Here is a 115,343-nt window from a genome sequence, read left to right as displayed (position 1 = left end):
GGCTTTTTGAGAGTGGTTCAGTGTATGATACGCCAGCGCCAACGTAATTATCCTTATCGCTATTGGGTTTATACTGATCTATATTGGTGGAGCTGTCGCGGACACCCTGGTCATTGTAATAGTTTAGGGCCGATTTTAAATTTTCTTTCCCGCTGCTCTCTGCATCCATTAGCTGCATATTCACAGAGATGCTACGCCCCTTCTTTTTAAAACGTTTATTATAATTTAAGTAGCTGCTTAATGCTTTATTATCGTTATCGCTGTTTGTGTTGTTGTTATTAGTATTTAGCAAAACGCCGTTACCGCGCAGGGTGGTAGTGATAGTTGTATTTGCAGATGTAATGTGACTTGCCTCTGCGTTTATACTTACATCTATTTCTGAGGTTGTGTCAATTTTAGTATTATAGCTTAAATCAATACCCTGGTTAAAACTGGAGTTATGAAAGGTTTTGTCGGTATTGGTTGTGTTATAGTTACCCGGTAAATTGTTTTGGGTTAGCGTGTTACCCGTACCATTGATATTTACGGTGCTAATCCTGTAATCGGTGTTAAATGACTGTTTTTCCTTATCCCAGGTGCTATTATAATGGAGGCCGCCACTACGCTCCAAGGGAATACCTACTCCTCCGTATCCGCTGCTGCCATTTAACCCCGGTTTGCCCATGTTGTTGATGCTGCCAAAAATGGCAAATTTTTCTTTGTCATTAAATTTATTAAACATGGCCTGCCCCAGATAGTAGTTATGAGTACCGTAGTCGGCCTCCGTTTTTCCAAATATTCCTCTTTTTTTGTCTTCCCTTAGTTGGATGTTAACGGTTTTTACCTTTACGCCATCCTCAATACCGGTACGTATGGCGTTCTCGCTTTTTTTATCGTAAACCTGTACTTTGTTAACCATATCTGCCCGCAGGTTTTTGGTTATCAGGGTTGGGTCGTCTTTAAAAAACTCTTCACCATCAATCAGTATCTTATCAACAGCTACGCCCTGAAAAGTGACCTTTCCGTTCTGGTCAACCCGCATACCTTGTAGTTGCTTCAGCAGGTCTTCTATCTTGGCGTTTTTTTGTGTGATGTAGGCGGCGGCGTTAAACTCGGTGGTATCGCCTTTTATCTTTATGGCAGCTACCTTGGCTTTAATAATTACCTCGTTAAGCAATTTTGATTGCAGGATCATGTTAATACGGCCAAATTCGTGCACGGTGTGTGCCGAATCTAATATAAAATGATCTGTATAATCGGCATAGCCGGGGTAGCTTACCAGCAGCAGGTAATTGCCTTTTGCAAGGTTGTTTATGGCAAAACTGCCGCCTTTTGCATAGGTGTATTTTTGCAGGATTGAGTCTTTGGCATTAAGTACGCAAATAGTAGTATAATCCAGCTTTGAGGTTGAGGAAGTATCGGCAATGGTACCTTTTATGGAATAATTGTTTTGTGCAGATGCAGTAAAAGTATGCAGGCAAAATAATAACACTGCAATAATTGTGATCCTCATTAAGGTGGCTTGTAGGTTCAATATATAAACTAAATACCATGTGTAAAATGGATATTAGTATTTAATAAACAACATAACTGCGCTATGGCGTTAATATTGCAGACCAATAATAAAATAAAAATCCGGCATAAACATTTTATACCGGATCATATTAAATAATCTTTTTAATTTTTAAGCTACAGCGAAAATGCTTTTAAAGACAGCTGCGCGTAGGTACCCCAGTCCTTTAATGCGGATAGGAGGGTTTTGCTTAATTCTTTGTTGTTAACCACCTTGCCCTTTTTGGGTGGAACAAGTGTTTTTTCGTCAACCGCTATTTCGTTCACTTTTGTTGCAAACCAGCTGATGTTTTCATGCGGAATGGCTGCACCCAATATCATTCCAGGTAAACCGGTAAATGATTCTGGTCCGCCGGATACGGCTATGTCGTCGGTGTAAAAAGCTACCACATAAATGGAATCTAATATTACCGCGTTGGCCCTGCGGCAGGTAAAGCCTGCTATTTCACGGGTTTCGCTGGTTATTTTCCAGTTTATTTTGCGGGTGCTATCCTTCACTAAAAACACCTCTTCAAATACCTTTTTCTGGCAGGCGCTTGTGCCGGTTGCAAGGTCGGTAAAAATGGTGTTTGTTTGCTCGGCCATGGGCGTGCTAAAAAAGCTACCCCGCGAAGCTTCGGGCTCAATAGGTGTATATAGGGTTTTATTATCGCCGAAAGCCAGCGTGCTTTTTAGCTTTTTAAACTGCGGCTGTGTTTTTTTATAAGAGTCATAGGCCGATTGCATAAAGCCGTCGTCATTACCACTCATTTCCTTTTTTAACAAGGCAAACATGTTTATCGATTTTTCGAACTCAATAGTGCCCGTTGTTGTAAAATGCTTGTTTTGGGCAAATAGCATATTGCCGCTAAGTACAAAAAAGCAAATGATGAATATCAGTATGTGTTTCATGATAATTATTTTTTAGGTGTGCCGCCAACCATGTGATTAAAATCCCAGGTAACCGAAAGCATGAAGTATCTTTTAATAGATGTATAACGTTCCTGTGTAAATACGTTTGCCGTACCGTTACGGGTATAGCCTTTATTTTGGTTCAGTAAGTCATTACCGCTAACTGCAACCTTCAGGCTTTCGTCCTTCATGAACGACTTGGTGATATTGGCATTCAAGATAAAACGTTTAAAATCCTGATCAAAAGATGTTGTTTTGGCATTATATTGATAGTTGCCGTCAGACCCTACCTGGAATTTACCCGGCAGGTATATGTTAAATGACCCGTTTGCATTAAACCCACGACCGTTGTTGTTGGTAGTTTGTAATGATGATGAGTTAAGCGTGTAGGTAGGCCCGGCTGATATCCTGGCATCATATTTTTTCTGCACGTATTTTGATAAGCTAAACTGACCGGAATAGGTGTATGAGGTAGTTTTGTTTAATTGCGTACCGGTAAGCTCATAAGTGGCAAGGTTGTAATAGGTGCTTCCATTGGCGCTTGCTTCAAGCCCGGCATTCATTTCTCCAAATATTTTGCGGCCGTAATCTGCGTTGAAATATACATTTACTGTTTGTTTGCCATGCAGATTTGATGATTGATACGTACTGTTACCGGAATTATCTGTTGTTGTATTACTTACAATTGGGTTCATGGTGGTTGAATATGAGCCATTAACCCATATAGATTCGCCGCTTAATACTTTGTAGGAATTGTAGCTGGCGCTAAAACGGTTGCTAAACGATGGTTTTAAATTTGGATTTCCCAAAGTAATATTTAATGGATCGGTATTTACACGTACCGGCTGGATCTGATCGATAGTAGGCTGCGTGGTGTTACCATAATAACTTATCCTAACAGACCGCTGCTGCGAAAACCTGTACTGGAAGCTGGCCTGCGGAAACCAGTTAACAAAGTTACGTGTAATGATGCTGTTGGCGTTGTCGCTGTTAAACTCATCTATTTGTTTAAAGTTTACGGAAGATACTCTGGAACCGAAATAAACAGTGCTTTTGCCTTTTTTGTAATTGAACGAAAGGCCAAATTGATTTGATACCTGGTTAAGTTTAAAATCATTACTTAATGAGCTGTCAAGTGCGGTGTACTGGCCCGAGCTGGCTTTGTTAAACGAGCGCCTGTCTGATGTACCGTTGTTAATATTTACACCATAGTTTACAATGGCCGAAAATGCTTTGGTCAACGGTTCGGTGTAAGTCATATTTGAAGCAAATACATTGCTGAGTGTATTTGTGGTTTTAAACTGATCAACCACTTTGCTGCTGTCAAGCACTGCCTTGTCACTAAAATAATCTATTTCCGATTTTAAGTTGCCCTTAGTGTCATTTTTATTGTAGGCATCGCTTACGTTAAGCGAAAAGGTACGGCCCTTCTTTTTGAATTTTTTAGTATAAAAGGCACTTGCATTAAATATTTTTTGTGTTGCATCGTTATTTATCGTGCGGTTGTTGGTGTTTGAGCCGTTACTACGTACGCTCGTGGTATTATAAGTGTTATCGGTAGTACTGTTTTTGTCGGTACCGTCAACCATTATCTTCAGGTTAGATGTTGTATCTAATTTAATCTGATAAGTAGCATCCAGCTTTTGACGGAACATGTGGTTATTAAAAGTTTGATCAGTATTGCTATTGATATAATTTCCGGGCAGGTTGTTTTGGGTAAGGGTGTTTTTTGTGCCATCTACATCCAATGAACCTACTTTGTAATTGGTATTGATAGATTGCTTATCACCATTCCATTTGGTATCGTAGTGTAAGCCACCTGAGCGGGCTAAAGGAATACCCTCACCACTGTAACGGCCGTCGAAAGAATCTAGGTCATCATTGCCGCCGCCGCCAAAAATCATAATATCGCCGCCGTCGCCAAATTCAAAGTTGCCGCCGCCACCATATTTGCTATTATCTTCCCAACCCAGGCCAATTTTGCCGGTATTACCTATCGTACCGTAGGCCGAGAATTTTTCCTTGCCTTTGAACCTGTTAAACAGTATTTGCTCCTGGTAATATTTATCGGTACCACCTTCGGCGTCAATCTTGCCAAAGTAGCCGTTCTTTTTATCTTCTTTTAGCTTTATATTAATGGTCTTGGTTTTCTGCCCGTCGTCTATCCCGGTAAATGCAGCCTGATCGCTGGTTTTATCGTACAGCTGTACTTTGTCAACCATATCGGCACGCAGGTTTTTGGTTACCAGCGTGGGGTCATCGCCAAAAAACTCTTCGCCATCAACCAAAACCTTACTTACGGTTTGGCCTTGTGCTGTAATTTTGCCGTCCTTATCAACCTGTATTCCGGGCAGTTCCTTTAGCAGGTCTTCAACCTTGGCGTTGGGTTGTACGGTAAATGCTTTGGCGTTAAATTCGGTAGTGTCGCCCTTTATTTTAACGGCTGCGGCTTTTGCTTTAATAATAACTTCGGCAAGCAACTTGGATTTAAGGGTCATGCTAACCCGACCGAAATCATGCGAAACCTTTGTCGAGTCGAGCGTGAAGTGTTCTACGTAATCGGCATAACCCGAATAGGTGATCATTAGTATAAACTTTCCTTTTTTTAGATTGTTTATAGCAAAAGTGCCATCACTTACCCGCGTAAATTTTTGAAGGATAGAATCCTTTGCGTTTAAAATGGCCACTGTGGCGTTGGTGAGTTTCGCGTTTGATGCCGTATCGGCTACCGAACCCTTGATGGAATAACTATTTTGCGCAAAAACGGAAACCGTACAAAAGCAAAATATTATTAGTGCAGTAATTGTGATTTTCATAAAGGTTTTGAATGGAACCAAGGTATAACTAAAGATTTAGTATTCAAAAATATTTAACACATTGCGTGTAGATTTAACATTTAAGCATCAAAATTTAACATTTGAAACCATTGGTTGGTGGTGGGTACAGGATTTATCATATAATGTATTATTGGTGGCTATTTTTACAAGTATGGTAAGATATTAACATGGTTTTTGGCTCTGTTTTAACTATTGGGGTAATTATATACTGCTTGGTGATCGTAGGTTAATAGAGAGGGAATAATTACCATTTGATGTTGCTGATAGATGTGATTTGCATAAACCGTGAATACGGCTATAAGATGTTGTAACGGGATAAATGTTACACCGCCATTACTTAAAAAAAGTATAATTTAGCATTGTTTTTTAAGTGAGCCGAAACGTGGCTTATTTAGCACAACTTTAAATGTCGATGTTTAAAAAAAGAGAAATTTTAGGGCTTAATTTAAAGATATATAAGCTTGCATTTCTTTTTGTACTATTGTTCCCAGCCATTAAAGGCCATGCCCAGGGCTTGCAGTTTAACTCCAACGACAGTTTACTGAGCAGACGCACCTCCTACAACGTTTTTAACAATAACCTGCCAACCTTTTACGATCACTTCCTGGTGAGCTTTGATATGTCGTTATGGGATAACGAGCATTTGGGATATGTGTTTAATATTACCGATACAAAGAGCAACTCTTACAGTCTTACCTATATATACAACGGTTCGCCCACATTGAATTTTAACATTGATAGTAAAAGCACCAAGATCCAGATTCCGCTTAACCCGGTTTTGTTAAAGAAAAGGCAATGGATGCACGTTAAGGTGTATGTTGATTTAAAAGCCAATGAAGTAGGCATTTTAATAAACGGGCAGTGGTACAGGGCAAGCGATTTTGGCTTTGATAATACCATGACGGCTAGGATCATCTTTGGCAAAAACGAGCATTATTTTGATGTGCCCAATATGGCCATCAAAAATTTAACTATCAGCGATAAAAATCAAAATTTCAGGTTCCCGCTGAAAGAATGGAACGGCGAAAGCGTATATGATAACAAAGGAACTGCTGTTGGTACGGTAGATAATCCGGTTTGGCTTATTAACGAATCTTATTTCTGGACGCCGAAGCTGCACCGCAGTTTTGACGAGGTTGCCGGTATCAACTTTAATGAGCGCGATCAAAAACTGTTCATGTTCAAAAGCGATTCGCTGATCCTGTACGATGTGCAAAAAGATGTGGTATCGGCCAAAACTTACCAAAATAAATTACCCGTTACCATGCTTTTGGGTAAAAGCATTATCAATACCAAAGAGAATAAATGCTACTTATATGAAGTAATGCGCAGCCCCAAGCCGTCGCCCCGGATAGCCGCTCTGGATCTGGCAACCCTTAAATGGGATGTAGTTGGGCAAGGTAATATCAAAGAGCAAAGGCATCACCATAATATTTTTTACGATAAAGATCAGAATGATATTTACCTTTTTGGCGGCTACGGCTCCTTTTCCTATTATAACGACTTTTTTAAATACAACCGCGCTACAGATACATGGGACAAGATTTCTTTTACCGGCGATAAAATAAACCCCCGCTTTTTCTCGGGCTACAGCCAGGCCGATGCTAATAACGATGTGTACATATTTGGCGGTTACGGTAACCAATCGGGCAACCAGGTTGTGGGCGGCAAGCATTACTATGATTTGTACCGGGTTAACTTAACAAACCATACTATAAAAAAATGCTGGGAGATAAAACCCAACGGCGATGATTTTGTAGCGGCCAATAACCTTATTGTATCAAAGGATAAAAATTACTTTTATGCGCTTTGTTACGCACATGAAAAGCCGAAAACTAATTTAAGGCTGTATAAATTTGCGATAAAAGATGGCTCGTACGAGGTAGTAAGCGGTAATATCCCTGCCAAGGGCGAGCGTATTGAAACAGATATTAACCTGTTTTTTAATGCTAAGCAAAACCAGTTTTTTTGCACTATACAGGAATTTACTTCGCCATTAAATTCAACTGTACGGATATTGTCGCTGGCATCTCCGCCGGTAAGGCAGCAGGATTACGAGGCCTCGCAAAGGGTTGTAACACCGTCGCATAAACTATATAAGTACATTTTACTCGCCGTATTAGTGGTATTGGCAGCTCTTGGTGCGGTTTTATATGTTAAGCGGAAAAAGCCAAATGAAACAAACGCTGCGGAAGCCGCCGAAAATGATCTTGCGGTTATCCCTGTTCCTGTTAAGGACGAAGAGAAAAAAGCCAATGCGGTTTATTTATTGGGCGAGTTTACCGTGTACGATAAAAACAGCAAGGATATTACCTATTTGTTTAGCCCCAAAATTAAACAACTGTTTATCCTTATTTTGCTGAGCAGCAAGGATGAGGCGGGCGTAGTATCTAAACGGATCTCCACAACCTTATGGCCGGATAAAGATGTAGTTAAAACCAAAAATATAAAGGGTGTTACCATTAACCACCTGCGTAATATCCTGGCAGATATTGAAGGCATCGAACTCACGTTTTTAAATGATACCTATAGCTTTAAACTGGGCGACAACCTGTTTTGTGATTATTTTATAGTTAACGATGATATTAAAAAGGTAAATGCCCATGATAGCGCAGACGATCAGACGATCTTAAATCATTTTGACCTGATTGCCCGCGGTGGCTTACTGCAACATATTGCCGAAGGCTGGCTGGATGATATTAAGCTGGAGTATGAAGAGTCGCTGATGCCTTTTATATTACCCGAGGTTAAAAGGATCTACGAAACCGGAGATTTCAGAAAAGCGCTGGAGATTTCACGCGTAGTTTTACACATTGATCCGTTTAGCGACATTGCCATTAAATACAAGTTAAAAGCCCTGCGGCGGATAAAAGGTATAGACTTTGCCCGCAAAACCTACGACGAGTTTATCCACGAATACGAAAAATCATTAGGCGTTGAATACGCTATTCCTTTCGATAAGATCTGCACTAACAAAACTTAACGGCGGAGCAACAAACCTGTCTTTCGTTGATCTGTTTTATTGAGATAAACACCGCAATTGCCGCTACGTGGTATTACATTGCCGCTATTTTCACGATATTATTCTTCAGCGGGCTATCTCTGCACTATATGTTTCTTTCATAACGCAATTGGTATCGATTGCGCACTCACTTGCCGAAAAATGATGTTTAGGCATAAAAACCTGCTTTATGGTTTAATAAATGGGTTAAAATCGTCCTGGTTAATAAAATATTAAGTCTGTTAATCCTTTTTTTAACCCATTCTTTAATACGGGGTGGCCTAATATTGTACACCCAAATGAAAAGCATAAAATTTAGGTAGCCAGTATAACCAGCTCGCTAACTATGTGCCTATCTCCGGGACGAGTAACACAAACCTATTTTTAACAATCAATTTTATGAAGGAAATCTTTACCAATCATGGTGGATGCCGTGGCATCCATTATCCGGTTAAATTCAAAAAAGTGGTGCAGCATTGTATCGCTTCCCTTTTGTTTTTACTTATGTGCACTGCAGCTTTTGCACAAGGCAACAAAATAACGGGGGTGGTATCTGATGAAAAAGGACTGCCACTGCCCGGCGTAAGCGTTTTGCTTAAAGGCACCCAAAACGGAACAGTTACCGATGTTAACGGTAAATTCAACATTAACGCCACAGCTACCCAAACACTTGTTTTTACCTTTTTAGGTTACACGCCTAAAGAAGTTTTGGTGGGCGATCAAACAACCATTAACATATCAATGGCGCAAGCTTCTAATAGTATCAACGAGGTTGTAGTAGTAGGTTACGGTACGCAAAAAAAGGTATCCATCACAGGGTCGGTAGCCGCGGTAACCAGTAAAGATATCGTTACCACAAAAAACGAGAACGTATTGAATATGCTTACCGGTAAAGTTGCCGGTTTACGCATTGTACAAAACAGTGCCGAGCCGGGAAATTTTGATAACTCATTTGACATCCGTGGTTTTGGACAGCCGCTTGTGGTTATTGACGGTATCCCGCGTGATAATATTACCCGCCTTGATCCTAACGATATCGAAAGTGTATCGGTACTAAAAGATGGATCGGCAGCGGTTTACGGTGTACGTGCCGCAAACGGTGTAATTTTGGTTACCACCAAAAAAGGTAAAAAAGGAACGCTTGAACTTAACTACTCTGGCACATGGGGTATCGAAAAACCATCGGGATTACCTAAACCTGTTGGCGCCATTGATTTTATGACGCTGGTTAACGAGCAACAATTACATAACGTAAACGGCGGACAGATAAAATATACCGATGCCGATTTTGCTGCTTACCGTAATGGTACTAAACAAAGCACCGACTGGTATTCGCCGGTTATAAGCAACAGTGCGCCGCAATCACAGCATACCCTTAGTGCAACCGGTGGCAGCGACAATACTACCTATTTTATGAGTATGGGTATTACTAACCAGGATGGTTTCCTGAAAAGTGATGATCTTAAATACAAAAGATACAACCTGCGTTCAAACATCACCAGCAAAATAAGCAAGGATCTTACGGTTGATCTGAACCTGAATGCTACAATGGATCAAAAAGATCAGCCTTATCAGGATGCATGGTGGATCATCAGGTCGTTCTGGAGATCAGTGCCAACTCAATCTATCTATGCAAATAACAACCCTGCATATTTGCAAAACGGACAGGTTGATGGTACCAACCCTGTTGCACTTTCAAACTCCGATGTTAATGGTTACAAAACCCTTAACAATAAATGGTTCCAGTCATCAATTTCTGCTACCTATGCCGTTCCTTTTGTACCGGGGTTAAGCGCGAAAGGATTGTTTAGCTATGACTATTACATGTCAAGCAACAAGATCTATCAAAAGGCTTATAATTTATATGATTATGATGCTGCATCTAATGTTTACAAACCGGTACCTAACCAAACACCTGCTACTATCCAAAGGCAGTTTTATGAAAAACCGACAACTTTAACCCAATTATCGCTTAACTACACCAAAGCATTTAGAGGTGGCCATAATGTTACAGGTTTATTGCTTTATGAAGAAAGCGAAAGAACAGGCGATAACATCAACGCCCAGCGCGAATTATCATTACCGGTTGATCAATTATTAGCTGGTAACAGCTTCAACCAAGTTGGCTCAACGGATAGCGGTACCTTGTTTGATTTTGTAAATAAAGCAGTGATTGGGCGCGTTAATTATGACTATAACTCAAAATACCTTTTAGAGTTCAGTTTCAGACGTGACGGGTCTTCTTATTTTTCGCCGGCTAAACAATATGGTTTCTTCCCGGGCGGATCTATCGGATGGCGGATCTCGCAAGAGAACTTCTTTAAAAATTCATCAGCGCTTTCATTCGTTGATGAATTAAAATTACGCTTATCTTATGCCCAGGTGGGTGACGATAGCGCACTTTCTTATCAATTTCTTCAGGGGTACACTTATCCTGCAAGTGGTTCAAACAATCAACTCCCTCCAGGGTCGGTTTTTGACGGAACGTTTGTTAATGGTGTGCAAAGTAAGGGTATTGCCAACCCTAATTTAACATGGCAAAATGCGAAGCTATATAACATTGGTATCGACTTACAAGCCTGGAAAGGTTTACTGGGTTTAACCTTTGATGTATACAGGCGCGATAAAACCGGCGAATTTGCGACGAGAGCACTTAACTTTCCAAGTGTTGTAGGTGCCGATTTACCACAGGAAAATTTGAATAGCAGCCGTGTACAAGGTTTCGATTTTGAATTAAACCACCGCAACCACATTGGCGAGTTCAACTACTTCCTTAAAGCTACGTTTGCTTATAACCGCTTCACCCGTTTGCATAACGAGTCTGGCGCATATGGTAACTCACAGCTTAATTATCAGGGAAACCAAAATAACCGTTACCAGGGCATTTTATATGGCCAGGGTTCAAATGGGCAGTATACATCATACCAGGATATCCTGAACAGCCCGGTTTTTGTGAACCGCGGTACCGTAGTAGGCGATTACAAATATGAAGACTGGAATGGCGATGGTGTTATTAATGGTCAGGACGCTCACCCAATTGCTTACAATGGTGCACCCCTTATCAGTTATGGTTTAACCATTGGCGCATCATACAAAGGATTTGATTTTAATACCTTATGGCAAGGTGCTGCCGATGTTGACGTATCATACTTTGAGCAGTTAAACACGCCGCTATTTGGTGGAGGCAGTGCACTTACCCAATTCTTAGACAGGTACCATCCGGCCGATCCTAAAGCAGATCCATATGATCCAAATACTGTTTGGATTCCAGGTCATTATGCCTACACAGGGACAGTGGCAGATCAAAACTCTTTGGCTAACGTAGAGAGTGCTGCATACCTGAGGCTTAAAACCGCCGAGATTGGTTACAGCTTAACATCAGGCTTTGCTAAAAAGATAGGCATCAAAGGTGCCAGGGTGTTTTTGAATGGTTATAACGTATTTACCATAACCAAATTAAAATATCTTGATCCGGAGCACCCGTCAAGCACCTACGGTTATTTATACCCGTTAAATAAAATATTCTCATTAGGTGTAAATGTTAAATTATAATAAGCTTAAAATCATGAAAAAATATACATACATCATCGTGTCTGTACTCATTTGCTGGGTATCGGCATGTAAAAAGCTGGATGTTGCGCCTTTAAACATTGTACAGGATAAGGATGTTTTTACCACAGCAGGCGGTATTCAGGCCTATATGTCAAGAATATATAGCGAACTTCCTATCGAAGATTTCAGGTATTCGCCGCAAAGAGGATTAAACTTTTTCTGGATCATCAGCCCGTTTCCGGCTGTTACCGGTGAGGCTTTAAGCCGCGATCAAAATGGCGCCATGCAGGAAAACGTAGATGGTTTAAACCCATCAACCTGGAGCCTTTGCTACAAGGCCATTCGCGATGCAAATTACTTTATGGAAACGCTGCCGCAATACGCCAGCAATTACACGCCAGATCAGGTAAACTCGTGGTTGGGCGAAGCGCGTTTCATTCGTGCTGCTACTTATTTTGCCCTAGTAAAGCGTTACGGCGGTGTGCCAATCATTGAAAAAGTACAGACGTATCCCGGCAGCACCATCGATGAACTTAACGTTCCCCGTACATCTGAAGAAAAGGTTTATGATTTTATAGCAGCCGACCTTGATTACGCGTACACAAATATGAGTGATGCTAACCAGGTAGGCAGGGCAAACAAATATGTGGCTGCCGGTTTTAAATCAAGGGCAATGCTTTATGCAGGTTCAATTGCCAAATATAATACAACTACCCTTGTTGATAAAGATGGAAACCGGTTATGTGGTATCCCGTCAAGCAAGGCCATTACTTATTTTAAAGCAGCTTATGATGCTGCTGCGTTGCTGGATGGTCATTACAGCTTATACAAAAACTCATGGGCTGCGGGCGATAAAACAGCGCAGTTTAACAACTACGTTAATATGTTTTTTGATGCCAAAAGTGCCGAGAATGTATTTGTAAGGCAATATCATTATCCCGAATCTGTACATGGCTATGATGCCTACAATGTACCTCGCCAGTTAATGGGTGCCAATGGTTATTCATCTGAAGTTAACCCTACGTTGAACTTTGTTGAGCTTTTTGACGGGATTCCCAAAAATGCCGATGGTACTATAAAAACAACCACCGGCGGTAAATATGATTTGTATACAAATACTATGGATCTGTTTGCCAACGCCGAACCGCGTTTAAGGGCTACGGTAATTTTACCGGGCGACCAGTTTAAAGGTGTTAACATTGAGATTCGTCGTGGTATTTATACAGGCAGTTCTGCAGGTGGTATCAGTCCGCTGTTGCCTGCCGGTTCCACCTCAAATTACCCAACTACCAATATTGTACAATCATCAAACGCTACTCAAGAGCCATACACATTGCCTGATGGATCAAAAATGAATCCTGCTGGTTTAAGCGGAGTATTCACAGGTGATCAAACCGATGCAATTTCTGGTTTCTCGGTTCGTAAGTGGTTGGTACCAGATAAGCCTACATCCGAAGTATTGGAAAATCGTTCTGATCAAACATGGATAGAACTACGCTATGCCGAAGTTTTATTGAACCGCGCCGAAGCCGCTTATGAGCTTAACGCTTTAGGTCAGGCTGATAAAGATTACCTGACTGATGCCTTTACGCAGATAAATGCCATCCGTGAAAGAGCGGGTGCCGATTTATTAACCGGAACCGGGGGATTAACCGTAAACGTTGTCCGTAACGAAAGAAGAAAAGAGCTTGGTTTCGAAAATAAGATCTGGTGGGATATGCGCAGGTGGAGAACTGCCGATAAAGAGCAAAACTCAACTGTATACCGTGTGCTGATGCCTTTTTATTCTGCTAACGATAAAAAATATTTCTTCGATGCCAGAACAGACGAAAGGAACGCCCGCTACACATTTGATGTGCGTTGGTACTATGAACAAATACCACAAGGTGAAATTGCAAAAAGTGCAGTTTTAATTCAAAACCCAGGTTATTAATACATAAGAAGATGAAAAAGATACTATATATTTTAGCTATGGGCGTGCTTGTTGGTGCAGGCAGCTCATGTAAAAAAATTGATAATTACGATGCGCCAAATGTAACCTTAACAGGCAGCGTAGTAGATGCAACCACCGGTGCCGGTATCCAAACCGAGCAGGGAAGCGGTACAAGGATAAAATTGCTGGAGATAAGCTACACGGCTAATCCAACGCCGTTTTATATCAGCTCCATGCAGGATGGTACGTTTACCAATACCAAGCTGTTTGCAGGTACAAATGTTATTAGCGCCGAAGGCCCATTTGTGCCAATGGTTCAAACAGATGACGCTGGCAAAACAATTGTTGACGAAAGCCAAACTGTTCAGATAAAAAATACTACTACAGTAACTTTTAAGGTTCATCCGCTTTTGCGTGTGGAATGGGTAGGCACTCCAACTTTTAATGCCGATGGCACCATTACCGCCCAGGTTAAATTTACCCGCGGTACCGATGATCCTAACTTTCAACAGGATATAAGTGATGTTTACCTGTTTGTAAATGCCACCAAATATGTTGGTAATAACAACTACGATAACAGGTATTCCCAACAGATAACCTATGATGGCTCTGCCGGAAACGCTGCTGCAGGTACCACCATTACCATAACTACCAAGGGTGGCCCTATGCCGGGTAAAAGGGACTATTTTATACGTGTAGGCGCCAGAACCAATTATGGCCTTAAATACTATAACTATACCGATGTAAAAACGGTAGCGGCTCCTTAAATATCAAGAAAGATACAAAAAGCAGGGATCGGATCTTCGCATCCTGATTCCTGTTTCCTGTATCTTGGTCCTTTAATTCTTATAACCTGTCTACCTATGAAAAATATTTTCTTATCATGTTGTCTTTGCCTTGCCCTTTCATTTGCCGGGTATGCGCAAACAACAAAACCAAGCCCCTTAAAGGAGAAAACGGCATTCCAAACCAGTAGTCCCTGGATCCCGGAGATCGACGTACGATCAGACATTGCCATTGTTTACGGTGCTAATGACCGCCCGGGCATGACCTTTGAACAGCGTGTAAAATCATGGCGCGACCACGGCTACCAGGTAAACTTCATGACCGGTATTGCCTGGGGCGATTACAAAGATTATTTCCTGGGTAAATGGGATGGCAAAAACCACCTTGGCGTTGGCCAGGTAACCATGAAAGGCGATACCATTTTCCACGGCAAGGATATGCCATATGTTGTACCCGATGATTCATTCATCGAATACATGAAAACCGCTGTTGTTAAAAAAGTGATCAATGCAGGTATCACCAATATCTTTTTAGAAGAGCCTGAATTTTGGGCACGTGCCGGTTACAGTGCGGGCTTTAAAGAGCAATGGCAAAAATATTACGGCTTCCCATGGAAACCACAGGATGCATCTGCAGAAAACACTTACCTATCCAGTAAATTGAAATATCACCTGTATTATGAAACTATAAAGCAGGTTTCATCCTACGCCAAAGAATACGGCAAAAGTAAAGGGATGAATATAAAAGTATTTATAGCCACCCACTCGCTGGTAAATTATTCGTCATGGTCAATTGTTAGTCCGGAGGCAAGTCTGGCATCCCTGCCCAGCATTGACGGCTACATAGCCCAGGTGTGGACAGGTACCGCCCGTGAGCCTACATATTTTAATGGCCGGGAAAAAGAACGCGTGTTTGAGAATGCTTTCCTGGAATATGGATCGGTAGTATCAATGACTGCCCCAACCAACCGCAAGGTATTTTTACTTACTGACCCGATTGAAGACCGCGTACATGATTGGAGCGACTATAAACGTAACTACCAGGCAACCTTCACGGCAAAACTATTATACCCAATGGTTTCCAACTATGAAGTGATGCCCTGGCCCGAACGTATTTACACCCATCCGTACCCTGTGGTGGGCAGTAACCAAAAAATACTTATCCCACAATTTTACTCAACCCAAATGCAGGTAATGGTGAATGCTTTAAATAGTATGCCAAAATCAAGCAATAAAGTGTCGGGTGTAAATAGTATTGGTGTGCTCATGAGCAATAGTTTGATGTTCCAGCGTTTCCCAACCCATAACGGTTATGACGATCCGCAGTTCTCAAACTTTTATGGCCAAACATTGCCATTGCTAAAGCGTGGCGTACCGGTACAAACCGTACACATGGAAAACCTGGAGTATCCGGCATCGCTTAAAAATATTAAAGTTTTGGTTATGAGTTATGCTAACATGAAACCTGTAACCGCGGCGGTACACACTTATTTAACCAATTGGGTTAAACAAGGTGGTGTATTGGTTTATTGCGGCCGGGACGATGACCCGTACCAATCAGTTATGGAATGGTGGGATACTAAAGCCAATAAATTCACTGCACCATCGCAGCACTTGTTTAAGCTGCTTGGTATTAAGGTAGGCGAAGGCAATCAGAAGTTTAATGTAGGTAAGGGAGCTGTTTATATATTAAGGCAAAACCCTAAAGAATATGTACTACGCGAAAATATGGATGCCAACTTTATAAACGTCGTTAAACAAGCCTATGAAAAAGATGCTAAGGCCGGCGAACTGACATTTAAAAACAGCCTGTACCTGGAAAGGGGCCCTTACGATATTGTATCGGTTATGGATGAAAATGAAGACAGTAAACCCTATACCGTAAAAGGGCCGGTTATTGATCTGTTCGATCCGCAATTGCCGGTACTGGCTGAAAAGGTTATCAATCCCGGTGAACAGGCTTTGCTGTACGTTGTAGATAGGGTGCCAAATAAAAATCAGCCGCAGGTTTTAACATCGGCATCAAGGGTTTATGAGGAGCATTCAACTGCTAATAGTTATTCGTTTGTTGCCAAAAGTCCTATAAAAACCTTAAACAGCATGCGTATCCTGTTACCATCGGAGCCAAAAACTACGGTAGTAACAGATAGCGCGGGCCAAACCGTAAGCGATGTAAAATCGTCATGGGATGCCTCGTCAAATACGTTATACCTGGGTTATGCAAACAGCCCCGACGGTATAAAAGTGGATTTAAAATGGTAGGCTTTAAAACGTTTTAGACATAACATTTTCTTCTGTACATGATTAAATTATGTACAGAATTTGTTTTATCTTGAGCGGCATTATTATCACATTTTAAAAAATAAAAAAGTATCTAAACTTCAATAATGAAAAAACTATTTCTTGCAGTATTTGCCTTTTTGCCGATGGTTACCTTAGCGCAGGTTACCCCGGCAACTGACCTGGCCGACCTGGCAAACCCCCTTATGGGCACGGCCTCAAAACCCGATCTTTCAAACGGTAACACGTATCCGGCCATAGCCCTGCCTTGGGGTATGAACTTCTGGACACCGCAAACCGGTAAAATGGGCGACGGGTGGCAATACACTTATGATGCCGATAAGATCCGTGGTTTTAAACAAACCCACCAGCCATCGCCGTGGATGAACGATTACGGAATGTTCTCGGTATTCCCGGAAACAGGTGCGCTTAAACTCGATCAGGACAAACGCGCCAGCTGGTTCTCGCACAAAGCCGAGGTATCAAGGTCATACTACTACAGCGTTTACCTTGCCGATTATGATGTAACTACCGAGTTAACACCAACAGAGCGTGCCGCCAACTTCCGGTTTACTTTCCCTAAAAGCGATAGCTCACATATAATTTTAGATGCCTTTGACAAAGGGTCATACGTGAAAATTATTCCCGGTGAGCAAAAAATAATTGGTTACAGCACTAAAAACAGCGGCGCTGTACCAGCTAATTTTAAAAACTACTTTGTTATCTATATTGATAAGCCATTCGCGCTGGCATCTACCTGGCACGATTGGAAAAAAGATGGCGCTTTAGAGTATACCGGCGACCATGCAGGCGCGGTTATCAGCTTTAAAACCACCAAAGGTGAGCAGGTTCACATGCGTGTGGCTTCGTCATTCATCAGCATTGAACAGGCCGAACTTAACCTGAAACGTGAATTAGGTACCGATAGCTTTGAAACTACCGAACAAAAAGCAAAAGACATCTGGAACAAAACCCTGGGTCACCTGGCTATTGAAGGTGGTACATCAGATCAGAACCGTACTTTTTATTCTTGCTTATCGCGCATGTTGTTTTTCCCAAACAAAATGTACGAGGTTGATGCCAAAGGCGAAACCGTGCACTATAGTCCTTTCAACGGTAAAATTATGCCGGGCTACCTGTTTGCGGGTACTGGTTTCTGGGATACTTTCAGGGCGCTTTATCCATTCCTGAACCTTGTTTTTCCGTCTATCAGCAAAGAAATGCAGCAAGGTTTGGTTAACGACTATAAAGAAGGTGGATGGTTGCCTGAGTGGTCGAGCCCGGGTTATGCCGATTGTATGATCGGTAACAACTCTGCATCAATAGTGGCCGAAGCTTACCTTAAAGGCCTGCGCGGTTATGATATTGAAAGCCTTTACGCTGCCCTTAAACATGGCGCTAATAACGAAGGCCCTAACGCGACAGGCCGTAGAGGTGTACAGTATTACAATACCTTAGGTTATGTACCTTATGATGTTAAGATCAACGAGAATGCTGCCCGTACTCTGGAGTATGCTTATGACGATTATGCTATTTACCAGTTAGGTAAAGCATTAGGCAAGCCGGCATCAGAAATTAATGTTTACAAAAAACGCAGCCAAAACTACCGTAACCTTTTTGATCCTGAAACCAAGCTGATGCGTGGTAAAAACAAGGATGGCTCGTTTGAAAAACCGTTCAGCCCGTTTAAATGGGGCGATGCCTTTACCGAAGGTAACAGCTGGCACTATAGCTGGGGTGTGTTCCACGATATACAAGGGCTAGTAAACCTGATGGGCGGTAAAGAGCAATTTGTTGCCAAACTCGATTCAGTATTCAGTATGCCGCCGGTATTTGATGAAAGCTACTACGGTGGTGTTATCCACGAGATCCGCGAAATGCAGATAGCCAACATGGGTCAGTATGCGCACGGTAACCAGCCTATTCAGCATATGATCTACCTGTACAACTACGCCGGTCAGCCATGGAAAACCCAATATTGGGCACGCGAAACCATGAACAAGCTATACAAAGCCGTACCAGATGGCTATTGCGGCGACGAAGACAACGGCCAAACATCTGCCTGGTATGTATTCTCTGCAATGGGCTTTTACCCGGTAACCCCGGCCAGCGATCAGTATGTAATGGGTGCGCCGTTATTCAAAAAACTAACCGTTAACCTGGAAAACGGCAAAACCATTGTTATAAATGCACCAAACAACAGTGCTGAAAACAAATATGTGAATGGCCTTACTGTGAATGGCAAAGCATATGACTTTAACTGGTTAAGCCACAAAGCCCTGTTACAAGGTGCCGAACTTAACTATGATATGAGCGCTACGCCAAACAAACAAAAAGGAACAACCGCAGCTGATGTACCTTTCTCTATGTCGAACGAGAAGTAAGATCTGAAATATCTTTTAATGAAGAAGGGCAGCCGTAAATGGCTGCCTTTTTTGTTTGACCGCAATTCTAAAATATAAAACTACCACGAGCTTGCAGCTATAAGTGTTCGGAAGATTGAATTTTTAAAAAAAGGTTGTCATTTCGATAGAGCACGGGCGGGCAAAAACGTGGCGCGAAAGAGAAATCTTCAACGGAATACAGAGCTTCAATGCATATCGCAGAAGATTTCTCCTCGTACCTCGTTCGAAATGACAACCTTTACTCCCGCGGGCTTGTAGCTCGTGGGGCGCATGGTTTCAGCTTTCAGCTGAACGTGTAAGCTAAAAGCTTACGCACTGCCTCCCACGAGTTACGCTACGCTAACCTCGCGGGAGTTTAGATATGCCAACTGCTTACTATTCCCCCGCTTTTTTATAAGCAACCCATACATAAAACGGGACACTTGCCATCAGTAATAAAAAGCCGTAATAAACAGCATCTTTACCCGTTCCGGCGATATTCCAAAGCGCATAGCTGAAAGCAAGTACGGCCAATGCAACCGCTCCGGGCCATCCTGTAGTTTGTTTTTTTGCTGCCTTTATAACAAGATAAGCCGCCGCCGAAAGCAGGTAGGGGATAAGCATGGATAGCAGAGAGAGCAGTAGCAAAAAACGGAACTGTTCCACCAATCCTTTGGTGTAGTTCATGCTCATGAACAGGGATACCAATACACTGTTTAGCAAAATTCCTACATAGGGTACCCCCTTTTTATTTTGTTTACTGAATATGGCAGGGAATAATTTATCCTTTGCTATGGCAAAAGGCATCTGGCCTTGCATCAGTGTCCAGCCGTTGAGTGCGCCAAAAGCGGCAATAGCTACACCGGCACTTACCCAGTAACGGGCATTGCTGCCGTAAATAATAACTGCAGCATCGGCATAAGGGGTTACAGAATGTTGTAGTACGCTTGCGGGTATAACACCCATAACGCTCACACTTCCCAATATATAAATCAACGTAGCTATCAATAACCCTAAAATAGTTGCCCGTGGAATGGTTTTGCCCGGGTTTTCCACACTGCCAGCCGGCACCGTGGCGCATTCGATACCAATAAACGAGAACATGGTCATGGCGGCTGTAGCGGTTATAGCATCGAAGGTGGTTTTACCGCTGCTATTAAAGGGAATGAAATTTTTAGCCTGAATGAAAAACAGACCGCCGATGGCTATCAGCAATAAGGGCAATACCTTTAAAATTGTGGTGGTCAGTTGTAGTTTACCGCTGGTGACAACGCCAAGTGTATTGATATAAGTGATAAACCAAATAGCACATAGTCCGGTTGAAATAGCAGCAACCGGATTTGTTGCCAGTACCGGAAAAAACGTGCTCAACGCGCTCACTAACGATATGGTAATGGCAGCGTTTGCGCAGGAGGTGGCTATAAAATAACCCCAGGCCACCAAAAAACCTGCAAAATCGCCAAAGCCGGTGTGGGTAAACGCGTAGGGGCCGCCAGTTGCATGCGGCAAAAGCTTACTCAAATTACTGAACACCTTAGCCAGAAAAAATGAACCAATTGCCGAAAATACCCAACCCAGCAACCCAATACTGCCGAATGATGCCATAGCAGCCGGCATCAGGAACACCCCGGCACCTATCATATTGCCTACAACCAGGGAGGTGCTGGTCCATAAACCTAATTTTTTTTCTGATGGGGGCATGTGGTTTTAGTATTTAAGGATGATAATATAGGATTTTTATTAATCAACAATACCATAAAGCGCTGTAAGTTGTGACAAAAGCGCGGTTGCTCGTATTTCCTATCTCAGCTAAAATCTTTTTCCTCAGGAAGCCGTCAAAATTTGATTTAGATTGTGTAAAAATCATTGCCGTTGACTTTAGTCAACGGACTAATAAAAGAAGAGGGGGACTTTAGCCCAATTATCGCCCTTTTAATTGGGCTGAAGCCCGCAATAATGCTTTCCGGTACCGTTGACTTCAGTCAACGGCAATGAAAAATTTTCGTTTTAAGACAGTTTCTTTAAACATTTGGCGAATAATTTTCTTTTAACAGGGAGATTAAAATTTATACGGCGCTATCCGCCTTAATCGCCAGTAATTTTCAATCGCCGGGATGAGCAACCAACAGTTTTTAAAATTTCGACATAAAATAAAGAGCTATCTACATAAACCTTTGGCTGTAGCTTTGGTAATTGCCACCGGGTTGTGTATTATCAGCTTTACCATTATCAATAAAAAAGATAAACCACTCACTGCCGATGCAAACAACGGCGGCCTTTACCTGCCCGGTAATTTTAAGGCAATAGTTGTGATTGATAGCCTGGCCGAGCGTGCCCGTCACCTTGCCGTTAACATCAACGGCGATATTTATGTAAAGCTGCGTTTTCCGGATTCTATTGGTGGTAATGTTGCCCTGCGCGATACCAATGGCGATGGTAAAGCCGATATCATAAAAAAGTTTGGTAATTATGATGATAAGGGGAGCTATGGAACGGGTATGCGCATCCATAATGGTTACCTGTATTACAGTTCGCAAATAAATGTTTATCGCATAAAACTCAACCCGCAAACGCTGGTGCCCGATGGCGAGATGGAGCTGATTGTTCATGACATACATCCCGAGCATGAGCACGATGCAAAACCTATAGCTTTTGATGGTAAGGGCAATATGTACGTAGCGTTCGGTGCGCCATCCAACGCCTGCCAGGAGCAAAACCGTGTGCCTGGTTCACCGGGAATAAAGGGCTGCCCGCTGCTGGAAGAATACGGCGGCATCTGGCGCTTTGATGAAGCAAAGCCAAATCAGCTACAAAAAGACGGTTTCAGATACGCTACCGGCTTGCGCAGCGTAGTGGCGATGGATTGGAACACGACCGAAAATTGCCTGTATGTGGTAGCCCACGGTCGGGATGATCTGCGCTTGCTGTTCCCAAAACTATTTACTGCCTGGCAAAGCGCTGTTTTACCAGCCGAGGAGTTTTTAAAAATAAAGGAAGGCACTGATGCAGGCTGGCCATATTACTACTATGATCCCATCAAAAAGAAAAAGTTGCTGAACCCAGAGTATGGCGGCAACGGCATCATACAAAGGAATGGAGCTAAATACGCACAGCCTATTATGGCTTTCCAGGCACATTGGGCACCAAACGATCTGCTTTTTTATACCGGTGATCAGTTTCCGGCAAGGTATAAGAATGGGGCTTTCATTGCATTTCATGGTTCAACTAACCGATCGCCGTACCCGCAGGCTGGTTTTTTTGTATGTTTTGTGCCTTTTAAAAACGGTGTTCCGGCTGGGCCGTGGGAAATATTTGCCGATGGCTTTGCCGGAAGAAATACAGTGGTTAGCGTAAGTGAAGCTCTTTGCCGTCCCATGGGTGTAGCTATGGGGGGCGATGGTTCGTTATATGTGAGCGATACCGAAAAAGGCAGGGTATGGCGTATATTTTATGCTGGCGATAAAAGCAAATTCGGCCCCGCGCAACTGGCAAAAATGGAACAACGAAAAAAGCTGCCCAACTTTAAAATGCCCGACCAACTGCGTAATAACATGATGACCGGGATGCTGAAAGGCGGCGCAAAGGTATACTTTACCTATTGTGCCAACTGCCACCAAAAGAATGGCAAGGGCGATGGTAATCTTTTTCCGCCGTTGAGTGGTTCGGAATGGGTTACCGGTGGTAAGTATATGGAAAAAGACCTGGCCATACAGGTGGTGCTGAATGGCCTTGAAGGGCCCGTAAAAGTGAAAGACCGGCCATATAACAGTGTAATGCCTAAGCATAATTTTCTTAGCGATAACGATGTTGCGCAGGTGCTTACTTACATCCGCAATAATTTTGGCAACAATAGCAGCCTGGTTACTGCGGCCGAAGTAAAAAAAGTGCGGACAACACTCGGCTTAAAGTAAATCTGTAAACCCACTGTTACCCCCATTGTTAAACTTTAATTTTAACAATACGGCATCGGCCTCCTGCGGTTTTACAAAAATCTCGGGACTGATACCGCATTCCCTCAGCAACCGGGTGAGGTTGTAGGAAATTTGTTTAAACAGTTGTGGATCGAGGTTCATGAGGTGCTGATTGTTTAGCAGGGTGTTGTAAACAAATAATTTCGAAAGCTTATCGCCCGATTCATCACAAACCTGCATTAAAGCGTTCAGGTAGCCGCTGATAGCCGCATAATCGTCGTTCATAATCGACAGCTTTATTTTAAGCGAATAAAACCTTGCTTTCATAAATGCGGTGGCCGAGTTTTCTTCCTGTTTATATACTAAGGCAATTGAGTTATAAATACCTGATACCTCGGTTTTGTCGTCAAGGAAATAGTATGCTCCGGATGCCAGCGCTTTAAGGAAGAAGTTATAAGAAAATGATGCGGCGGCACCTGGTTTATGTACGGTTTTCAGTCCGTTGATGAAGCGTAATATTTTAAACGGTCTTTGTAGTATCAGCAATGAATAGCCTGCCAACAGGTAAATAAGTTCGTTGGCCTTTTTATTTAAATTATTATTGGTTGATGGATTAAAGTAAAAACTGGTAAGCGCGGCAAAAAAATCTTTCTTAATAACCCCGTATTTAAAATACTGGTAAATGGCTTCAAGACAATGTAGCGGATTAATTGAAAACTGTTGAAAATCATCCTGTGGAAATGCTTTTAAGCGGGTAAGGTATTCTTCCATTTTTTTAATATCAAGCTGCATAATTGCTATAGTGGCAAGGCCAGTATAGGCAATTATCTTTTTACTGTTTGATAGATTGAACTTGAGCAGCGTACTCAGCGTGTTCTTATAATCCATACTTACAAACTCCAACCCAAAAAAGTAATAGAATAGTCCGTCGCTGCAATCTTGTTTAAAATAGTTAACAACGGCCTCGTCGGAGTTGTGTAAGGATGAGCAGATTTTTTGCAGTAAATCGCCCAGGAATATGATAAGTTCAGATTTTTCCTTGGGACTTAGGGTAATATGAGCCAACAGATCAAAGCTTTCCTGCTGCCCGCTTTTAACGGCATGCATTATACACCATTTTAATATCGGTAACTTATGCTTATCATTAATGGTATCGTTAATAATGTTAATTACGTTCAGGTCGAATTTTGAATTGTTGTTTAAAAGCAGTTTTTTGGCAATAGTATACTCTAAAAAATTATTGTTGCCAAACTGTACACGGGTTTTAAACTGAATTTCACTGCTGATATTTACTTCCCGTAAAAAGCCTATGCTTATCAGTTCGTTATAAGCATGGCTATATTGTTTAAGCAAGTCATGGATTTTTAGCTTATTCAGCTCGTAAACTCCGTTGGTAAAATCCATTTGGCCAACCATTTCTTTTAATAACAAAAGTTTTTCGGTAGCATAATGGCCCAGGTATACCTTGTTTAGTATAAACACCGAAACAAGGTCATATATACAAATATGGTCTACATTATTAAATGTAAAGTCGTCTTTATGCTGTTTATAGTAAAATTGAAAATATAAGGGATGATTAAAGTTATTGGCTATGTCAATTGCTATGGAACTTTGAATGTTAGGATTGATTTTAACGCAAAGCTCCTTTATTTCCTGTATGTTGAATAATGGTACGTTGGTGGTTAAATTATCGTCGGTAATAAAACCCATAAACCATTTTTCGTTCGAAAATTCCATATCGTGCCGGTTATTGATCCAGTTTGCTGACCGCATGGTAAGGATTAGTTTAAACCAGTCATGCGATTGATAAAAGGAAAAAATATCGGTAAGCTGGTGTAATAAAAGCTGAAACTGGTCTATTTTGAACATGTGTTCATCAAAACCATCAATAATAAAATAGAATTTGCCGTCGCGGCGTTTATTGATATCAAATAATACGGATATATCATCCTGTGGCGAATAGCCCAGTAATGCCAATAGCCAATCATTGAGATCGCGACCGCTTAAAAAGACATTCATCAGGGCGCTGCTGCTAAAAAACAGTATGATATCATCGCTACCCGATGCAATTTTTTCATCAATCCAGTGGCAAAGTCCAATTGTTTTTCCGTAACCCGAAGGTGCAGTGAAAACAGTGGCGGTATAATCTCCTGCTAAAAATTCATCAAAATGATCGTCCAAAAACTTTCTTTTAATAGTTTGCGTAAATGGAATACCCGAGCGGTTTTTTAAAGCTTGCAATGTAAAGCTGGTAATTTTCGACGCGTTGTTGCTAAGCGTTTTCCAGTCTACATTATCATTGCATGTTTTTGGTGAGAGTTTGTCCTGGCTTTCGCAAAAATTATCCCATCCGTCAAAGCCGCAGTATTTGGCCATTACCTCAATGGTAAATAACGAGGGTCTGAATTTGCTGTATGCAAAGCCATAAACCCTTTTAAGTGTAGTTTCGCTTATAGTAAGTTTGGTTTTTGAATAAATAAGCGACGATAACGCTTTGCAATCCCCGGGAGTAATGCTTTTAATATTTGAACATTCAAGTACCCTTGATTTTAACGTTTCAAATAGCAGAGGCGAAAATGATATCATAGGTATATATTTATATTTTTTTATATATGATATTGAATTATACGGCGTTTATATTAAATAGTGTTGCGTTTAATATTTTCGGATTTAAGGGGATTTTCCGGGTTTATACAGTACCTACGAAATTAATATAGCCACAGGTTTTAAAAAAGTTTCTAATGAACAAAATGAACAATATATGTTTTTATGAACGGATTTTAGGGCTTTGTAAATAAGTGAATAAGATGTTTTAATGATATTGGTTAAGGGCAATGTAATTTTAGGCGTGTAATTATTGCACCTACCTTAAATACATTTGCATGAAAACCTCTACCTTTTTTAATAGGTACATAATAGTATTATGCCTGTTATTATTTTTCTCAACAAAGATTTTCGGACAGCATATTTTTGCCAGCAGCCAAAAAAGTGGTTCGGGTAGTTTGCTTTGCGGCGGGTGCGTTGTTACCAATCAGGCTAATGCCTTTGATGGTAACCTGCAAACCTTCTCAACCATAAATGTAACCCTCGGTATTTTGGCCGAAACTCACCAGGAACTTATTTTTCCTGGTACGGTTGCGGCAGGTACGCCAGTAACCGTTAAGTTGGGTACCGCAGATAACCTCGTTGACCTGACACTGTTGGGTGCAATTAGCATACAACCCTATAAAAATGGTACAGCAGCTGGTCCTGCCCTGGTTGCCGCAACACTGGTAACCGCCCTGGGCAATAATAATCAGCTTGAGGTAACACTTACGCCAACACTTGCTTATGACAGGGTGCGTATTACACTTAACGGCGGCTTGTTAGGTGCTTTAAGCAGTATATATGTATACGATGCTTTTTATAATGGTCCAGATCCTGCTTCATGTAATGTTCCCTTTGATGAATTGCACGGTATATCATCGGCTTTGCTTGGTTTAGGCTTATCGGTTGGCGGGGTTCAAAACCCACAGAACGCTATCGATGGCAATATTAGTACAGCATCTACATTAAACGCGGGCGTAGGGTTGGTAGGAGCCTTTGCGCAGCAAACTATAATTTTTCAGCAGCCATCAGTTCTTGGCGATTCGGTTCGTTTAACGCTGGCACTTCCGCCGGCCTTGCTTGATGCGGGGGTATTAACCAATATCTCCTTATTAACCTACAATGGTAACACCAGTAATAACGATCAGCAATTTTTAAGCGGCGGACTGTTAACAGTAAGGCTGCTTGATTTTATAGGCACCAGGCGAAAGGTAACTGTTACCTATGCCCCTTCCAAGATCTTCGACCGTGTGCAGCTGCGCCTGGGCGGGGGAGTAGCCAGCGTGCTATCAACCCTGAATCTTTATGAAGTCGAAAAACTCATTCCGCGGCCAATAGTAAAAGTAAATGGTGTAATAACCAACAACGCTTCAACATGTGCGGGCAGTACGGTTACTTTAAACGTAACAGCCGTACCTAATACTACCTTTAGCTGGTATACCCAGGCAACCGGAGGTACAGCAATTGCAGGAGCAGGAGCTGCTTTTACCACCCCGGCACTAAACGCAACCACTACTTATTATGTAGCAGCAAGCCGTGTTGGCTGTACCGATGCTTCGGAACGTACAGCGGTAACTGTTACGGTTAATCAGATCCCGGCTGCACCTGCGGTAGCTAATAATAATGTTACGGTTTGCCCGGGATCAACGGCTACTTTCACCGCTACAAATGTGGCTGGCGTTACCGTTAACTGGTATGCAAACCCAAGCGGCGGTACACCTTTATTTACGGGTAACAGCTACACAACCGAACCAATAACCCAAACCACCAGCTATTACGCCGAAGCCGTTGCAGGCGGAACCTGTATCAGCCCAACACGTACAAAAGTTATCGCTACTTTAAGTACGCTGCCCACAACGCCAACCTTAACTGCCAACACTGCAATCATTTGCGATGGCGATGTAGCTATCTTGTCTATAAATAATCCGGTAGCTGGTCAAACTTATAACTGGTACAGCACAGCTACAGGCGGTACATCATTATTTACAGGTGTAAATTTCACCACTCCAATACTCCACGCCAATAAAATATATTATGCCGAAGCAGTTAATGCCACAGGTTGCGCAAGCAGCGCGAGGGTACAGGCAAATGTAACCGTTCAACCCAAACCCGCTAATCCGGTTTTGGCGGCTAATAATTTAACTATAAGCGCCGGTCAAAGTACTACTATATCGGTTACTAACGCGCAAACGGGCATTACCTACAACTGGTATACATCGGCAACGGCGGCTACCCCGGTATTTACAGGTAATCCTTATCAAACACCGTTGCTTTACTCGCCTACTACTTATTATGTAAGCGCGGTTAACAGCACAGGCTGTCAGTCGGTAGCCCGCACGCCTATTACAATTAATGTAACTATCAATAACAATTCGCCGTGTACATTTGCCAATGTGCAGGCCAATGCGGTTAATGGCTTGTGTATAGGTTGCATTGTAACTAATCCAACACTTGCTACAGATGCCGATACCACTACCGCATCAACCATAACTGTTCTTGCAGGTTTATTAAACGGTTACGGACAGCAAACCTTAAACTTTCAGCAACCGGGTTTTGCAGGTGACACCATTAAACTGGTTATCCAAAGCCCCGTTGCCCTGGCAGATGTTAGCGTATTGGGCAACATAGCAGTTACTGTTTATAACGGTGCCACCATAGTAAAAACCTACACACTCGATAATGCCCTTATAAAATTAAGATTACTTGGCGGAGCAAACCGTTATGCGGTTTACGTGCCTGCCACCGGAAATTACGATAGGGTGCAGATCAGACTTACATCGGGCCTGGCAACTTTGCTTACCTCGTTGCAGGTTTATTATGCAGTGCAGGAATATCCCAAACCGGTATTTAACCCACTGGCCCCCGAAGTTTGTAAGGGAAGTACAGCAGTTATCAAAATTACGTCGCCATCACCCGCAAACGGAACTTTTAGCTGGTTCACCACGCCAGTAGGCGGGGTAGCAGCGGGTACCGGTACCACATTTACAACAACGCCGTTAAATGCCAATACAACCTATTATGTAGAGTATAGCCGCGGCACCTGTGTTAGCCCGGTACGCACACCAGTACAGGTTACGGTTGACGATCAGCCTGCTAAGCCGACTGTTGTGCCAACTAGCGCCACCATTAACGCCGGGCAAACAGCTACATTTAAAGGAACAGCAGCTAACAATGCCGTTATTAAATGGTATACAACAGCAGCGGGCGGTACACCTGTATTTACAGGAAGTACCTTTACCACACCGGCGTTATCGGCAGATAAAACCTATTATGCCGAATCGGTATTAGGCAATTGCGTATCGCCGGACAGAACTGTTGTTCCTGTAACCGTTATACCTTTGGTAATTCCTGATGTTACCGTGGTGCCGCCTACCCAGGCAGTTAACAGTGGGTCAACTGCTGTAATTACAGCGTCTTCAACCACACCGGGTACGGTATTTAACTGGTACGCCACACCAACAGGCGGTACCAGCTTATTTACAGGCGCTACCTTTACAACTCCGCCAATATTTGGTCCTAAAACATATTATGCCGAAGCGGTTGTAACCGCTACCGGCGCAAAATCGGCCACAAGGGCACCGGGTGCAGTTACCGTTAACGCGGTTTCAACCAACCCAGTACCTTGCGACGCGGCAATTGATCAAAGCAATACTACCAGCGGTTTACTTTGCGTACTGTGCGGTATTAATAATGCCGATGGTGCTATTGATGATAACCGCAACACATTTTCGCAACTGGCAGTACCTGTTGGCTTGCTGGGCGGCTATGCAGATCAAACCCTGCGCTTTGCCAACACTGGCCGCATAGGCGATAGTGTTGTAGTTGAACTGGGTATCCCCGGAACATTGGCCAGCGTAGGCGTGCTATCGCAGATAAGCCTTGCTACCTATAATGGTGCCACCTATAATAACGACCGCTTTGCAGTAAACGGCGCGTTATTGAGTATCAAATTACTAAGCGGCACAAGCCGTTTCAGGGTAGCATTTAAAGCAACTGCCGATTTTGACAGGGTAGAGATCAGGCTAAACTCTGGCGTTGCCGGAGTACTTGCTGCCTTAAATATTTATGATGCCTCACAGGAAGTTGCTGCGCCGGTTATAACAACCGCCGGGGTAACGGCCTGTGCGGGCACACAAACTACGCTTACGGCTACCGTGCCACCGTATGTAACGGTGAAATGGTATGCAGCAGCAACCGGTGGTTCGCCGTTGTTTACAGGTAACACCTATAACACCCCGGTTTTAAACGGCACCAAAACCTATTATGCTGAAGCCAGCAGAACAGCCGATGGTTGTACACAAACTGTGCGAACGCCAGTAACCGTTACCATAACACCAACACCAGTTGCTCCGGTAGTTGCTGTACCAACGGTAACCGTTTGCTCGGGTTCTCCTGCTGTGTTTACTGCCACAGCGGTAAATGGCGTAACCTTTAACTGGTATGCTACCGCAACCAGCACCACACCTCTATTTACCGGTGCTACATTTACAACCGATCCGCTTAACGCATCAGCATCATTCTTTGTCGAAGCGGTGGGTGCAGGTTCATGTGGCAGCTCAACCCGTACACAGGTAACCGCCAACGTAACCACAACACCGTTGGTGCCGCAGGTTGCACAGGCAACGGTACAAACCTGCTCGGGTTCAACAGCAGTTTTAACAGCCACCTCAACCCAGCCGGGCGTTACCTTTAAATGGTATACTACTGCTGCAGGCGGCACATCAATATTTACCGGGGCGCAGTATACTACCCCGGCACTTACTACCAACAAATCATATTTTGTTGAGGCAGTAGCAGGCAGTTGTGTTAGCTCAACCAGGGCAAAAACAGATGTTGTAGTTAACCCAACTCCTGTAGCGCCTACTTTAATAGTAACGCCTTCAAACGCACAGATAGCTTCGGGACAAACGGCTACTATAAAAGCCGCGTCTACAACTGCGGGTGCTGTATTTAAATGGTATACTACCTCAACAGGTGGTACATCCATATTTACAGGCGATACCTTTACGACGCCAGCCTTAACATCAAGCATGATCTATTATGCAGAGAGCACGCTTACTGCCACAGGTTGTGTTAGCCCGGTGCGCACGCCGGTAACGATTACCGTTAACCCTATCTTCTCCACCTCGTGCGATTTTGCATCAACCCAAACTTTTAATGTGGTTGGCGGTGTGCTATGCGTTGGTTGTACAGTACTTAACCCCGATAACGCGGTTGATATTGATACGGTAAACTTTAGCCAGCTTGCATTGCCGGTAGCTTTGGTAGCTTCATCGGTATCACAAAAATTAACTTTCGGCGATGCAGGTGCAGTAGGCGATACGGTGAGCATCAAAATAGCTCTGCCAATCAGCCTTGCAACAGCCGGCGTACTCGACCGCCTGCAGATAGGCTCATTTAATGGCGCTACCGATAATAATGACCGGATTAATTTAAGCAGCGGATTGCTTCATCTGAGAATATTAGCTGGTGGAACTACCGCTATCATCAGGTTTGCCCCAAAGGCCGCCTACGATGCGGTTGAGGTGCGGTTATTGGGCGGTGCGGTATCATTGCTAAGCTCGGTTAATGTATTTTATGCTACCAAACAGGTGGAGGCACCAAAACTTGCCGCAACCACAGTTAATATATGCGAAGGCGGTAAGGCTACCTTTACTGTAAGCAATGCCCGCGCCGGGGTTACCTACAAATGGTATACACTGGCAACAGGCGGTTTGCTAAAACATACCGGCGCATCATATACTACCGATGCATTATCAGGAACCGCTACTTTCTATGTTGAAAGCAGTAGAACGTCAAACGGTTGTATCAACCCTAACCGGGTTGCGGCAACTGCCAACGTAACGCCATCGCCAATAAACCCTGTGTTGTCACAAACCAATGCCGAGATCTGTGCGGGTGATAACGTAACACTTACCGTAACAAATGCCAATGGCGCAACAGTAAAATGGTATGATGCTGCCACAAATGGTACGCTACTGTTTACAGGTGTTAGCTACAACGTATCGCCGGTGAGCACCATGAATTATTTTGCCGAAACCAGCAACGGTACCTGTACCAGTCCGGCACGTACGCAGGCAACGGTTAAGGTAAATCCAAGACCGTCTAAACCAGGCGTACAGACTACCGACGTACAGGTTTGCGCTAACAGCCCGGCTATATTAACAGTACTTACACCAGAAGCAGGCGTTACCTACAACTGGTATACCACCGCTATCGGAACTACGTTGGCACATACCGGCGATACCTTTACCACCGGCAATATCACTGCGCCGGTAAGTTACTTTGTTGAAGCCGCGAATACGCTTTCGGGATGTACAAATAATGGTGGTCGTACGCAGGTGAATATTACCGTAAGCGGAGCACTGGCAGCACCAACTTTATCTGCCGCAACAACGCAAATTTGCAGTGGCGGTACGGTTACGGTGAGTGTGAACAACCCGGTTGCAGGCTTACAATATAACTGGTACACCACAGCAATAAGCACCACACCTGTATATACATGTACTATCTTCACCGTAAACAATGTTACTGCCGATGCCTCTTATTTTGTTGAAGCAGCAAACAGCAGCGGTTGTGTGAGTGCTACCCGTACTAAAACAACTATTACAGTATTACCAATACCAAACGCACCACAAATACAGGCACCGGCAGGTGGTTTAAGTGCCTGCGACGGCGATAATATCACCATCAGCATAGCTGGTCCGCAGGCCGATTTGGTTTACAGGTGGTATGATGCAGCAAGCGGTGGTACATTATTATTTACAGGCACAGTATTTACAACACCTGTTATCACTGCCGATAGAACGTTCTATGTAGAAGCAGCGAGCGCAGGTAACTGTAATCCATCTGTACGTACGCCGGTTAAGGTAACGGTTAGTCCGCTGCCTACAGATCCTATCGTGGCTTCTGCCAATGTTAAAGTGTGCAGCGGTAATACTGCAACACTTAAAGTAACCTTGCCACAGGCTGGTATAACTTATAAATGGTATGGTACACCTGCGTTAACCACTGTACTTGGTACAGGCTCAAGCTATATTACCGATCCTATTACTGCAACCACAAACTTCTACGTGGCAGCATTTAACACTTCAGGATGCAGCAGTGCCAATGCCACACAGGTGCAGGTTACCATAGCACCGCCGCCAGCGGCACCGGTAGTTGCAAACGGAGCCACTGTACAAGGGTGCGTAGGAGCGAAGGTTACTTTAAGTATCGATAATCCAACAGCAGGCTTTACCTACAATTGGTACAGCACGGCTACAAGCGTTACGCCGTTATCATCGGGCATAAGCTTTGTAACCACAACACTTACAACAGATGTAAGCTATTACGTTGAAGCAGTGAACAGCACCGGTTGCGGCTCATCAACACGTACAAAAGTTGATGTTCATGTAAACCTGTTGCCTGCTGTACCAACCATAACAGCCGATGGAGGTTCAACTACGCCATCTGTATGTTCGGGCAATTCGGCTAAACTAACAGCTACCAGCACTACAGTTGGGGTTACGTTTAACTGGTATAACGTTGCAAATGGTGTGGTACCTGTATATACGGGTGCTGTTTACAACACGCCGCCAATATCTGGTATAACTACTTATTATGTTGAGGCAGTAAGCGCCCTGGGCGGATGCGCATCGTCAACCCGTACTCCGGTGCAGATAACCATTAATAACAACAGCGCGCCAACACCGGCGGTTGACGCAGCAGGTTTAACCATTTGCCAAAATACCCCGACCACCATCAGCATAACAAATCCAGATGCGGGTACAACCTATAATTTCTATACCTTATCAGCTGGTGGAGCTTCTGCCTATACAGGCACCAGTTTTGTAACACCGGCCATAACTCATAATACCACTTATTACGTAGAGGCTACCAATCCGCAATATTGCAAGCCATCGGTAAGGCTGGCGGTTAACTTAATTATAGTACCGCAGCCAGATGCCCCGGTTCCGGCAGCGCTAACGGTGCCAGTTTGTAAGGGCGGTATGGCAACACTTGCCGTAGCATCGCCACAGCCAACGCTTACCTACCATTGGTATGATTCGGCTACCAAAACAACACTGTTATTTACAGGGCCTGTTTATGTGGTTGGTCCGGTTAATGTGAGTGCTACTTATTATGTAGAGGCAAGTAACGGTTCATGTAACAGCTCGGCATTGGCCAGCGTTAAGGTGAATGTAAACAGCGCGCCGGGTGCACCACTATTAGTTAACAATGCAGTACAAGATTGCCAGGGCGACCAGGTAACGTTAAGTATCTCTAATCCGCAGGCGGGCTTTACCTATAAATGGTATGCCAACGCGCAGGGTGGTAATGCATTATTTACCGGGGTAGACTTCTTAACTCCGCAGTTATCTGCCAACGTCACTTATTATGCCGAGGCTATTAACAGCACAAGCTGCCCATCGGTAACACGTACAAGTGCTATGGTTACAGTAACACCATCGCCAGAGCAACCGCAGGTAAGCAGCGCAGGTACATCAATATGCCCGGGATTAACCACCACGTTAAATGCTACAACAGCTACTGTGGGCGCTACCATAAAATGGTATGGTGAAGCAACGGGCGGTACAGCGTTATCAACAGGTAATAGTTTTGGTACACCTCCGCTATCGGTAAATACCACTTACTATGCCGAGGCCGTGAGTGCTACAGGTAATTGCGTGTCGCCATCACGTACGCCGGTTATGGTTACCATATTGCAGCCACTACCTGCGCCGGTGCCAAGCGTTGGTACAACAACCATATCAAGCGTGGCATTTGAATGGGGTGCGGTAAGCGGGGCTACAGGTTACGAAGTAAGTTTGGATAACGGGAATACCTTCTCGGCACCAAGCTCAGGATCAAACGGCTTAACCCATGTAGTTACAGGCTTAAAACCAGATCAAAGCGTAACCATTATAGTACGTGCAATTGGAGCAACAGATTGCGAGCTGAGTGCCAACTCTGCCGCGGTTACCGGAACATCAACCAATCCGCTGGGCGACGGCATCTTTGTCCCTAACGCCTTTACGCCCAACGGCGATGGTAATAACGATATACTGATGGTTTATGGTAACACCATTCAAAGCATAGTATTCTCCATATATGATCAATGGGGCGGCCTTCAGTTTAAAACAACCAATAAAGATTCTGGATGGGATGGAACTTATAAAGGTACGCGCCAGCCGGTAGGTGTATATGTGTATTACCTGGAGGTAACCACAAAGGATAACCAGGTAATTAAAAAGAAGGGTACAGTTACGCTATTACGATAAAAGCGGGCAAGTGCTGCAGCAGGCAGAAATGTTTGCTGCAGCACATGATCCATAATAAAAATAAAAACCTACACTATGAAAAGAAGATTAATGATCATGTTGGCTATAGTGCTCCAGTTGGGGGCAATAAGCCAGTTAAAAGCGCAGATTGACCCGCACTTTTCGCAATATTATGCCTACCCGCTATATCTTAACCCTGCATTAACCGGTGTTATAAACGGCGACCTGAGAGTTAACGCCAACTTTAAAAATCAATATGCAACTATCAATAATGCTTACCAAACAGGCGGCCTGTCGCTTGATTACCGTCCTACAGATAAGGTTGGTTTGGGTTTTAATGTACTTAACCAGGCGGCCGGCGATATTGGTTATAACTATTTTGCGGCTTACGGCTCGTTTGGCTATGCCATATCGGTATCAAACGATGGGTATAAGAAAGTGAGCTTTGGCGTACAGGCCGGTGTTATTAACCGCAGCTTTGATCCGTCAAAGGCGCAGTTTGGCAGCCAGTTTAACCCCGGCAGCGGTTTTGATCCGTCGTTACCAAGCAACGAGAATTTTTTAAATACCAATGCCACAATCTTTGATGCGGGTGCAGGTGTATTTTATTATGATGGCGATCCGCTTCATGATGCCAACTTATTTGGGGGAGTAAGTTTGGCGCACCTTGCCCGCTCCAAAGATCCTTTTGCGGTTGATGGCAGCAGCAGCAAATTACCGGTGCGATATACCATTCATGGAGGAGTGCGCATTAAAGCTTCTGAAATTTTCGATCTGATTCCGCATGCTATTTATATGAGGCAGCAAAAAGCCGAGGAAAAGGCTGTTGGCGCCTACTCCGAATTAAAATTACCCGATGATAGAGGGTTGATATTTGGTGGTATGTACCGCTTTAAAGATGCCGCTATTGCCAACTTAGGTTACCATGTAAACAGTTTAATTATAGGTGCCAGCTATGATTTTAATACCTCGGCGCTTAACAGGGCCACATCAGGGCAGGGTGGCATCGAGCTGTCAATAAGCTACGTTTTCCGTAAGCACATCAGCGAGCCCGAACCTATATGCCCAAGGCTTTAAACCTATATTCACATGAAGAAGATATTATTAACCATATTTATTTTAAGCGTATTTACCGGGGTTAATGCCCAGTACAGGGCAAATCCACGTGCCTTGGGCGATAAAGCCTTTGCAAATAAGGACTACTACGAAGCCGCTGTATACTATAAAAAAGCAGCCGAAGGTTTGAGCCTTATTAAACAACAGGCCATTCCGTACCATGCCTCGGGTAAAACAGAGAAAAATGGCAAGCCCGATGATCGCGCGTATATCTGCTATCAGCTGGCAGAGTCATACCGCATGTATGAAAACTATCTGGAAGCCGAGGGCTGGTACTATAAAGTAATTACCGAGAATAATGAGTCGAAATACCCATTGGCCCGGTTGTGGTACGGGGTATGCTTGCGTGCTAATCAGCATTTTGATGAAGCTATCATCCAGCTTAAACAATTTAATAATGCTTACAAAGGCGAAAGTAAGTACAATGATATTGCCGATAATGAGGTGGAGAATTGCCAGTTTGCAAAGGATCAATATCTGTATCCGCAATTGATGGAGGTTAGCAAATTAAAAGGCGCTTACGCATCTGATGGATCAGACTATGCGCTGATCCAACGCGATGGCAATGGCTTTTTTACCTCATCGAGGTTTGTTAAGGATGATAAAAAACACCTGAACAGGATCTATGCTATAAAAGATAAAGCCGATCCGCAGGTGATCAATTTTAAAAATGACGAAAGTAAAAATGAACTGGAATATGGAACACCCTCATTAAACGAAACCGGGCAAAAAATGTACCTCACGCGCTGGTACAAGGAAGGCAGCAAAACCGTACATGCCATTTATTACAGCGCATGGGCCAATAACGAATGGAGCACGCCAAAAAAACTCAACAGCAATGTAAATGCCGATGGTTTTAATACCATACAGCCCTTTGTTACGGCCGATGGTAAGCAGCTGTATTTTACATCAAACAAACCCGGTGGCCAGGGTGGCGATGATATCTGGGTAAGCGACCTTGATGCCAGTGGTGACGCTGTTAACTCAACCAACCTGGGTAAGGATATTAACACAGCAATGGATGAACAGGCTGCTTATTATGATGTAGCTGCCAAAAGGCTGATCTATAGTTCAAAAGGTTTCACCGGCCTGGGCGGGTTTGATTTTTTTGAAAGTTTTAATGAGGGCGATAAATGGAGTGAGCCTAAAAATATGGGCTACCCGATGAATTCGGCTAAGGACGATCTGTATTTTCTGCCCGATCATTCGGATGCAAATAAGTTCTACATCAGTTCCGACCGCGAATCGGATTGTTGTCTTGGCCTGTTCGAGGCTTTTGATAAAAGGCACATCCTGTCGGGCATAGTAATCGACTGCGAAACCCATAAGGCGCTGCCGGGTGTTAAGGTAAGTTTTGTTGATTCACTATCTAAACAAACCATCAAAGAATTAGTAACCGATAATACTGCGCGTTACGCTTTTGATGTACGTACAAAACGCCCATACAAACTGGTGCTCGAAAAATCGGGCTACTTTACAAAAGTAATTCCGGTACCCGCTAATGGGCAAATGGCTGGTGATACCCTCAATAATCCCGATATCTGCCTGCAAGCCTTCGCCGTTGACAAGCCTATCGTTATAAAAAACGTATTGTATGATTATGACAAGGCAACCCTGCGGCCCGAATCAAAAGTGGTATTAGATGAGTTGGTTACCATCATGAATGATAACCCCAAGATAAAAGTTGAGCTTGGCGCGCATACCGATTCAAAAGGATCTGACGCCTATAACCAAAAACTATCGCAAGCCCGTGCGCAAGCTTGTGTGGATTATATTGTATCTAAAGGGATAGCCGATAGCAGGATCTATGCTAAAGGTTATGGCGAAAAACGACCAATTGCGCCAAATACGCTACCCAATGGTAAAGATAATCCCGAAGGACGCCAGTTAAACAGGCGTACCGAGTTTACGGTGCTTAAACTGGAATGATTTATTAACCCTAATTAAATATAACATGACAACGCCAACAAATTTACATGGACTGCCACACGGGTATTTTACCCTCATGATGGTTTTAGCGCTGGGCACAGCAGTATATGGAGTAATGAATTTAAGCAGCGTTGTATTCAGGCTATCACATTATAAACCCAACACAGTGGCTTCAGATAAGCTGGTTATTGGATTTTTTAATGTGCTTGTAGGGGTTGTATCCATATGCACTATAATATGCATTGCCAGATAATTGAATTAAACGAATTGATATAAACTGTTAAATAAGGATACTATGAATCAGGACGGAATATCATTAAGCAGGCCGCTACTTAAAACCAAAGGTTTTTCGACACTGCACCTGGAAATTTTTGAATATATACTGGTAGGCAAAACCAACCGCGAAATAAACCGGATGCTGGGTTATTCAGAACGGTCACATGCCGTGGTTGACCACTCGCGCAAGGTGATGTACAAACTGCTGGCGATGGAGGATTTGCATAAAGCCAATTTTAAGGATAGGGTAACCTATCCGCGTAAGTTTCAGTTTTGGTGGATGAAACTATTAGTGAAACACAAAGATGATCTTGTGCTGCGGGCTATTGTGCCTAAATTTTATGAGTAAACGATGCTTAAGTATTTTTAATTGTAGTTATAACTGATTATATAAAGCAATGGGTGTAAAAGCCTGTTGCTTTTTTTGTTTTTAATACTGCTGGTGGCAGGTAAATTAAAAATTCTTGTTTTTACCTTTTTGATCCAGATCAGTAATAAACAGGGTGAGTTCTTTAGTGAAAGCGTCAAGGGATAACGCGGATACTTTCATATAATCTACCATTTTCTTGAGTTCGGCAGGCGATGCCAGGCACTCGGTAAGCACATTTGATATTCCTAAAATATTAGCCACCGGTTGCCTTACCTTATGGTGGGTTAAAAACATCATTTCTTCCAGGCCATGAATATATTCTTTCAAAAACTCTTCGGCTTTTTTGATTTTGTTGTAAGCTATAGTTAGTTCCTGGGATCTTTTTTCTTTCTCTTCGTTTTGAAAAACCAACTCGTGGTTGGCTACAACGAGCTCGGCAGCACGGTTCTCTTTTTCTTTATTTTGAAAAACAAGCTCCTTATTGGCTATAATTAATTCGGCAGCTCGGTTTTCTTTTTCGCCGTTCTGAAATATCAGTTCCTCATTGGCAATAAAGAGTTCTGCCGCGCGTTTTTCCTTTTCCTTGTTTTGAAAAGCCAGCTCAATATTAGCAATGATCAATTCAGCGGCCCGGTTTTCTTTTTCCTTGTTTTGAAAAGCCAGCTCTGTATTGGCAACAATTAGTTCGGCCGCGCGGTTTTCCTTTTCCTGGTTTTGGAAAGCCAGTTCAGTATTGGCAACAATTAGTTCAGCTGCACGATTTTCCTTTTCCTGGTTTTGAAAAGCCAGTTCAGTGTTGGCAACAATTAGTTCAGCTGCACGATTTTCCTTTTCCTGGTTTTGAAAAGCCAGTTCGGCATTGGCAATCAATAATTCGGCAGCACGCTTCTCCTTCTCCTTATTTTGGAAAATAAGTTCATTGTTGGCATTAATTAAATCGTTAGATCTTTTTCGTTTATACATTTTAGAAGGATACGGTTGAGGCAATTAAAAAGAAGGATCGGATTGTATGGATGTGTGGTCGTTTTATTGCAACGTACGTGAAGCTACTGATTATTTTTCAGTAATACAGACCTGCTAAACATTTAATCGCAGGGGATTTTCGGGCGTGTTAGGACCCCAGCAATTGATTGTGCTGTTTTATTTTTTTACGGTACTCATTCGGCGAGCTGCCCATGAGTTTGGTAAACATCCGCGAAAAATAATATTGATCTTCAATGCCTAAACTTATAGCTATGCTTTTGATAGACATGGTGGTAAATGAAATATACTGACATGCCTTTTGCACTTTCAGTTGGTTAAAATATTCTATAGGCGAGTAGCCGGTACGAGCCCTGAAAATAGCCGAAAAATGAGAAGTTGAAAGATTGGCAAACGCAGAAAACTCATCAAGCCTGATCATCAGTTTAATGTTGTCCTGCATGTAGGTGATGGTTTTATCTACAATATCGGGACCGGTTTGCTCATCAACGTGGTTAAATTTGTCTTCATAAATGAGCGACGATAAAAAATGAGAAAATATCATGTTAACATAACGCAGGGTATCGCTGCTGTAACCTTTCTCCAAATTATAACAGATATCCTCAAACAGCTTGATCCTGTCTTCGCTGTAGGATAGGTATGGTTTATAGTTTTCTGAGTTTTTTAAGATCAGGTCTATAATAAACGCTGCAGTTTCACCCTTAAAGTGGATCCAGTAGATAGTCCAGGGTTTATCCATGTTGGCGGCGTACTTGTGCGGGGTGTTGGCCGGTATGGCAATAAACTGCGATGGCGAAACCTCTACCTTTTTTTTATTGATCTCCAGCCAACCGTAGCCCTCGGTACAATAAATGATAATGTGCTGGCTGATCCCGTTAGGCCGTTCGGCATAATGGTGCTTGGCTTTGGGGTAATAGCCAATATCGGTAATGTAAATTTGCTTGGTAACAGGGTCCTTACTTAAAAAGTTGGTGATGATCTTTTTAGGTAGCACCATGAGTTTCTGTCCTTCGAAACCGTCCCTTCTCCTTAAAACCGTATTTTTTGCCATTTTATTTGTAAAGGCTTATTCATGATTTATTTACAATAATACCATAATAAAGTCCATCATTATAATAACATTACCTATTTTTTATTCTCTTTTATTCCGTGAGATTTACATCATAGCCAATTAGTTATTTTATCAGGTACAAGAATTATCCGTTCTGTTTCCTTTTGAGTTATCAGCAAATATTTGAGCTTGTACACATTTTAATTTTATCCGGTGCAAATGGCTGGAATAAGTTAATTGTACACGCACTATATAAATAATGATAGATAAAATAACCAGCAGGCTTAACCAATATGTTAAACAAATACACAGCAATACGTTAAACCGTTACCGGCAATTTTTTATGATGAGAATATTTCGCTTAGTTATTATCGTGTTGTTGTTTAGCCAAGGCCTGTATGCGCAGGATTTGAAAAAAAATGGGAGCGAATATACCTTCAGCAACACACAGGTAAAAATTACTGTTAATAGCGCAACAGGCATGGTTAATTACCTGTTCAGCAGCGGCATCCGGATGGATAATACGGTGGCTTACTTGCGGGGTATAAACTCCGGCTACTTTTCTACCACCGATTTTACAAGCCATACCTGCACGGTAAGTACCATTACCGATAGCCTGGGCAGCGGCGCAGTATTGTCTGTAAAACATACCGACAGCAAGCATAATATTATACTAACGCAAAGTTTTACTCTATATAAACAGCACCCTTATGTGCTGCTTAGTTTAATAGCTGCAAATAGAAATGCGAAGGATAAGCCGTTGGAAACAAGGGATATCAGCGCGCTTGCTATATTGCCGGCTAATAAAGGCTCATTATTTATCCCCGGTACCGAGCCGCGCATCCTGGATGTTCCGTTTGATAACGACGACTGGACGCCCACCCTGGAGCGAAGCTGGCCGGCTGCAAATGCGCCAAAAAATGTAGGTATCAGCTATGAGTTTATTGCCGTTTATGATCAGTTAAAAAACGCCGGTTTGGTTATTGGCAGTGTAAAGCATAATTTCTGGAAAACAGGACTTGCCTATCAAACCGGGAGCCAATTAGGCTATGTAGATTCATTGAATGTTTTCGGCGGTGTAGCTACAGCAGATAATCCATCGTTAAAATCGGCCTATGGAGGTTTAGATGGTACACATGACCATGCAGATCATGGCACCATGACGGGTCAAAGCGTAAGCTCGCCCAATATTTATTTATGCGGATCGGCCGATCTGCACGAGGCGTTTTTAGATTACGGCAGGGTTAATTCAACAATAAATGGCAAGCAAACCTGGCAGGGCTATGCTCCCGTTTACTGGAACAGCTTTGGGGTAGAGGGCGTACTTGGTTACGAAGGCGTTATGATGCCGCCCGCGGTTGAGCAGATCTCAGATTTTATACATTCCATGCCCAACTTTAGCGCTTATTCAAAACCTGTATTAAGTATAGACTCCTACGATCAGGGCATCTACTCAACCGAGGTTTTAAAATCAATAGGTGAATATGGCAAAAAGAACGGGCAGCAAATGGGCTTTTATTTTATTCCTTTTGCCATGTGGAGCTGGAAGGATGATATCAACAATAAAAAAGTACCCGGTTCAAACTATGCCTTAAAAGATGTTTTACTGCATGATAAAAGTGGCAACCCCATTATGTACAAGGATGGTAAGTGGGGCGCTTATGCTATGGACCCAACGCATCCGGCCATTCGCCTGTACATTATTCAGCAGTTAAAAAAGGCCAAGACCATCAATGCCAAATTTTTAAAGATCGACTTTTTAACCGCTGGTTCTTTAGAGACAACCCGCCGTTATGATAAAAATATACGCACCGGGATGCAGGCCTATGATTATGGTATGAAAACCCTGCGGCATTTGGTTGATTCTATTATGGGTAAGGATATTTTTATTACCCAGGCTATATCGCCGCTGTTCCCGCATCAATACGCGCATACCCGTTTTGTATCTACAGATGTGTATTCGCACCTGCGTGATGACCAGAAAGGTTTCCCGGGATGGGGCAGTACCGAATCGTCGTTAGCTACGGGTTCGCACATGGGTTGGGTGCAGGGTACTTTGTTCCCCTATACCAATCTGGATGTAAGCATTATGAAAAACTTCCAGAAAAATCCGGATCTGAACGAGCAGGAAATAAAGGTACGTCTGTACGCCATGATGGTAATGGGCAGTATCCTGGGCGATGGATCGGATTTCAGGAACCCGATTGCCGCCTACCGTGCGCAGGCATTTTTAAACAATAAGAATATAGCCGCGTTTTTTAGTCAGCCTAAAGCATTCATCCCAATTAAAACCGCCGATGGCGAAACATTCGATCAGCAGTTGTCATTTTACCTGCCCGGAGATACCACCATGCTGGCACTGTTTAATTTCGACAGGGAAAAAGAATTTACGCAGGTACTAACGCGGCAAGCCCTGCATTTAAATGAACACAAAAAATATATTTTAAAAGATTTTTTAACCGATACAACCATAGGCGAATTAAAAAAAGATTCACCGGAGTTTACGCTGAGTGCTGCCCATGAAGATGCAGTGCTGATAAAACTTATCCCGGTTAATGAATAATTATTGCACTATAAACTGCAAGTTTACACAGAAGATAATAGTATAAAAATGAGCAAATTACAAACCTTTAACAGCCGGTACATTATCGGGATCTCTTTTATTTCGGCCCTGGGCGGATACCTTTTCGGGTTCGATTTTGCGGTGATCTCGGGCGCATTGCCTTTTTTGCGTACCCAATTTGTACTTACGCCTTTGTGGGAAGGTTTTTTAACCGGCTCGCTGGCATTGGGTTGCATAGTGGGCTGCCTTATGGCCGGTAACATCGCCGATAAATACGGCCGCAAACCGGGTTTGATGATTGCTGCCCTCATTTTTGCCATCTCGTCTATCGGGATAGCGTTCTCTGAATCGTTTACCTATTTTATCGCCCTGCGGTTTGCTGCCGGTATTGGGGTGGGTATGGCATCTATGCTTTGCCCCATGTACATAGCCGAAGTTTCGCCTGCCGAAGTGCGCGGGCGTAATGTGGCCATTAACCAGCTTACGGTGGTTATAGGTATTTTGGTTACTAACCTCGTGAATTATTTCCTGGCCGATCATGGCGTTGATGCCTGGCGCTGGATGTTTGGTTTAGGTGCGGTACCATCTGCCATATTTTTAATAGGTGTTACCTGGCTGCCCGAAAGCCCAAGATGGCTCATGAAATCCGGCCAGACTGAAAAAGCTAAAGTTATCCTCAACAAAATTGGCTCACCCTATTTTGCCGAAGCCACATTTAAAGCCGTCGAAAAATCGCTGGTGGGTTCAACCAAGCAATCATACGGCATGGTGTTTGAAAAGGCCGTTCGCCCGGCAGTGGTGGTGGGGATCACGCTGGCTGTTTTTCAGCAGTTTTGTGGTATTAACGTGGTGTTCAATTACACCTCAACCATATTTGAATCGGTAGGGGCAAATCTTAACCGGCAGTTATTTGAAACCGTAGCCATTGGCATAGTTAACCTTGTATTTACGCTGCTGGCCATGTGGCAGGTTGATAAGCTTGGTCGCCGCCCGCTGATGCTTTACGGTTCTTTGGGCTTATCCATCCTTTACATTGTGTTGGCGGTTGCGCTGCAAAACCATTTCCCGGCAGGGTTGGTATCCATATTTGTATTGCTGGCTATCAGTACATACGCTATTTCATTGGCCCCGGTTACCTGGGTGCTTATCTCCGAGATCTTCCCTAATAAAATTCGTGGTGTGGCCTCATCCGTTGCCATAGTATCATTATGGGGAGCTTACTTTATACTGGTTTTTACCTTCCCAATCCTTGCCAAGATCTTAGGCGCTTACGGGCCATTTTACCTGTACGCGGTAATTTGTTTCTGCGGGTTCCTGTTTGTGAAGGCCAAGGTTAAAGAAACCAAGGGACAAACCCTTGAAGAGTTAGAAGACAATTTAATAAGACATTAACAGTACATATATTATGCAAACTTCAAGTGTTTCCGTTTGGGAAGAGGTAGTAGTGATCCCTACTTATGGCGTTGGTAAACCCGATAAAAACCCTATGTTTTTTGAAAAACGTGTTTACCAGGGCAGCAGCGGCGTGGTTTATCCAAATCCCGTTATCGAAAAAATTGCCGACGAAAAAGAGGATAAAGAATACATAGGTCTGTTTCTTGAAAACAAATACATTAAAGTGATGATATTGCCGCAATTAGGCGGCCGTATTCAAACAGCTTTTGATAAAATAAAACAGCGCCATTTCATATACCATAACCAGGTAATTAAACCTGCGCTGGTTGGTTTAACCGGGCCCTGGATCTCTGGTGGTATTGAGTTTAACTGGCCGCAGCACCATCGCCCAAGTACTTTTGATCCGATAGATTACAAACTGGAAGAACATGCCGACGGCAGCAAAACCATTTGGGTTAACGAGGTGGAGCGCATGTTCCATACCAAGGGGATGGCTGGTTTTACGTTACGCCCCGATACTGCATACATCGAAATAAAAGCAAAATTGTTTAACCGTTCGGCCCTGCCACAAACCTTTTTATGGTGGGCTAACCCGGCAGTAAAGGTTAATGATTATTATCAATCGGTTTTCCCGCCAGATGTTAACGCGGTATTTGACCACGGCAAGCGAGATGTATCTGATTTTCCAATCGCCACGGGTACTTATTACAAAGTTGATTATTCACCAGGTACCGATATTTCGATGTATAAGAATATTCCGGTGCCTACCTCGTATATGGCCATCAATTCTGATTATGATTTTGTGGGGGGATATGAGCATGATAGCCAGGCAGGTTTGCTCCACGTAGCTAATCACCATGTATCACCCGGTAAAAAACAATGGACATGGGGGCACAGCGATTTCGGCCAAGCCTGGGACAGGAACCTTACCGACGAGGACGGTCCGTACATTGAATTGATGACAGGCGTGTTCACCGATAATCAGCCCGATTTTAGCTGGCTGATGCCTTACGAAGAAAAAACTTTTACGCAATACTTTTTGCCATACCGCGAATTGGGCATGGTAAAAAACGCGTCAAAAGATATTTTATTAGCCCTGAGCAAAACGGGAGATAAAGTAACTATCAAGATACAGGTTACATCGGCGCAGCCAAACCTTACCGTTAGTCTGAGCCATAATGATGCTGAACTGTTTAAACACAACGTAACTATTAGCCCCGAAGATGTTTTTGTAAAAGAATTGGCCATAGGTGCCAGCTTAAACGAGAACGAATTGCTGCTGATTATAACCGACAACAATAATCAGGAAGTGCTGCGTTACGAGCCAGCCAAAAACAAACTGAACGAACTACCTACAGCTGCGAAACCTGCTTTGGAACCTGCCGATGTAGAAAGCGTGGAACAGCTGTTTTTAACTGCCCAGCATTTGGAGCAGTACCGTCATGCTACTTACAGCCCGGTGCCCTATTATGAGGAAGCATTGCGCCGTGAGCCTACAGATTTGCGTAATAATAACGCCTTGGGCAAATGGTACCTGCGCAAAGGCCAGTTTGCCAAAGCCGAAGCCTTTTTAAGAACAGCGGTTGAAACCAGCATTCAGCGTAACCCTAATCCTTATGATAGCGAGCCGTATTATAACCTGGGTCTTTGTTTAAAATATCTTGATCGCGCAGATGAAGCGTACACCGTTTCCTACAAATCAACCTGGAGCAATGCCTGGAAGGATACCGGTTTTTTTGCGGTAGCACAGATAGATATGGCACGTGGTCATTACGCCCTTTCGCTGGATCATATTACCCAATCGTTGGACAGGAACGCGAATAACAGCAAAGCCTATGTTATAAAAATGGCTGCTTACCGCAAGCTTAACCAATTGGATAAAGCGTTAAAAGTTGCGGATATAGCTTTGGAACGTGATGGCTTTAACCTGGGTGTTATCTTCGAAAAGGTACAGGTGTACAAACAAAGCGGCGATGCCGAGCAGGTTGCCAAATGTTTGGATGAGTTGATCTCCCTATCAAGAAACGACGACCAGAATTTTATAGAATACGCTTTGGATTACGCCGCCGCAGGTTTATATACCGAGGCCAGCCAATTACTGCAGCTTACCTTAAAAGAGCGGGGTACAAACCCAATGGTATATTATAGCCTCGGTTGGTTTAGCCACAATGCAGGGTTGCAGGCAGATGCAAAAGCCTGGTTTGAAAAAGCCGCCGCTGCCGATCCGTACCTGTGTTTCCCTAACCGGTTAGATGAGGTGAACATATTGAAACTGGCAATCGAAATTAATCCGGCCGACGCTAAAGCTCCGTATTATTTAGGAAACTTGTTTTACGATAAACGCCAGTATGCCGATGCTATTGGTTATTGGGAGCAATCGGCGCAAAAGGATGATAGCTTCCCTACGGTGTTCAGGAATTTGGCTATTGCCTATTTCAATAAGCAAAATAATGCCGAAAAAGCGCTGGAATACTTTGAAAAAGCCTTTGCTTTGGATAACACCGATGCCCGTGTTTTTATGGAGCTCGACCAGCTTTATAAAAGGTTGAACCGCTCGCCACAGGAACGCCTGAAATTCATCGAGTCCAACCTCGCGGTAGCAGATCAGCGCGATGATACTTATTTAGAAAAAGTTACCCTATATAACCTCACCGGTAACTACGATACCGCGCTTGAATTATTGAACAAACGCCAGTTTCACCCCTGGGAGGGCGGCGAAGGCAAGGCATCGGGCCAGTACGTATTTAGTCTGGTTCAGTTAGCTAAAAAATATTGCGCCGAAGGTTTGTATGATAAAGCCATTGCCAATTTAAACGCTGCCAAAAGCTATCCGCATAACCTGGGCGAAGGCAAACTTTACGGCACTCAGGAAAATGATATTGATTATTGGTTAGGATGCGCCTATGAATTAGCCGGCAATCAAACCGAAGCAAAAAAATATTTTGAGCAGGCTACAGTTGGTTTGGATGAACCGTCGGCAGCTGTTTTTTATAACGACCAGCAACCCGATAAGATTTTTTACCAGGGCCTCGGCTGGAAAAAACTTGGCAATGACAAAAAGGCAAAACACATCTTTGATAAACTGGTTAGCTATGGCAAAGCCCACGAAAACGATGAGGTGAAGATTGATTACTTTGCTGTATCACTACCCAACCTGCTCATCTTTGATGACGATCTGAATGTGCGTAACCGCATCCATACTTACTTTTTACAAGGTTTGGGATTGCTTGGTTTGCATGATCATGAGGCTGCAAATTGTATGTTCAACAAGGTATTGGAGCTTGATGCTGCGCACACCGGTGGCATGGCCCATCTGGAAATGGCTGCGCAGCAATTGAATGTTATTTAATGATTAAGTAAAAACCCACTGGTAGCCAAACGGCAGTCAGTGGGTTTTTATCTAAAATCAATACCTAATTCTTAAAACTAAACATGTTAAAAAATTACATAGCAAATTTTAAATTCATTGCTACTTTATTACTTACTTGCATTGGTTCAATCTCGTTTGCACAGTCTAACATAGTTTCACTTAGCAGTACCGGTAAACAGGTTTGGAAAGTAACCCCTCAGGCTGATGTTGTTAATCCTGCGGAGATGAACCAACCCAATTACAATACCCAAAACTGGGTGGCGGCTGTAGTACCCGGAACTGTTTTTGCCTCCTACGTAGCAGCCGGATTGGAAAAAGATCCCAACTATGCCGATAATATTTACAAGGTAGATCGTACCAAATACAACCGCAGCTTCTGGTACCGTACAGAATTTAACATACCTGTCAATTACACCAAAAAAAAGATCTGGCTGAATTTTAAAGGTGTAAACCGTAAGGCCGATATCTACCTGAATGGCATTAAACTGGGCACACTTGATGGTTTTATGCAGCGCGGAAATTTTGATATTACAGATATTGCCAGCCGCAAACAAAAGAACGTGTTGACCGTGCTGGTGTTTATCCCTAAACAACCGCTGGCCAATATAGGCAGCCCCAACTATGTATCAAGCGCCGGCTGGGATTGGATGCCCTATGTACCGGGTCTTAACTCAGGCATCACCGATAAGGTTTACCTCACCAATACCGGCGACCTCACCATTCAGGATCCCTGGATCCAAACCAAGCTGCCTACCAATGCACGGGCCGATTTGTCTGTAGCTTTGGAAGTTAAAAACAATACCACTGCCGGTCAGCAGGGCTATATAAAAGGCGTGATCAATCCCGGCAATATCGAGTTTTCGCAAAAGGTATTTGTTGATGCCAACGGCAGCACAACCGTGAAAATGGATAAAAGATATTTTTCGCAATTGATGATCCACAGCCCCAAACTTTGGTGGCCAAACGGCTATGGTGATCCAAATTTGTATGATTGTAAGCTAAGTCTTACCGTTGGCGACCAGGTATCTGATGTGCAACATATTAAATTCGGCATAAAAAGATACAGTTATGATACGGTTGGTCATGTATTGCACGTAGCTATAAATGGTACCCCCGTATTTATAAAGGGCGGCGCCTGGGGTATGTCAGAATATTTGCTGCGCTGCCGCGGCGATGAGTACGATACCAAAATAAAACTGCATCGCGAAATGAACTTTAACATGATCCGTAACTGGATAGGTTCAACTACCGATGAGGAATTTTACGATGCCTGCGATAAATATGGTATTATGGTTTGGGATGAGTTCTGGCTGAATGCCAACCCCAACCTGCCTGCCGACCTGAATGCCTTTAACAGCAATGCTATTGAAAAAATAAAACGTTTCCGCAACCACCCGGCCATTGCGGTTTGGTGTGCCGATAACGAGGGTTGGCCCGAGCCGCCGCTTAGCGGCTGGCTAAAGGAAGACCTGACTACTTTTGATGGTGGCGACCGCTGGTATCAACCCAACTCGCACGCCGAAAATTTGACAGGTAGCGGTCCCTGGGATAACCGCGACCCACGGTTTTATTTTACTGCTTACCCCACAGCCACAGGAGGTAACAAAGGCTGGGGCTTGCGTACCGAATTGGGTACGGCAGTATTCACCAATTTTGAAAGTTTTAAAAGGTTTATCCCTAAAGACAAATGGTGGCCGCGTAACGAAATGTGGAACCAACACTTTTTTGGTCCACTCGCATTTAACGCCGGTCCTGATAATTATGATGCAAGCGTAAATGCCTACGGCACGGCCAAAGATATTGAAGATTATTGCCGCAAGGCCCAGTTTGTAAATGTGGAAGCCAACAAGGCCATGTTTGAAGGTTGGCAGGACCATATCGGCGAAGATGCGTCGGGCATCATGACCTGGATGAGCCAGTCGGCATACCCATCAATGGTGTGGCAAACATATGATTACTATTACGATTTAACAGGAGCTTATTACGGTGCCAAAAAAGCCTGCGAGCCGCTGCACATCCAATGGAACCCGGTTGACAATGCCATTAAGGTGATCAATACCACCCATGCCGATGCTGGAGAATTAACAGCAACCGCTGAAATCTATAACCTGGACGGCAAACTGGTAAACCATTACAGCGATTCAAAAACAATAGATGCACCATCCAATAGTGCTACGGAATGCTTTAAACTGAAACTGAGCGAAAGTAAACTTAACCTGGCACTCAATAAACCGGTGTTTGCCTCATCCTCAACCAATGGCGACCCAAGCGCGGTGAACGATGGCAATAACGGCACGCGCTGGGCCAGCAGATCAAACGATGATGAGTGGATCTATGTAGACCTGGGTAAGGAAGAGGTAATAAACGGCGTGGGCCTTAACTGGGAAGACGCTTACCCTAAAACATTCAAGGTACAGGTATCAAACGATGCCAAAAGGTGGAACGATGTTTACGTAACTAATGAGGGCCGCCCCGGCGAGCAGCAGATAAGCTTTGTTGAAAATACGGCTCGCTACGTTAGGGTGCAGGGTGTAGAACGCGGAACTTACTGGGGCTACTCCTTATGGAACTTTGAAGTTTACCAGGGCGATGTAGCCAGCGAAGGGCTATCGGCGGTGCATTTCATCAAGCTTAAATTAACCGATAAAGCAGGCAAACTGGTATCAGATAACTTTTACTGGAGGGGCAACAAACGCAAAGATTACTCGGCACTGAGCACTTTGCCGAAGGTTGATCTGAAAGTAAGTTCAAAAACAGTAAAAAGCGATGGCAAGTATTATATCACCGCGCAGATCACCAATCCTTCGTCATCGGTGGCGGTAGCTTTTGGGGTAAGGGTACAGACCATAAATTCGGCCACCGGCGAGCAGATTTTGCCAGCCATAACCAGCGACAATTATTTCTCCCTGCTAAAGGGCGAAACCAAAACGATAAAAATTGAGTTTAATGCAGATGCGTTAGGTAAGGGCACAGCAAGCCTTAAAGTTGAACCATACAACAACATGATCGTAAAATAGCATCAGGCGGTTAAGTTTACAGTAATATAATCTATCTTGTAATAAAAATGACGGAATTTATGATAGGCGGGCGGGCCACAATATCAAGTAAGCTATGGGGCACACATGAGGGCCGGCCCGTTTATCTTTTTAAGCTGGTGAATGCTGCCGGTGCGTATATTGAACTTACCAATTACGGGGCCACGCTGGTATCGGTAGTAGTGCCCGATGGTGATAATAATCTTGGTAATGTGGTCCTGGGTTTTCCCGATCTGCAGGGATACCTGGATGATGATTGCTACATTGGCTCAACTGTAGGTCGGTTTGCCAACAGGATAGCCGGTGCACAGTTTACATTGGATGGCGTTGTCTATCAACTGGAGAACAACGACGGAAAAAACTCCAACCACGGTGGCAACGCTGGTTTTAATAAAAAGGTTTTTGATTATGTTATTACAGATGGCAGTGTGTCGTTCACTATTTTGAGTAAGGATGGGGAAGGGGGCTATCCCGGCAATCTTAGCCTTACGGTAAATTACCGGTGGACAGATCTGAACGAGTTGATTATAACTTACACTGCAACAAGTGATAAGAAAACGATTGCTAATTTTACTAACCATGCCTATTTCAATTTATCAAACACTGGCCAAGATATCCAGGATCATCTGTTAACAATTTATGCCGATAATATACTGGAAGCCGATGCAGATTACACGCCGACAGGCGTAATAAAAGCTGCCGGGAATAAAGTTTTTCTGAATACCCCCGTTAAAAATAACATGAACATAAACGGGGATAAAGTGACCGGTTTAAATGATTGTTATTTACTTAACGTTAGTCCTGAACAACTTAAACCCGCGGCCAAACTTCAGGAACAAACATCGGGCAGATGGATGGAAGTGTTTACCACCTACCCCGCTCTTATGCTTTATACTGCCGACTATTTGCACAGTAAAGCCCCCGGCCATGCAATGCGCAAGTACCAACCCTTTGATGGGTTGTGCCTGGAATGTCAGCATTGCCCGGATAGTCCTAATCAACCAATATTTCCCTCAGCCGTACTAAATGTAGGCGAAGTGTTTGAGGAAACTATCGTCTATAAATTCGGCACTATCCGGTAACTCCATCGGTTAAATTATCTTCTTTAATAAAACCCTGCTCATTTTTATTTGAAGTAAATCTTTTATCCACAGCTTTTTGTGGTTGTGTCGTGATGGATAAAATCTTTATCACGCAAATTATATGCTAAATAATCTATTAACATCGATAGTTTTTTGTTTCGCAATCGATTTTCAGACCGGGCAAATAATAGACAAAACAATTATTTGTATTAAATTCATAAAATTGTCCATCTTTTTTGAAAGTTTATCCATTTTTAAAACTCATCCCTCCACTTACATTTACAGAACCAATTATTAACTAAACCAACTCTGTATGTAGAAAAACTGACTTTTAACTTAAAGGGGAGAAAATATCCAATTTACCCTGACCAGGTAAATTGCGCAGCAAATAAGCTAAGCACATCATTTTATTTAACTAAAGGGCTTTTACGAAAAAGCGCCTAACGGCCATTTTTTGCCTTGTTATTGCGAACGTAGCTGCGTTAAAATTCCTTATTCCCTCCCTTAAAATCCAGTGGATAATAAAGAAACTGATTTGATTAAACCCAATTAATTGAAATAATTTTTATGAACCAATTTTATGAAGCAATCTTACATTTTTAGTAAAGTGTTTTTAAAAAAGTATAAAAGGTCTAAGCAATACCTGCTGCCAGGCTTTTTAATGCTTTTGCTATTAACCTTATTTTGTTGCCCAACGTACGCGCAAACCAAAGTTACCATTACAGGTACGGTTACCGATACTTTAGGCCTCAAAATTCCGGGCGCGGGCATTACCGCCGAAAACGTTAAAAACATAGGCACAACTACGGACCAAAACGGAAAATTTGTGCTTGATGTTGCGCCGGGAACCTCCATCAGAATTTCATTTGTAGGTTATGTAGACCAGCATATTACAGTTACAAGTGAAAACAGGGTGTTTAATATTATTTTAAAGGAAGCATCCTTAATTAAAGATGAGGTTGTAATTACCGCCTTTGGTAAAAAGGAGCGTAAAGAAGCCTTGGTAGGCTCGGTTACCAGTATTAAACCCGGCGAGCTAAAAATACCATCGAGCAACCTTACTACCGCGCTTGCTGGGCAGGCGGCTGGTATAATTGCCTATCAGCGCAGCGGTCAGCCGGGGCAGGATAACGCTTCGTTTTTTGTGCGTGGTGTAACAACCTTCGGCTACAAGCAAGACCCACTTATCTTGATAGATAACGTAGAACTTACCACAACAGACCTGGCACGTTTGCAGGTTGATGATATTGCCAGCTTTTCCATATTAAAGGATGCGAGTGCTACCGCGCTTTACGGTGCAAGGGGTGCCAACGGCGTTATCCTGGTGGCTACTAAAGAGGGTAAGGAAGGCCCGGCCAAGATCAACTTCCGGTCGGAGTATTCATCATCTCAGGCTACCCAAACACCGGAGATCGTTGACCCTATCGAGTACATGAATTTGTATAACGAGGCTTCGTTAACACGTGATCCTAAATTGCCTATCCCGTTTCCTCAAAGCAAAATAAACAATACCATAAACACCATTAACGGTACACCCGGCAGCAATGCCTACGTTTACCCGGCGGTTGACTGGCTTAAACTGTTGTTTAAAAAGAATGCCACCACCCAGCGTAATAACCTGAGTATTAATGGCGGCAGCGGGCTGGCGCGTTACTACATAACCGGTACTTACAACCAGGATAATGGCGTGTTAAGAACAGATATCCGCAATAATAACGATAACAACGTTAAATTCAGGAATTACCAGTTACGTTCCAACATCAACATTAACCTTACCAAAACTACCGAGATCATTGTAAGGTTATCCGGTAACTTTAATGAGTATAATGGTCCTATCACTACAGACGGTTCTTTCGCGTCTGATCTTTATAACATCGCTATCCACACCAGCCCGGTATTGTTTCCCGCGTATTTTCAGCCTGATGCGGCAAATATGAACGCGCAGCATATCCTGTTTGGTAACGTTGGTACAGCCGATGGCACAAGCAACAACAATATATTGTACAATAACCCTTATGCTGCTTTATTAAGAGGGCATAAAAACTCGTCGGAATCAAGGATGTCGGCGCAGTTGGAGTTAAACCAGAATTTGAACTTTTTAACCGATGGCTTAAAATTCAGGACTTTGTTTAATACTAACAGGCACTCATATTTTGATTCGCAGCTGGCTTACAGTCCTTTTTACTATAACGTAAATACGTACGATAAACCTACAGATCAGTATACCTTAACCTGGCTTAATCCACAGCCTACGGGCTACAACGTGGCGCAGGAGTACCTGTCTTACAGTAAGAACGAGCCAAATGCCGATACCTTCCTGTACCTGCAAACAGCGCTTGATTACAATAAACAATTGGGCGATCATAACATTAACGCCACTCTTATTGGCACCATGCAGCAAACTGTTTATTCAAGTGCTAAGGATCCTAAAACAAATACTACCACCTTACAGTACTCCTTGCCTTTCCGTAACCTTGGTTTGGCCGGCAGGTTAACTTACGGTTATAAAAGCAAGTATTTTATTGAGGGTAACTTTGGTTACAACGGCTCTGAGCGTTTTTCTGAAAACCACAGATATGGTTTCTTTCCAACTATTGGTGCATCATGGGTGGTATCTAACGAAAAGTTCTGGAACCCTGCTATTATCGATCGTTTGAAATTTCGCGCCAGCTATGGTTTAGTGGGTAACGATGCCATCGGTCAGCAGCGTTTCTTCTACCTGTCTGATGTTAACCTGTCAACAGGCCCTAACTACGCGCAGTTTGGTTTCAATAACTCGTACGAACGTAAAGGTGTGTACATTAACAGTTATGAAAATGACAACATCACCTGGGAAACTTCAAGGCAAACCAATTTAGCGGTTGAAATGACGCTGCTCAAAAACCTGAACATTGTAGCCGAGTTTTATAAAAACCACCGTTACGATATCCTGCGCGACAGGCAGGTGCCATCAAGCGAAGGTTTTGAATCAACCATCAGCACCAATTTGGGTGTGGCCGATTCAAAAGGTATGGACCTCTCTGCAGATTATAAGCAAAACTTTAATAACGGTTTGTGGGCATCCTTCAGGGGTAACTTTACTTACTCAACCAATAAGTACACCTACATAGAAGAGCCCAACTATAAAGAGCCATGGCGGCATTTTATTGGTCAGCCTATAAGCCGTGGTTACGGTTACGTGGCCGAACGCTTATTTGTTGATGATCAGGAAGCAAAGAACTCCCCATCGCAAATATTCAGTGGCAGCGGGATCCCTCCGCAGGGTGGTGATATCAAATACCGCGATTTAAATGGCGATGGTAAAATTGATAACCTGGATTTAACCTTTTTAGGTTATCCGCAAACACCCGAAATTGTTTACGGCTTTGGTTTCTCCACTGGCTTTAAAGGATTTGATCTTTCGGCATTTTTCCAGGGGCAGGCAAGGGTATCTTTCTTTGTTGATCCAACAAGGGTAAGTCCGTTTATACCAAGTCCGGATGCTTACGTTTACGGTAATACGCAGGTATTAAAAGATTTTGCAGATAGCCACTGGAGCGAAGAGAACCAAAATCTTTATGCCGATTATCCAAGATTAGGTACTACCCGTGCGGCAATTGAAAACAACATACAGCCCAGCACATGGTGGCTGCGCGATGCAAGCTTTATGCGCCTTAAATCATTGGAAATAGGTTATACACTGCCGGTGCGCATATCAAAATCATTGAAGCTTACCAATTGCAGGATATATTTTAACGGGTTAAACCTGCTTACCTGGAGCCCCTTCAAAATGTGGGATCCTGAGCAGGCGGGTAACGGATTCGCGTATCCTATTCAAAAGGTGTTCAATATTGGCCTAAACGTGAATTTATAATCATTAACAGATTAAAACATACGATATGAGATCATATTATAAATTTATTTTCATGACGATGCTTTGTATGACGAGCATTTCATGTAAAAAATATCTTGATGTAACCCCCGATAATGTGGGTACGCTTGATTACGCATTCAGGAACAGGAACGAGGCCGAAAATTATCTTTTTGGATGCTACTCCACCATGCAGCACATGAACGATGTTATTTATAACGCGGGCTTTACTACATCGTCGGAAATTATTTACCCCAATAACCTTACTGCTAATTTTTTCGATCAGAATGGGTTTAACCTTATCAGGGGTGTACAAAGCACCGGTAACCCTATTTTAAATTATTGGGGTGGCGGTGTTGGCGCTGTAAATATTTTCCAGGCTTTAAGGCGGTGTAATACTATGCTGGAAAATATTGATAAACCTATTGACCTTGGTGCACCCGAAAAGAAACGCTGGATAGCCGAAGTTAAATTCCTTAAAGCCTATTATCATTATTACATGATCCGCTTATATGGGCCTATCCTGTTAATAAAAGATAGCTACGCCATTGATGCATCGCCAGAAAGCCTTAAACGTAAAAGGGTATCAACAGATGAGGCGTTTGCTTACGTAGTTTCATTACTTGACGAAGCCATACCAGATTTGCCACCGGTTATTGAAAACCAGGCAAAGGAGTTTGGCCGCATCACCAAGTTTATTGCCATGAGCGTTAAGGCCGAGGTGCTAACTACTGCTGCCAGCCCATTATTTAACGGCAACCCCGATTATGTGAGCTTTAAAGATCATGATGGTAAAAATCTGTTCTCTACCACTTATGATGCCACCAAATGGCAAAAAGCAGCCGATGCCTGTAAAGATGCCATAACAGAGTGCGAAGCACAGGGACTGCATCTTTATAACACGCCGCCTACAACAGGTGTGGGCACGGTGTCTGACGAGTTGAAGAAAATATTAACCCTGCAATCGGCAGTAACTGAAAAATGGGAACAAAACCCCGAGCTGATCTGGGCATTAAACTATGGTTTTGGTTACCAGGGATTTGTAATACCCAAGCTAACTTCAAAATCGGTAAGCCTGGCAAATACTTACCCGTCAAACTGGGCGGTGCCGCTTTCCGAATCGGAATTGTTTTATACCAATCACGGCGTACCGTTAGATCAGGATAAAACTTTTGATTATAACAACCGCTTTACCCCGCAAGTAGGCGATGATGCCAACAAGCATTTTATTGAGCAAGGCTACGAAACTGCTAAAGAACATTTTAACCGCGAAAACAGGTTTTATGCTTCTATAGGTTTTGATGGCGGTATTTGGTTTGGTAACGGTGTGGTTGATGAAAGTAAAGCTTATTATGTACAGGCCCGCGGTATTTTCGCAGTATCTGGTCCCAAAAGCTTTAACTCTACCAACTTTACCGGTATCTGGCCAAAAAAACTGGCAAATTACCAATCGGTAATGGATAATACTTATTCGCCTATTGATTTTCATTTACCGCTTATCCGTTTATCGGGCTTGTACCTTTTATATGCCGAAACGCTGAACGAGGCCCAGGGCCCAACGGCAGATGTATACAACTATATTGATAAGGTAAGAACAAGGGCCGGGTTAGATGGTGTACAGGCATCATGGGCCAATTATTCAAAAACACCGGATAAGGTAAATACAAAAGAAGGTTTGCGCGATATCATTCACCAGGAACGCCGCATCGAATTATCATTTGAAGGGCAAACCGGCTGGGACCTGCGCCGCTGGAAAGAATTGCAGCAAGTGTTAAGCAAACCATTGCAAGGCTGGAACATTAATGAAGGTTCATCTGCCAATTACTACCGACCGCAAACGGTTATTATACCGGTATTTGGCTTAAAGGATTATCTATGGCCTATCAGCACGCAGGATGTGATAGTAAATGAAAACCTTACGCAAAACCCGTACTGGTAGCAGTAACCCGCATTAATAGTGTGTTTGTAATGATTAATATTAAAATATAAATTATGAAAAAGATAAATAACCGCAGATACCTTACATGGTTAGTGTTAGCTCCGGTTTTGCTTATTATGCTGTTTTCATCATGCAAAAAAGCCGAATCGAACATTCAGGTGGTATCTGATGATAAAACAAAACCGGGACCGATAACTAACGTAAAGGTGGAAAACCTTAACGGCAGCGCCAGGCTTACTTATACCCTGCCCGATTCAAAGAACTTGCTTTATGTACTTGCCCGTTACAATATTAACGATACCAAATCAAGGGAAACCAAAGCCAGCTATTATACCGACACCATAGTGGTTGATGGTTTTGCAAGGGCTAAGGATTACACGGTAACCCTTTACGCGGTAAGTCGCGCTAATATCATGTCAGATCCGGTAACGGTTACAGTAAGTCCGCTTACGCCCAACTACCTGCTGGTAAATACCAACTTTGCCATCACCCCAGATTTTGGTGGTGCAAACTTTTTTGGTTTGAACCCTAATAAAGTGCCTATAGCCGTTCACATTATTACCTATAATGATGCTATTAAGGGCTATGACGATATTGAGCCCAAGTATTTAAGCACTGATACTGTTAATATTTCGGTAGATGGATATGCAGCTACGCCACGCAAATTTGGTGTTTACACTACAGACAGGTTCGGCAATATTTCTGATACCGTGTTTACCACGTTAACACCTTTGTTTGCAATAGAGCTTGATAAAACCAAATTTGCCACTTATCATCTTGGTACCGATAGCCCTATAGGTTACGGCTGGGAGTTCAGATACTTCTTTGATGGCAACCTGGGCGATCCGGGATGGCACACGCTGAGTGCTCCTTTAAAAATAGGAACCTTTAGTCTTGGTGTGCGGGCCAAAATAAGCAGTCTTAAGCTTTATAACCGCCTGCCGGATATCTATGGCTATCAAAACTCCCGCATGTTTACCATCTGGGGATCTGATGTTGATGCGCCGGGAGATTATCCTGCCTGGCCTGCAGGTATTACCCCTGTGGGTACCGTGCTTGGCGATTGGGTTAACATGGGCAACTTTGTGTATCCAAATCCGCCATCGGGTTTACCGGCAAACCAGGCCAATGCGTCAGACATACAGTTTGGGGCTGATGGGGTTAGCTTTAAAATGCCAATCACCGCGCCTGCCGTTAGGTTCATAAGGTTCCAATGTACACAAACCTGGGCCGGGCTTGATTATGTTCACGCTAAGGAAATTACATTATTTGGTGATCCTTCACAGTAAATCGTTAAATAAAAAAATTATGAAAATGAAAATCACATTCAACGTTACTGTTTTCCTATGTGTATGCTTTGCAATGTTTGGTTGTAAAAGGTACGATACGGATTATAAGTCATTTTTAGATCATCATGAAGTTACGTACCCGGGTTTGGCAACCGGCGTAACTTACCATGCCGGTAATTTAAGGGCTGTACTGGTTTGGCACCCCAGCCCTGATCCCAGTATCAAAAACTATGTTGTTTCATGGAATAACGGCAGCGATTCTGTTATAGTTGATGCCACAACACATGATCCCGGCGATTCAATAAAGGTGTCTATCCCTAACCTTAAGGAGTATGTTTATACCTTTAAAATAATTGCCCATGATAATGCCGGTAATACATCGGTAGGGCAGGAGCTGAACAATGTAAGGGTATATGGAGCTGTTTACTCTGGCGCTCTTGCAAACCGGGCAATAAACCTGGCCGCTCCTTATGAATTTAGTGCCGATAACTCATTAAAGTTAAATTTTAACTCGCCCGATACCGGTAACGTATCAACTACTATAAAGTACACCAATACAGCCGGCGCGGCTGCCGAAGCAAAGCTCGACGCTAAAAGCAGCTCCATTACATTAACCGATTATAAAATTGGTACCGATATTAAGTACCGGTCATTTTATATCCCGGAGGCTGGCGCGGCCGATGAGTTTAGTCCGGCTGCGGATGTGGATTTTGTTAAGATCCTACACATTGTTTTGTTAGATAAGTCATTATTTAAAGAATACGATCTGCCAACAGACATTAATTCGGCATATGGATGGTATTTACCTTACATGTGGGATGGTAAGACGCTGGATGAACCCGGTTTCTATGCAAATAATCAGGTTCCTTCATGGGTTACTATTGATATGGGCCGGCCGGCATTATTATACAGTATGAAAATATGGCAAAGAACCGGGGGCGGAGCCCTTTATGATCAGGGTAATCCTAAACGGTTTGAAATTTGGGGTAGCAATAACCCAAGCGCTGACGGTAATTTTAGTTCCTGGACAATGCTGGGCAGCTTTAACTCGGTTAAGCCGTCAGGTTTACCAAGGGGGCAAACCAACCAGACCGATGTGGATTTTAACACCGCTGGCGAACAGTTTATGTTTCCTGCTGCTACAACACGCTATCGTTACATGAGAATTAAAGTGCTGGAAACATGGGGTGAAGCTAACTATTGGCACCTGTTGGAGATCAGCATGTATAGCTTGGATCAGTAGTATTAATTGGTAAGAATCAACGATCCTAAAAAACACCCGCTGTATCTCCTGATGCAGCGGGGTTTTTATTTAAAGCGGGGAGGGAATCTTATAAATTCATACCGCCCGATACCTCAATACGCTGACCATTTATCCAGCGGGCATCTTCGGTACATAAAAATGAAACCACACCGCCAATATCGTCGGGTAAACCTACACGACCCAGAGCGGTAAGGCCTGAGATCGTTTTGTTTAATTCCTGGTTATCACGCACCATACCGCCGCTAAAATCGGTTTCAATTGCACCAGGTGCAACTATGTTGGCTGTAATACCGCGTGCGCCAAGTTCTTTAGCCAGGTACCTGGTAAGTACCTCTACAGCACCCTTCATGGATGCGTAAGTGCTTGAACCCGGGAAGCTGAATCTTGCCAAACCCGATGACAGGTTAATGATGCGGCCGCCATCGTTTATTAACGGTAACGCTTTTTGCGTTAAAAAGAATACACCTTTAAAGTGGATGTTCAGGATGTTGTCAAAATCTTCTTCGGTAGTTTCGGCAAACAGGGCATGGTGACCAATACCTGCATTGTTTATCAAAAAATCGAAATGATCAGTATCAAACTTATCTTTCAGTAAGGTTGTTATCGACTCAAAAAAACTGTCGAAACTTTTTACGTTGCCGGTGTTTAACTGAAGTGTGGCTGCTTTTACGCCTGCTTTTTCGAGTTCAGCTACTAAAGCATCTGCCTCATCTTTTTTGCTGTTGTAGGTAAATATTACGTTGATGCCTTTTTGAGCAAGACTTAATGCCGCGTTTTTACCCAGGCCACGACTACCGCCGGTTACAAGGGCTATTTTATTGTTATTTGCCATTTTGTTTTTTTATTTGTTTTATGATGTAAAGGTAAGGCGGCAAACGGCGGTATTGTTTGCAAACATCAATCCAATAGTTGCAAAATTCAAATATGGTATGCGTTTGCCCACACTCTTTACAAATTAACTGTTGATTAATTATAGTAATCACCTATATTTAACTGCCATCAATTAACCTTTGAGAATGATACCTTATTTAAAATTAAAACGTCGCGGTTTACTACTGTGCAGCCTGTTGCTTTCGGCTTTTGTAAGTACCAATGCCGCGGTAGTGAAGCGCCCCCCTGCTGTCGATGATTCCCTGTTTAAACAAGCCGGGATACTAAATATAATGCACAAGGTGGCCGATTGGCAGCTGAACGAATGGAACACCAAAGGCTTTACCCATAAAAAGTACGACTGGACAAACGCCGCCTGCTACACCGGTATTTACGCACTTGGCACCATAAAAAACAATGAAGAATATTTACGCGCCCTTGTTAATATCGGTAACGCGCTTAACTGGGATACTGGTCCATCCCGTTTTATGGCCGACGATTATTGCATTGGGCAAACCTATTCGCTGCTGTATAAAAAATATAAACAAATGCGCATGCTTGCCCCTTTTATTCAACAGGGCGATAGCATTGTGAACGCTCCCCATGATGAGTCCTTAGAGTGGAAAAACAATATTGCACAGCGGCAATGGGCCTGGTGCGATGCTTTGTTTATGGGGCCACCGGCGTTAGCGTATTTGAGTACAGTAACCGAAAATCCTAAATATTTGAATACGGCTATTTCCCTTTGGTGGAAAACCACGGCTTATTTATATGATCCTGCCGAGCATCTTTATTTTAGAGATGGCAGCTATCTCAACAAAACCGAAAAGAACGGTAAAAAAATCTTTTGGTCGCGCGGTAACGGTTGGGTATTGGCCGGGCTGGTGCGGGTGATGGAGAATATCCCCGAGGAGAATCCCGAGAAGAAGAAGTTTGAAGCGCTGTATAAAGATATGGTAGCCAAAATAGCCTCCCTGCAACAGTCGGATGGCAGCTGGCATGCCTCACTGCTTGATCCCGAGAGTTATCCCGTTAAAGAAACGAGTGGTACCGGTTTTTACACCTACGCCATACTTTGGGGATTAAACCGTAAACTGTTAGATAAAAAAATATACTGGCCGGTGGTGCAAAAGGCATGGCAGGCGCTTACAGCCTCTGTTCATACAGATGGGATGCTGGGCAATGTACAGCGCATTGGTGCAAGCCCCGATTCGGTAACCGATGACAGTACCGAAGTTTACGGCGTAGGCGCGTTCTTACTCACAGGATCGGAATTGTATAAATATGTGAGGAAGCTGTAAGTAGAAGAATGTCTGCAAGATGAGGTCTCACCCTGAGCTTGTCGAAGGGGCGCGCTGCCCACCATTGCTTCGACAGGCTCAGCATGACAGCCACCATAATTGTGAACTAAAGGAACCCTACCTCGCTATCCCTGCCGAATTAAACTGTAGGTCGTAAAGTTTGCGATAGTGGCCGTCCTCAATTTTAAGGAGTTCCTGGTGGGTGCCGCTTTCCATGATCTCGCCATGGTCAAGCACAATGATCCTGTCGGCGTTTTGTATGGTAGATAGGCGGTGCGCTATCACTATTGCCGTGCGGCCCTGCATCAGCTTATTAATGGCATTCTGGATGAGGATTTCGGTTTCGGTATCAACAGATGACGTGGCCTCGTCCAAAACTAAAATGGCGGGGTTGTAAACCAGCGCCCTTATAAATGAAATAAGCTGCGATTGCCCTGCTGAAAGTGTAGCGCCGCGTTCCATCACATTATAATCATATCCGCCGGGCAGACGCTCAATAAATTCATGCGCGCCAACGTCTTTGGCGGCGGCAATAATTTGCTCGCGGGTAATAGCCTGGTTATTGAGGCTTATGTTGTTGGCGATAGTATCGGTAAATAAAAATACATCCTGTATCACGGTAGCAATCTGCGAGCGCAAAAACTCCACCTCGTAATCGCGGATATCGTGCCCGTCAACTTTAGCACTGCCCTTGCCTATTTCATAAAAACGGTTAAGGATATTTATGGTTGATGATTTGCCCGCGCCGGTAGCACCAACAAGCGCCAGTGTTTCACCGGGTTTTACGTGGAAACTGATGTTTTTCAGCACCCAGTTCTCATCATTATAAGCAAACCAAACATTGTCAAATTCAATCTCGCCTTTTAAGCGGCCGGTTTTTAGGGTGCCGTTGTCGGTAGCTACTTCATCGGTATCTAAAACTTTAAAGATCCTGTCGGCGCCAACCATGCCCATTTGCAGGGTATTGAATTTATCGGCCAACTGACGGATCGGCCTGAAAAGCATATTGAGCAATACAATAAAGCTTGTAATTACCCCCGGTGTAATGCCCTTGTGTGAGGCCGATAACGCCGCCAGCTGATTATCAGACAGCATGCGTTTACAGCCATACCAAACCAGCAGGCCCATACAAATGGCAAACAAAATTTCCACTACAGGGAAAAATATAGAGTAATACCAGTTGGAGCGGATGTTGGCATCGCGGTATTTCTGGTTTACATCCTTGAATTTGCGCATCTCCTGGTCTTCGCGGGCAAATAACTGGATAATGCTGATACCTGAAATATGCTCGGCCAAAAATGTATTTAACCGGGCCACCTGCGTACGTACCTCCTGGAAAGATGATTTAATGGCTTCCTTAAATACATAGGTTGATGCAAAAAGAAAAGGCATGGGGATAAGCGTAATGAGGGCCAGTTTCCAGTCCTCATACAGCATATAGCCAATAACGGCCAGCACCAGCAGCATATCGCCCATGATGGAGATCAGCCCTTCAGAAAAGATATCGGCAATGGTTTCCAGGTCAGATACGGTGCGGGTAATGAGCATCCCGATAGGCGTACGATCAAAATATTTAAGCCGCAGACTGGTAATGTGATTGAAAATATCTATCCGCAGATCACGGATAACGGATTGGCCCAGCGCGTTTGTTAAATAAGTTTGGTAATACTGCGCAATCGTTTGAACAATGAGCTGTGCTATCATCAGTCCCACCATAAAAACAAGACCGTTATAATTATCGCCCAAAATATCAACATCAAGCGTGCGCTGGATAAGTATGGGCTGCAACAAAGCACTAACCGCCAAAAAGATGGTTAAAAACGCTGCCACAACAAAGGTTTTGTTGTAGGGCTTTACGTAGTGCATTACCCGCTTTAACAGTTTCCAATCAAGCGCTTTACCAGTGATTTCAGACATGTTTTGTTAAAATTCTAATATCTAAATTCTAAACTCTAAAAAAGAAAATTCTAAACTTAAAAGAACTCTAAATCTAAAAAACTCTAAAATTAACATTTATAAAGAAACACAAACTACGCCAATATTTGGTAAAGGCATTTAGGGTTTTATACATAATCCTTTTTATTTTAGAATTTAGTGTTTAGAATTTATTTCCAAAAGGATATTTTACTTCCGTTAAATACAAGCCGCATGCAGGCACACTCATGCCGGCATTTGAGCGGTTCTTGCTTTCGATGATTTCGCGTACGGCCTCGGGTGGCATTTCGTGTTTGCCTACCATCATGAGGGTGCCCACAATAGCGCGTACCATGTTACGTAAAAACCTGTCGGCAGATATATGGAATATCATGCCCTGTTCGGTTTTTAACCATTCGGCACGGGTTATTTTGCAATTATTGGTCTTTACCTGCGTGTTAGATTTGCTGAAACAACTAAAATCCGTGTATTCCATGATTATGGTTGCCGCCTGGTTCATCACTTCCAGATCAGGTACATTACGCACCAGCCATGAGTATCCTCTTAAAAAAGGGTCTTTATTAAAATTTATGTGGTATTGGTATGAGCGTAAGGTGGCATCAAACCGGGCATGTGCATCCTCATTAACCGGAAATATATTTTTTATGGCAATATCATAAGGTAGCAGGGCGTTGAGGCTTCTTAGTTTTTGGTTGATTGGCGATGGATGATGGTCCATAGTTGGTGTTTCAGTTTTACCTGCATTACTATGGTCTATAAACAATGGACTATCGACCACATTGCTATCAACCTCCAAATCAAAATGCGCGAAAAACTCCTTTGCATGAACGCCGGTATCAGTACGTCCACAGCCGATGGTTTCAATAGGCTGGCGTAAAATAGTTGCCAGGGCTTTATTCAATACCTCCTGCACACTTACCGCGTTAGGCTGTATTTGCCAGCCATGATAGCTGCCGCCATCATAAGCAAGTTCAATAAAATAGCGCTGTTTGGTACTCACACGGCAAAGTTAATAATATGCCGGGGATGGGTATTCATTATTTGGTCATTCTTGGTTTATTCAGCCGGCTCACTAATATATTCTTTGTAGATAGATTCAAACATTATCCTGTCTTCAACGGCTTGGTTAAAGGGTTTGTCTAAAAAAGTGTTGCTGTAGCCAATAGCTTTGGCCAGGTTCTTTAATACTTTAAAATAAGTAACCTCAATGCCCTCAATCAACTGTAAATAAAACAGGATAAACACATCGCGCTCCATTGCGGTTTTACCAGTTTTGATGGCAGATAGGTAGGCCTCCAGCGTCATGGCTTTCATTCCCAATACGCTAATCTTTGATTGATCTTCGTTTATAGCTGCAAAAATACCATCCATGTGCTCCAGTTGACTTTTGGCGTCATCGGCACAATCCTGTATGGCGTTTTTTAAAAATTTAAGCGTGGCAAGCGATCTTATCTCATCAAAAAAATGAATAAGGTGCTGTTTGCCGCAATAAATGCTGTTTAAATGTTCCAGAAATATTTTTTTCAGGTGGGCATCCTCAAACTTCACCTCCTGGGGTGATAGTGAGTTAACGGGGGTAAGGGCCATATATTAATTACTAATCAGAAACTAAATTTAAAGATACGGTATTAATTATCATAAAAAGCAAATTGCAGCGCTAATAAAATGACAGCAGGCAATACGTAAAACAATTATATTTGCCCCATAATTTTAATGTTATGTTACAACGAATTCAAAGCGTCTATTTATTGTTTGCCGGTTTGGTGCTGTTTGCCCTTTTCTTTTTTCCGCTGGCCCACAACGTTTATATAGCCGATAAACCATCGAGTATTATGGTTACTGGTATTTACCAGGATGTTAACGGCATACAACAACACACCACATCTTTTACAGCACTTACAGCCATTACAGGCGTTGTGGCAGTAATTCCGTTGGTTATTATATTTTTATTTAAAAACCGTAAACAGCAGGTGGCCCTTTGCTACAGCTGCATACTGGTATTAATTGGTTATAGCTATTGGATGGCGCAAACCGTAAAAAATGCCGTTGGCGATAGCGTGCAGCTTGATACCAAAACAATGGGCATAGGGTTGTTTCTTACCTCGTTAAGTATAGTGCTGCTTATCCTGGCAACAAAAAGCATCCAAAGAGATGAGAAGCTGATAAAATCTGCGGATAGATTGCGGTAGTGGATATAAGGAACTGGACGATTGCTTAGAACCACTCCACTAATCAACCATTCAACGAATTACTCAAACCTGCCAAATTTCTCAATTTTACGATAAGGCTTGCTCAAAAAATCGCCGACCACCTGGTTAAATATGTCCCTGTAAAAGATTGGGGTGGAGTGGCCGGAATTTGGCAAGATCCATAAATAAGCGTTTGCTATATTATCTGCAATAAGCATGGTATGTTTGGTACGCAGCACATCATGATCGCCGCCAATTACCAATGTTGGGCAGGTTATTTTCTTTAATGCTTCCAGCTTAATATGCGGTTCGTAGGTTAGCAGGTGTAAAAGCTTTACCTGGTTTTTCATTTCGGCTGTGGGGTTTTTTATCTTTTTCATGGTATCGGCAGCAACCTGGTTCATCTTAAAAGCATAGTTATACACAAACTCATCAACCGCGCTGGTATCGGGCCAAAGATTAGCGCCGGTTACGGCCAGTTTTTTCACCTTATCCGGGTGGTTAATGGCCAGCAGTAAGCCTTCAATGCCGCCGTCGCTCCATCCAATCACATTAACGTCTTTCAGCTTAAGGTTATCCAGCAGGGCATTCAGATCGTCGGTCATCATTTCATAACTTAAGGAGTCTTTATCGTCTGCCGATTTTCCCTGGGCGCGGCTATCGGCAAGTATCACCTGGTAGTTTTTAGCAAAATAAGGGATCTGGTACCTGAAGTTATTGATGGAGCCGCCGTTGCCATGGATGATAAGCAATGGCTGACCCTTGCCATAAACCTCGTAGTACATCTTAAATCCTCTTATATCTGCATATTTACCCACGGCTGGGTTATGGCCGTATTTGGTGGTATCCTTATCTGGTAATTGCTGCGCGTTGCAAAAGCTGGCGAAGAATGTAAAAAGTATAATTGCGAAAGTGGTTTTAAGGTTTTTCATAATGGGTTAATAATTAATGCCTTAAATATAAAAATTATAAATTTCAGTTGCATATGCCGGTGAAAATTCACTGAAAATAAAAAAGCCCATCTCAAATATGCTGAGATGGGCTTTTCTGTAAATATAAATTGCCTATGAATAATCAAAGCTTCCCTTTTTAAACGGAAGTTTGAAAAATGCAGTGGTTACATTCCAAATATGTTTCAGGCGATAATTAGCGTTCTTTTTAACCTTGGCTAAGCCGTGCGCTTCCAGGTTCATAAATGGAGTGGTAATGGTGCCTGTTTTTGAAGAAGTGGGCTGCGGAGTTGGCCGTTTCTCTATCACTACTATCGAATCATAATAATGCAGCGAGTTTACTGACCGGGTAAAATCATTAACCTTTAATGAATTTTCAACCGAGTGATAAGCGTTTAGCTGATCAATAAAGTTTTTTGAGTACTCAATAAAGGTGCCCTGCCTTTTATGGCCGCCGCCGTATTTTAACCAGTAAGAGGTATGGATATCTTCACACAGGTAAACGCCATCAGGCTTTACATGGCTAAACAACTCCTCGTATGATATTATTTGCTGCAGCATGGTATGGCCGCCATCGTCAATTAAAATATCAATAGGGGGAATCTCCCGCTTTACTGTTTGCAGGAAATTACGGTCGGTTTGTGAACCTATCAGGATCTTAATATTCTCTTCTTCAACCGCTTTGCAGTTTGGGTTAATATCTATGCCGTAAATTTTAGCTTTATCGCCAAAGTAGCTCTTCCACATTTGCAGGCTGCCGCCATGCAGGGTGCCTATTTCCAGGATCACTATTTCTTTGCCGCGGTATTTGGCAAAATGCCTTTCATAAACATCAAAATAATGAGCCCATTTATATATTACCCGTTCTGTATTATTCTTAAAATATATTTCAAGATCATTCATTTCTGTTACGATTTTATGGCTTTAAACCTACATAAAAAAAACTGACCTCCAAAGCGAATTTCAAATAGGTTAACGGCCGGGTTGCTGCTGTTTACGTAACTATCAAATTTTCAAAAGGTTGACTGTTTAAAATAATCTGCCGAAGGCATTGCTTTTGCCAAATATAATTCCTATCTTTGCGCCCGATTTGGCGATGTTGCCAAATTCGTTATTTTAATTCATGAACCCATTTATTAATCTGGGAATCCGTCATGATATTGTTAATGCCATCTCTGAGTTAGGGTTTGAAAACCCAACGCCAATCCAGGAACAGTCAATTCCGGTATTGTTAACAGGCAGCAACGATTTTGTCGGATTAGCCCAAACCGGGACCGGTAAAACTGCTGCCTTTGGCTTGCCATTATTAGAGCTATTGGATTTTGAACAAAATCATCCACAGGCACTTATTTTATGCCCAACACGTGAGCTTTGCTTACAAATTACAAACGACATTAAAAATTACTCCAAAAAAATGGACAACGTACACGTTGTTGCCGTTTATGGAGGAGCAAGCATTATGGATCAGTTACGCCAGATCAAACGCGGCGTACAAATCGTAGTTGCAACGCCAGGTCGTATGCTTGATATCATTAACCGTAAGGCTATTGATTTCTCGAAGGTAAAATATGTAGTATTGGATGAAGCTGATGAAATGCTCAATATGGGCTTTCAGGAAGACATTGATAATATCCTATCTACCACGCCCGATGAGAAAAAAACATGGTTATTCTCGGCTACCATGCCTGCTGAAGTTCGCCGTATAGCGAAAAAGTACATGGATAACCCGTTTGAACTTACCATGGGCGAAAAAAACACAGGTAATGTTAACATTGAGCACGAGTACTATATAGTACGTGCCCGTGATAAGTATGCTGCTTTTAAACGCATTGTTGATTTTAACCCCGATATTTTTGGTATTGTATTTTGCCGTACCAAAATTGAAACACAGGATATTGCAGAAGCCCTTATAAAAGACGGTTACAATGCCGATTCTTTACACGGCGATTTGTCACAGCAACAACGCGACAAGGTAATGAAACGTTACCGCGAGCGTAACCTGCAGCTGTTAATTGCTACAGACGTTGCTGCACGTGGTATTGATGTTAATGATGTAACACACGTTATTAACTACAGTCTGCCAGACGAAGTTGAAAATTACACCCACCGTAGCGGCCGTACAGCCCGTGCCGGTAAAACAGGTGTATCAATAGCTATTGTTAACGCTAAGGAATTAGGCAAAATACGCCAGATTGAACGCGTTATAGGTAAAAAGTTTGTTAAAGCCGAAATTCCTACGGGTTTTGATGTTTGCGAAAAACAATTATTCTCTATTGTTCACAAAGTACATAATGTACAGGTTAACGAAGAGCAAATTGAGCAATACCTGCCACGCATTCTTGAAGAATTTAAAGATTTTAGCAAAGAGGATTTCATTAAACGTTTTGCTTCAATTGAATTTAACCGTTTCCTTGATTACTACAAAAACGCACCAGATCTTAACGCAAATGTTGAAGAAGGTCGTTCACGTGACAGGTTTGATGACCGTGGTGAGCGTGGCGAACGTGGTGCCCCAAGCGGTCCATCGGCTTATACCCGTTTATTTATAAACTTAGGTTCTGTTGATGAGTTTAACCGTGGCGATTTGTTAGGTTACATTTGCAACCAATCAAAAATTAGCGGCCGCACCGTTGGTAAAATAGATGTTAAGGGTGTTTACTCTTTCTTTGAAGTACCAAACGAAGACGTTGAAAAAGTATCTGCAGGTTTTGCAGGTGCCGAATTTAAAGGTCGTCCTGTAAGGATAGAAGTATCTGGCGAGGGTACCAGCGATCGTCGTGAAGGTGGTGGCAGTCGTGGTGGCGATCGTCGTGAAGGCGGCGGCGGTTACCGTGGCGGCGAACGCCGTGAAGGTGGCGGTGGTTACCGTGGTGGCGACAGAAATAGTTCTGGTGGCGACCGTCGTAGCGGTGGTTTCCGTGATTTCTCCGGAAAACCCCGCGAAGAACGTCCCGAACGTAGAAGAAGATTCTAATAAAGTAGCAAGTTTTAGTATCAAGTAGCAAGACAATAGCAACACAGCTAAATCAATCTTGGTACCTGATACTAAATACTCGTTACTAAAAGATAGTTTTCATGCGCTTCCTTGGTAAGAAGCATTAGTTTTAGTTTAGTTTTGTTAACAAAGCCTTCATCTGCCGCCAGCAGTGAAGGCTTTTGTTTTATCGGGCAAATTCCACTACATCCGAATCAGGATATAAAAGCGTGAGCTTGTGCTCATCAAGCGCTTTTATCACAAACTTGGTATATGGCCTGCTGCCTTCGTACGATGTACAAATGGTATCCTTATTCACAAAATAATCCTCAGTAACCGGCTGCCCGTCATCGGTAGTAAATTTCTTATCGGTAATAACCAGTTTAGTTTCACCATCTTTTGATGTCCATTTACCTTCCAGTTTTTTATTGGGTTGGCTGGTGGTACATGCAAAAGCAAACAAGATCAATGCACAAATAGCGCATGGCAGTACTAAAGGATATTTTTTCATGACAGGTGGGTTTTAACGTACAAGCCTTGCCGGCAGGTTAAATTTACTAAATATTAGGTTGCGGGCTTGTCAACCAGTAATGATTTTTTAACATAAACCTTGTGGCCTTTTTTGTTTATGTAATAGTAGTACGAGTTTTTATCAATGTAAATGGTTTGCCCACCGGGTGCTACCTTGCCATCGTACTTTTTATCAACCACACCAGCGGCGCCTTTAGCAGCAATCTCTGATGTTTTATGGCCAACCTTTTTTGCGGTATTGCCTATTTTATGACCAAGGGTTGAATCCTTGTGGGTTTGCGCAAAGCTGGTTTGCGATATCATGAATGATCCGGCCGCAAACATGGCTATTTTGAATAAATTTTTCATAACAGTGTTTTTAAATTAGTATGTTATGGTACTAACTCAATTTTTCTGCCAAGTTGCGCATTTCTATCACCGGCGACCGTTTTTGGTATAAAATAGCGTAAACGGCATCGCAAACGGGCATATTCACCTTGTACTGTTTGTTAACCTGTTGTAGGCAATTTACTGCATAATACCCCTCGGCAATCATATTCATCTCTAACTGGGCCGATGTTACCGTATAGCCCTTGCCTATCATATTACCAAACGTACGGTTACGGCTAAACTGCGAGTAAGCGGTAACCAGCAGATCGCCCAGGTAGGCTGACTCCTTAATATCACGATTTATAGGATGTACCGCGTCAACAAATCGCTCCAGCTCGCGTATGGCGTTTGAAATAAGCACCGCCTGGAAGTTATCGCCATAGCCTACGCCGTGGCAGATGCCGCTGGCAATGGCATATACGTTTTTAAGTACAGCGCCGTACTCGGTACCGTATATATCGTCAGATACGTTGGTTTTTATGTAGCGGGTATTAATCATACCGGCAAATTCAGCGGCAAGCTCCAGGTCGCCAGAGGCAATAGTTAAGTAGGAGAGTTTTTCCAGAGCAACCTCCTCGGCATGGCATGGCCCGCTTATCACTATAAAATCATTGAATGATATGCCGTAGTGCTGGTTCAAAAATTCGCCTATGATCTGGTTTTCATCCGGCACTATACCTTTAATGGCCGATACCACTTTTTTACCGGCAAGGTCGGCAGGGGTAATGCCTGCAAATGCCTCCTTTAAAAACGCGGCAGGTACATTAAGCAATACAATATCGGCTTGCTGTATAAGTGCTTTAAGATTAGTTGATATATTTTCTGGCGGTAGCTTTATCTCCACCGAACTCAGGTAATGCGGGTTATGATTAAATTTGTGCAGATGTTCAACAGCCTGCTCGTTACGCATCCACCAAAAAATTTCCTTCTCGGTAACGTTATCGGCCAGCATTTTAATATTGGCTGTAGCCCAGCTCCCACCGCCAACTACTGTGATCTTTTTCTTTTGCTTTAACATTAAATAGAATTGCCAGGTTTTAATTGACGAAGCAAATTAATGAAATATTATGCAGAATTTGGAGGTGAAAGGTAAAAGGTTAAAGGCGAAAGGTTTTTGGGGGATGGATAAACTAAATTAGTTAAGTAGGAGCAAGGACAATGGACTTTTGGATAAAGGATAAAATTGAAACTAAATTAGTTAAGTTTGTTTATAGAGTTAACCGAAGGGTTTACTCACCCGACCATCGCTGCGCTCGGCCACCCGCTCTTCAGCTTCGCTGGAAAGAGGGATAGCAGGATTTGATATTCCTTGCGCTCGTTTGTAACGAGTGCTTAAAGTGTTTTTGCGTTTACAACGCTTCGTCGCGATGCAATCGTGTTAAGCACTCGTTACAAACGAGCGCAAGTGAGTGATATGTAAGATTATGAATTAAGTCGAAAATGGTTTTACCCTCTTTCCAGCGAAGCTGAAGAGAGGGTCGCCGCACGAAGTGCCGACTGGGTGAGTCTAACAGTGTGCAGAGTCACCATTGTTATCACTCCCCAACTAAAAAGTTTACAACAACAAATGGAATATGAACCCGTCAGCCAGGAAATCCTTTAACCAAAATTTTACCAACGAAAAATACCAGCAGTTTTTAAAACAGCTTGATAACAACCTGCATGGCCCGGTGCAGTTTCGGGTTGCTGAAACACCTGTTTTTTTGACTGCTGATTTCAGGGATAAGCTGATAGATGCCGGTAACGCCATTGTTGATGCCATTTTGCAGCCCGGCTTTAAGGAACTTACTGAACGCGCCATCCCGGCTAAATGGCGGGTTGCCAATGAAAACGACCATCCGCATTTTATAGCGCTTGATTTTGGGGTTTGTAAGGATGATGCCGGCAACATTGTGCCAAAACTTATAGAGCTGCAGGGCTTTCCGTCGTTATATGGTTTTCAGGTATTAATGGGCGATGCTTATAAAGATGTATTTGGTATTGGCGACGATCAGACCGTCTATTTTAATAACCTGGATAAAGCCGGTTATCTTGATCTGCTGCGGAAAACCATAATTGGCGATAATAAACCCGAAGAAGTGGTGCTGATGGATGTGAATGCGCCCGAACAAAAAACGGCTGTTGATTTTTACATCACCCAAAAATACCTGGGTATTCCGGTAGTTTCGTTAAACGATCTGAAGCAACGGGGCAACCAACTTTTTTATGAAGCCGATGGAGAACTGAAACTTATTAAGCGTATTTATAACCGCCTGATATTTGATGAAATTGATGGGGATAATGCCATTTTTGATAAGGTGGTTGATATACGCCAGCCGCTTGATATGGAGTGGATAACGCACCCTAACTGGTTTTATCGCGTAAGCAAATTCACCATGCCATTTTTAAGCGGCGACTATATTCCCCAAACACAATTCCTGCACCAGATAGAATACTTGCCTGCCGACCTGGAAAATTATGTGCTTAAACCACTGTTTTCCTTTGCCGGGCAAGGGGTGATTATTGATGTTACTGTGGATGATATTCGCAGTATAAAAGATCCCGAGAACTGGATATTGCAGCAAAAGGTTAATTACGAACCCTTTGTGGAGGCCCCTGATGGCGGTGTAAAAGCCGAGATCCGCCTGTTGTATTTATGGCCCGATGGTGATGCGCAACCTACGCTGGCCATAAACCTGGCCCGGCTTAGTCGAGGTAAAATGATAGGGGTGCGTTATAACAAAGATTTTGACTGGGTAGGCGGAACAATTGCCCTTATGCCACGTTAAACTTTATACTAATAAAAGTGTCTGTACGTATATATTAAAAATGTAGTATTTTTGCAACATGAATATTCAAGCCATCATTATAATAGTTTTATTTGCTGCTGCAATATTTTACATCGGCCGTATGATGTATAAAAGCCTTACGGCAAAAAAAGGATGCGGTGGTAATTGTAAATGTGGGGTCGATTTTTCGGGCGTTGATGCCCCAAAAGCGCGCAAGTAATTAACGGTTACCATTCATTAAATCTTCATATGTTAGCCATACTTTTAACCAGAAGTAACCTCACTTAATGTCTTCAAACAAGCAAGTTTTTCAGGCCGATTCACCGGGTAGATGGAATAAGTTTAAATGGCTTAGCCGTGTTTTACTTATCGTGCTCATTATTGGTATCGTTGCCGTAATAGTTACTATAAAATCTACCTACTACCCTGATCTTCCCAACCTTGATCCTGCCCCAAAAAAGATGTCGAAAGAGGAGTTGGAGCAACTTAAACGGTCAACTAAATACAAATACTTCCGTATTCAGAAATCCGAAATTGAAAGCATGGAGCGGGCAAGGCGTTTGCACCAGCTAAAACAACCCAACAATAACGACAGGATAAACGCGGGTTTTTATCGCCCCTGGGAGCCGCAGGCCTACAATTCGCTGGTAGTGAACATCAAGCATCTGGATATGGTGGTGAGCGAAGGTTTTTCTGTATTGCCCGGCATTGATACCGTTGTTACCAAAATTGATACGGGGTTAATGAACCTCAATAAAAAATATAAAAAGCCCATCTTAGTTACGCTTTCAAACTATGTTAACGTCAATAATACTACTGGTGGGTACGATAGCAAAGATGTTGAACGTATATTTAAAAATAAAAAATTACGTACCGGTTTTATAAACAGTATAGTAAACTCGCTCACTAAATATAAGTTCAAGGGTATCAACGTAGATCTGGATGAGATAAAGGACAGGAACAGCGCCAGCTATGTGGCTTTCCAAAACGAACTTTATGCAACCTTAAACGCAAAACACTTCCTGGTTACACAAAACGTAGTGCCCGAGGACGAGGCGTATGATATTGTGAGGCTGCAGCATGTTAACGATTTTCTGTTTATTATGGCCATTGATGAGCATAATGAACAAAGTAATGCCGGCGACCTGAGTAATCAGCACTGGGTTGAGCAGATATTGGATGATGTATGTTCAAAAGTGCCGAGCGAAAAGATCATTTTAACCTTTGCAGGCGGCGCTTATGACTGGCGCGAAAGTAGTGTAGGCAAGCCAATTGGCTATCAGCAGGCTATTAGTACAGCAGAGGAAAAACAAAGTAAGATCACTTTTGATCCTATGTCGGCCAATTTGCGTTACACCTATATGGATAAGGATAGCCTTGACCATACCGTATATTTTACAGATGCGGCCACCAATTTTAACGTTATCCGCATGGCCGATGACTGGGCCACAGGCGGCGTTGCCCTTTGGCGCTTAGGCACCGAGGATCCACGGTTATGGTCGTTCTTCCAAAAAAATCTTTCTATTGATTCTCTGCGCAAAACAGGGGTTGATATGCGCAAATTAACCAGTGTAGGCTTAAATAACCGCGTTAACGTTGATTATGATGGCGATGGCGAGGTGCTTGACCTTATTACCACTCCCGCCACTGGCGAAATAGCGGTTAAAATAGATACCAACAGCAAAACCGGCGATTTTATGATTGCCGATCAGCATTATATTAAACTGCCTACCAAGTACGTGATCCGCAGGTATGGGTATAAGCCTAAGAAGATCGTTTTAACTTTTGATGACGGTCCAGACCCTGATTATACGCCGCGGATCATAGATATCCTTAAAAAGGAAAATGTACCGGCAGCGTTTTTCGTGGTAGGCTCCATGGCCGAGAAAAATATTCAGCTGTTAAGGCGCGAATATGAAGCGGGTTATGAAATTGGTAACCACACCTTCTTCCACCCGGATATATCAACTATAAGCCTTAAGCGCGTAATACTGGAACTTAATGCCACCCGTAAGCTTATAGAGGCGGTAACGGGGCGCAGTACCATCCTGTTCCGTCCGCCATTTAATGCCGATGCCGAGCCACAAACCCTGGCCGAGGTTATCCCGGTAGCCGAAAGCCGCAGGCAAAGCTACATCACCATAGGTGAATCTATAGACCCTTGGGATTGGCAACCTGGTGTAATTGCCGATAGTATTATTGCCCGCACCATAAGGCAAAAGGATAACGGATCAATGATATTGCTGCACGATGCCGGAGGCGATACCCGTGAAGAAACTGTAAAGGCATTGCCGGCAATTATTCATTATTTTAAAGCACATGGCTACCAGTTTACCACCATTGCCGATATACTCGATAAAACCAAAGACGATTTGATGCCGCCCATTAAGGACGACCATAGCGGAATATTTGGGCCACTGTACAATGTGTTTATACATGGTTACTATTACGTGAATTGGATTTTGGTGTACATATTCTTGTCGGCTATTTTCCTGGCTGTTGGGCGTATTGTATTGATAGGCATACTTGCGGTAAGGCAAAATAAAGAGAATAAAAAAATGGTGAAACTGCGTGGCGATAATATTCCGCTGCCGCCGGTAAGTATCATTGTGCCTGCCTATAACGAGGAGGTGAATGCCGTTGCAACCATCCAGAGTTTGTTAAAAACCGAGTACCCGGTATTCGAGATCATATTTGTAGATGACGGATCGAAAGATAAAACCTTTGAGGTAGTTAGCGCCGCTTACGCCGATAATCCGCTGGTTAAAATATTAACCAAGCCAAACGGAGGCAAGGCATCGGCACTTAATTTTGGTATTACCCACGCCCAAAGCGATTTTGTAGTTTGTATTGATGCCGATACCCAGCTTAAAACAGATGCCATTTATCACCTCATGACGTACTTTACCGATGAGGAAATAGGCGCCGTGGCAGGTACCGTAAAGGTGGGTAACGAAACCAATATCATCACCCGCTGGCAGTCAATAGAATACATCACCGCCCAAAATATGGACCGCCGTGCTTTTGATTTGATCAACAGCATAACCGTGGTGCCGGGAGCTATCGGTGCGTTCCGGAAATCGGCCATTTTCCGTGCCGGAGGGTTTACTTATGATACCCTTGCCGAGGATTGCGACCTTACTATGCGCATACTTAAACAAGGCTACATCATAAAAAACTGCGCCGAAGCTATCGCCTATACCGAGGCACCGGAAACAGTAGATATGCTGCTGAAACAGCGTTTCCGCTGGAGCTTTGGAGTAATGCAAAGCTTTTACAAAAATCGCGACGCGCTGTTCAACAAAAAGTATAAATTCTTCGGGATGGTGGGTATGCCAAATATCCTCATCTTCCAGATCATCCTGCCACTGTTTTCGCCGCTGGCCGATCTGATGATGATCTTCGCCCTGTTTGGCGAGAAGCCAGAGAAGATGCTTATATACTATGTAGCATTTGTGGTTATCGACTTTATTGTAGGCATCATCGCCTTCCGTATGGAAAAGGAAGATTACCGCAAGCTCATTTACATTATCCCGCAGCGCTTTATGTGGCGGCAGCTAATGTATTACGTATTGTTTAAGTCTTTACGCAAAGCCCTCAAAGGCGAACTAAGTGGCTGGGGCGTACTAAAACGTACAGGTAATGTAAACGTTAAGACGCAGCAAACTAAAACGAAGCCCATATATATTGTTATAATTGGCTTAGCAATAGCGGTAATTGCATACCTGGTATTTAAACATTACAGTAAATAAAAAGAAAGAATAACCCATAAAAAAAGCGCCTAATTTTTAGGCGCTTTTTTTATGGGTTCAACAGGTTGTTCTTCCCTTTCGTGCTTTTTGGCAATATCGCCGCCATGCGGTTCATCGGCATGGTATTGCTTATCCTCCTTTGCTACCTTGCTTTTGCCGCCGTTATCATCGGGGCGGTGGGTAGGAGTATCAGCAGGTGATGGTTTGTCGGGTGAATTTGCTGGCTTTGTCATGATGGGATAACAAGCAATAACGACTAATTGTTTATTGGTCTGAACCAGGATTTATAGGATCTGGCAGATTTAGCGATTCCTTTGTAAATCAAAATCCGCGGATTCCGATAAATCTGTTTAATCACGGTTCCAACAAAAAAGTTAATAAATGTTAAAACTAATCTGCTAATAAGCTATTAAACAATATTTATAAGCAATAAACTTTTACCTTTAAGGCGTGTTTCTTAATTTCGCACGTAATATCAGATGTGAGATGTGAGATATGAGATGTGAGACAAGCTTCAACGCGAGGCTGTTTTATTTATCTCAGATCTCAAATCTCACGTCTCAAATCTCAACTATGGAAGAATTTGAAGCAAGTGCATCGTCAAAAAAAGTAAAAACCATTTACATTTCTACTGTATTTGGTATTGCTATGGTGTTGTTAATGATAGGGCTTTTGGGTTTGATTTTGGTACACGCCAACAACCTTAGCCGCTATGTAAAAGAAAATATAGTGCTTAATATTTTTGTTGATGACGCCGCCCACGAAACCGATGTAATGCAATTACAAAAACAGCTGGATGCCAACCTTATGGTTAAGCAAACTCAGTATGTGGGTAAAGAATTGGCTGCGCGCAATCTGCAAAAAGACCTGGGCGAAGATTTTGTAAAGTTCTTAGGTTACAACCCACTGTCGCAATCATTGGATGTTTATCTTAAAGCAGATTATGCCAACAATAAAGACATCGAAAAATTTAAAGCCGAATTGCTGAAGAACCCCCTGGTTAAAGAGGTAAAATACCAGCAATCGTTGGTTGACCAAATGAACCAAAACCTTACTTCTATCAGTTTAATTATATTGGCGTTTGCCAGCATATTTGTGATCTTGTCTGTCGCGCTTATCAACAATACCATTAGGCTGGCCATTTATTCGCAGCGTTTCCTTATCAAATCAATGCAATTGGTAGGGGCTACCAAAGGATTTATTCGCAAGCCGTTTTTGCTGTATGGTATCTGGCACGGTTTGCTGGGTGGCCTTATCGCTATTATTATATTAATAGGGTCACTTTACCTGGCTTACAGGCAAGTACCCGAGCTGGTATTTTTGCAGGATTATACCGAATTTGGCATCGTATTTTTAGGTGTGATAGGTATAGGCGTTTTCATATCGGCCTTTAGTACCTTCCTGGCGGTTAACAAGTTTTTACGTTTAAAAATATACGACCTGTATAGATAGGTTAAAGGCAAAAGGTCAAAGGCGAAAGGTTTTGACCCGGAGCAAATAAATAAAAATATTAAGTGAGTGAAACGGAAAAAATCACCAATTCACTAAATCAATAATTCGCTAATTAAAAACATGGCACAACAAGTTAAACCGTCTGCAACTGTAAAAACTACAGCGCCTGCAGCAAAATCAACCAGCACCGAGCAGGTTAAATTTATATTTGATAAAAGCAATTACAGGTTACTCATCATTAGTGTGGCTGTTGTAGCATTTGGTTTTGTGCTGATGTCTGGTACTACCGATATTTACAGCAACACCAAAATAGTTATAGCGCCAATAGTAGTATTAGCCGGTTTCGCATTAGGCTTTTTTGCTATATTAAAAAAGCCGTCGGCTCAATAAATTGGCGAATGGTTGATTTGATGAGTGGTTGATTAGCTATTCAACGCTCTTTACTCAATCAACCTTCACTACTCACCTAATCAACCACTCAACCCTACCACAATACCCCATGAATTTAATTCACGTAATTGTACTTGCCATAATTGAAGGCTTAACAGAATTTTTACCCGTGTCATCAACCGGGCACATGGTTATAGCCTCTTCAATACTCGGAATAGGGAAAGACGATTTTGTAAAACTATTTGAGGTTGCTATTCAGTTGGGTGCTATTCTTTCGGTAGTTGTTTTATATTACAAGCGATTTTTAAAGTCGATAGATTTTTACTTTAAGTTGGTAGTGGGCGTTATCCCGGCGGTGATTGTTGGGGTATTGTTTAAAAAGCACATAGATGCCTTACTGGAAAGCCCAATGGTGGTAGCAGTATCCCTGTTGGTAGGCGGTATTATATTGTTATTTGTTGATAAATGGTTTAACAAAACAGATGTTAAGGAAGAGCAGCAAATAGGCTATGCTACCGCATTCAAGGTGGGTTTATTTCAATGTCTTGCAGTAATACCGGGAGTATCACGTTCGGCAGCTACCATTGTTGGGGGTATGAGCCAAAAGTTAACCCGTACTGCCGCAGCCGAATTTTCATTTTTCCTGGCAGTACCCACCATGTTTGGTGCTACTTTAAAAGAGATATGGGATTATCATAAAGATCACACACCACTTTTTACCGCCGATCAGATAAAATTCCTGATTATTGGTAATATCATTGCGTTTATAATAGCCATGCTGGCCATTAAATCATTTATTACCTTTTTGGAGCGTAAAGGCTTTCGTTTGTTTGGCTGGTACCGTATAATTGTGGGCGCCGTAATTATCGGGCTTATTGCAAGCGGGCATCAACTGGAGATCTTATAAGGGAGGCTCTGCTATCGGTTCGACTCACCCCGCCGGCACTTCGTGCGGCGACCCTCTCTTCAGCTTCGCTGGAAAGAGGGTGAAGACACCTTTTCTCTTTCTATTCTCCTTAGTAATATCAATACTATCCATCTCACTTGCGCTCGTTTGTAACGAGTGCTTAACACGGTTACGCGATTGCATCGCGACGAAGCGTTGTAAACGCAAAAACACTTTAAGCACTCGTTACAAACGAGCGCAAGGAATCTCAGATCCTGCAATCCTCTTTCCGCCGAAGGCGAAGAGAGGGGGACCAAGCGTAGCGATGGTCGGGTGAGTAAACTCTGCGTCCCCCGGTTCCAACAATTTCCCTACCTTTGCCGCTTTAATTATCAAATTGAAGAACACGTACTCCAAAATAGAAGAATTTGCCGAAGGTCAGTTGCTGCTGGTTAATAAGCCCTATGGGTGGACCAGCTTTGACGTTGTGGGCAAAATTCGCAATTCATTTAAGCCGCTTAAATTAAAAGTGGGGCATGCAGGTACGCTTGATCCACTGGCTACAGGTCTGCTCATTATCTGCACCGGAAAAATGACCAAGCAGATAGACACCTTCCAGGCCGAAGAAAAAGAATATACCGGTACCATGGTGCTTGGCGCTACCACGCCATCGTACGATATGGAAACCGAGCCCGACAATAAATTTGATACCAGCCAACTTACCGAACAGCAGCTGCGTAATAATTGCGCGCAGTTTACAGGTGATATTCAGCAATATCCGCCGGCACACTCGGCCATTAAGATAGATGGCGAGCGGCTATACGAAAAGGCCCGCCGTGGCGAGGAAGTGGAACGCCGCCTGCGTGCCGTAACCATCGGTACGTTTGAGTTAACTCGTATTGAACTGCCCGAGGTTGATTTCAAGGTGGTTTGCAGCAAGGGTACTTATATCCGTTCGCTGGTGCATGATTTTGGGGCTACGTTGAGTAACGGGGCCTATCTGTCTAAACTGCGCCGCACGCGCAGCGGTAATTATTTGGTGGCCGATGCCTGGGAAGTGATGGAATTGGTAAATACCATAAGGGCCTTAAAAGAGCCAAAAGTGCAGGTGGCAGATGGGGATGGTGAGTAGTTTTACATTTTCCTGTCAAAATTTCAGGCTCCGTAAGTCTGCTCAACTAAAAAACTAACTTTGTGTTTTTACGCATAAGATGAGGGTTTATAATAATATCAACGAGTTTACAGCCGTAAAAAATGCAGTAGTAACTATCGGCACGTTTGATGGGGTACACATAGGGCATCGTAAAATAATTTCACGCATCAATGAACTGGCTAAGGAGATCAATGGCGAAACCGTTATCCTTACCTTTTTTCCGCACCCGCGCATGATCCTGCATCCCGAGGATGAAAGCATAAAGCTGATAACTACCATCACCGAGAAGGCCCAGCTAATGGAAGAATTAGGTGTAGATCATTTAATCATCACGCCTTTTTCCCGTGATTTTAGCAACCAGACGGCAGAGGGCTACATCCGCGATGTGCTGGTAAATAAAATAGGTACAAAAAAAATAGTAATAGGCTACGATCACCGTTTTGGGAAAGACAGGCAGGGCGGCTTAGTCGATCTGCTAAAGCTTGGTCCGGTTTATGGTTTTGATGTGGTAGAAATTCCCGAACAGGATATCAATGAGGTGGCTATCAGTTCAACCCGTATCCGTAAAGCGCTGTTAAACGGCGAGATAGACCTGGCCAATACCTTTTTAGGGTACCCCTTTCACATTAGTGGTAAGGTAGTTCGCGGCGATCAGATTGGCAGGCAAATCGGCTATCCAACGGCAAATATTGTTGTGGAGGAAAAGTACAAGCTTATCCCATCTGATGGTATTTTTGCGGTAACCGTTACCATAGCCGGCGAAACCTATAAGGGCATGGCCTACATAGGCACCCGCCCAACGGTTAACGGCCTCACACGCAACATCGAAGTAAATATCTTTGATTTCGACCAGGAGATCTATAACCAGTCCATAAAAATGGAATTTCACCATTATGTTAGGGGCGATGTTAAGTTTTCATCGCTTGATGAACTGAAAGTACAACTCGCCCAGGATAAGGTTGATGTGCTGGCGTTGTTGTAGCGCCTCACCCAACCCTCTCCAAAGGAGAGGGCTTTTAAGCATGGGGCCATTTTATAAAGTACTATTATAAGTAATTAAATTGTTCTTGAAGTCTCCTCTTTTGGGGGAGATTTAGAGGGGGCGACCCCTTAAAACTCAAAACTAAAACCGTACCTTTACCTGTCAATATGGCTTTATCACTTGCGTTGGCGCAATTGTTGAGTTTGTAGGATCATATCAAAATAATATGTTAGATTTTATCAGTAAGCTTTTTGGAAGCAAATCAGAGCGGGATGTAAAAAGTATCAGGCCCTTAGTTGAAAAAATTAAGGCCGAATTTGCAAAACTCGATAACATCAGCAATGATGAGCTTAGAGCTAAAACAATAGATTTTAAAGAAACAATTGCCCAGGGGCTTTCTGGTATTGATAGCGAAATACAAGCTATTAAAGACCGTACCGAAAATGAACCCGACCTTGACGTGAGCGAAAAGGTGGAGCTATATACCCAGCTGGATAAACTGGAGAAAGACCGTAATAAAGAACTGGAAGATATATTGTTAAATATATTGCCAGAGGCTTTTGCGGTTGTTAAAGAAACCGCCCGCCGTTTTTCAGGCAACAAAACCATTGAAGTTACCGCTACCGATTTTGACCGTGAACTTGCTGCACGCAAGGGCAACGTTATAATAAAAGGTGATAAAGCCGTACACCACAATACCTGGCTTGCCGCCGGTAATGAAGTTACCTGGAACATGGTACATTACGATGTACAGTTGATAGGTGGTGTTGTATTGCACCAGGGTAAAATATCTGAAATGGCAACGGGTGAGGGTAAAACGCTGGTAGCTACGCTGCCTGCATACCTTAATGCTATTGCCGGGCAGGGTGTACACATTGTAACCGTGAATGATTACCTGGCCCGCAGGGATAGTGAGTGGATGGGGCCATTATATGAGTTCCATGGTTTATCTGTTGATTGTATTGATAAGCACGAGCCAAATTCTGAAGATCGCCGCAAAGCCTACCTTGCCGATATTACTTTTGGTACCAATAATGAGTTTGGTTTTGATTACCTGCGTGACAACATGACACGCAGTCCCGAAGAACTGGTACAAAGAAGATTGCATTTTGCGATGGTGGATGAGGTCGATTCAGTATTGATTGATGATGCCCGTACACCGTTAATTATATCTGGCCCTATACCACGAGGCGACGAGCACGAGTTTTATGAATTAAAACCACGCATTGAGCGTTTGGTTAATGCCCAAAAAACTTATGTTAACCAAGTATTGAATGATGCCAAAAAGGCAATTAATGCCGGTGATACTGATGCCGAAGGTGGTGGCTTAGCCTTATTGCGTGCTTACAGAGGTTTGCCAAAAAGCAAGGCGCTTATCAAATTCCTGAGTGAAGGCGGTAACCGTACTACTTTACAGAAGGTTGAGAACCATTACATGCAGGATCAGGGTAAGGATATGCCTAAGGTTGATGCCGAACTTTTCTTTATTATCGACGAAAAAAATAACCAGGTTGAACTGGCCGAAAAAGGTATCGAACTAATTACTGCATCGGGCGAAGACCCTCACTTCTTTGTGATGCCTGATGTAGGTACCGAAATTGCCGAAATTGAAAAATCAAGCCTGAGCGCCGAAGATAAAATAGCCCGTAAGGATGAGCTGATGCGCGATTTCTCTATCAAATCTGAACGTATTCACTCGGTAAATCAGTTACTGAAGGCTTACACCTTGTTTGAAAAAGATACCGAATATATTTTGGACGAAGGCAAAGTTAAAATTGTTGATGAGCAAACAGGCCGTGTATTGGATGGCCGCCGTTACTCCGATGGTTTACACCAGGCTATCGAAGCAAAAGAAAATGTTAAGGTAGAGGATGCTACGCAAACCTTTGCTACCATTACTTTGCAAAACTACTTCCGTATGTACCACAAACTTTGCGGTATGACGGGTACTGCCGTAACCGAGGCTGGTGAGTTTTGGGAGATATACAAGCTGGATGTAGTAGAAATACCAACAAATACTGTTGCAAGCCGCGAGGACAGGCAAGATTTGGTATACCGTACCATCCGCGAAAAATATAATGCCGTTGCCGATGAGATAGTGACACTTACACAGGCCGGTCGCCCGGTATTGGTGGGTACCACATCGGTAGAAATTTCTGAATTATTGAGCCGTATGCTTAAACTGCGTGGCATTAAACATAACGTACTGAATGCCAAAATGCACCAGAAAGAGGCCGATATTGTGGCTGAAGCTGGGCAAACTGGTACGGTTACTATTGCTACCAATATGGCTGGTCGTGGTACGGATATTAAACTTGGCGAAGGCGTACAGGCAGCTGGCGGTTTGGCCATTGTAGGTACCGAGCGCCATGAAAGCCGTCGTGTAGACAGGCAGTTACGTGGTCGTGCAGGTCGCCAGGGCGATCCGGGTTCTTCCCAGTTCTTCGTATCGTTAGAGGATAACTTGATGCGTTTATTCGGATCAGAGCGGATCTCTAACCTGATGGTGCGTATGGGTATCGAGGAAGGCGAAGTTATTCAGCACTCTATGATCTCCAAATCAATTGAGCGTGCGCAGAAAAAGGTAGAAGAAAACAACTTCGGTATCCGTAAGCGTTTGCTGGAGTATGATGATGTGATGAACTCACAGCGTACCGTTATTTACACCAAACGTAAAAATGCCCTGTTTGGTGATCGTTTGGATGTGGATTTGAGCAATACCATTTTTGATGTAGTTGAGGATATCGTTACCGAATATAAAGAAGCCAACAATTACGAAGGCTTTAGGCTTGAGGTGATCCGTTTGTTCTCAGTTGATATCGAAATGAGCATTGATGAGTTTGCATCAAAATCAATAGTTAACCTTACCGATGTTACTTTCCAAACGGTAATGGATTTCTACAAACGAAAATCTGAGGCCATTGCCCAACAGGCATTCCCGGTACTTAAAGATGTGTTTGATACCCGCGGCCAGTATGTAGAAAATATTGTGGTTCCGTTTAGCGACGGTATTCACGGCATCCAGGTTTCTGTACCACTTAAAAAGGCTATTGAAAACCACGGCCATGAGGTGTTTAAATCGTTTGAGAAAAACGTTACCCTTTATCTTATTGATGATGCCTGGAAAGAGCACCTGCGCGAAATGGATGAGTTAAAACAATCTGTACAAAACGCGGTTTATGAGCAAAAGGATCCGCTGTTGGTTTACAAGTTTGAAGCTTTTGAACTATTCAGGGGGATGCTGGCCAACGTAAATAAAGAGATCGTAAGCTTCCTGTTCAGGGGAGGTATCCCGGTTCAGCAGCAAGCCGAAGAGGTGCGCGAAGCAAAGCCGGAACCAAAGCTTGACCTGCGTAAAATGAAAACCATCAAAGCCGAAATGGTAAGCGAAAGCGGTATCCCGCTTGATGATTTTCAGGAGCAGCAAAAAACTACCCCAGTACGCGTCGAACAAAAAATTGGCCGTAACGACCCTTGTCCTTGCGGTAGCGGTAAAAAATACAAAAACTGCCACGGCGTAGGGCAGAATTAAGGGAACACAGTTTGTCATCCTGAACGTAGTGAAGGATCTATTAGCGAGCTATGCAATCGGCAATTAGATTCTTCGCTATGCTCAGAATGACAAAATCTTTTAAAATATAACACATGAAAAAAGCAGCATTTGATCATAAAGCTTACAAAAGCCTCATCAAATGCTGCTTTTTCTTTTTGCTGATAGTGGCATCGGCCCAAGCCTTTGCCCAGCAAACCCGCGGCAAGGTTGAGGTAATAAAAGACCCTTTGGTTGATACGTTGATTGCCAAGCGCTTTACCCTTAATAAAGTAACAGAAGGCGTTTTGCCGGGCACTTTTTCAGCCTATGGTTACCGGGTGCAATTCTTCAGCGGCTCTAACCGTAAGGATGCTTATAATGCCCAGGCCCGTATGCAAAATGAGCACCCCGAGTTGCGTACCTACATACTTTACAGCGAACCCAATTTTAAGGTTCGCGCCGGTGATTTCAGGTCGCGCCTGGAAGCCGAAAAATTGATCCAGGATATCCGGAATAAATTCCCGAGCCTGTTTATCATTTCCGAAAAAATAAACCCTCCCAAAACCGACGCAGATAATGATTAAAGAGCAGATACAGGAATTATCCAAAAAAATATTTGATGATGTGGTAGCCAACCGTCGCCACCTGCATGCCAACCCCGAGTTGTCGTTCCATGAGCAGCAAACCTCGGCATTTGTTGCCGGTAAACTGGGAGAGCTTGGTTTAGAATATGTTAGTATGGCCGACACGGGCCTTGTTGCACTTATAAAGGGCGATAAGCCTTCAGATAAGGTAGTTGCCCTGCGCGCCGATATGGATGCCCTGCCCATTACCGAGGCTAATGATGTACCCTACAAATCAAAAAATATTGGCGTTATGCACGCCTGCGGTCATGATGCGCATACTTCATCGTTACTGGGTACTGCCCGCATATTAACCGAGCTGAAAAGCCAGTTTGCAGGTACTGTAAAGCTTATATTTCAGCCTGCCGAAGAGAAGTTACCGGGTGGCGCAAGCCTCATGATTGCCGAGGGCGTATTGGAAAATCCGAAACCGCAGGCCGTTTTAGGTCAGCATGTTATGCCGTTGATTGATGCCGGTAAGGTAGGCTTCCGTGCTGGGAAATATATGGCCTCTACGGATGAGATCTACGTTACCGTTAAAGGTAAAGGCGGCCACGGTGCCCAGCCCCAGCAAAATATCGATCCGGTGATCATCACCGCCCATATATTAACGGCCTTACAACAAGTAGTTAGCCGCTTCGCCGATCCTAAAAGCCCGTCGGTATTATCGTTTGGTAAAGTGATAGCCAACGGTGCCACCAATGTAATCCCTAATGAGGTTTACATGGAGGGTACTTTCCGCACAATGGACGAAAAATGGCGCGAAGAAGCCCACAAACGCATGAAAAAGATGGCGGAAGGCATTGCCGAAAGTATGGGTGGCAGCTGTGATTTTAACATCATGAGGGGTTACCCTTTCCTGATCAATGAAGAGGTGCTTACCGCCGCAACCCGCGGCCATGCAGAGGATTACCTGGGTAAAGAGAACGTGCTCGATCTTGATATATGGATGGCCGCCGAAGATTTTGCCTACTACTCACAAGCTGCCGACAGTTGTTTTTACCGCTTAGGTACCCGCAACGAGGCCCGCGGTATCACCTCGTCAGTACACACCCCCACTTTTGATGTGGAAGAAAGCGCCTTCGGAATTAGCACTGGCTTGATGGCTTATCTGGCCATCAAACAGTTAGGTAACTAATATAAAGTTCATTTGTTCATTAGTTCACCGGTTCATTAGTAAATATGGCCCAATGAACGAGTGAGCTAATGAACCAATGAACTATCTATGAAGAAATTTCTACTGCTGTTTGCTTTAATTTTCTCCGGTAGCCTGGTATTTGCCCAGCAGATCCAGCGTTTTAATCCGGATACCATTAAAACTATCGTTATAGATTCGGCTATTAACATCCGGTCGCACAAGTTAAATGCACAGGATTTTATCGATGCAGTGATGGCCGATACGGGCTTTTACAAGGCTTTTCAGAACATGAAAAACTATGCGTTCACCGCCGAGAACCGCATATTTACCTACGATAAAAAGAACAAGGTAGACGGGAAGATCTACCGGAAACTGCTGCATAGCAACGCCGCCGGTAAGCATAAAATTGAGTTTGTGGCTAAGCAGGACAGCGGGAGCGTTTACAAGAAAAACGGAAAGTATCAGCTATACACGGTAGAGATGTTCGACTTTATATTCATGAACGCCTACAACTCCGATTTTACAAAGGGCGAAGCGCTGCCGGGCTCGGGCGGGAAGAATGAATCCTACAAAGACAAGCTCAAAACACTCATTTTTACACCCGGTCGTAAAGTAAAAGGCATCCCATTTATCAGTAGCAAAACTGAAATATTTTCGCCAGATATGCGAGAATTTTACCGCTATGAATTTGCCCGTGGTAAATACCTGGATACGATACCCGTTTATCGCTTTAAGGTAATAACCAAGCCAAGCACATCTGACGGCGACACCATGATAAAGGAAATGACCACCATTTTTGATGAACGTACATTCCAGATCCTTGGTCGCTATATCGATATGAAATTCAGCAATATCTTTGTGGATTTTAACGTGCAGATGGATATTGAACTCAATAACTATCAAGGTGAGTTACTCCCCGTAAAAATCACCTACCAGGGCAACTGGAATATCCCATTCCACAAAGAAGAACGCGCCAGCTTTTTAATTGTGCATAAGGACTATAGGAAGGAGTAATTGTTTATGGACGAGATAAAAAGCAAAAGGAGTATTGACAAGTTTTGTTCGACAATGCTTCCAATGATACTGATCTTCATTATTCTTGGTGCTTTGGCGCTATCTCTTTATAATGAAGGCATTGGCAACTCTGGTAAAATAGGAATGTTATTTATGGGGAGTGCTTATGTATTAACGGGAATTTATCTCATATATCAGTCTTATATGGTAATGCCCTCGTTCACGGTTGATTTAAGCGGCATAACTTTACGAGGAAGAAGAAGATTTCTGTGGACTGATTTAGCTCATATTGAACTATCGGGAAAAAGACCTGGTATTAAATTTACCGGTATCACTGAGGGTATGAAAATTCAGTTTATAGGCGGGCCGGATATTTACCTGTATGATGATCTTTACACTAATATAGCTCCAGTAAAAAGATTCATAGCGCGTCACGTTATCGGGCAGGATGAAATTCCAGAATATGAATTGCATCGTCCGGATTTATCTGACGTTGTCAACGAAAAATTTGTTTATTATAAGTCTGCCCAGTTTCTTAATCATCGGGGGATTATAATATGGCTTTCTTTATTTCTGTTACTTTATCTTGGGATTATAAATCATTTTCAAGTAGGATGGTTGCTTTTTATTGTTTTAGGATGGATTTGTTTTAGGGGAATTTCAGGTACCATGTATTATTTTGGTGTTTCGGATAATTACTTGATAGTGAAAAATCATAATCTATTCTGGAAAAAGGAACTGTTTAAACTTACCGAAATTAAGGAAGCAGTATTTGAAATGCCTGGCAACAAGCGGCCTAATCCGCTGAGAATAATAACGAAGGATTTTAAAAGCAATGTTTATAAAGCGGGTAAATTATGGGACAAAAATTGGCGTGCTTTGAAAAAAGCCCTGGAAAGCAAGGGAGTTCATGTTAGAAACCAAAACTACATTCAATAAAGTCCTTATTTGCCTTTCCCCGATTTTTTAGTTGCGAAAGTGTTTTTATTCGCCGCAATTAAATATAATGTCTGTTACCGTGTGATTTATACACACTAATTGATAAAAAAATATAATTTTGATGGCTAACGTTTTAAGCGTTAAACCAATAATGCGATTGCATATCCTAAAATTATTTTTACTGTTTGTTTTTTCTTTTGCTTTTTTACAAAGTAAGGCACAAGTATATACTTGCGAGGGTGCGTTAGGTGATCCGGTGGTGAGCGAAACCTTTGGTGCCGGTGCAAGTAACCCCGGTCCTGCAACTACAGGAACTGACATGCAATATGTGACCGTTTGCCCCGAAGATGGTCAGTATACACTGGTAAACAATGTTAACTTGGGGAATGGAAATAATTGCCGCCCGGGAGGAGGATGGCGCTTAGTTCCGCATGACCATACGGGCGATGTAAATGGTTATATGATGTTAATTAACGCTTCTTATACCCCAAGCGTTTTTTTTACCAAAGTTACTCCTCCTTTATTATGCGGTAATACTATCTATGAATTTTCTGCATATGTACTGAACCTTATCGGGAGCGGGGGGGCAATACAACCTAATCTCAAATTTTCTATAGAGGCACTTGACGGAACACCCTTAGTGGATCCGCTTATTACCGGGGATATACCGCCCTCGGCAAGTGTTGATGATTGGGTTAGGGAGCACTTAACTTTTAAAACCCGTGCCACAGACAACCAGGTAGTGTTGAAAATAACAAATCAAGCACCCGGAGGGGGAGGTAATGACTTGTTACTTGACGATATAAATTTTCGTGCATGCGGTCCAATTATTAAAAGAGGGTTTACTACTGTAGATGACACTCAGCCTAAAGATCAATGCGTAGGCGATAATAAATCTTATACCGTTAAGGAAGAGTTGGGGCCCGGTTATACTAATCCTAAAGTTCAATGGCAGCGAAATATAGATGGCAGCGGGTGGACAGATATACCTAACACAACAAATCCAAGTTATACTTTTCCAATTAGCAGCAACATTGCAAGAACTTATCAATACAGGTTGGCCGCTGCCGAGGGCGACAATATAAATTCATCAACCTGCAAGGTTTTTTCCGATCCGCTTTCCATAACCGTAAATGATCTTCCGGTTGTACCCGATATATCGCCGGCTTCGGTTTGCGAAGGTGATGCGTATACCATTACCGCCTCGGGCGGCGTTAGCTACGAATGGGAAGGCCCTGGGATAACTGCAGCTAATAAGGACCAGAATCCGCTTGTTTTTAGCGTGGTAACTCCTGCAGACGCGGGTACTTATAAGGTTACGGTAACATCGGCGGGGGGCTGTTTAGCTTCTAAAACCACAACGCTTACAGTTAATAAAAAGCCTGTAATTCAGGGTGATTTTAATCCTGTATCTATTTGTGTAGGAGCATCAACTCAGCTCAATGTGTCAACCCCCGGCAATGTCACCTATAGCTGGACACCTACAGCAGGATTATCCAATCCATCGATAGCTAATCCTATAGCCACACCTGCAGATACGACGGTATATACTGTTAAAGTGAGCAGTAATGCCGATTGCTTTGATACTAAAACAATAACCGTAAATGTGCTGCCGCCGCCAACAGCAAATGCAGGGATTAAAAAGAAGATCTTTGAAGGGCAATCGGTAACGTTGGATGCTACAGCGAAAAACGCCGATATTTATTCATGGTCGCCAACCGATTACCTGAGCGACCCAACAGCACTTAATCCCGTAGCTACGCCTCACGATGACATTAAGTACACGCTCACCGTAACATCAAGCTATAACTGCGGTATTGATACCAGCAGCGTTTTTGTGCGAGTATTTAAAAAAGTGGTGATCCCCAACACTTTTTCGCCCAATGCCGATGGTATAAATGATACCTGGCAAATAGAGTCGCTGGAAACTTATCCGCAGAGTTTATTAACCATATTTAACCGCTACGGCCAGCAGGTGTTTAAAAGCATTGGCTACAGCAAACCCTGGAAAGGTACCTATAACGGCAAAGTATTACCACCCGGCACCTACTACTACATCATCGACCTTAAAAATGATACTCCTAAGTTAACAGGATGGGTATTGCTGGTACAGTAAGCTTTTTGAACAAGGATTTTTGGAATAAGGAGTAAGGATAAGCATCTATACGTATTGTCATTCTGAGCGTAGCGAAGAATCTGTTATGCGATATACTTGCCGTAGAGTAGATTCTTCGTGCCTCAGAATGACAAGTGGGTTAAGAGAGGTAGGTTAATTAGTGTGCCCCCCCCCTCTAAAAAGCGATAAACTTATCAATTTGCTCGTTGGTGAACTTCAGCGTATCGGCACTTATAAGCTGGCCATTATCATCAAATTCCTTATTAATAGATGCGATATGCAATTTCAGTGACATTACATTGAGGTGTACATAGTGGCAAACACCGGTAAAATGATCTATCCCGCGGATGTTGCCATACTTGCCCGATGATATACCCACCAGCGCAGCCTTCTTCTCATAAAAGCTTTCGGGGAAGGTGCAAGCATCTACAAAAACTTTTAACACGCCGGGATAGCTGCCGTTATATTCGGGGATGATGAAAAGGAACTTATCCGTTTGGGTTATAATATGCTGTATTACTTCAAACTCTGGGCTACGGTTACCATACAGGTCGGTTTGCAGCAGGTTGGCCGGCAATTGCTCCAATGATAATAAACCGGCTTCGGCTCCTTTTGCCTGCAATTGTTGCTGGTAATATTTTGCCAGTTTAAGTGTCGAACTTCCGGGCCGGTTTGTAGATGATATAATAGTTATCATTGATTAATTAGTGAGTTAATGATTGGGCGAGTTAGTGAGTTTTGATAGTAATTTAATATGCACATCTGTAATCTGCATATTTGCACATCTGTATTTACTAACTAAATATTGTTTGTAAATTGGTTAAACCTGTGGATTTCCTAATTGTTTAAATCCGTATCTTTATCACCAAATAAAAACTTTACGAAAGTAGAAATTTCTGAATCTATTTTTCGTTGTTATAAATCATTGTAATATCAAATATTGAACATATAGAATGAGTAAAATTATTGCTTTAGCCAACCAGAAAGGTGGCGTAGGAAAAACTACATCATCTATAAATCTGGCTGCAAGTTTAGCCGTGTTAGATTTTAAAACTTTATTGGTTGATGCAGATCCGCAGGCCAATTCAACATCCGGTATAGGTTTCGATCCCCGTAATATTAAAAATAGTATTTATGAGTGTATCATAAACCAGGTTGATCCGCACGAGGCCATCCAAAAAACGGAAACCCCAAATCTTGATCTGCTGCCTGCCCATATTGATTTGGTTGGTGCTGAGATAGAAATGATAAACCTAAGCGGCCGCGAATACAAAATGAAACAAGTATTTGAAGCCGTGCGCGATGAATACGATTTTATTATAATTGACTGTTCGCCATCATTAGGTTTAATCACCATTAACGCATTAACAGCTGCCGATTCGGTAATTATCCCCGTGCAGTGCGAATACTTCGCGTTAGAGGGTTTGGGCAAATTACTGAACACTATAAAAATTGTTCAGTCGCGCCTTAACCCGCAGTTAGAGATTGAAGGTATATTATTAACCATGTATGATGTGCGCCTGCGCCTGAGCAACCAGGTGGTTGATGAGGTACGCACGCATTTTGAAGATATGGTATTTGATACCATTATACAGCGTAATACCCGTTTAAGCGAGGCCCCAAGCTTTGGCGTATCGGTTATTATGCATGATGCAACCTGTAAAGGAGCAATAAATTATTTAAATCTGGCCCGCGAAATAATCCAAAAAAATGGCCTTGTTAAAGGCGAAGAAAAAACGGCAACAGCAATAGTATAGCGCATGAGTAGTGAAAAAAGAAATGCCCTGGGCAAAGGATTAAGTGCGCTGTTAAATGACTCTGTAAACGTACAACCTTATCAAAATAAAACTAAGCAGCAGGAAGCGAGCACATCGGCTGCCGAGGTGAATAGCCTGGGCTCGGTTAATGAAATTCGCCTTGCTGAAATAGAGGTGAACCCTTTTCAGCCCCGTACCGATTTTGATGAGCAGGCCCTTAATGAGCTTGCTGATTCCATTAAGTTACAAGGCCTTATTCAGCCGATAACGGTAAGGCGTGTTAATGCGCATAAATACCAGCTGATATCTGGCGAGCGCAGGTTTCGTGCCTCAAAGCTGGCCGGCTTAACGCAAATACCGGCATACGTACGTACGGCCAACGACCAGCAAATGCTGGAAATGGCTTTGATAGAGAACATCCAGCGCGAAAACCTGAATGCTATTGAAGTTGCCCTGAGCTTTCAGCGTATGATTGAAGAATGTAACCTTAAACAGGAAGAACTGGGCGATAGGGTGAGCAAAAACCGGTCGACAGTTACCAATTACCTGCGTCTGTTAAAACTGCCGCCAAGCATCCAGGCTTCCATTCGTGATGGTGAGCTTACTATGGGCCATGCCAAGGCGCTTATCACTATAGAAGACCCTGCAAAACAATTATTTATACATCAGCATATCATTCAGCAAGGTTTATCCGTTCGTAAGGTTGAAGAATTGGTGCGGGAAATGCAGAAATCGCCGGTAAAAAAAGAAGGCAAACAACCCGAGCCGGTATCATACCAACTGCAAAAAATTCAGGACGACCTGGCTTCAAAGTTTAGCACAAGGGTAACCCTAAAGTTGGGCAGCAAAGGCAATGGCGTAATTGAAATTCCATTCCTGTCTGAAGACGATCTGGGCCGCATTCTTGAAATGTTGGATTGGTAAAAGAAAGTATCAAGTAGTTAGTATCAAGTATCAAAATTTTTAAAACGTATAAAAATGTCATGATACTTGATACTAACTGTTTGATACTAAATATTCAATAACTATGTATAAATATTTGTTAGTCATCGGGTTTATCATTGCATTTGCTTTTACAGCTCATGCGCAAAGGATTGATACCACCCGGGCACCAAAAGCCGATACGGTACGTAAGGCCTCTAACACAGCGCCCGGTTCATTTGCGCCACCGATAAAAAAAGAGAAAGAATATCACCCGGATAGTACGCATAGCCCGCATAAAGCGGTTATGCGTTCGTTAATGATACCCGGCTGGGGGCAGCTTTATAACCGCAGTTGGTGGTGGGTGCCTGTTATTTACGGAGGCATGGGGCTGTTAACATCGGCAGTAATATTTAATCAGCACTATTATACAGAATTTGTTACGCTATCCAAATACCGCCGCGGATCGTTGCCAGCGCCTACAAAACCTACAGATAAATATTACGCCGAGTATATAGCTTATACAGGCATCCCCGATCAAAATATATATGATACGGTTGATGGCTACCGTCGTAACCGCGATTTAAGTATCCTTGGTTTATTGGGTGCATGGGGCATACAAACCGTGCAGGCTTATATTGATGCCAAGTTTATTAACGCTTATACTGTTGATAATAACCTCTCCATGATAGTTACACCAACAGTAATAAATCAGCCGGTTTACGCACAAAGTGTAAATGGTTCGTATATTCCCGGTGTAAAAATTACCTTTACGTTTTAATGAGATATGTGGTCAGTGGTCTGTTGTCTGTTGTAGGAAGAACTGTAAGAGGCCAGAACTCTTTATACTTAACAAACTTCAGATCATGCACTAAATCACTCACCTCAGACCACAGATCTCAGACCACAGAAAAAAATATAGAATGAAAATAGCATTACTGGGCTATGGAAAAATGGGCAAGATCATCGAAAAGATCGCCATTAGCCGCAAGCATGAAATTGTATTAACTATTGATCATGACAACATGCATGATCTTACTCCCGAAAACCTGCAAAAAGCCGATGCCGTAATTGAGTTTACAACGCCTGCATCTGTTTTAAGCAATATAGACCATTGCTTTAATGCAGGCGTACCCATTGTGGTAGGTACTACCGGTTGGTATGATAAATTGGCAGAAGTAAAACAAAAATGCGAAGACAGTAACAACGCTTTATTATATGCCACCAATTTTAGTGTAGGCGTCAATATATTTTTTCATGTTAACCGTTTGCTGGCTAAGGTGATGAACAGTTACCCGTACTATGATGTACAGGTTGAAGAAATTCACCACACCCAAAAGCTTGATGCCCCAAGCGGTACGGCCATCACCATTGCCGAAGGTATCATCAATAACCTCGACGTTAAAAATGAATGGGTTAATGTGTTAACTACAGATGATAACCATGATGATGATAACGTTGCGCCAGACCAGCTATTGATTGAATCTATGCGGATAGACAGCGTGCCGGGTACCCACACCGTAATTTATGATTCGGAAGTTGATACCATTGAATTTAAGCACACCGCTCATAACCGCAATGGTTTTGCCCTTGGCGCCGTACTGGCCGCCGAGTGGATCCACGATAAAAAAGGTTTTTACCCGGTTGATGCCATGTTTGATTTTAAAGACTAACCTCAGTTAATGGAGTTAGCCGGTTATATTGGGTTTGAAATTATCGCGACCCTTTTAATGATTTTAATAGCCGCCGGCTTATGGCGGTTATTTGAAAAAGCTGGTCGCCAGGGTTGGGAGGCCGTAATTCCTATTTACAACATTTATATCATGATAAAATTAAGCGGCAGGCCTTGGTGGCTGCTGCTTTTTCTTTTTATACCCGGCGTTAATGTAATAATCGGTTTTAGTATCCTCATCAATTTTGTAAAATCGTACGGTAAATTCAACATATGGCAACATGCGGCAGTTGTTGTATTGCCATTCATCTATTTGCCTAAATGGGGCTTTGATAAAAGTACCCAGTACCTGGGGCTGGCTTTTAGCGATGAATTTCGCGAAAAGTACAGCAACAATTTGCAGAAATCCACCACCCGCGAATGGTCGGAAGCAGTGCTTTTTGCTATTGTGGCGGCTACGCTTATCCGCACCCTGTTTATCGAAGCTTATACTATACCCACCCCGTCGATGGAAGGTTCTTTAATGGTGGGCGATTATTTATTTGTAAGCAAAGTTAATTATGGTGCGCGGTTGCCAATAACGGCGGTTTCCTTTCCGTTTGTGCATAACACCATGCCCAATACCAATATCCCATCGTACTGGAGAGGACTTCTACTGCCATATTTTCGTCTGCCGGGATTAAGCACTGTAAAAAAAGGCGACGTAGTAGTTTTTAATTATCCCATGGAGGCCGATTCGCCGTATTACCGGCCGGTAGATAAGCAGGAAAACTATATAAAACGCTGTCAGGGTGGCCCTGGCGATACGTTGAGTGTAGTTAATGCGCAGGTGTACATCAATGGCAAACCCGAACTTACGCCGTCAAATGGCGAAATGGAATATATGGTGAGCACGGTTGATAGTAACCAGACTTTTCGTCCGCAGATGATATATGAGTTGCACCTGTCTAACGTGCAGCAGTTTACCCAGGTAGATTATATGATGAACATGTCGGCACAATCGGCAGCGCGGCTGAAAGATTATATGAAAATAAGAGCTATCAGGGCCAATATTCAGCCGGCGGGTGTTTATGATCCTGCAGAATTTCCTTTTAATCCGCATTACCGCTGGAACGCGGATAACCTTGGCCCTATCATTATCCCAAAACAAGGGTGGACGGTGAAGTTAGACAGCCTTACGCTGCCATTTTACCGGCGTGCAATTGAAGTTTACGAGCACAACAAATTAAAGGTTGATGGGAACAACATCACCATAAACGGAATAAGAACCAATAGCTACACATTTAAAATGAACTACTATTGGATGATGGGCGATAATCGGCATAATTCTGTAGATTCACGGTACTGGGGATTTGTACCCGAAGATCATATAGTAGGCAAGGCCCTTTTTGTATGGATGAGCTGGGACGCGCAATCGCCATCAATAAATAAAATAAGGTGGAGCAGGGTGATGAGGTGGATTAAATAAAGATGTGCAGATTAGAGATGTGCAAATGTGCAGATGAAAAAAATGGATGTGCAGGTTTCAGATGAGGGAAATAATCTGCACATCTATCCCGGTAACATATCACTTACACGTTAGTCTTAAGTAATAATTAGTAATAAATACATTTAAAATAATCTGCACATTTGCACATTTGAAATCTGCACATCTGCAAAGTTTGCACATCTGAATACACATCTGATAATTATGAACTGGAAATTCTGGAAAAAAGACACGGGTAAACCCAAAAAGAAAAAAGGTGCCTTACGTGAATGGGGCGATGCCATTATTTTTGCTGTTATAGCCGCCACCCTTATCCGTACGCTTTTTATTGAAGCCTATGTAATCCCAAGCGGGTCGATGGAAAGCTCCCTGCTCATTGGCGATTACCTGTTTGTAAGCAAAATGAACTATGGTGCCCGTATGCCTATCACCCCGGTTGGGGTTCCGTTTACCGCACATACACTGCCTTATACCAACATAAACTCTTACTGGGGCGGTTTGCAGTTGCCGTACTATCGCCTGCCGGGATTGAGTGATATTAAAAAAGGAGATATTGTTGTATTTAATCAGCCTATAGAGGCCGATTCGCCATACTACAGACCGGTAGACAGGCGCGAGAATATTATTAAACGCTGCCAGGGAACTCCTGGCGATACGTTAAGTGTAATTAATGCGCAGGTTTACATCAACGGCAAGCCATCGCCAACGGCCGAACATGGCGAAATGCAATACATCGTACAAACTGATGGCAGTGAAATTAATTCGCTGTTGATTGATGAGCTGCACCTTTCAGATATGGCTGGTATTGATAGCACCCATTTTTCTACCAATACAACGGTAGCATCTGCCAATAAACTCAAAAGCTATTCCAATATTAAATCGGTAACACCGGCCATAAGTGCAAGAGGTGTTTCTGACCCTAATAACCCGGTATATCCCGCTAAATATCCGCAATATAAAATAACTCCTAATTTTCCCGATTATAAGTGGAATGTAGATAACTATGGCCCTATAGTGGTGCCCAAAAAAGGTATGACCATAAAGCTGGATAGTTTAACTTTACCCATATATGGCAGGGCTATTGGAATTTATGAGCACAATACGCTAAAAGTTAATGGTCATGATATTTTTATAAACGGAAAAAAAGCCGATACTTACACCTTTAAAATGAACTACTATTTTATGATGGGCGATAACCGTCATAACTCAGAAGATTCGCGGTTTTGGGGCTTTGTGCCCGAGGATCACGTAGTGGGTAAAGCGTTATTTACCTGGATGAGCATTGATAGTACCGCCAGCTTTGTAAATAAAATACGCTGGAGCAGGATTTTCAGAGGGATACATTAATTAAAATTTAACAGAACATATAGTGAATATTGTAATCGCATTTTTATTACTGATAGTACTGCCTTACGCTGGTCTTTATAAATTATTTGAAAAAGCAGGTAGGCCCGGTTGGGAAGGCATTGTACCAATCTTCAATATTTACGTAATGTTAAAATTGAGCGGCAGGTCTCTTTGGTGGCTTGCGCTGATATTAATACCCGGTATTAACATGCTGGTAATGATAGGTATTACTGTTGATTTCTTAAAATCGTACGGTAAATTCAGACTTTGGGAGCATATAGCCGGGGTTGCTTTGGCCTTTATCTATCTGCCTAAATGGGGCTTTGATAAGGATACTAAATACCTGGGTCAATCAGCCAGCCCAGAGTTTAGGGAGAAGTTTAAGGTTGGCTTAAAGAAAACACCGGCACGCGAATGGGCCGATGCTATTATTTTTGCGGTAATTGCTGCTACGCTTATCCGCACGCTATTTATCGAGGCTTACGTTATCCCCAGCGCATCTATGGAAAGCTCGCTGTTAATTGGCGATTACCTGTTTGTAAGCAAGGTTAACTATGGTGCCCGTTTACCTATGACGCCTGTTGCATTCCCCTTTGCGCACCATACCATGCCGCTTATTAATACCAAAGCCTATTGGGATGGTATAGAACTCCCTTATTATCGTTTGCCGGGCCTAAGTGATGTTAAAAAGGGCGATGTAGTAGTATTTAACTATCCTATGGATGCCGACTCGCCTTTATTACGACCGGTTGATAAACGCGAAAACTATATTAAACGCTGCCAGGGAACGCCCGGCGATACGCTGAGCCTTGTTAACGCGCAGGTTTACATAAACGGCAAAGCCGCTATTACGCCGCCAAACGGCGAAATGAGCTACACTGTAAAATCTGACGGGAGCGAGATTAACCCGCAACTTATCCGTGATTTGCATTTGGAGGATATTGCACCCATTAACAATACCGACTTTACCGTAAATACTACATTAGCTTCGGTAAATACATTAAAAGGATATTCGAATATAAAGTCGGTTACACCTAATATAGCGACGGCAAATCAGCCCGATTTAATGGGCGGCGATGTTTATCCTACAAAATATCCAAAGTATAAAATAACACCAAACTTCCCCCGGTTTAACTGGAATGTTGATAATTACGGGCCAATCATTATCCCAAAAAGAGGCTGGACAGTTAAACTTGACAGTTTGACATTCCCGGTTTATGGGCGTGCTATTGAAATTTACGAGGGTAACAAAGTGCAGGTATCGGGTAAGGATATCCTGATAAACGGTAAAAAAGCCGATAGCTATACCTTTAAACTCAACTATTACTTTATGATGGGCGATAACCGACACAATTCAGAAGATTCACGCTATTGGGGCTTTGTTCCCGAAGATCACATTGTTGGAAAAGCCCTGTTCATTTGGATGAGTATGGATGATAACGGCAGCTTCCTCAATAAAATACGCTGGAGCAGGTTGTTCAACATTATACGTTAGGGCGCCCCTAACCAACCCCCTGAAGGGGGGGTAAAAAGTTTTAATGCCCGCCTGTAAAAGACGGGCATTTTTTGTAATAAAGGCCTGTCATTAAAACACCCTGTCATTCTGAGCGGAGCGAAGAATCTATTATTGAACTTTACATACTGGTGAATAGATACTTCACTACGTTCAGGATGACAAAATCATAAAGCAAGATTTGAAAAGTTTCCCCTTTAGTGGGTTAGGGGGCTTAAACTAAACCGCTCCGCCAACACATTCAAATCGGCAACAACAGCATCAACTAAGGGTATACCATTAGCCGCACGGTCAATTTCTGCTTCCCGTTCGGGCTCACCGGGGATGATTACTTTTTGGGAGGGATCAACGGTGGTTGAGGATTTAAAGCGGTTTATCCAGTTATCTAAGTGCGATTTAAATTCATCAACCGGGCGGAAACCATCTACCCGCATCGCCCCTAAAAAATGACCGATACCCTGCCCAACCGGATCGGCGGGCGGATCAAGAAATGCCACAAAAGGCGGTACCCAGGGCCCGTAATTAGCTCCCGACAACACTGCCGACAAAATATCAACCGTAGCACTCAATCCAAAACCTTTATGGCTGCCATGGTCGCGGTCGCTGCCAAGGGGCAGGAGGGAGCCGCCCGATTTCAGGGCATGAGGGTCGGTGGTATAATTGCCTTCTTTATCCTGGATCCAGCCTTCAGGAACCTGCTTGCCCGAGCGCTGGGCGATTTCAAGTTTGCCGTTGGCAGCGGCAGATGTTGCCAGATCAACCACCACCGGTGGATATTGCCCAGCCGGGAAGGCGTAACACATGGGATTAGTACCCAACAAGCGTTCATTGGAAAACGTAGGCGCTACCAGCGGACTTGCATTGGTCATGGCAAAGCCTATCATGTCTTTTTCAACCGCCATTAACGCGTGATACCCCGCTATGCCAAAATGGTTGGAGTTTCGTACCGATACCCATCCAGAACCATATAACTCTGCCTTTTTAATAGCAACCTGCATTGCAAATGGAGCAACTACAAGCCCAAGCCCGGCATCGCCATCAACAGTGGCAGTTGTGGGGGTTTCGTGTACTATTTGGATATTGGGGTTAGGGTTAATGCGCTTCTTCTCCCACAAGCGCACGTAGCCGCTTAAACGAGCCACACCATGCGAGTCTATCCCCCTCAAATCCGATCGCAGCAGCACATCGGCAGCCAACACGGAATGTTCGGCACTACAGCCGATAGCCAGGAAAATATTTTGAGTAAAGGTGCGGAGGGTAGATGGGTTAACGAGCATGGGTGTAGCTATTATTAATAGTAATCTTTATGGCAATTTGTCATTGTGAGGTGCGAAGCAATCTCATCACGTAAATCGACCTGCAAAGTTTACTACCTGTCCTATGAGATTGCTACGCTACGCTCGCAATGACATAGTTAGTAAAAAAGGGTGAATCAAAGACTAAATATATTAATTATCCCTTACGCTCGGATGTTCAATAATTAAGGCCTGTCACCTTGAGCTTGTCGAAAGGCGCGCGCAGAGGCTTGCCCACAATGCTTCGACAGGCTCAGCATGACCCATTGACTTAGTTAGGTTATTATCCCTTACGCTCGGCAGTTTCCTTGATCACCATGTTGCGTTGTTCCAACAGTTTTTTCATGTAGTCTTTCAAAAAAAAGAAGTTTGCTGCCATGCCTAACAGCCCGACCGGAGATTCAAACATGAAAATGTCCTTCATTAAGGTTTGATCTTTAATGGGATAAAAATAATGTTCATGCCTAAAACTTTTGAAGGCACCCTTAACCATTTCATCTACAAAGTAATTGGGATATTCCATTTCAGTAACCTTTGAGGTAAGGGTTTGCCAGATACCGAAATGTTTTGCCCGCCAGGTAACAGATTCACCAAGTTCAATTAAGCCACTGGTGCGCCCGGCAATGGCAGTTTCGCCGGTTTGCCACGTTGAAGCCACATGCACATCAATGCTCCTTGCCACATCAAAGCATTTTTCAATGGGCGCATTGATGTGGGTGGCGAGTTCTATTATGGGCATATACACGATTTAAGGATTTAACAGGCTTTTTAGGATTAGGCAGGATCAAAGGATATTTAAATAAACATGAAATCCTTTTGATCCTGCCTAATCCTAAAAATCCTGTTAAAATTCAGCATTCTTCGGGAACCTTGGGAAAGGGATCACATCGCGGATGTTGCCCATACCGGTTACAAACAGCACCAGGCGCTCAAAGCCTAAACCGAAACCGGCATGAGGGCATGTACCAAAGCGGCGCGTATCCAGGTACCACCAAAGTTCGTCCTTAGGGATGCCCATTTCGTCCATGCGTTGTTCCAGCTTATCAAGGCGCTCCTCGCGCTGCGATCCGCCAATGATCTCGCCAATACCGGGGAACAGGATATCCATAGCACCAACAGTTTTGCCGTCGTCATTCTGGCGCATGTAAAACGCTTTTATTTCTTTAGGGTAATCTGTAAGGATCACCGGTTTTTTAAAGTGTTTTTCTACCAGGTAACGCTCGTGTTCCGATTGCAGGTCGGTTCCCCAGCCTTCAATGGGGTAAACAAATTTTTTCTTTTTGTTCGGGGTCGATTCTTTCAGTATCTCGATAGCCTCAGTATAAGTAAGGCGCTCAAAATCATGGGTTAAACAAAACTGCAGCTTTTCAAGCAGGCTCATATCCGAGCGCTCATTCTGCGGTTTTTGTTTTTCCTCTTCGGTAAGGCGCTGGGTTAAAAACTCAATATCATCGGCATTTTTATCAAGCGCGTATTTTATTACGTATTTCAGCATGTCCTCGGCAAGGTCCATGTTGTCGGTAAGGTTGTTAAACGCAACTTCCGGCTCAATCATCCAAAACTCGGCAAGGTGACGGGTAGTGTTTGAGTTTTCGGCGCGGAATGTTGGTCCGAAAGTGTATACATCGCTCAGTGCCATAGCACCAAGTTCACCTTCCAGCTGACCGGATACGGTTAAGTTGGTAGCAGTGCCAAAGAAATCCTGTTTAAAATCTACCTCTCCGGTGTCGGTTTTGGGTACATTGTTAAGGTCGAAGTTGGTTACGTGGAAAGCCTCGCCCGCACCTTCGGCATCAGATTGTGTAATAACCGGCGTGTGCAGGTAAACAAAACCGCGCTCCTGGAAAAATTGGTGTACTGCGAATGCCAGTGTGTTACGCACACGGAATATCGCGCCAAAAGTATTGGTACGGAAGCGTAGGTGAGCATTTTCCCTCAAAAACTCCAGGCTGTGTTTTTTAGGCTGGATAGGGTATTTTTCAGGATCGCTATCGCCAAGGATCTCAATATCAGCAGCAATAACCTCAACGGTTTGGCCTTTGCCTTGTGAAGCTATCAGCTTACCTGTTACGCTGATTGCAGCGCCGGTAGTGATCCGTTTTAATAAAGTTGCATCAGTGTTTTCAAAATCAACAACTATCTGGATGTTATTATTGGTTGAGCCATCATTCAAAGCAATAAAACGATTTGACCGGAAGGCGCGAACCCATCCTTTTACTGTTACATCAATTTCGGTTTGCTGACTTTGCAGCAATGCTTTGATCTTTAGTCGCTGACTCATATAAGTATATTTTTTTAGAGCTGCAAAAATACAATTAATTGGGAAACCTTTAAGCAGTTTACAAAGGCTTTGCCAAACGTTTATTATGGCAGCTTAACCGCAAACTTACCATTGGTAAAAACAACGCTATCGGCGATGCTGCCGTTTGCGGAATAATTTTTTTGAAGCGAGAAATTAAACTTACCGGTTATAATATTGCTTGATGCATCAACATCGGTTATGGTGATCTTATTACGGTTAGTGGGCATGGCAACGTATTGTTTAATAATGTCGCCGCTGGTTGATCTTTTGGTTAACTGTACCTGGTTACCCCAAACAAAATAAGTGCCTTTACCGGTTTCTTTCAGGTGCATTTCTAATGACATACCGGTTTCACCGGCTATTGTAGCTATAATGGCAGTTGAATCTACATCATTGGTAAATATTTTAAATTTTTTACTGCTGATATCGCCTTGAATTTTTACGCCGTCGGCATCGGCTTCAAAATAGGTTTTTGCGATTACGTCTACAGCTTTTTTGGTGCAGGAAAAAAATAATAATGCCAGGCAAAAAAGCGGAAGTATGGTTGATTTTTTCATATCTGCCTCAAAGATAATAGTAGTATGATAAATGCCGGTTAAGAATAATTAATATTAAATATTTGATGAGTAAGTTTGCAGCCATGACATTAAACCCCAAAATAAGCCTGATTATTGGCATTTTGTGTATCTCGTTTTCGCCCATATTTGTGAAGCTTGCGGGGGTATCACCAATTGGCTGCGCGTTTTACCGGGTATTTTTTGCATGGCTTTGCTTGCTGCCATATTGTATAATAAAGAAGAAATTGAATGTTAACAGCAAACAGCTCATTATAGCGGTAATTGCGGGTGTCGTTTTTGCGGCCGATGTAGCTGTATGGAATTTTTCTCTATTGAAGATCAGCGCTACAGTATCAACGCTGATAGCTAACCTGGCGCCGGTTTGGGTAGGTTTAATAAGCTTTTTACTGTTCAGGAAAAAGTCGGGCACTTTGTTTTGGATAGGTACCCTTATAGCTATTGTGGGAATGATAGTACTGGTGGGTTATCAGCATATTTTGCATTTGGAGTTTAACGAAGGCATACTACTGGCTACGCTGGCCAGTTTGTTTTATGCAACCTATATACTCATCACTAAAAATATTATGGCGCACATAGATGTGTTTACGTTTATGTTTTACAGCATGGCAAGTGCCAGCATTTTCCTGGTGCTGGTAAATGGCGTTATGGGAAATAGCATTATTGATTTTCCGTTAAACGTATGGCTATGCTTTATAGGCATGGGCGTGATTTGCCAGCTTGTGGGCTGGCTCACTATTAACTATTCGCTGCGCTACATGGAATCAACCAGGGTGGCGGTAATGTTGTTGAGCCAAACTGTATTTGCAGGGATATTAGCCGGTTTTTTGCTTAATGAACGGTTGGGATTAAACGAGATCATCGGCAGCGTGATTGTGCTGGCCGGCATAGCCGTAACATTTTTAAAGCCACGTAATCAATTAAATAAAAGTGTATTTTAACGTTTGTTAATTATCAATTGATGATTTGCCCTACATTTGCATTTTTAATATTATCTATTGATGGAAGCGTTTTTCGAAATTTTTGAATCTGGAAATATTATCAAAGTAGAGGCTTTGGAGTTTCAGACTTTTGGTTCCGGCAATCAATATGATAAAAATTGGATCAAGTCAAAGATAACAGTGAAAGCAGGCGGTTTTTCAGGAGAATATCATGCTGATTTAATGACTGTTGATTTTAAACAATTTGAAAAGCAACTTAGCACACTGTATGATAACTTATCCGGCGGAGCAGCGTTTCATGATCTGGAAGGTTATTTAGAAATAAGGATAATTGGCGATGGGGTAGGGCATTTTGAAGTAAATGTGACAGCTGATGATAGCCCTGGCGCTAATTCAAGAACGCTAACGTTTTCCATGACCATTGATCAAACATATATTAAACCAATAGTAAATAATTTAAAGAAAATCACCGAAGCATTTCCTGTTAAAGGAAGTTTCAGGATAAATTAATTGATAGTTTTTAACGCATGATCCAAAAATCCACCATCGACCGTATTATGGAAGCCACCGACATTGTGGAGGTGATTGGGGAATTTGTGCAGTTAAAAAAGCGGGGAGCCAACTATGTGGGCTTGTCGCCGTTTGCCAATGAGCGTACACCATCGTTCACGGTATCGCCTGCAAAAGGTATTTTTAAAGATTTCTCTACGGGTAAAGGTGGTTCGGCGGTTACATTTTTAATGGAGCTGGAAAAATTCAGCTACCCCGAAGCGCTGAAATGGCTGGCCAAAAAATACAGCATCGAAGTTGAAGAAACGGTAGAAGCACCCGAAAACCGGGAAGAAGAACAGCGCCGCGAAAGCCTGATGATAGTTACGGCCTATGCCGCCAAATTTTTTCATGAAAGCCTGCTGGATACCGATGAAGGAAAAAGCATTGGTCTGAGTTATTTTAAAGAGCGCGGTTTTAGCACCGAGATCATCAAAAAATTCGAGTTGGGCTATTCGCCCGATCAATGGGAGGCTTTTACCGGAACGGCTATAAAAGAAGGCTATCAGCAACAGTTTTTGGAGGAAAGCGGCCTGTCTGTAAAGCGGGATAACGGAACTTTGTATGACCGCTACCGTGGTCGGGTAATGTTCCCGATACATAGTTTTACCGGCAGGATTATCGCCTTTGGCGGCCGTACGCTAAAAAAGGATAAGAACGTACCTAAGTATGTGAATTCGCCCGAGAGCGAGATCTACCATAAATCAAATGTGCTTTATGGCTTGTACTTCGCCAAGAAAGCCATTCGCGAAGAAGACAATTGCTATTTGGTTGAAGGTTATGCCGATGTGTTATCTGTAGTACAGGCTGGGATAGAAAATGTGGTGGCATCTTCGGGTACTTCACTAACTACCGAGCAGATCAGGCTCATTAGCCGTTTTACCAAGAACATTACCATTTTATATGATGGTGATGCGGCCGGTATTAAAGCATCATTGCGCGGGTTGGACATGATCCTGGAGGAAGGCCTCAACGTGAAAGTGGTTTCCTTCCCAGATGGGCACGACCCCGATTCGTACGTACGCAGCGTGGGTACCAATGCCTTCAAAAAACACATCGACGAAAACAAGAAGGATTTTATCCTTTACAAAGCTGGCATCCTTTTAAAAGAAGCTGGTACCGATCCGATAAAAAAGGCGGAGATTATCCGCGAAATAGTAGAGAGCATAGCTAAGATCCCCGATTCTATTAAGGCATCGGTGTTTATTAAGGAGTGCAGCTATATTTTACAGATAGATGAGCGCGCCCTGCTATCGGAATTGAATAAAATGCGGCAGGCCAAGGCCAAGAAAGACGGTCAGCAGCAGCAAAATCAAAATTCAAGGTATTCTCAACAACCACCGCCCGAGGAGTTTGATTATTATTCGGCACCGGATAACGATGAGCCAAAGGTTTCGAAGGACGAGCACCTGCAGGAAAAGGAGATCATTCGCCTGCTATTGCTTTACGGCAATAAAATGATTGATTGGGACGGCATCGCCAATACCTACATCGGTCCGTTTATGATTGCCGAACTGGGCGACGTTACCTTTGAGGAAGAAGCCTGCAAGCTGTTTGTGGAGCTGTACCGGCAGGAAGTGGAGAACGGCGTACTGCCCGACGATGCTTATTTCATCCATCATAGTTCCAAAGCCATTGTTAACCTGGCCGTTGATATGCTGGCTACCAAGTACACGCTGAGCGAGAATTGGTACGAGATGCACAAGATCCTGGTGAATGATGAGCAGGCCAATATGAAGGCCACCATTCTGGGTGCCATATTTCACCTTAAAAAACACAAGGTGGGTAAAATACTGGATGGTCTGCGCGCTGAACTGCAAAAGGCCGAAAGCGAGGCCGACCAGGAAATACTGCTGAACCAGTACATCCGCATGAAAAAGGTAGAAAAATCAATCTCCGATTTTTTAGGATCGGTAATTATCAAATAATGGCTCAACACCTTGAATTGGGTCGCGCGGGCGAGGCATTGGCAAAAGCACATCTTGAAAATGCCGGCTATGAAATTCTGGATGAGAACTGGACGCATGGTAAAGCCGAGATAGACCTGATTGCTTATAAAGACAAGGTTATTATATTTACCGAAGTAAAAACCCGCACAGGTACGGCTTTTGGTCAGCCCGAGGATTTTGTAGATGCCCGCAAGCAAAAGCTCTTGGCCGATGCTGCTGACGAATACATTTACCTGATGGATCATAAAGGCGATGTGCGGTTTGATATTGTAGCTATTTTGTTTGACAGGGATAAGAATTATATACTAAACCATATCGAAGACGCGTTTTGGCCGTCGGGTACATGACATATTATGAATAATAAATTAAAACTTTTTTTTGCCGGCTGCACATTGCTGGCTTTCGGCTGTAGCTGTAATACCAAACCCAAGGAAACAGCCATCACCCTTAGTCCGGAGGCGGGTTCATCCTATAAGTCTGGCGATGTGGTAAACGTTAAAGTAAGTTACCCGGCTGATACCAAGGCCGATTCGGTGGTTTACCTGCTTGATTCTGTTAAACTGGCCGTAAAAAAAGATTCATCGGCACTTACCCTGAAAACAGATAGCATGCACCTGGGGGTAAAGCTAATTACCGCTAAAGTTTACACCGCGGGTAAAAGCGAAGATATCACCACAAACATTGTGTTGTATGCTGCTAAAGCGCCCGAAGAATACACCTTTAAAGTTGAAAAAACATTTCCACATGATACAGGCTCCTATACCGAAGGCCTGATATACCAGGATGGCATAATGTACGAAAGCGGGGGCGGTTACCTTGACCCGCCGCCGGGCCAGCCCAAAGACGGCCAGTCGAGTCTGAAAAAATACGACCTTACCACCGGCAAAACCATAAAAAAGGTAATGGTTGATCCTAAGAAATTTGCCGAAGGCATAGCCATTGTTGGCGACAAGCTTATCCAGCTTACGTGGAAAGAAAAGGTAGGCTATGTATATGATAAAAATACCCTTGCATTATTGAGTTCATTTAATGATTCGGTAGGACAAGAAGGCTGGGGCATGACCTTCGACGGTAAATTCATTTATGCCGATGACAGCACTAACCGTATCTGGCTGCGTAATAAAGACAACTACAGTAAAGTGAGTTATATTGATGTTTATGATGATAAAGGCCCTATAAATAGTCTTAATGAGTTGGAATACATCGATGGTAAAATTTATGCCAACGTTTGGCAAACCAACAATATCGTTGTTATTGATCCTAAAACCGGTGTTGTATTACAACGGATAGACATGACCAACCTTTATCCCGAAAATCAAAGAAACGCCGGCGCCGATGTGCTTAACGGTATAGCTTATGACAAAACCGGCAACCGCATATTTGTAACCGGAAAAAAATGGGATAAAATGTTCCAGGTTAAGTTTGTGAAGAAGTAGTATTTATAACACTTACGATATAAGATAAAAGCGCCCTGGTTTACGGGCGCTTTTATTTTTAACTTATATCAGGGTTTATGCTCCTTACTAGCGGTTTCCCATTTGTCGAGTTTGCCGTTTACAAAGTATAGCCAGTAGCTTTCAACGGGCGTACTATTCTGGCCCCATTGGCTGTATTGTACCACTTCTATCAGTGTATTGGTATCGGGGTAATTTTTGGCGGCGACAATGTTATCCGGTTTCTTTTTTAATTGTTTTTGAACATCGTCTTTAGTCATTCCTAATTTTATGGAATTAAGATCAACGGGTCTTCCCGCTACCATACTTTCACGGATCTCCGCGCAGGAGGTAAGCATAATAGCCAACAGCGCTATAATGATTGGTTTGAAGGTTTTAGTCATGATAATTGTGTGCTTAAATTGTATAGGTATGATGCTGTTGTAAGCATAAAGTTTAAGCATCTTCAAGTAAAAAAGTTTATAAAAAAGAAAAGAGCTGATTAACAGCTCTTTTCTTTTTTATAGGAAAGTATGTGGGAGAAATTACCTCCAGGCTTTGTACTGATTTATTAAACCATTGGTTGATGAATCGTGACTGCTCACTTCGGCATCATCTTTAAGCTCGGGTAATATTTTACCGGCCAGTTGCTTGCCCAGTTCAACACCCCATTGGTCAAAGCTGAAAATGTTCCAGATAACGCCCTGTACAAATATCTTGTGTTCGTAAATGGCAATCAACGAACCCAGGCTGCGTGGTGTGATCTTTTTAAGCAGGAACGAGTTTGTTGGGCGGTTACCTTCAAATACTTTAAATGGCGCTATGGCAGCAATTTCGGCTTCAGATTTACCTGCTGCCTTTAACTCATCAATAACAACTTCTTCTGTTTTACCGTTCATCAAAGCCTCGGTTTGGGCAAAGAAGTTTGACAGCAGCATGTTATGGTGCTCGCCAAGCGGGTTGTGTGATTGTGCCGGGGCAATAAAATCGCAAGGGATCAATTTTGTTCCCTGGTGTATTAACTGGTAAAAAGCATGCTGACCGTTGGTGCCTGGCTCGCCCCAGATGATAGGACCGGTTGAGTATTCTACATGCTTGCCATTACGGTCCACATGTTTACCGTTGCTTTCCATATCGCCTTGTTGGAAGTATGCTGCAAAACGGTGCATGTATTGGTCGTACGGCAAAATTGCGTTGGTTTCCGATTCAAAGAAATTGTTGTACCAGATGCCAACAAGGGCTAATATAACAGGAATGTTCTGCTCAAACTCTGCAGATTTAAAGTGGTTATCTGTAGCGTGAGCACCTTCTAACAACTCAATAAAGTTATCAAAGCCAATGCTTAAAGAAATGGATAAACCAATGGCGCTCCATAAAGAGTAACGACCGCCAACCCAATCCCAAAATTCAAACATATTTTTAGTATCGATACCGAATTTTTCAACGGCGGCGGCATTGGTTGACAGGGCAGCGAAATGTTTGGCTACATCTGCTTCTTTAGCACCGGCAGCTAAAAACCAATCGCGGGCACTGTGGGCATTGCCCATAGTTTCCTGCGTGGTGAAAGTTTTTGAAGCTATCAGGAATAACGTAGTTTCAGGATCAACAGCCTTCAACGTTTCTACAATGTGAGTACCATCTACGTTGCTCACAAAGTGCAGGTTAAGGTGGTTTTTGTAGGCCTTTAAAGCTTCAGTAACCATAACCGGACCCAAATCAGAACCGCCTATGCCAATGTTAACCACATCGGTAATTGGTTTGCCGGTATAACCTTTCCAATCGCCGCTGATGATGGCATGGCTAAAGTTTTTCATCTGTTCCAGCACTTTATTTACATCGGGCATAACATCTTTACCATCAACATAAATAGGTGTGTTACTGCGGTTACGCAGGGCTATATGCAGCACCGGGCGACCTTCGGTAACGTTGATTTTTTCGCCCGAATACATGGCTTCAATTGCCTTATTTACTGAACATTCTTTAGCCAGTTGTATCAATAATGCTATAGTTTGATCGTCGATGCGGTTTTTGGAATAATCAAGCAGGATATCTTCAAACTGAACAGAGAATTTAGTAAAGCGTTCATTATCAGATTCAAATAACTCTTTCAGGCTTTTTGATACAATATCAATGTAATGATCTGCTAAGTATTTATAGCTCTGGGTGGCGGTAAAATCAGTGTTTGGCAACATAATTGAAGTGTTTTTTTAACAAAAGTAACAAGTTAATTGTTAGGTGTATATTAATTGTAAATCTAACCAATGTTCGTGTTCTTTAAACACCATTTACATAGTGTTTGTTTTACACTGAAAAATTACGATAATTTTAAAAATATTTAAGATTTTTTTTGATATTCAGAAAAATTATTTAATATATTTGTGGTGTTGGTAAACAAATAAGCTATTTATCATCAATTTGTAAATTTACTTCTAAATATACGGGGCTATGTTTGAGAAACTTTTTTTGCTTGTGAAAAATAACGCCGGGACGGCTGTTGTTAACAACCCATTAATTCCTGCAAAACACCATAATGCAGTGATGATTGAAGCTTCAAGTTCAATAATTGAAGTTTTAAAAGGCCAGATGGAAAATGGCAAGTTGAAGGACCTTGTAAAGTACTTTCAATCGTCGGGGGTGTATAATAAGTCGTTAGTTTCAAGCATAGTCAACAGGTTTGCAAACCGCTTAAACACTTTTTACAACATCGATACCGAACATGCGCTGGCTACAGCTAATGAGCTTATTCCTGTTGTTATGAGCCAGTTGGTAAAAGAATCAAAAAGCGAGCAGATCAAAGAATTTGGTTTAACTAATATGCTTACCAAGCTAAATGGTAACCGTGCCGACCTTAGTTTGCTGGTTAACAACCTTATGGTAGCTTAATAATATATACAACTGCCTTTGAACGGGCCTGCAGATTGATAAAACAATTTGCAGGCCTTTTTATTTGTTGAAAAGAATAATGAGTTGTTTTTACGCCAAGCCAGAAAAACAAGATTTTTCATCTTCAAATCTTCAAACTACGAAGTACTCATGAGTTCATTAGAAACAGATTATTGACGAATAATCAACACATCTTCAAATTATCTATATTTGCCGCATGACTAAAGAACAGATTCAGGATTTAAGGGATAGAGCAGCGTCCCTGAGGAGGCATCTTTGACATCGACAAGAAGCTTGAGCTACTGCATCAGGAACAGGAAATAACCGTTGGCCCGCATTTTTGGGATCATCCCAAAGAGGCCGAAAAGGTGCTTGCATCCATCAAAACAAAAAAAGTATGGACAGATGAGTTTCAAAAAGTGCTTGCCGTAATTGAAGATACCGGTGTGCTTTTTGAATTTTATCAATCGGGCGATGCTACCGAAGCTGAAATGCTGGAGCAATACAACGCCACTATAAAAGTAGTTGAAGAGCTGGAATTTAAAAACATGCTCTCGGCCGAAGAAGACCAGTTTCATGCCGTACTGCAAATTACAGCAGGCGCCGGTGGTACCGAAAGCTGCGACTGGGCCGGTATGCTCATGCGTATGTACATTATGTGGGGCGAAAAAAATGGCTACAAAGTAACCGAGCAGGATTACCAGCCCGGCGACGTGGCCGGTGTAAAAACCGTAACCCTACAGTTAGAGGGTGATTTTGCCTACGGCTACTTAAAAGGCGAAAATGGTGTACACCGTTTAGTGCGTGTATCTCCGTTTGATGCCAATGCCAAACGCCATACCTCATTCGCATCGGTATATGTTTATCCGCTGGTTGATGATACCATCGAAATTGATATTAACCCTGCCGATATTGAGTTTGAAACCTTCCGCTCGGGTGGTGCCGGCGGGCAAAACGTGAACAAGGTAGAAACCGCTGTACGTTTATACCACAAACCATCGGGTATTGTTATCAAAAATCAGGAGTCGCGTTCACAATTACAGAACAAGGATAATGCTATCCGTTTGCTCAAGTCGCAGTTGTACGAAGCCGAAATGCGTAAACGTTTAGAGATAACCAATACCATTGAAGGCAACAAAAAGAAAATTGAATGGGGATCGCAGATCAGGAATTATGTGTTGCATCCCTACAAACTGGTGAAAGACCTGCGTACCGATCATGAAACCTCAAATGCCGCCGCAGTTTTAGATGGCGACCTTAATGAGTTTTTAAAAGCCTACCTTATGGAATTTGGCGGGCCGAAAGGTTAAACTATTTAACCACATAAAGTTTTATCAATAGCGATGGCTTTAAGCCATCGCTATTTTTTTGCGTTTTTGTTTTAGCCATAAAGTTGTAATTTGGCTAAACCATACACCATCGTAAATTATGAAAACCATTTTATCTGCCCTTATTTTGATTGCTACAACAAATATGGCCTGTAGTCAGGAAAAGCCAATCCCTTTATATCCTAAAGGTGTGCCAAATTCAAAACCCACACCCGCCACATATGTTGAAAAAACCGACGACAATCATTGGATCACGCTGGTAAGTCAGCCCACTATTACACCCTATCTGCCTGCTAAAGGCACTGCCAATGGCGCGGCTGTTATCGTTTGCCCGGGTGGTGGTTATTCGGGTTTGGCGTCGGAGCATGAGGGCTTTACTATTGCAAAGGAGTTTAATAAAATAGGAGTAACTGCTTATGTATTGAAATACCGTTTGCCGAGTGATGAAATAATGGCAGATAAATCTATCGGCCCCTTGCAAGATGCACAGACGGCTATACTCATTGTACGTAAACACGCGGCAGAGTGGGGACTAAACCCGGCTAAAATTGGTATCATAGGTTTTTCGGCAGGCGGGCACTTAGCTTCAACGGCGGGTACGCATTTTGATAAACCGGTTATTGAAGATAAAGAGAACATCAGTGTTCGGCCCGATTTTATGATGCTGCTGTACCCGGTAATATCATTTGGCGATCAGGCGCACGTTGGTTCAAGAGAAAACCTGATTGGTAAAACACCGGCAGCCGGGCAGGTAGACCTGTACTCGAACGAAAAACAAGTTACCGTCAATACACCACCAACCTTTATTGTACATTCCGAGGATGATAACGTAGTGCCTGTACAAAACAGCCTGCTTTTTTATGAGGCCTGCCTTAAAAATAAGGTTAAGGTAGAGATGCACCTTTTTCAGGAAGGCCCGCATGGGTTCGGGCTAAATAACCCAAAGAGTAAGGACAAATGGTTTGACTGGGCTACTAACTGGTTGGATGCGAATGGGTTTTTGAGCGGGAAATAGGGCATGAGGCACACGCAGCACGCGTACGC

General features: G+C 43.0%; 76 protein-coding genes (1 of these 76 cut by a window edge). 52 read left to right on the top strand and 24 right to left on the bottom strand.

Annotated features, from left to right (window positions below):
* The 3 genes from BLS59_RS15475 to BLS59_RS15465 all read right to left on the bottom strand — a co-directional run.
* Positions 1 to 1,492, bottom strand: the 5' portion of a protein-coding gene (locus BLS59_RS15475; protein WP_091150187.1) for a TonB-dependent receptor. Its footprint begins 1,196 nt before the window's first position; 1,492 of the gene's 2,688 nt are visible here — the first part of the coding sequence; its start codon is at positions 1,490 to 1,492; its stop codon lies beyond the left edge, outside the window.
* 176 nt (positions 1,493 to 1,668) lie between these two features.
* Entirely contained in the window at positions 1,669 to 2,442 is a 774-nt protein-coding gene (locus tag BLS59_RS15470; protein WP_091150186.1) for a GLPGLI family protein, read from the bottom strand.
* Between the two features lie 5 nt (positions 2,443 to 2,447).
* Positions 2,448 to 5,258, bottom strand: coding sequence for an outer membrane beta-barrel family protein (locus BLS59_RS15465; RefSeq protein WP_091150185.1), 2,811 nt, complete (start codon positions 5,256 to 5,258; stop codon positions 2,448 to 2,450).
* A gap of 427 nt (positions 5,259 to 5,685) precedes the next feature.
* Here BLS59_RS15465 and BLS59_RS15460 point away from each other — a divergent pair, with 427 nt between their 5' ends.
* The 6 genes from BLS59_RS15460 to BLS59_RS15435 all read left to right on the top strand — a co-directional run bounded on the left by BLS59_RS15460 (position 5,686) and on the right by BLS59_RS15435 (position 19,214).
* Complete coding sequence (locus BLS59_RS15460; RefSeq protein ID WP_143014137.1) at positions 5,686 to 8,262, top strand: Kelch repeat-containing protein; 2,577 nt, start codon at positions 5,686 to 5,688, stop codon at positions 8,260 to 8,262.
* Positions 8,263 to 8,679: 417 nt separating this feature from the next.
* The gene (locus tag BLS59_RS15455; protein ID WP_091150183.1) at positions 8,680 to 11,832 is read left to right on the top strand and encodes a SusC/RagA family TonB-linked outer membrane protein; all 3,153 of its coding nucleotides are present in this window, start codon (positions 8,680 to 8,682) and stop codon (positions 11,830 to 11,832) included.
* A 13-nt stretch (positions 11,833 to 11,845) separates the two neighbouring features.
* The gene (locus BLS59_RS15450) at positions 11,846 to 13,765 is read left to right on the top strand and encodes a RagB/SusD family nutrient uptake outer membrane protein (protein WP_091150236.1); all 1,920 of its coding nucleotides are present in this window, start codon (positions 11,846 to 11,848) and stop codon (positions 13,763 to 13,765) included.
* A gap of 11 nt (positions 13,766 to 13,776) precedes the next feature.
* Positions 13,777 to 14,532: a DUF3823 domain-containing protein gene (locus tag BLS59_RS15445; RefSeq protein WP_091150182.1), complete on the top strand. Its 756-nt coding sequence runs from the start codon at positions 13,777 to 13,779 to the stop codon at positions 14,530 to 14,532.
* A gap of 96 nt (positions 14,533 to 14,628) precedes the next feature.
* Positions 14,629 to 16,812, top strand: a complete 2,184-nt coding sequence (locus tag BLS59_RS15440; protein ID WP_091150181.1) for a hypothetical protein — start codon at positions 14,629 to 14,631, stop codon at positions 16,810 to 16,812.
* A 125-nt stretch (positions 16,813 to 16,937) separates the two neighbouring features.
* Positions 16,938 to 19,214, top strand: a complete 2,277-nt coding sequence (locus BLS59_RS15435; protein WP_091150180.1) for a GH92 family glycosyl hydrolase — start codon at positions 16,938 to 16,940, stop codon at positions 19,212 to 19,214.
* 396 nt (positions 19,215 to 19,610) lie between these two features.
* Here the strand turns inward: BLS59_RS15435 and BLS59_RS15430 are convergent, their stop codons facing one another.
* The gene (locus BLS59_RS15430) at positions 19,611 to 20,915 is read right to left on the bottom strand and encodes an amino acid permease (protein ID WP_091150179.1); all 1,305 of its coding nucleotides are present in this window, start codon (positions 20,913 to 20,915) and stop codon (positions 19,611 to 19,613) included.
* Positions 20,916 to 21,388: 473 nt separating this feature from the next.
* Between BLS59_RS15430 and BLS59_RS15425 the strand changes: the two genes are divergently transcribed.
* Positions 21,389 to 23,125 (top strand): PQQ-dependent sugar dehydrogenase, encoded by a 1,737-nt coding sequence (locus tag BLS59_RS15425; protein ID WP_205411277.1) that lies wholly within the window; start codon positions 21,389 to 21,391, stop codon positions 23,123 to 23,125.
* Here the strand turns inward: BLS59_RS15425 and BLS59_RS15420 are convergent.
* A complete protein-coding gene (locus BLS59_RS15420; protein WP_091150177.1) occupies positions 23,117 to 25,711 on the bottom strand; it encodes an NACHT domain-containing protein in 2,595 nt (864 codons plus the stop codon). The two genes, BLS59_RS15425 and BLS59_RS15420, sit on opposite strands and share 9 nt — an antisense overlap.
* A 296-nt stretch (positions 25,712 to 26,007) precedes the next feature.
* Between BLS59_RS15420 and BLS59_RS15415 the strand changes: the two genes are divergently transcribed.
* The 4 genes from BLS59_RS15415 (at position 26,008) to BLS59_RS15400 (ending at position 38,644) form a co-directional block, all read left to right on the top strand.
* Positions 26,008 to 34,974: a T9SS type B sorting domain-containing protein gene (locus BLS59_RS15415; RefSeq protein ID WP_091150176.1), complete on the top strand. Its 8,967-nt coding sequence runs from the start codon at positions 26,008 to 26,010 to the stop codon at positions 34,972 to 34,974.
* A 75-nt stretch (positions 34,975 to 35,049) separates the two neighbouring features.
* Positions 35,050 to 36,051, top strand: coding sequence for a PorP/SprF family type IX secretion system membrane protein (locus BLS59_RS15410; protein ID WP_091150175.1), 1,002 nt, complete (start codon positions 35,050 to 35,052; stop codon positions 36,049 to 36,051).
* Positions 36,052 to 36,063: 12 nt separating this feature from the next.
* Positions 36,064 to 38,019 carry an OmpA family protein gene (locus tag BLS59_RS15405; RefSeq protein WP_091150174.1) on the top strand — a complete coding sequence of 652 codons (1,956 nt, stop codon included), beginning with the start codon at positions 36,064 to 36,066 and terminating at the stop codon, positions 38,017 to 38,019.
* A gap of 295 nt (positions 38,020 to 38,314) precedes the next feature.
* A complete protein-coding gene (locus BLS59_RS15400; protein WP_091150173.1) occupies positions 38,315 to 38,644 on the top strand; it encodes a helix-turn-helix domain-containing protein in 330 nt (109 codons plus the stop codon).
* A gap of 105 nt (positions 38,645 to 38,749) precedes the next feature.
* On the opposite strand, the gene BLS59_RS15395 is transcribed toward BLS59_RS15400, so the two are convergent.
* Both BLS59_RS15395 and BLS59_RS15390 read right to left on the bottom strand, forming a co-directional pair.
* Positions 38,750 to 39,628, bottom strand: a complete 879-nt coding sequence (locus BLS59_RS15395; protein ID WP_240315250.1) for a coiled-coil domain-containing protein — start codon at positions 39,626 to 39,628, stop codon at positions 38,750 to 38,752.
* 148 nt (positions 39,629 to 39,776) lie between these two features.
* On the bottom strand, positions 39,777 to 40,697 hold the full coding sequence (locus tag BLS59_RS15390) for an AraC family transcriptional regulator (RefSeq protein ID WP_091150172.1): 921 nt from the start codon (positions 40,695 to 40,697) through the stop codon (positions 39,777 to 39,779).
* Between the two features lie 343 nt (positions 40,698 to 41,040).
* Here BLS59_RS15390 and BLS59_RS15385 point away from each other — a divergent pair, with 343 nt between their 5' ends.
* From BLS59_RS15385 to BLS59_RS15345, 9 genes are all read left to right on the top strand, one after another.
* The gene (locus BLS59_RS15385) at positions 41,041 to 43,260 is read left to right on the top strand and encodes an alpha-amylase family protein (protein ID WP_205411276.1); all 2,220 of its coding nucleotides are present in this window, start codon (positions 41,041 to 41,043) and stop codon (positions 43,258 to 43,260) included.
* 3 nt (positions 43,261 to 43,263) lie between these two features.
* A complete protein-coding gene (locus tag BLS59_RS15380) occupies positions 43,264 to 44,652 on the top strand; it encodes a sugar porter family MFS transporter (protein WP_262492952.1) in 1,389 nt (462 codons plus the stop codon).
* A gap of 13 nt (positions 44,653 to 44,665) precedes the next feature.
* Entirely contained in the window at positions 44,666 to 48,004 is a 3,339-nt protein-coding gene (locus BLS59_RS15375) for a tetratricopeptide repeat protein (RefSeq protein ID WP_091150169.1), read from the top strand.
* An 83-nt stretch (positions 48,005 to 48,087) separates the two neighbouring features.
* Positions 48,088 to 51,042, top strand: a complete 2,955-nt coding sequence (locus BLS59_RS15370; RefSeq protein WP_091150168.1) for a discoidin domain-containing protein — start codon at positions 48,088 to 48,090, stop codon at positions 51,040 to 51,042.
* A gap of 47 nt (positions 51,043 to 51,089) precedes the next feature.
* The gene (locus tag BLS59_RS15365) at positions 51,090 to 52,142 is read left to right on the top strand and encodes an aldose epimerase family protein (protein WP_205411275.1); all 1,053 of its coding nucleotides are present in this window, start codon (positions 51,090 to 51,092) and stop codon (positions 52,140 to 52,142) included.
* 580 nt (positions 52,143 to 52,722) lie between these two features.
* The gene (locus BLS59_RS15360) at positions 52,723 to 55,995 is read left to right on the top strand and encodes a SusC/RagA family TonB-linked outer membrane protein (protein ID WP_240315249.1); all 3,273 of its coding nucleotides are present in this window, start codon (positions 52,723 to 52,725) and stop codon (positions 55,993 to 55,995) included.
* 25 nt (positions 55,996 to 56,020) lie between these two features.
* Positions 56,021 to 57,931 carry a RagB/SusD family nutrient uptake outer membrane protein gene (locus BLS59_RS15355; RefSeq protein WP_091150167.1) on the top strand — a complete coding sequence of 637 codons (1,911 nt, stop codon included), beginning with the start codon at positions 56,021 to 56,023 and terminating at the stop codon, positions 57,929 to 57,931.
* A gap of 53 nt (positions 57,932 to 57,984) precedes the next feature.
* On the top strand, positions 57,985 to 59,220 hold the full coding sequence (locus BLS59_RS15350) for a DUF4959 domain-containing protein (protein WP_091150166.1): 1,236 nt from the start codon (positions 57,985 to 57,987) through the stop codon (positions 59,218 to 59,220).
* 25 nt (positions 59,221 to 59,245) lie between these two features.
* Positions 59,246 to 60,463 carry a DUF4998 domain-containing protein gene (locus tag BLS59_RS15345; RefSeq protein WP_162842649.1) on the top strand — a complete coding sequence of 406 codons (1,218 nt, stop codon included), beginning with the start codon at positions 59,246 to 59,248 and terminating at the stop codon, positions 60,461 to 60,463.
* A gap of 88 nt (positions 60,464 to 60,551) precedes the next feature.
* Here the strand turns inward: BLS59_RS15345 and BLS59_RS15340 are convergent, their stop codons facing one another.
* Positions 60,552 to 61,316 carry an SDR family NAD(P)-dependent oxidoreductase gene (locus tag BLS59_RS15340; RefSeq protein WP_091150164.1) on the bottom strand — a complete coding sequence of 255 codons (765 nt, stop codon included), beginning with the start codon at positions 61,314 to 61,316 and terminating at the stop codon, positions 60,552 to 60,554.
* Between the two features lie 184 nt (positions 61,317 to 61,500).
* Here BLS59_RS15340 and BLS59_RS15335 point away from each other — a divergent pair, with 184 nt between their 5' ends.
* Positions 61,501 to 62,655 carry a glycoside hydrolase family 88/105 protein gene (locus BLS59_RS15335; RefSeq protein ID WP_091150163.1) on the top strand — a complete coding sequence of 385 codons (1,155 nt, stop codon included), beginning with the start codon at positions 61,501 to 61,503 and terminating at the stop codon, positions 62,653 to 62,655.
* A gap of 117 nt (positions 62,656 to 62,772) precedes the next feature.
* On the opposite strand, the gene BLS59_RS15330 is transcribed toward BLS59_RS15335, so the two are convergent.
* The 3 genes from BLS59_RS15330 to BLS59_RS15320 form a co-directional block, all read right to left on the bottom strand.
* Positions 62,773 to 64,572, bottom strand: coding sequence for an ABC transporter ATP-binding protein (locus BLS59_RS15330; RefSeq protein ID WP_091150162.1), 1,800 nt, complete (start codon positions 64,570 to 64,572; stop codon positions 62,773 to 62,775).
* A gap of 181 nt (positions 64,573 to 64,753) precedes the next feature.
* Positions 64,754 to 65,590: a tRNA pseudouridine(38-40) synthase TruA gene (truA, locus tag BLS59_RS15325; protein ID WP_091150161.1), complete on the bottom strand. Its 837-nt coding sequence runs from the start codon at positions 65,588 to 65,590 to the stop codon at positions 64,754 to 64,756.
* 56 nt (positions 65,591 to 65,646) lie between these two features.
* Positions 65,647 to 66,177, bottom strand: a complete 531-nt coding sequence (locus BLS59_RS15320) for a DUF892 family protein (protein WP_091150160.1) — start codon at positions 66,175 to 66,177, stop codon at positions 65,647 to 65,649.
* Positions 66,178 to 66,308: 131 nt separating this feature from the next.
* Here BLS59_RS15320 and BLS59_RS15315 point away from each other — a divergent pair, with 131 nt between their 5' ends.
* Positions 66,309 to 66,779, top strand: coding sequence for a DUF4293 domain-containing protein (locus tag BLS59_RS15315; RefSeq protein ID WP_091150159.1), 471 nt, complete (start codon positions 66,309 to 66,311; stop codon positions 66,777 to 66,779).
* 59 nt (positions 66,780 to 66,838) lie between these two features.
* Here BLS59_RS15315 and BLS59_RS15310 read toward each other — a convergent pair whose 3' ends face one another.
* Both BLS59_RS15310 and BLS59_RS15305 read right to left on the bottom strand, forming a co-directional pair.
* Positions 66,839 to 67,711 (bottom strand): alpha/beta fold hydrolase, encoded by an 873-nt coding sequence (locus BLS59_RS15310; protein WP_091150158.1) that lies wholly within the window; start codon positions 67,709 to 67,711, stop codon positions 66,839 to 66,841.
* Positions 67,712 to 67,843: 132 nt separating this feature from the next.
* On the bottom strand, positions 67,844 to 68,632 hold the full coding sequence (locus BLS59_RS15305; RefSeq protein WP_091150157.1) for a class I SAM-dependent methyltransferase: 789 nt from the start codon (positions 68,630 to 68,632) through the stop codon (positions 67,844 to 67,846).
* Positions 68,633 to 68,852: 220 nt separating this feature from the next.
* Between BLS59_RS15305 and BLS59_RS15300 the strand changes: the two genes are divergently transcribed.
* A complete protein-coding gene (locus BLS59_RS15300; RefSeq protein WP_091150156.1) occupies positions 68,853 to 70,703 on the top strand; it encodes a DEAD/DEAH box helicase in 1,851 nt (616 codons plus the stop codon).
* Positions 70,704 to 70,890: 187 nt separating this feature from the next.
* On the opposite strand, the gene BLS59_RS15295 is transcribed toward BLS59_RS15300, so the two are convergent.
* Genes BLS59_RS15295 through BLS59_RS15285 form a run of 3 tightly spaced genes read right to left on the bottom strand, consistent with a single transcriptional unit; the run spans position 70,891 to position 72,621 of the window.
* On the bottom strand, positions 70,891 to 71,214 hold the full coding sequence (locus tag BLS59_RS15295; RefSeq protein ID WP_091150155.1) for a hypothetical protein: 324 nt from the start codon (positions 71,212 to 71,214) through the stop codon (positions 70,891 to 70,893).
* Between the two features lie 53 nt (positions 71,215 to 71,267).
* Entirely contained in the window at positions 71,268 to 71,582 is a 315-nt protein-coding gene (locus tag BLS59_RS15290; RefSeq protein ID WP_091150154.1) for a hypothetical protein, read from the bottom strand.
* Positions 71,583 to 71,613: 31 nt separating this feature from the next.
* Complete coding sequence (locus BLS59_RS15285; RefSeq protein ID WP_091150153.1) at positions 71,614 to 72,621, bottom strand: NAD(P)H-dependent glycerol-3-phosphate dehydrogenase; 1,008 nt, start codon at positions 72,619 to 72,621, stop codon at positions 71,614 to 71,616.
* A gap of 556 nt (positions 72,622 to 73,177) precedes the next feature.
* Between BLS59_RS15285 and BLS59_RS15280 the strand changes: the two genes are divergently transcribed.
* The 3 genes from BLS59_RS15280 to BLS59_RS15270 all read left to right on the top strand — a co-directional run bounded on the left by BLS59_RS15280 (position 73,178) and on the right by BLS59_RS15270 (position 78,123).
* The gene (locus BLS59_RS15280; protein WP_091150152.1) at positions 73,178 to 74,371 is read left to right on the top strand and encodes a hypothetical protein; all 1,194 of its coding nucleotides are present in this window, start codon (positions 73,178 to 73,180) and stop codon (positions 74,369 to 74,371) included.
* A 58-nt stretch (positions 74,372 to 74,429) separates the two neighbouring features.
* Positions 74,430 to 74,591 (top strand): FeoB-associated Cys-rich membrane protein, encoded by a 162-nt coding sequence (locus BLS59_RS32500; protein ID WP_091150151.1) that lies wholly within the window; start codon positions 74,430 to 74,432, stop codon positions 74,589 to 74,591.
* Between the two features lie 67 nt (positions 74,592 to 74,658).
* Complete coding sequence (locus tag BLS59_RS15270) at positions 74,659 to 78,123, top strand: trifunctional glycoside hydrolase family 18/polysaccharide deacetylase/glycosyltransferase family 2 protein (RefSeq protein WP_091150150.1); 3,465 nt, start codon at positions 74,659 to 74,661, stop codon at positions 78,121 to 78,123.
* A gap of 29 nt (positions 78,124 to 78,152) precedes the next feature.
* On the opposite strand, the gene BLS59_RS15265 is transcribed toward BLS59_RS15270, so the two are convergent.
* Positions 78,153 to 78,356 carry a hypothetical protein gene (locus BLS59_RS15265; protein ID WP_091150149.1) on the bottom strand — a complete coding sequence of 68 codons (204 nt, stop codon included), beginning with the start codon at positions 78,354 to 78,356 and terminating at the stop codon, positions 78,153 to 78,155.
* Between the two features lie 340 nt (positions 78,357 to 78,696).
* On the opposite strand from BLS59_RS15265, the gene BLS59_RS15260 reads away from it, so the two are divergent.
* The 11 genes from BLS59_RS15260 to BLS59_RS15210 all read left to right on the top strand — a co-directional run bounded on the left by BLS59_RS15260 (position 78,697) and on the right by BLS59_RS15210 (position 92,348).
* Positions 78,697 to 79,575 carry a cell division protein FtsX gene (locus BLS59_RS15260; protein ID WP_091150148.1) on the top strand — a complete coding sequence of 293 codons (879 nt, stop codon included), beginning with the start codon at positions 78,697 to 78,699 and terminating at the stop codon, positions 79,573 to 79,575.
* Between the two features lie 120 nt (positions 79,576 to 79,695).
* Positions 79,696 to 79,965 carry a DUF3098 domain-containing protein gene (locus BLS59_RS15255; protein WP_091150147.1) on the top strand — a complete coding sequence of 90 codons (270 nt, stop codon included), beginning with the start codon at positions 79,696 to 79,698 and terminating at the stop codon, positions 79,963 to 79,965.
* Between the two features lie 109 nt (positions 79,966 to 80,074).
* Positions 80,075 to 80,872, top strand: a complete 798-nt coding sequence (locus tag BLS59_RS15250) for an undecaprenyl-diphosphate phosphatase (protein ID WP_091150146.1) — start codon at positions 80,075 to 80,077, stop codon at positions 80,870 to 80,872.
* 376 nt (positions 80,873 to 81,248) lie between these two features.
* A complete protein-coding gene (gene truB, locus BLS59_RS15245; protein ID WP_240315248.1) occupies positions 81,249 to 81,983 on the top strand; it encodes a tRNA pseudouridine(55) synthase TruB in 735 nt (244 codons plus the stop codon).
* Between the two features lie 79 nt (positions 81,984 to 82,062).
* Positions 82,063 to 82,986, top strand: coding sequence for a bifunctional riboflavin kinase/FAD synthetase (locus tag BLS59_RS15240; protein ID WP_091150144.1), 924 nt, complete (start codon positions 82,063 to 82,065; stop codon positions 82,984 to 82,986).
* Between the two features lie 226 nt (positions 82,987 to 83,212).
* A complete protein-coding gene (gene secA / locus BLS59_RS15235; protein ID WP_091150143.1) occupies positions 83,213 to 86,518 on the top strand; it encodes a preprotein translocase subunit SecA in 3,306 nt (1,101 codons plus the stop codon).
* Positions 86,519 to 86,631: 113 nt separating this feature from the next.
* Positions 86,632 to 87,102, top strand: a complete 471-nt coding sequence (locus tag BLS59_RS15230) for an SPOR domain-containing protein (protein WP_091150142.1) — start codon at positions 86,632 to 86,634, stop codon at positions 87,100 to 87,102.
* Entirely contained in the window at positions 87,095 to 88,279 is a 1,185-nt protein-coding gene (locus BLS59_RS15225) for a M20 metallopeptidase family protein (RefSeq protein ID WP_091150141.1), read from the top strand. Before BLS59_RS15230 ends, BLS59_RS15225 begins: the two co-directional genes overlap by 8 nt.
* An 87-nt stretch (positions 88,280 to 88,366) precedes the next feature.
* Positions 88,367 to 89,293, top strand: a complete 927-nt coding sequence (locus BLS59_RS15220; RefSeq protein ID WP_091150140.1) for a hypothetical protein — start codon at positions 88,367 to 88,369, stop codon at positions 89,291 to 89,293.
* 6 nt (positions 89,294 to 89,299) lie between these two features.
* Complete coding sequence (locus BLS59_RS15215; protein WP_091150139.1) at positions 89,300 to 90,232, top strand: hypothetical protein; 933 nt, start codon at positions 89,300 to 89,302, stop codon at positions 90,230 to 90,232.
* Between the two features lie 151 nt (positions 90,233 to 90,383).
* On the top strand, positions 90,384 to 92,348 hold the full coding sequence (locus BLS59_RS15210) for a T9SS type B sorting domain-containing protein (RefSeq protein WP_162842648.1): 1,965 nt from the start codon (positions 90,384 to 90,386) through the stop codon (positions 92,346 to 92,348).
* A gap of 175 nt (positions 92,349 to 92,523) precedes the next feature.
* Here the strand turns inward: BLS59_RS15210 and BLS59_RS15205 are convergent, their stop codons facing one another.
* The gene (locus BLS59_RS15205) at positions 92,524 to 93,045 is read right to left on the bottom strand and encodes an NADPH-dependent FMN reductase (protein ID WP_091150137.1); all 522 of its coding nucleotides are present in this window, start codon (positions 93,043 to 93,045) and stop codon (positions 92,524 to 92,526) included.
* A 256-nt stretch (positions 93,046 to 93,301) separates the two neighbouring features.
* Between BLS59_RS15205 and BLS59_RS15200 the strand changes: the two genes are divergently transcribed.
* The 7 genes from BLS59_RS15200 (at position 93,302) to lepB (BLS59_RS15170) (ending at position 101,026) form a co-directional block, all read left to right on the top strand.
* Positions 93,302 to 94,105 carry a ParA family protein gene (locus BLS59_RS15200; protein WP_091150136.1) on the top strand — a complete coding sequence of 268 codons (804 nt, stop codon included), beginning with the start codon at positions 93,302 to 93,304 and terminating at the stop codon, positions 94,103 to 94,105.
* A gap of 3 nt (positions 94,106 to 94,108) precedes the next feature.
* A complete protein-coding gene (locus BLS59_RS15195; RefSeq protein WP_091150135.1) occupies positions 94,109 to 95,029 on the top strand; it encodes a ParB/RepB/Spo0J family partition protein in 921 nt (306 codons plus the stop codon).
* Positions 95,030 to 95,132: 103 nt separating this feature from the next.
* Positions 95,133 to 95,807, top strand: a complete 675-nt coding sequence (locus BLS59_RS15190) for a DUF5683 domain-containing protein (protein ID WP_091150134.1) — start codon at positions 95,133 to 95,135, stop codon at positions 95,805 to 95,807.
* 142 nt (positions 95,808 to 95,949) lie between these two features.
* On the top strand, positions 95,950 to 96,699 hold the full coding sequence (gene dapB / locus BLS59_RS15185) for a 4-hydroxy-tetrahydrodipicolinate reductase (protein WP_091150133.1): 750 nt from the start codon (positions 95,950 to 95,952) through the stop codon (positions 96,697 to 96,699).
* A 9-nt stretch (positions 96,700 to 96,708) separates the two neighbouring features.
* Complete coding sequence (gene lepB / locus BLS59_RS15180; RefSeq protein WP_240315247.1) at positions 96,709 to 98,166, top strand: signal peptidase I; 1,458 nt, start codon at positions 96,709 to 96,711, stop codon at positions 98,164 to 98,166.
* A gap of 222 nt (positions 98,167 to 98,388) precedes the next feature.
* Entirely contained in the window at positions 98,389 to 99,531 is a 1,143-nt protein-coding gene (gene lepB, locus BLS59_RS15175; RefSeq protein WP_091150132.1) for a signal peptidase I, read from the top strand.
* 28 nt (positions 99,532 to 99,559) lie between these two features.
* Entirely contained in the window at positions 99,560 to 101,026 is a 1,467-nt protein-coding gene (lepB, locus tag BLS59_RS15170) for a signal peptidase I (protein ID WP_394330847.1), read from the top strand.
* A gap of 215 nt (positions 101,027 to 101,241) precedes the next feature.
* Here lepB (BLS59_RS15170) and BLS59_RS15165 read toward each other — a convergent pair whose 3' ends face one another.
* The 4 genes from BLS59_RS15165 to BLS59_RS15150 all read right to left on the bottom strand — a co-directional run bounded on the left by BLS59_RS15165 (position 101,242) and on the right by BLS59_RS15150 (position 105,198).
* Positions 101,242 to 102,321 carry an Ldh family oxidoreductase gene (locus tag BLS59_RS15165; protein ID WP_091150130.1) on the bottom strand — a complete coding sequence of 360 codons (1,080 nt, stop codon included), beginning with the start codon at positions 102,319 to 102,321 and terminating at the stop codon, positions 101,242 to 101,244.
* 301 nt (positions 102,322 to 102,622) lie between these two features.
* Positions 102,623 to 103,078 (bottom strand): SRPBCC family protein, encoded by a 456-nt coding sequence (locus tag BLS59_RS15160; RefSeq protein ID WP_091150129.1) that lies wholly within the window; start codon positions 103,076 to 103,078, stop codon positions 102,623 to 102,625.
* A gap of 105 nt (positions 103,079 to 103,183) precedes the next feature.
* A complete protein-coding gene (gene asnS, locus BLS59_RS15155) occupies positions 103,184 to 104,620 on the bottom strand; it encodes an asparagine--tRNA ligase (RefSeq protein WP_091150128.1) in 1,437 nt (478 codons plus the stop codon).
* A gap of 83 nt (positions 104,621 to 104,703) precedes the next feature.
* Entirely contained in the window at positions 104,704 to 105,198 is a 495-nt protein-coding gene (locus tag BLS59_RS15150; protein WP_091150127.1) for a hypothetical protein, read from the bottom strand.
* Positions 105,199 to 105,263: 65 nt separating this feature from the next.
* Here BLS59_RS15150 and BLS59_RS15145 point away from each other — a divergent pair, with 65 nt between their 5' ends.
* Genes BLS59_RS15145 through BLS59_RS15125 form a run of 5 tightly spaced genes read left to right on the top strand, consistent with a single transcriptional unit; the run spans position 105,264 to position 110,091 of the window.
* Positions 105,264 to 106,157: a DMT family transporter gene (locus tag BLS59_RS15145; RefSeq protein WP_091150126.1), complete on the top strand. Its 894-nt coding sequence runs from the start codon at positions 105,264 to 105,266 to the stop codon at positions 106,155 to 106,157.
* A gap of 60 nt (positions 106,158 to 106,217) precedes the next feature.
* Positions 106,218 to 106,667 (top strand): WapI family immunity protein, encoded by a 450-nt coding sequence (locus BLS59_RS15140; protein WP_091150125.1) that lies wholly within the window; start codon positions 106,218 to 106,220, stop codon positions 106,665 to 106,667.
* A gap of 17 nt (positions 106,668 to 106,684) precedes the next feature.
* The gene (gene dnaG / locus BLS59_RS15135) at positions 106,685 to 108,634 is read left to right on the top strand and encodes a DNA primase (RefSeq protein WP_091150124.1); all 1,950 of its coding nucleotides are present in this window, start codon (positions 106,685 to 106,687) and stop codon (positions 108,632 to 108,634) included.
* Positions 108,634 to 109,002, top strand: coding sequence for a YraN family protein (locus BLS59_RS15130; RefSeq protein ID WP_091150123.1), 369 nt, complete (start codon positions 108,634 to 108,636; stop codon positions 109,000 to 109,002). The genes dnaG and BLS59_RS15130 overlap by 1 nt, the downstream gene beginning before the upstream one ends.
* 6 nt (positions 109,003 to 109,008) lie before the next feature.
* Entirely contained in the window at positions 109,009 to 110,091 is a 1,083-nt protein-coding gene (locus BLS59_RS15125; protein WP_091150122.1) for a glutaminyl-peptide cyclotransferase, read from the top strand.
* Positions 110,092 to 110,159: 68 nt separating this feature from the next.
* Here the strand turns inward: BLS59_RS15125 and BLS59_RS15120 are convergent, their stop codons facing one another.
* Positions 110,160 to 110,492 carry a hypothetical protein gene (locus tag BLS59_RS15120; RefSeq protein ID WP_143014136.1) on the bottom strand — a complete coding sequence of 111 codons (333 nt, stop codon included), beginning with the start codon at positions 110,490 to 110,492 and terminating at the stop codon, positions 110,160 to 110,162.
* A 141-nt stretch (positions 110,493 to 110,633) separates the two neighbouring features.
* Positions 110,634 to 112,280: a glucose-6-phosphate isomerase gene (gene pgi / locus BLS59_RS15115; protein ID WP_091150120.1), complete on the bottom strand. Its 1,647-nt coding sequence runs from the start codon at positions 112,278 to 112,280 to the stop codon at positions 110,634 to 110,636.
* Between the two features lie 253 nt (positions 112,281 to 112,533).
* Here pgi and BLS59_RS15110 point away from each other — a divergent pair, with 253 nt between their 5' ends.
* The 3 genes from BLS59_RS15110 to BLS59_RS15100 all read left to right on the top strand — a co-directional run bounded on the left by BLS59_RS15110 (position 112,534) and on the right by BLS59_RS15100 (position 115,314).
* Positions 112,534 to 112,971 carry a hypothetical protein gene (locus tag BLS59_RS15110; RefSeq protein ID WP_091150119.1) on the top strand — a complete coding sequence of 146 codons (438 nt, stop codon included), beginning with the start codon at positions 112,534 to 112,536 and terminating at the stop codon, positions 112,969 to 112,971.
* A gap of 217 nt (positions 112,972 to 113,188) precedes the next feature.
* Positions 113,189 to 114,281 (top strand): peptide chain release factor 2 gene (gene prfB / locus BLS59_RS15105; protein WP_143014135.1). Its coding sequence is split into 2 segments (ribosomal slippage): positions 113,189 to 113,248 and positions 113,250 to 114,281, totalling 1,092 coding nucleotides; the frame shifts between segments, so codons are not numbered across the junction.
* 118 nt (positions 114,282 to 114,399) lie between these two features.
* Positions 114,400 to 115,314, top strand: a complete 915-nt coding sequence (locus BLS59_RS15100) for an alpha/beta hydrolase (RefSeq protein ID WP_091150118.1) — start codon at positions 114,400 to 114,402, stop codon at positions 115,312 to 115,314.
* The last annotated feature ends 29 nt before the right edge of the window (positions 115,315 to 115,343 follow it).

The sequence above is a fragment of the Mucilaginibacter pineti genome (assembly GCF_900101875.1).
Taxonomy (GTDB): domain Bacteria; phylum Bacteroidota; class Bacteroidia; order Sphingobacteriales; family Sphingobacteriaceae; genus Mucilaginibacter; species Mucilaginibacter pineti.
Note: the sequence above shows the minus strand (reverse complement) of the source record. Positions and strands in the feature narration are given on the sequence as shown.

What these genes read in the sequence shown, in the direction of transcription:
- BLS59_RS15470 (WP_091150186.1), bottom strand. Translation starts at nt 2,442, where the DNA reads ATGAAACACATACTGATATTCATCATTTGCTTTTTTGTACTTAGCGGC.
- BLS59_RS15465 (WP_091150185.1), bottom strand. Translation starts at nt 5,258, where the DNA reads ATGAAAATCACAATTACTGCACTAATAATATTTTGCTTTTGTACGGTT.
- BLS59_RS15460 (WP_143014137.1), top strand. Translation starts at nt 5,686, where the DNA reads ATGTCGATGTTTAAAAAAAGAGAAATTTTAGGGCTTAATTTAAAGATA.
- BLS59_RS15455 (WP_091150183.1), top strand. Translation starts at nt 8,680, where the DNA reads ATGAAGGAAATCTTTACCAATCATGGTGGATGCCGTGGCATCCATTAT.
- BLS59_RS15450 (WP_091150236.1), top strand. Translation starts at nt 11,846, where the DNA reads ATGAAAAAATATACATACATCATCGTGTCTGTACTCATTTGCTGGGTA.
- BLS59_RS15445 (WP_091150182.1), top strand. Translation starts at nt 13,777, where the DNA reads ATGAAAAAGATACTATATATTTTAGCTATGGGCGTGCTTGTTGGTGCA.
- BLS59_RS15440 (WP_091150181.1), top strand. Translation starts at nt 14,629, where the DNA reads ATGAAAAATATTTTCTTATCATGTTGTCTTTGCCTTGCCCTTTCATTT.
- BLS59_RS15435 (WP_091150180.1), top strand. Translation starts at nt 16,938, where the DNA reads ATGAAAAAACTATTTCTTGCAGTATTTGCCTTTTTGCCGATGGTTACC.
- BLS59_RS15430 (WP_091150179.1), bottom strand. Translation starts at nt 20,915, where the DNA reads ATGCCCCCATCAGAAAAAAAATTAGGTTTATGGACCAGCACCTCCCTG.
- BLS59_RS15420 (WP_091150177.1), bottom strand. Translation starts at nt 25,711, where the DNA reads ATGATATCATTTTCGCCTCTGCTATTTGAAACGTTAAAATCAAGGGTA.
- BLS59_RS15415 (WP_091150176.1), top strand. Translation starts at nt 26,008, where the DNA reads ATGAAAACCTCTACCTTTTTTAATAGGTACATAATAGTATTATGCCTG.
- BLS59_RS15410 (WP_091150175.1), top strand. Translation starts at nt 35,050, where the DNA reads ATGAAAAGAAGATTAATGATCATGTTGGCTATAGTGCTCCAGTTGGGG.
- BLS59_RS15405 (WP_091150174.1), top strand. Translation starts at nt 36,064, where the DNA reads ATGAAGAAGATATTATTAACCATATTTATTTTAAGCGTATTTACCGGG.
- BLS59_RS15400 (WP_091150173.1), top strand. Translation starts at nt 38,315, where the DNA reads ATGAATCAGGACGGAATATCATTAAGCAGGCCGCTACTTAAAACCAAA.
- BLS59_RS15395 (WP_240315250.1), bottom strand. Translation starts at nt 39,628, where the DNA reads ATGTATAAACGAAAAAGATCTAACGATTTAATTAATGCCAACAATGAA.
- BLS59_RS15390 (WP_091150172.1), bottom strand. Translation starts at nt 40,697, where the DNA reads ATGGCAAAAAATACGGTTTTAAGGAGAAGGGACGGTTTCGAAGGACAG.
- BLS59_RS15385 (WP_205411276.1), top strand. Translation starts at nt 41,041, where the DNA reads ATGATGAGAATATTTCGCTTAGTTATTATCGTGTTGTTGTTTAGCCAA.
- BLS59_RS15375 (WP_091150169.1), top strand. Translation starts at nt 44,666, where the DNA reads ATGCAAACTTCAAGTGTTTCCGTTTGGGAAGAGGTAGTAGTGATCCCT.
- BLS59_RS15370 (WP_091150168.1), top strand. Translation starts at nt 48,088, where the DNA reads ATGTTAAAAAATTACATAGCAAATTTTAAATTCATTGCTACTTTATTA.
- BLS59_RS15365 (WP_205411275.1), top strand. Translation starts at nt 51,090, where the DNA reads ATGACGGAATTTATGATAGGCGGGCGGGCCACAATATCAAGTAAGCTA.
- BLS59_RS15360 (WP_240315249.1), top strand. Translation starts at nt 52,723, where the DNA reads ATGAAGCAATCTTACATTTTTAGTAAAGTGTTTTTAAAAAAGTATAAA.
- BLS59_RS15355 (WP_091150167.1), top strand. Translation starts at nt 56,021, where the DNA reads ATGAGATCATATTATAAATTTATTTTCATGACGATGCTTTGTATGACG.
- BLS59_RS15350 (WP_091150166.1), top strand. Translation starts at nt 57,985, where the DNA reads ATGAAAAAGATAAATAACCGCAGATACCTTACATGGTTAGTGTTAGCT.
- BLS59_RS15345 (WP_162842649.1), top strand. Translation starts at nt 59,246, where the DNA reads ATGAAAATCACATTCAACGTTACTGTTTTCCTATGTGTATGCTTTGCA.
- BLS59_RS15340 (WP_091150164.1), bottom strand. Translation starts at nt 61,316, where the DNA reads ATGGCAAATAACAATAAAATAGCCCTTGTAACCGGCGGTAGTCGTGGC.
- BLS59_RS15335 (WP_091150163.1), top strand. Translation starts at nt 61,501, where the DNA reads ATGATACCTTATTTAAAATTAAAACGTCGCGGTTTACTACTGTGCAGC.
- BLS59_RS15330 (WP_091150162.1), bottom strand. Translation starts at nt 64,572, where the DNA reads ATGTCTGAAATCACTGGTAAAGCGCTTGATTGGAAACTGTTAAAGCGG.
- BLS59_RS15320 (WP_091150160.1), bottom strand. Translation starts at nt 66,177, where the DNA reads ATGGCCCTTACCCCCGTTAACTCACTATCACCCCAGGAGGTGAAGTTT.
- BLS59_RS15315 (WP_091150159.1), top strand. Translation starts at nt 66,309, where the DNA reads ATGTTACAACGAATTCAAAGCGTCTATTTATTGTTTGCCGGTTTGGTG.
- BLS59_RS15310 (WP_091150158.1), bottom strand. Translation starts at nt 67,711, where the DNA reads ATGAAAAACCTTAAAACCACTTTCGCAATTATACTTTTTACATTCTTC.
- BLS59_RS15305 (WP_091150157.1), bottom strand. Translation starts at nt 68,632, where the DNA reads ATGAATGATCTTGAAATATATTTTAAGAATAATACAGAACGGGTAATA.
- BLS59_RS15300 (WP_091150156.1), top strand. Translation starts at nt 68,853, where the DNA reads ATGAACCCATTTATTAATCTGGGAATCCGTCATGATATTGTTAATGCC.
- BLS59_RS15295 (WP_091150155.1), bottom strand. Translation starts at nt 71,214, where the DNA reads ATGAAAAAATATCCTTTAGTACTGCCATGCGCTATTTGTGCATTGATC.
- BLS59_RS15290 (WP_091150154.1), bottom strand. Translation starts at nt 71,582, where the DNA reads ATGAAAAATTTATTCAAAATAGCCATGTTTGCGGCCGGATCATTCATG.
- BLS59_RS15285 (WP_091150153.1), bottom strand. Translation starts at nt 72,621, where the DNA reads ATGTTAAAGCAAAAGAAAAAGATCACAGTAGTTGGCGGTGGGAGCTGG.
- BLS59_RS15280 (WP_091150152.1), top strand. Translation starts at nt 73,178, where the DNA reads ATGAACCCGTCAGCCAGGAAATCCTTTAACCAAAATTTTACCAACGAA.
- BLS59_RS32500 (WP_091150151.1), top strand. Translation starts at nt 74,430, where the DNA reads ATGAATATTCAAGCCATCATTATAATAGTTTTATTTGCTGCTGCAATA.
- BLS59_RS15270 (WP_091150150.1), top strand. Translation starts at nt 74,659, where the DNA reads ATGTCTTCAAACAAGCAAGTTTTTCAGGCCGATTCACCGGGTAGATGG.
- BLS59_RS15265 (WP_091150149.1), bottom strand. Translation starts at nt 78,356, where the DNA reads ATGACAAAGCCAGCAAATTCACCCGACAAACCATCACCTGCTGATACT.
- BLS59_RS15260 (WP_091150148.1), top strand. Translation starts at nt 78,697, where the DNA reads ATGGAAGAATTTGAAGCAAGTGCATCGTCAAAAAAAGTAAAAACCATT.
- BLS59_RS15255 (WP_091150147.1), top strand. Translation starts at nt 79,696, where the DNA reads ATGGCACAACAAGTTAAACCGTCTGCAACTGTAAAAACTACAGCGCCT.
- BLS59_RS15250 (WP_091150146.1), top strand. Translation starts at nt 80,075, where the DNA reads ATGAATTTAATTCACGTAATTGTACTTGCCATAATTGAAGGCTTAACA.
- BLS59_RS15240 (WP_091150144.1), top strand. Translation starts at nt 82,063, where the DNA reads ATGAGGGTTTATAATAATATCAACGAGTTTACAGCCGTAAAAAATGCA.
- secA (WP_091150143.1), top strand. Translation starts at nt 83,213, where the DNA reads ATGTTAGATTTTATCAGTAAGCTTTTTGGAAGCAAATCAGAGCGGGAT.
- BLS59_RS15230 (WP_091150142.1), top strand. Translation starts at nt 86,632, where the DNA reads ATGAAAAAAGCAGCATTTGATCATAAAGCTTACAAAAGCCTCATCAAA.
- BLS59_RS15225 (WP_091150141.1), top strand. Translation starts at nt 87,095, where the DNA reads ATGATTAAAGAGCAGATACAGGAATTATCCAAAAAAATATTTGATGAT.
- BLS59_RS15220 (WP_091150140.1), top strand. Translation starts at nt 88,367, where the DNA reads ATGAAGAAATTTCTACTGCTGTTTGCTTTAATTTTCTCCGGTAGCCTG.
- BLS59_RS15215 (WP_091150139.1), top strand. Translation starts at nt 89,300, where the DNA reads ATGGACGAGATAAAAAGCAAAAGGAGTATTGACAAGTTTTGTTCGACA.
- BLS59_RS15210 (WP_162842648.1), top strand. Translation starts at nt 90,384, where the DNA reads ATGCGATTGCATATCCTAAAATTATTTTTACTGTTTGTTTTTTCTTTT.
- BLS59_RS15205 (WP_091150137.1), bottom strand. Translation starts at nt 93,045, where the DNA reads ATGATAACTATTATATCATCTACAAACCGGCCCGGAAGTTCGACACTT.
- BLS59_RS15200 (WP_091150136.1), top strand. Translation starts at nt 93,302, where the DNA reads ATGAGTAAAATTATTGCTTTAGCCAACCAGAAAGGTGGCGTAGGAAAA.
- BLS59_RS15195 (WP_091150135.1), top strand. Translation starts at nt 94,109, where the DNA reads ATGAGTAGTGAAAAAAGAAATGCCCTGGGCAAAGGATTAAGTGCGCTG.
- BLS59_RS15190 (WP_091150134.1), top strand. Translation starts at nt 95,133, where the DNA reads ATGTATAAATATTTGTTAGTCATCGGGTTTATCATTGCATTTGCTTTT.
- dapB (WP_091150133.1), top strand. Translation starts at nt 95,950, where the DNA reads ATGAAAATAGCATTACTGGGCTATGGAAAAATGGGCAAGATCATCGAA.
- lepB (WP_240315247.1), top strand. Translation starts at nt 96,709, where the DNA reads ATGGAGTTAGCCGGTTATATTGGGTTTGAAATTATCGCGACCCTTTTA.
- lepB (WP_091150132.1), top strand. Translation starts at nt 98,389, where the DNA reads ATGAACTGGAAATTCTGGAAAAAAGACACGGGTAAACCCAAAAAGAAA.
- BLS59_RS15165 (WP_091150130.1), bottom strand. Translation starts at nt 102,321, where the DNA reads ATGCTCGTTAACCCATCTACCCTCCGCACCTTTACTCAAAATATTTTC.
- BLS59_RS15160 (WP_091150129.1), bottom strand. Translation starts at nt 103,078, where the DNA reads ATGCCCATAATAGAACTCGCCACCCACATCAATGCGCCCATTGAAAAA.
- asnS (WP_091150128.1), bottom strand. Translation starts at nt 104,620, where the DNA reads ATGAGTCAGCGACTAAAGATCAAAGCATTGCTGCAAAGTCAGCAAACC.
- BLS59_RS15150 (WP_091150127.1), bottom strand. Translation starts at nt 105,198, where the DNA reads ATGAAAAAATCAACCATACTTCCGCTTTTTTGCCTGGCATTATTATTT.
- BLS59_RS15145 (WP_091150126.1), top strand. Translation starts at nt 105,264, where the DNA reads ATGAGTAAGTTTGCAGCCATGACATTAAACCCCAAAATAAGCCTGATT.
- BLS59_RS15140 (WP_091150125.1), top strand. Translation starts at nt 106,218, where the DNA reads ATGGAAGCGTTTTTCGAAATTTTTGAATCTGGAAATATTATCAAAGTA.
- dnaG (WP_091150124.1), top strand. Translation starts at nt 106,685, where the DNA reads ATGATCCAAAAATCCACCATCGACCGTATTATGGAAGCCACCGACATT.
- BLS59_RS15130 (WP_091150123.1), top strand. Translation starts at nt 108,634, where the DNA reads ATGGCTCAACACCTTGAATTGGGTCGCGCGGGCGAGGCATTGGCAAAA.
- BLS59_RS15125 (WP_091150122.1), top strand. Translation starts at nt 109,009, where the DNA reads ATGAATAATAAATTAAAACTTTTTTTTGCCGGCTGCACATTGCTGGCT.
- BLS59_RS15120 (WP_143014136.1), bottom strand. Translation starts at nt 110,492, where the DNA reads ATGACTAAAACCTTCAAACCAATCATTATAGCGCTGTTGGCTATTATG.
- pgi (WP_091150120.1), bottom strand. Translation starts at nt 112,280, where the DNA reads ATGTTGCCAAACACTGATTTTACCGCCACCCAGAGCTATAAATACTTA.
- BLS59_RS15110 (WP_091150119.1), top strand. Translation starts at nt 112,534, where the DNA reads ATGTTTGAGAAACTTTTTTTGCTTGTGAAAAATAACGCCGGGACGGCT.
- BLS59_RS15100 (WP_091150118.1), top strand. Translation starts at nt 114,400, where the DNA reads ATGAAAACCATTTTATCTGCCCTTATTTTGATTGCTACAACAAATATG.